Source organism: Streptomyces hygroscopicus (assembly GCF_026168105.1).
GTDB classification, from domain to species: domain Bacteria; phylum Actinomycetota; class Actinomycetes; order Streptomycetales; family Streptomycetaceae; genus Streptomyces; species Streptomyces hygroscopicus_D.
In genome coordinates this window covers 57,672-157,888 of the sequence record NZ_LBMW01000015.1, presented here as the reverse complement: position 1 = coordinate 157,888, position 100,217 = coordinate 57,672, and the positions used below count along the sequence as shown (strand labels likewise).

At 70.6% G+C, this 100,217-nt stretch carries 86 protein-coding genes and 1 pseudogene (1 of these 87 only partly in view); 56 read left to right on the top strand and 31 right to left on the bottom strand.

Annotated features, from left to right (window positions below):
• From AAW14_RS17135 to holA, 4 genes are all read left to right on the top strand, one after another.
• The coding region (locus tag AAW14_RS17135) for a ComEC/Rec2 family competence protein (protein WP_265564713.1) at positions 1-1,223 on the top strand (1,223 nt) is incomplete at its 5' end.
• Positions 1,224-1,227: 4 nt separating this feature from the next.
• Positions 1,228-2,067, top strand: coding sequence for an arylamine N-acetyltransferase family protein (locus AAW14_RS17130; protein ID WP_265564712.1), 840 nt, complete (start codon positions 1,228-1,230; stop codon positions 2,065-2,067).
• A 133-nt stretch (positions 2,068-2,200) separates the two neighbouring features.
• Positions 2,201-2,446, top strand: a complete 246-nt coding sequence (locus AAW14_RS17125; protein WP_265564711.1) for a hypothetical protein — start codon at positions 2,201-2,203, stop codon at positions 2,444-2,446.
• Between the two features lie 585 nt (positions 2,447-3,031).
• Positions 3,032-4,021: a DNA polymerase III subunit delta gene (gene holA / locus AAW14_RS17120; protein ID WP_265564710.1), complete on the top strand. Its 990-nt coding sequence runs from the start codon at positions 3,032-3,034 to the stop codon at positions 4,019-4,021.
• A 258-nt stretch (positions 4,022-4,279) separates the two neighbouring features.
• On the opposite strand, the gene rpsT is transcribed toward holA, so the two are convergent.
• The gene (rpsT, locus tag AAW14_RS17115) at positions 4,280-4,546 is read right to left on the bottom strand and encodes a 30S ribosomal protein S20 (protein WP_055489968.1); all 267 of its coding nucleotides are present in this window, start codon (positions 4,544-4,546) and stop codon (positions 4,280-4,282) included.
• A 233-nt stretch (positions 4,547-4,779) separates the two neighbouring features.
• Between rpsT and lepA the strand changes: the two genes are divergently transcribed.
• Both lepA and AAW14_RS17105 read left to right on the top strand, forming a co-directional pair.
• Complete coding sequence (gene lepA / locus AAW14_RS17110) at positions 4,780-6,648, top strand: translation elongation factor 4 (RefSeq protein ID WP_265564709.1); 1,869 nt, start codon at positions 4,780-4,782, stop codon at positions 6,646-6,648.
• Positions 6,649-6,889: 241 nt separating this feature from the next.
• Positions 6,890-8,764, top strand: a complete 1,875-nt coding sequence (locus tag AAW14_RS17105) for an AMP-dependent synthetase/ligase (protein WP_265564708.1) — start codon at positions 6,890-6,892, stop codon at positions 8,762-8,764.
• A 24-nt stretch (positions 8,765-8,788) separates the two neighbouring features.
• Here the strand turns inward: AAW14_RS17105 and AAW14_RS17100 are convergent, their stop codons facing one another.
• Together AAW14_RS17100 and AAW14_RS17095 are read right to left on the bottom strand one after the other, a co-directional pair.
• Complete coding sequence (locus AAW14_RS17100; protein ID WP_265564707.1) at positions 8,789-9,364, bottom strand: response regulator; 576 nt, start codon at positions 9,362-9,364, stop codon at positions 8,789-8,791.
• Positions 9,365-9,376: 12 nt separating this feature from the next.
• Complete coding sequence (locus AAW14_RS17095; RefSeq protein ID WP_265564706.1) at positions 9,377-13,525, bottom strand: HAMP domain-containing protein; 4,149 nt, start codon at positions 13,523-13,525, stop codon at positions 9,377-9,379.
• Positions 13,526-13,627: 102 nt separating this feature from the next.
• Between AAW14_RS17095 and AAW14_RS17090 the strand changes: the two genes are divergently transcribed.
• Positions 13,628-15,562, top strand: a complete 1,935-nt coding sequence (locus tag AAW14_RS17090) for a SpoIIE family protein phosphatase (RefSeq protein WP_265564705.1) — start codon at positions 13,628-13,630, stop codon at positions 15,560-15,562.
• 79 nt (positions 15,563-15,641) lie between these two features.
• The gene (hemW, locus tag AAW14_RS17085; RefSeq protein WP_265564704.1) at positions 15,642-16,874 is read left to right on the top strand and encodes a radical SAM family heme chaperone HemW; all 1,233 of its coding nucleotides are present in this window, start codon (positions 15,642-15,644) and stop codon (positions 16,872-16,874) included.
• A 123-nt stretch (positions 16,875-16,997) separates the two neighbouring features.
• Here hemW and AAW14_RS17080 read toward each other — a convergent pair whose 3' ends face one another.
• Together AAW14_RS17080 and AAW14_RS17075 are read right to left on the bottom strand one after the other, a co-directional pair.
• The gene (locus AAW14_RS17080) at positions 16,998-17,807 is read right to left on the bottom strand and encodes a DUF3097 domain-containing protein (protein ID WP_265564703.1); all 810 of its coding nucleotides are present in this window, start codon (positions 17,805-17,807) and stop codon (positions 16,998-17,000) included.
• A 46-nt stretch (positions 17,808-17,853) separates the two neighbouring features.
• Positions 17,854-18,588, bottom strand: coding sequence for an MBL fold metallo-hydrolase (locus tag AAW14_RS17075; protein ID WP_265564702.1), 735 nt, complete (start codon positions 18,586-18,588; stop codon positions 17,854-17,856).
• A gap of 196 nt (positions 18,589-18,784) precedes the next feature.
• Between AAW14_RS17075 and hrcA the strand changes: the two genes are divergently transcribed.
• The 10 genes from hrcA (at position 18,785) to AAW14_RS17025 (ending at position 29,778) form a co-directional block, all read left to right on the top strand.
• Positions 18,785-19,801 carry a heat-inducible transcriptional repressor HrcA gene (hrcA, locus tag AAW14_RS17070; protein WP_265564701.1) on the top strand — a complete coding sequence of 339 codons (1,017 nt, stop codon included), beginning with the start codon at positions 18,785-18,787 and terminating at the stop codon, positions 19,799-19,801.
• Positions 19,802-20,938: a molecular chaperone DnaJ gene (dnaJ, locus tag AAW14_RS17065; RefSeq protein WP_265564700.1), complete on the top strand. Its 1,137-nt coding sequence runs from the start codon at positions 19,802-19,804 to the stop codon at positions 20,936-20,938. It abuts the gene before it with no gap.
• Positions 20,939-21,110: 172 nt separating this feature from the next.
• A complete protein-coding gene (locus tag AAW14_RS17060; RefSeq protein WP_265564699.1) occupies positions 21,111-22,187 on the top strand; it encodes a nitronate monooxygenase in 1,077 nt (358 codons plus the stop codon).
• Positions 22,184-22,924 carry a 16S rRNA (uracil(1498)-N(3))-methyltransferase gene (locus AAW14_RS17055; protein ID WP_265564698.1) on the top strand — a complete coding sequence of 247 codons (741 nt, stop codon included), beginning with the start codon at positions 22,184-22,186 and terminating at the stop codon, positions 22,922-22,924. The genes AAW14_RS17060 and AAW14_RS17055 overlap by 4 nt, the downstream gene beginning before the upstream one ends.
• Before the next feature lie 15 nt (positions 22,925-22,939).
• On the top strand, positions 22,940-23,332 hold the full coding sequence (locus AAW14_RS17050; protein WP_265564697.1) for a VOC family protein: 393 nt from the start codon (positions 22,940-22,942) through the stop codon (positions 23,330-23,332).
• Positions 23,333-23,423: 91 nt separating this feature from the next.
• Complete coding sequence (locus AAW14_RS17045; protein ID WP_265564696.1) at positions 23,424-23,990, top strand: hypothetical protein; 567 nt, start codon at positions 23,424-23,426, stop codon at positions 23,988-23,990.
• A 70-nt stretch (positions 23,991-24,060) separates the two neighbouring features.
• Positions 24,061-27,309 carry a S41 family peptidase gene (locus AAW14_RS17040; protein ID WP_265564695.1) on the top strand — a complete coding sequence of 1,083 codons (3,249 nt, stop codon included), beginning with the start codon at positions 24,061-24,063 and terminating at the stop codon, positions 27,307-27,309.
• Positions 27,310-27,446: 137 nt separating this feature from the next.
• Positions 27,447-27,800 carry a histidine triad nucleotide-binding protein gene (locus AAW14_RS17035; protein ID WP_265564694.1) on the top strand — a complete coding sequence of 118 codons (354 nt, stop codon included), beginning with the start codon at positions 27,447-27,449 and terminating at the stop codon, positions 27,798-27,800.
• Between the two features lie 6 nt (positions 27,801-27,806).
• Positions 27,807-28,712 carry a ribonuclease Z gene (locus AAW14_RS17030; RefSeq protein WP_265564693.1) on the top strand — a complete coding sequence of 302 codons (906 nt, stop codon included), beginning with the start codon at positions 27,807-27,809 and terminating at the stop codon, positions 28,710-28,712.
• A 67-nt stretch (positions 28,713-28,779) separates the two neighbouring features.
• Positions 28,780-29,778 carry an adenosine deaminase gene (locus tag AAW14_RS17025; RefSeq protein ID WP_265564692.1) on the top strand — a complete coding sequence of 333 codons (999 nt, stop codon included), beginning with the start codon at positions 28,780-28,782 and terminating at the stop codon, positions 29,776-29,778.
• Positions 29,779-29,830: 52 nt separating this feature from the next.
• On the opposite strand, the gene AAW14_RS17020 is transcribed toward AAW14_RS17025, so the two are convergent.
• Positions 29,831-31,210: an MFS transporter gene (locus AAW14_RS17020; protein WP_265564691.1), complete on the bottom strand. Its 1,380-nt coding sequence runs from the start codon at positions 31,208-31,210 to the stop codon at positions 29,831-29,833.
• A gap of 308 nt (positions 31,211-31,518) precedes the next feature.
• Between AAW14_RS17020 and AAW14_RS17015 the strand changes: the two genes are divergently transcribed.
• The 3 genes from AAW14_RS17015 to AAW14_RS17005 all read left to right on the top strand — a co-directional run bounded on the left by AAW14_RS17015 (position 31,519) and on the right by AAW14_RS17005 (position 36,399).
• A complete protein-coding gene (locus tag AAW14_RS17015) occupies positions 31,519-32,829 on the top strand; it encodes a glucarate dehydratase family protein (protein ID WP_265564690.1) in 1,311 nt (436 codons plus the stop codon).
• A gap of 138 nt (positions 32,830-32,967) precedes the next feature.
• Entirely contained in the window at positions 32,968-34,074 is a 1,107-nt protein-coding gene (locus AAW14_RS17010; protein ID WP_265564689.1) for a carbohydrate kinase family protein, read from the top strand.
• 231 nt (positions 34,075-34,305) lie between these two features.
• Positions 34,306-36,399, top strand: coding sequence for a glycoside hydrolase family 31 protein (locus AAW14_RS17005; RefSeq protein WP_265564688.1), 2,094 nt, complete (start codon positions 34,306-34,308; stop codon positions 36,397-36,399).
• Between the two features lie 68 nt (positions 36,400-36,467).
• Here the strand turns inward: AAW14_RS17005 and era are convergent, their stop codons facing one another.
• Complete coding sequence (gene era, locus AAW14_RS17000; RefSeq protein ID WP_265564687.1) at positions 36,468-37,418, bottom strand: GTPase Era; 951 nt, start codon at positions 37,416-37,418, stop codon at positions 36,468-36,470.
• A 164-nt stretch (positions 37,419-37,582) separates the two neighbouring features.
• Here era and AAW14_RS16995 point away from each other — a divergent pair, with 164 nt between their 5' ends.
• Entirely contained in the window at positions 37,583-38,911 is a 1,329-nt protein-coding gene (locus tag AAW14_RS16995) for an ammonium transporter (RefSeq protein WP_322741079.1), read from the top strand.
• Positions 38,908-39,246, top strand: coding sequence for a P-II family nitrogen regulator (locus AAW14_RS16990; protein ID WP_265564686.1), 339 nt, complete (start codon positions 38,908-38,910; stop codon positions 39,244-39,246). The genes AAW14_RS16995 and AAW14_RS16990 overlap by 4 nt, the downstream gene beginning before the upstream one ends.
• Before the next feature lie 32 nt (positions 39,247-39,278).
• Here the strand turns inward: AAW14_RS16990 and AAW14_RS16985 are convergent, their stop codons facing one another.
• The 10 genes from AAW14_RS16985 to AAW14_RS16940 all read right to left on the bottom strand — a co-directional run bounded on the left by AAW14_RS16985 (position 39,279) and on the right by AAW14_RS16940 (position 48,165).
• A complete protein-coding gene (locus AAW14_RS16985; RefSeq protein ID WP_265564685.1) occupies positions 39,279-39,752 on the bottom strand; it encodes a hypothetical protein in 474 nt (157 codons plus the stop codon).
• Between the two features lie 210 nt (positions 39,753-39,962).
• On the bottom strand, positions 39,963-40,316 hold the full coding sequence (locus tag AAW14_RS16980; RefSeq protein WP_265564684.1) for a cytidine deaminase: 354 nt from the start codon (positions 40,314-40,316) through the stop codon (positions 39,963-39,965).
• A 53-nt stretch (positions 40,317-40,369) separates the two neighbouring features.
• Complete coding sequence (locus AAW14_RS16975) at positions 40,370-40,729, bottom strand: MmcQ/YjbR family DNA-binding protein (protein ID WP_265564683.1); 360 nt, start codon at positions 40,727-40,729, stop codon at positions 40,370-40,372.
• Complete coding sequence (locus AAW14_RS16970; protein WP_265564682.1) at positions 40,726-42,033, bottom strand: hemolysin family protein; 1,308 nt, start codon at positions 42,031-42,033, stop codon at positions 40,726-40,728. The genes AAW14_RS16975 and AAW14_RS16970 overlap by 4 nt, the downstream gene beginning before the upstream one ends.
• On the bottom strand, positions 42,030-42,527 hold the full coding sequence (ybeY, locus tag AAW14_RS16965; RefSeq protein ID WP_265564681.1) for an rRNA maturation RNase YbeY: 498 nt from the start codon (positions 42,525-42,527) through the stop codon (positions 42,030-42,032). Before ybeY ends, AAW14_RS16970 begins: the two co-directional genes overlap by 4 nt.
• 12 nt (positions 42,528-42,539) lie before the next feature.
• Complete coding sequence (locus tag AAW14_RS16960; RefSeq protein ID WP_265564680.1) at positions 42,540-43,610, bottom strand: PhoH family protein; 1,071 nt, start codon at positions 43,608-43,610, stop codon at positions 42,540-42,542.
• A gap of 468 nt (positions 43,611-44,078) precedes the next feature.
• Complete coding sequence (locus tag AAW14_RS16955; RefSeq protein ID WP_265564679.1) at positions 44,079-45,386, bottom strand: MFS transporter; 1,308 nt, start codon at positions 45,384-45,386, stop codon at positions 44,079-44,081.
• Entirely contained in the window at positions 45,383-46,708 is a 1,326-nt protein-coding gene (locus AAW14_RS16950) for a GH1 family beta-glucosidase (RefSeq protein ID WP_416223318.1), read from the bottom strand. Before AAW14_RS16950 ends, AAW14_RS16955 begins: the two co-directional genes overlap by 4 nt.
• Before the next feature lie 90 nt (positions 46,709-46,798).
• On the bottom strand, positions 46,799-47,065 hold the full coding sequence (locus tag AAW14_RS16945) for a protealysin inhibitor emfourin (protein WP_265564677.1): 267 nt from the start codon (positions 47,063-47,065) through the stop codon (positions 46,799-46,801).
• A gap of 32 nt (positions 47,066-47,097) precedes the next feature.
• Positions 47,098-48,165 (bottom strand): M4 family metallopeptidase, encoded by a 1,068-nt coding sequence (locus AAW14_RS16940; protein ID WP_265564676.1) that lies wholly within the window; start codon positions 48,163-48,165, stop codon positions 47,098-47,100.
• Between the two features lie 353 nt (positions 48,166-48,518).
• Between AAW14_RS16940 and leuA the strand changes: the two genes are divergently transcribed.
• The 3 genes from leuA (at position 48,519) to AAW14_RS16925 (ending at position 52,427) form a co-directional block, all read left to right on the top strand.
• Positions 48,519-50,240 (top strand): 2-isopropylmalate synthase, encoded by a 1,722-nt coding sequence (gene leuA, locus AAW14_RS16935; protein WP_265564675.1) that lies wholly within the window; start codon positions 48,519-48,521, stop codon positions 50,238-50,240.
• Positions 50,241-50,423: 183 nt separating this feature from the next.
• On the top strand, positions 50,424-51,128 hold the full coding sequence (locus AAW14_RS16930; protein ID WP_265564674.1) for a TerB family tellurite resistance protein: 705 nt from the start codon (positions 50,424-50,426) through the stop codon (positions 51,126-51,128).
• A 114-nt stretch (positions 51,129-51,242) separates the two neighbouring features.
• On the top strand, positions 51,243-52,427 hold the full coding sequence (locus tag AAW14_RS16925) for a sialidase family protein (RefSeq protein ID WP_265564673.1): 1,185 nt from the start codon (positions 51,243-51,245) through the stop codon (positions 52,425-52,427).
• A 6-nt stretch (positions 52,428-52,433) separates the two neighbouring features.
• Here the strand turns inward: AAW14_RS16925 and AAW14_RS16920 are convergent, their stop codons facing one another.
• The gene (locus AAW14_RS16920; protein WP_265564672.1) at positions 52,434-53,414 is read right to left on the bottom strand and encodes a dihydrodipicolinate synthase family protein; all 981 of its coding nucleotides are present in this window, start codon (positions 53,412-53,414) and stop codon (positions 52,434-52,436) included.
• 432 nt (positions 53,415-53,846) lie between these two features.
• Between AAW14_RS16920 and AAW14_RS16915 the strand changes: the two genes are divergently transcribed.
• Together AAW14_RS16915 and AAW14_RS16910 are read left to right on the top strand one after the other, a co-directional pair.
• Complete coding sequence (locus AAW14_RS16915; RefSeq protein WP_265564671.1) at positions 53,847-54,596, top strand: FadR/GntR family transcriptional regulator; 750 nt, start codon at positions 53,847-53,849, stop codon at positions 54,594-54,596.
• Positions 54,597-54,663: 67 nt separating this feature from the next.
• Complete coding sequence (locus AAW14_RS16910) at positions 54,664-55,119, top strand: protein phosphatase (RefSeq protein WP_265564670.1); 456 nt, start codon at positions 54,664-54,666, stop codon at positions 55,117-55,119.
• A gap of 45 nt (positions 55,120-55,164) precedes the next feature.
• Here the strand turns inward: AAW14_RS16910 and AAW14_RS16905 are convergent, their stop codons facing one another.
• On the bottom strand, positions 55,165-55,698 hold the full coding sequence (locus AAW14_RS16905; protein WP_265564669.1) for a GNAT family N-acetyltransferase: 534 nt from the start codon (positions 55,696-55,698) through the stop codon (positions 55,165-55,167).
• Positions 55,699-55,970: 272 nt separating this feature from the next.
• Between AAW14_RS16905 and AAW14_RS16900 the strand changes: the two genes are divergently transcribed.
• From AAW14_RS16900 to AAW14_RS16830, 14 genes are all read left to right on the top strand, one after another.
• A complete protein-coding gene (locus AAW14_RS16900) occupies positions 55,971-56,756 on the top strand; it encodes an SCO2525 family SAM-dependent methyltransferase (RefSeq protein ID WP_265564668.1) in 786 nt (261 codons plus the stop codon).
• An 85-nt stretch (positions 56,757-56,841) separates the two neighbouring features.
• Complete coding sequence (locus AAW14_RS16895) at positions 56,842-58,680, top strand: SCO2524 family protein (protein WP_265564667.1); 1,839 nt, start codon at positions 56,842-56,844, stop codon at positions 58,678-58,680.
• A 1-nt stretch (position 58,681) separates the two neighbouring features.
• Positions 58,682-59,599, top strand: a complete 918-nt coding sequence (locus AAW14_RS16890) for an SCO2523 family variant P-loop protein (protein WP_265564666.1) — start codon at positions 58,682-58,684, stop codon at positions 59,597-59,599.
• A complete protein-coding gene (locus AAW14_RS16885) occupies positions 59,596-60,579 on the top strand; it encodes an SCO2522 family protein (protein ID WP_265564665.1) in 984 nt (327 codons plus the stop codon). Before AAW14_RS16890 ends, AAW14_RS16885 begins: the two co-directional genes overlap by 4 nt.
• A 1-nt stretch (position 60,580) precedes the next feature.
• Positions 60,581-61,552, top strand: a complete 972-nt coding sequence (locus AAW14_RS16880; RefSeq protein WP_265564664.1) for an SCO2521 family protein — start codon at positions 60,581-60,583, stop codon at positions 61,550-61,552.
• A 40-nt stretch (positions 61,553-61,592) separates the two neighbouring features.
• Entirely contained in the window at positions 61,593-62,609 is a 1,017-nt protein-coding gene (locus tag AAW14_RS16875; protein ID WP_265564663.1) for a DUF6879 family protein, read from the top strand.
• Between the two features lie 690 nt (positions 62,610-63,299).
• Positions 63,300-63,836, top strand: coding sequence for a GTP cyclohydrolase I (folE, locus tag AAW14_RS16870; protein WP_265564662.1), 537 nt, complete (start codon positions 63,300-63,302; stop codon positions 63,834-63,836).
• A gap of 87 nt (positions 63,837-63,923) precedes the next feature.
• On the top strand, positions 63,924-64,556 hold the full coding sequence (locus tag AAW14_RS16865) for an NUDIX hydrolase (RefSeq protein WP_265564661.1): 633 nt from the start codon (positions 63,924-63,926) through the stop codon (positions 64,554-64,556).
• Positions 64,557-64,643: 87 nt separating this feature from the next.
• Entirely contained in the window at positions 64,644-66,146 is a 1,503-nt protein-coding gene (locus tag AAW14_RS16860) for an MFS transporter (protein ID WP_416223319.1), read from the top strand.
• 452 nt (positions 66,147-66,598) lie between these two features.
• Entirely contained in the window at positions 66,599-66,814 is a 216-nt protein-coding gene (locus tag AAW14_RS16850) for a hypothetical protein (protein ID WP_265564658.1), read from the top strand.
• A 127-nt stretch (positions 66,815-66,941) separates the two neighbouring features.
• Complete coding sequence (locus tag AAW14_RS16845) at positions 66,942-67,496, top strand: DUF1266 domain-containing protein (RefSeq protein WP_322741078.1); 555 nt, start codon at positions 66,942-66,944, stop codon at positions 67,494-67,496.
• 22 nt (positions 67,497-67,518) lie between these two features.
• On the top strand, positions 67,519-68,265 hold the full coding sequence (gene recO, locus AAW14_RS16840) for a DNA repair protein RecO (RefSeq protein WP_265564656.1): 747 nt from the start codon (positions 67,519-67,521) through the stop codon (positions 68,263-68,265).
• Positions 68,266-68,297: 32 nt separating this feature from the next.
• Complete coding sequence (locus AAW14_RS16835) at positions 68,298-69,131, top strand: isoprenyl transferase (RefSeq protein ID WP_265564655.1); 834 nt, start codon at positions 68,298-68,300, stop codon at positions 69,129-69,131.
• A gap of 139 nt (positions 69,132-69,270) precedes the next feature.
• Positions 69,271-69,498 carry a hypothetical protein gene (locus AAW14_RS16830; RefSeq protein ID WP_265564654.1) on the top strand — a complete coding sequence of 76 codons (228 nt, stop codon included), beginning with the start codon at positions 69,271-69,273 and terminating at the stop codon, positions 69,496-69,498.
• Between the two features lie 4 nt (positions 69,499-69,502).
• Here the strand turns inward: AAW14_RS16830 and AAW14_RS16825 are convergent, their stop codons facing one another.
• The 4 genes from AAW14_RS16825 to AAW14_RS16810 form a co-directional block, all read right to left on the bottom strand.
• Positions 69,503-69,925, bottom strand: a complete 423-nt coding sequence (locus tag AAW14_RS16825; protein ID WP_265564653.1) for a Fur family transcriptional regulator — start codon at positions 69,923-69,925, stop codon at positions 69,503-69,505.
• Between the two features lie 132 nt (positions 69,926-70,057).
• Positions 70,058-70,960: a metal ABC transporter permease gene (locus tag AAW14_RS16820; protein WP_265564652.1), complete on the bottom strand. Its 903-nt coding sequence runs from the start codon at positions 70,958-70,960 to the stop codon at positions 70,058-70,060.
• Complete coding sequence (locus tag AAW14_RS16815; RefSeq protein ID WP_265564651.1) at positions 70,960-71,727, bottom strand: metal ABC transporter ATP-binding protein; 768 nt, start codon at positions 71,725-71,727, stop codon at positions 70,960-70,962. Before AAW14_RS16815 ends, AAW14_RS16820 begins: the two co-directional genes overlap by 1 nt.
• 17 nt (positions 71,728-71,744) lie before the next feature.
• Positions 71,745-72,698 carry a metal ABC transporter substrate-binding protein gene (locus AAW14_RS16810; protein WP_265564650.1) on the bottom strand — a complete coding sequence of 318 codons (954 nt, stop codon included), beginning with the start codon at positions 72,696-72,698 and terminating at the stop codon, positions 71,745-71,747.
• Between the two features lie 161 nt (positions 72,699-72,859).
• On the opposite strand from AAW14_RS16810, the gene AAW14_RS16805 reads away from it, so the two are divergent.
• The 3 genes from AAW14_RS16805 (at position 72,860) to AAW14_RS16795 (ending at position 76,067) form a co-directional block, all read left to right on the top strand.
• Complete coding sequence (locus tag AAW14_RS16805) at positions 72,860-74,242, top strand: glycine--tRNA ligase (protein ID WP_265564649.1); 1,383 nt, start codon at positions 72,860-72,862, stop codon at positions 74,240-74,242.
• A 188-nt stretch (positions 74,243-74,430) separates the two neighbouring features.
• Complete coding sequence (locus AAW14_RS16800; protein WP_265564648.1) at positions 74,431-75,435, top strand: aldo/keto reductase; 1,005 nt, start codon at positions 74,431-74,433, stop codon at positions 75,433-75,435.
• 26 nt (positions 75,436-75,461) lie between these two features.
• Entirely contained in the window at positions 75,462-76,067 is a 606-nt protein-coding gene (locus AAW14_RS16795) for a TetR family transcriptional regulator (protein WP_265564647.1), read from the top strand.
• Between the two features lie 57 nt (positions 76,068-76,124).
• Here the strand turns inward: AAW14_RS16795 and AAW14_RS16790 are convergent, their stop codons facing one another.
• Together AAW14_RS16790 and AAW14_RS16785 are read right to left on the bottom strand one after the other, a co-directional pair.
• On the bottom strand, positions 76,125-76,358 hold the full coding sequence (locus AAW14_RS16790) for a hypothetical protein (protein WP_265564721.1): 234 nt from the start codon (positions 76,356-76,358) through the stop codon (positions 76,125-76,127).
• A 41-nt stretch (positions 76,359-76,399) separates the two neighbouring features.
• A complete protein-coding gene (locus AAW14_RS16785; protein WP_265564646.1) occupies positions 76,400-76,606 on the bottom strand; it encodes a hypothetical protein in 207 nt (68 codons plus the stop codon).
• Positions 76,607-76,944: 338 nt separating this feature from the next.
• On the opposite strand from AAW14_RS16785, the gene AAW14_RS16780 reads away from it, so the two are divergent.
• The 4 genes from AAW14_RS16780 to AAW14_RS16765 all read left to right on the top strand — a co-directional run bounded on the left by AAW14_RS16780 (position 76,945) and on the right by AAW14_RS16765 (position 79,931).
• The gene (locus tag AAW14_RS16780) at positions 76,945-77,688 is read left to right on the top strand and encodes a chitinase (RefSeq protein ID WP_265564645.1); all 744 of its coding nucleotides are present in this window, start codon (positions 76,945-76,947) and stop codon (positions 77,686-77,688) included.
• A 45-nt stretch (positions 77,689-77,733) separates the two neighbouring features.
• Positions 77,734-78,531 (top strand): thaumatin family protein, encoded by a 798-nt coding sequence (locus tag AAW14_RS16775; protein WP_265564644.1) that lies wholly within the window; start codon positions 77,734-77,736, stop codon positions 78,529-78,531.
• A gap of 17 nt (positions 78,532-78,548) precedes the next feature.
• Positions 78,549-79,388: a glycoside hydrolase family protein gene (locus AAW14_RS16770; protein WP_265564643.1), complete on the top strand. Its 840-nt coding sequence runs from the start codon at positions 78,549-78,551 to the stop codon at positions 79,386-79,388.
• Positions 79,389-79,478: 90 nt separating this feature from the next.
• A complete protein-coding gene (locus tag AAW14_RS16765) occupies positions 79,479-79,931 on the top strand; it encodes a septal ring lytic transglycosylase RlpA family protein (RefSeq protein WP_265564642.1) in 453 nt (150 codons plus the stop codon).
• Between the two features lie 116 nt (positions 79,932-80,047).
• Here the strand turns inward: AAW14_RS16765 and AAW14_RS16760 are convergent, their stop codons facing one another.
• On the bottom strand, positions 80,048-81,475 hold the full coding sequence (locus AAW14_RS16760) for an MFS transporter (RefSeq protein WP_265564641.1): 1,428 nt from the start codon (positions 81,473-81,475) through the stop codon (positions 80,048-80,050).
• A gap of 111 nt (positions 81,476-81,586) precedes the next feature.
• On the opposite strand from AAW14_RS16760, the gene AAW14_RS16755 reads away from it, so the two are divergent.
• Entirely contained in the window at positions 81,587-82,504 is a 918-nt protein-coding gene (locus tag AAW14_RS16755; RefSeq protein WP_265564719.1) for a helix-turn-helix transcriptional regulator, read from the top strand.
• Between the two features lie 118 nt (positions 82,505-82,622).
• Here AAW14_RS16755 and AAW14_RS16750 read toward each other — a convergent pair whose 3' ends face one another.
• On the bottom strand, positions 82,623-84,068 hold the full coding sequence (locus AAW14_RS16750) for an MFS transporter (protein WP_265564640.1): 1,446 nt from the start codon (positions 84,066-84,068) through the stop codon (positions 82,623-82,625).
• Between the two features lie 98 nt (positions 84,069-84,166).
• On the opposite strand from AAW14_RS16750, the gene dusB reads away from it, so the two are divergent.
• Positions 84,167-85,315 carry a tRNA dihydrouridine synthase DusB gene (gene dusB / locus AAW14_RS16745; protein WP_265564639.1) on the top strand — a complete coding sequence of 383 codons (1,149 nt, stop codon included), beginning with the start codon at positions 84,167-84,169 and terminating at the stop codon, positions 85,313-85,315.
• A 12-nt stretch (positions 85,316-85,327) separates the two neighbouring features.
• On the opposite strand, the gene AAW14_RS39485 is transcribed toward dusB, so the two are convergent.
• The 3 genes from AAW14_RS39485 to AAW14_RS16730 all read right to left on the bottom strand — a co-directional run bounded on the left by AAW14_RS39485 (position 85,328) and on the right by AAW14_RS16730 (position 91,786).
• The gene (locus AAW14_RS39485; RefSeq protein ID WP_322741077.1) at positions 85,328-87,937 is read right to left on the bottom strand and encodes a CDP-alcohol phosphatidyltransferase; all 2,610 of its coding nucleotides are present in this window, start codon (positions 87,935-87,937) and stop codon (positions 85,328-85,330) included.
• 196 nt (positions 87,938-88,133) lie between these two features.
• Positions 88,134-90,071: a glycogen debranching N-terminal domain-containing protein gene (locus AAW14_RS16735; RefSeq protein ID WP_265564638.1), complete on the bottom strand. Its 1,938-nt coding sequence runs from the start codon at positions 90,069-90,071 to the stop codon at positions 88,134-88,136.
• The gene (locus AAW14_RS16730; RefSeq protein ID WP_416223317.1) at positions 90,068-91,786 is read right to left on the bottom strand and encodes an MGH1-like glycoside hydrolase domain-containing protein; all 1,719 of its coding nucleotides are present in this window, start codon (positions 91,784-91,786) and stop codon (positions 90,068-90,070) included. Before AAW14_RS16730 ends, AAW14_RS16735 begins: the two co-directional genes overlap by 4 nt.
• Positions 91,787-91,906: 120 nt before the next feature.
• On the opposite strand from AAW14_RS16730, the gene AAW14_RS16725 reads away from it, so the two are divergent.
• From AAW14_RS16725 to AAW14_RS16705, 5 genes and pseudogenes are all read left to right on the top strand, one after another.
• Complete coding sequence (locus tag AAW14_RS16725) at positions 91,907-93,127, top strand: ROK family protein (RefSeq protein WP_265564637.1); 1,221 nt, start codon at positions 91,907-91,909, stop codon at positions 93,125-93,127.
• A gap of 426 nt (positions 93,128-93,553) precedes the next feature.
• Entirely contained in the window at positions 93,554-96,295 is a 2,742-nt protein-coding gene (gene ppdK, locus AAW14_RS16720; protein ID WP_416223316.1) for a pyruvate, phosphate dikinase, read from the top strand.
• A 414-nt stretch (positions 96,296-96,709) separates the two neighbouring features.
• Positions 96,710-96,919, top strand: a pseudogene (locus AAW14_RS16715) (transposase); the annotation flags it as partial.
• A gap of 778 nt (positions 96,920-97,697) precedes the next feature.
• On the top strand, positions 97,698-98,720 hold the full coding sequence (locus AAW14_RS16710; RefSeq protein ID WP_265564635.1) for a hypothetical protein: 1,023 nt from the start codon (positions 97,698-97,700) through the stop codon (positions 98,718-98,720).
• A 243-nt stretch (positions 98,721-98,963) separates the two neighbouring features.
• Complete coding sequence (locus AAW14_RS16705; RefSeq protein ID WP_265564634.1) at positions 98,964-99,890, top strand: oxidoreductase; 927 nt, start codon at positions 98,964-98,966, stop codon at positions 99,888-99,890.
• A 60-nt stretch (positions 99,891-99,950) separates the two neighbouring features.
• Here the strand turns inward: AAW14_RS16705 and nirD are convergent, their stop codons facing one another.
• Positions 99,951-100,217 carry the 3' portion of a nitrite reductase small subunit NirD gene (gene nirD, locus AAW14_RS16700; protein ID WP_265564633.1) on the bottom strand. Its footprint extends 87 nt past the window's final position, so the window shows 267 of its 354 coding nt (coding positions 88-354); its start codon lies beyond the right edge, outside the window; it ends in the stop codon at positions 99,951-99,953.

Below are 100,217 nucleotides of genomic sequence, written 5' to 3'. Positions count from 1 at the left end.
CGCCGCGCCTGGCCGAGGCGCTGGCCGCCGCTGCCGCCGCCCAGGCGCTCTGCGCGCCGGTCGTCGCGGTGCTGTCCGCGCGGGTGAGCCTGGTCGCGGTGCCGTGCAACCTGCTCGCGGAGCTCGCCGTGGCTCCGGCCACCGTGCTCGGATTCGCGGCGCTGGCGGCCGCGCCGGTGGCCATGCCCCTCGCCAAGGGGCTTGCGTGGTACGCCAGTTGGCCCGCCGGGTGGATCGCCGACATCGCGCGCACGGGAGCGTCGCTCCCGGGCGGGGGAGTGGACTGGCCGGGCAACTGGACAGGAGCGCTGCTGCTGGCCGCCGTGACGGCGGTCGTCGTACGGGTCGGCCGGATGATGGTGGGACACCCCTGGCTGACCGGCGCCTGTGCCCTGGTGCTGCTGCTTGTGGTGGTGCGGCCGCCGCCCCTGACCCGGATGATCACCGGGTGGCCCCCGGCCGGTTGGAGGTTCGCGATGTGCAATGTGGGACAGGGGGACGCCACCGTGCTCGCGGCCGGGGAGGGCGCGGCGGTGGTGGTGGACGCGGGCCCCGATCCGACGCCGGTGGACCGATGCCTGACCGCACTCGGTGTCACCCGTGTCCCGCTTCTTGTGCTGACCCACTTCCACGCCGACCACGTGGCGGGGCTGCCAGGAGTACTGCGCGGCCGCTCGGTGGGGGCGATCGAGACGACCGGGTTCGAGGAGCCACCGGACCAGGCTGCGTTCGTACGTGCCCAGGCGGGCGCCCGGCACATCCCGGTCATGCGGGCCAACGCCGGGGAGCGCCGTCGCACGGGGCCGCTCGACTGGCAGGTGCTCTGGCCGCCACCGGACCCCGCTCCCGCCCCGGACGGACCGAATGACGCGAGTGTCGCGCTGCTCGCACGGTCGGCCGGGCTGACCCTGTTGCTGCTCGGCGATCTCGAACCCCCCGCCCAGCAGGCACTGCTGAGGTCGGCGGCCGGTGCGCAGCTGGGGCCCGTGGACGTCCTGAAGGTCGCCCACCACGGGTCGGCGTACCAGGATCCGGAGCTCATACGGAGGGTGGCTCCCCGGCTCGCGCTGATCTCGTGCGGCAAGGGCAACCCGTACGGCCATCCGGCGCCCGGTACGGTCGCGGCGCTGCGGGACGAGGGGGCGCTCGTGCTGCGTACGGACGAGGACGGGACGATCGCGGTCGTCGGAGCGGGCGAGGAGCTGAGCGTGGCGAGAGACTGAGGTCATGAATTCCGCACAGGTTGACGCCTATCTCGACAGGATCGGGGCGGAGCATCCCGCCTGGCCCACCGTCGACGTGCTGCGCGAGCTGCACCTCCGTCATCTCCGGACCGTCCCGTTCGAGAACCTCTCGATCCACCTCGGCGAGGAGATCGTGCTGGAGGAGAAGCGGCTGATCGACAAGATCGTGCGGGAGCGCAGGGGTGGCTTCTGCTACGAACTGAACGGGGCGTTCGGGGCGTTGCTGCGGGCGCTCGGCTTCGATGTCACGCTGCTCGCGGCCCGGGTGTACGGGAAGGACGGGCGGCTCGGGGTGCCGTACGACCATCTGGTGCTGCGGGCGCGGACGGTGGACGGGGGCGACTGGCTGGCCGATGTCGGTTTCGGTGCGCACAGCCACTATCCGCTGGCGATCGGGGAGCGGGGCGAGCAGGCGGATCCGGCCGGGGTGTTCCGGGTGGTCGAAGCCGGGGCGGATCCCGCGGGAGTGCGAGGAGGCGGCGCTTCGGCGGAGTTCGGGGACCTCGATGTGCTGTATGGCGGCACGCCGCAGTACCGGTTGGAGATGCGCCCCCGGGTGCTCGGGGACTTCGTGTCCGGAGCGTGGTGGAACAGCACATCGCCGGTGTCGCACTTCGTGCGCTCGCTGGTGTGCTCACGGGTCACGGAGGACGGCGGACGGATCACGCTCAGTGGCAGCCGTCTCACCGTGACGGCCCCCGACGGGCGGAAGGAGGCCGCGGACCTGGCGAGCGACGCGGAGGTGCTGGAGGTGTACCGGGAGCGGTTCGGGATCGAGCTGGACCGGGTGCCGACAGTGCGCAAGGCGGACCGACACGGCTGAGCCGCCGGGCGCCCGAACGCCCGACCGCCGGAGCTGCCGGTGGCGGGCGACGGGACGGACGCCGCGCGAGGAGCGGGACCCTGCGCGGCGGACCCCGGCGCGGGGCGCGCCGGGACTCACGGAAAATGACCTCGTGAGCGATGTGAGACATGTGCTGGTGCTGCCCGACCGTGATGCCGCGGAGGAGGCGGCGGAGGGGCTCAGGGAGCGGTTTGCGCTCGACGAGGAACCGCGGATCGTCCGGGACGCCCTGGCCGGTGAGGACGACGCGGAGGACGTGCAGTGGCTGGTGGTTCTCCGGGACGAGGCGGAGCACCTCGACCCGGAGGAACTGGACGCGTTCGCGGGGGAGTGGGACGGCTGGCGGGAGGAGCCGTGACACTGGGCGGGGCGATGGCCCGGCATCCGACCGGAGCCGGTCGCGCGGGTGTGAACGTTGGTCTCGCCGTGACCGGTGGTTCCGACCGTGACCGGTGGCCTGGGGGTGACCGGTTCTCGCCGTGACCGGTGGCCTGGGGGTGACTGGTCCTCGCCGTAACCGGCGGCCTGGGGGTGAACGTTGGTCTCGCCGTGACCGTTGGGCTCGCCTTGACCGGTGGTCTCGCCGTGACCGTTGGGCTCGCCTTGACCGGTGGTCTCGCCGTGACCGTTGGTCCCGCCTCGACCGTTGGGCTAGCCGTGCCCGGTGACCCGGCCGTGCCCGATGGCCCGCCCTGCCCGATGACCCCGCCCTGCCGAACGGGCCCGATGGCCCAGCCGGCCAGTGGCCCCGCCGTAACCGCTCGATGGCGGACCGCGTTGTCAGATGCCGGACCTCTTTGTCAGGTGCCGGGGCGCGGCGCGGGTGGTGGACCGCACCGTCAGGTGTCGGAGCGCGGCGTCGGGTGGTGGACCGCACCGTCGGGTGGCCGGACCGCGTTCTCACCGGACCGCGTTGTCAGTGGCACGTGGGATGCTGTCCGTGATGGCCAACAAGACCGCGAATGACGACCCTCTCGCCCCCGTCACGCTTGCCGTGGGCCAGGAGGACCTCCTGCTCGACCGTGCCGTGCAGGAGGTGGTGGCCGCTGCCCGGGCCGCCGACGCCGACACGGACGTACGGGACCTGACCCCGGACCAGTTGCAGCCCGGCACGCTCGCCGAGCTGACGAGTCCGTCGCTGTTCGCCGAGCGCAAGGTCGTGGTCGTACGCAACGCGCAGGATCTGTCCGCCGACACGATCAAGGAACTGAAGGGGTACTTCGTGTCGCCCGCCGAGGAGATCACCCTGGTGCTGGTGCACGCGGGCGGCGCCAAGGGCAAGGGGCTGCTCGACGCCGCGCGCAAGGTGGGAGCGCGGGAGGTGGCGTGCCCCAGGATGACGAAGCCGGCGGACCGGCTGGCGTTCGTGCGCGCGGAGTTCCGTACGCGGGGGCGGTCGGCGACGCCGGAGGCCTGCCAGGCGCTGGTCGACGCGATCGGGAGTGATCTGCGGGAGCTGGCGTCCGCGGCCTCGCAGCTGGTCGCGGACGTCGAGGGCACGATCGACGAGGCGGTGGTCGGGCGTTACTACACCGGGCGGGCCGAGGCGTCGAGCTTCACGGTCGCGGACCGGGCCGTCGAGGGGCGGGCGGCGGAGGCGCTGGAGGCGCTCAGATGGTCGCTGGCGACGGGGGTGGCACCGGTGATGATCACGAGTGCGCTCGCGCAGGGCGTGCGGGCGATCGGCAAGCTGTCGTCGGCTCGCGGCGGGCGTCCCGCGGATCTCGCGCGTGAACTGGGCATGCCGCCGTGGAAGATCGACCGGGTGCGGCAGCAGATGCGGGGCTGGACGCCGGACGGGGTGGCGGTCGCGCTGCGGGCGGTGGCCGAGGCCGACGCGGGCGTGAAGGGCGGCGGGGACGATCCCGGGTACGCGCTCGAGAAGGCCGTGGTGACCGTCGCGCGGGCGGCGCGCTCGAGGGGGCGGGCGTAAGCCGGGACGGCCCTTGCCCGGTGAGCAGGCTCCGCCGCACCGAAAGCCCCGCCGCAACGAAGAGCCGCCGCAACGAAGAGCCGCCACACCGAAAACCCCGCCACCCGCCCTGGGGAAGGGCGAGGTGCCGGGGTTCTCGGTACAAGCTGATGGATCCGCGCCCGCGTGGCGAACGCAGGCCGCGCGCGGATCCGGGGGTGCCGGGTGGGAGCGGATGAGAGAGGGCCCGCTCGGTTCCCTCCGGCGTCAAATCAAGTGTCAGCCCTTGAGGGTCGCGACCTTCGTAGCCAGCGCCGACTTCTTGTTGGCGGCCTGGTTCTTGTGGATGACGCCCTTCGAGACGGCCTTGTCGAGCTGACGCGCAGCGGCGCGCTGGTACTCGGTTGCCTTCTCGACGTCACCCGCGGCAGCGGCCTCGCGAGCCTTGCGGATCGCGGTCTTGAGCGAGGACTTGACGGCCTTGTTGCGAAGGCGCGCCTTCTCGTTCGTCTTGTTCCGCTTGATCTGGGACTTGATGTTCGCCACGAATGAGCCTCTACAGGTTCAGGCACGCGGGGCTGGCCGCCTCACGCGCCGGTGATTTCTTCGAAGACGTGCCTCGCGCTGAGAGGGCAGGAGACACAGCCACCCAGGCTACCAGCCGCCTTCCGGCCCGCCCAAACCCGTCGCAGCCTCCCGCGCGTGGGACCATGGAGGCTACGTATCGATCCGACCCGAGACCGCAGACACTGCGGACGCCTCAAGAATCAGGACCCTGCGTGCCCGCGACCCCTAGCCATGTGCCCGAGCCGAGCCGTACCGACCCGGCGCTGATCCGCAACTTCTGCATCATCGCGCACATCGACCACGGCAAGTCCACGCTCGCCGACCGGATGCTCCAGCTGACCGGCGTCGTCGAGCAGCGGCAGATGCGCGCTCAGTACCTCGACCGCATGGACATCGAGCGCGAGCGCGGCATCACGATCAAGTCCCAGGCGGTGCGTCTGCCGTGGGCTCCCACCCACGACCGGGGCAACACGCACATCCTCAACATGATCGACACCCCGGGGCACGTCGACTTCACGTACGAGGTCTCGCGGTCGCTCGCCGCCTGCGAGGGGACCGTCCTCCTCGTCGACGCCGCCCAGGGCATCGAGGCCCAGACTCTCGCCAACCTCTATCTGGCGATGGAGAACGACCTCACCATCATTCCGGTGCTCAACAAGATCGACCTGCCGGCCGCCCAGCCCGAGAAGTTCTCCGAGGAACTCGCCAACCTCATCGGATGCGAGCCCGACGACGTGCTCAAGGTCTCCGCCAAGACCGGCCTGGGCGTCGAGGCGCTCCTCGACAGGGTCGTCGAGCGGATCCCGGCCCCGGTCGGTGTCGCCGACGCGCCCGCCCGCGCGATGATCTTCGACTCCGTATACGACTCCTACCGGGGCGTGGTCACCTACGTCCGTGTCGTCGACGGGCAGCTCAACAAGCGCGAGCGCATCCGGATGATGTCCACCGGCGCCACCCACGAGCTGCTGGAGATCGGCGTCAACTCGCCCGAGATGATGCCGGCCGACGGGCTCGGGGTCGGTGAGGTGGGCTACCTCATCACCGGTGTGAAGGACGTCCGGCAGTCCAAGGTCGGTGACACCATCACCAGCCAGTCCAAGGGCGCCGAGGAACCGCTGGGCGGGTACAAGGACCCCAAGCCCATGGTCTTCTCCGGGCTGTATCCGCTCGACGGCTCCGACTACCCCGACCTGCGCGAGGCCCTGGACAAGCTCCAGCTCAACGACGCCGCGCTCGTCTACGAGCCGGAGACCTCCGCCGCCCTCGGCTTCGGCTTCCGCGTCGGCTTCCTGGGGCTCCTCCACCTCGATGTGATCCGTGAGCGGCTCGAGCGCGAGTTCGGGCTCGACCTGATCGCCACCGCGCCGAACGTGGTCTACCGCGTGATCATGGAGGACGGCACCGAGCACATCGTCACCAACCCGAGCGAGTTCCCCGAGGGGAAGCTCCAGGAGGTGTACGAGCCGGTCGTAAGGGCCACCATCCTCGCGCCCACCGAGTTCATCGGCGCGATCATGGAGCTGTGCCAGACTCGTCGCGGCACGCTGCTCGGCATGGACTACCTGTCCGAGGACCGGGTGGAGATCCGCTACACGCTGCCCCTCGCCGAGATCGTCTTCGACTTCTTCGACCAGCTGAAGTCCAAGACCCGCGGATATGCGTCGCTGGACTACGAGCCCACCGGCGAGCAGAGCAGCTCCCTGGTCAAGGTGGACATCCTGCTGCACGGCGACAAGGTCGACGCCTTCTCGGCGATCACTCACAAGGATCAGGCGTATGCGTACGGCGTACGGCTCGTCGCCAAGCTGAAGGAGCTCATCCCGCGGCAGAACTTCGAGGTGCCGGTGCAGGCCGCGATCGGCTCCCGGGTGATCGCCCGCGAGACCATCCGCGCCATCCGCAAGGACGTCCTCGCCAAGTGCTACGGCGGTGACATCTCCCGGAAGCGGAAGCTCCTGGAGAAGCAGAAGGAGGGCAAGAAGCGGATGAAGATGGTGGGTTCCGTGGAAGTTCCGCAGGAGGCCTTCATCGCCGTGCTCTCCAGTGATGACAGCGCGGGGCCGGCCAAGAGCAAGAAGTAACCGCGGGTTACCTCGGCAAACCGGGTGGAACGGGGGCCCGTCGCACCAAAGTGCGGCGGGCCCCGGTGCGTGTGCCCCGTAGCTCTCTGTAGGAAGCGACAGGCCGCCGCCCCTTACGCAGTGGCCGGTCGGGCTCTACTCTGATCTCTGCTCGATAGTTACTCGCGAGTTAAACAACAGCTCTCGAGTGAAAACATGCCGCAATGAGCCAGCCGCACCGTCGCGGGCCCCGGAGGACGTCGTGAGCGACACACAGACTTTGATCGAGAACCGTCCGCCGTCCGTGGCGGCCCTCTTTCTGGAGCGCGTGGCGGCCACGCCCGACGCCGAGGCCTACCGGTACCCCGTGGCCGCCGCCTCGGGACAAGGGCCGGACGAGTGGAAGTCGCTGAGCTGGGGGCAGGCCGCCGAGCGGGTCTATGCGATCGCGGCCGGACTGATCGAGCTGGGCGTGCAGCCGGAGCAGCGGGTGGCGCTCGCCTCCTCGACGCGGGTCGAGTGGATCCTCGCCGACCTGGGCATCCTGTGCGCAGGCGCCGCCACGACCACCATCTACCCGCAGACGAACTCCGAAGAGTCGGCGTTCATCCTGTCCGACTCCAGCAGCAAGGTGCTCATCGCCGAGAACGCCGAGCAGCTCGCCAAGGCGCGGGAGAAGCGCAGCGAGCTGCCCGAGCTGACCCATGTGGTGGTGATCGACCCCATGGGCGTGGAGACCGGCGACTGGGTGCTCACCCTCGCCGAGCTGGAGAGCCGCGGCGCCGCGTACCTGGAGAAGAACCCCGAGCTGATCAAGGAGCGGGTCGGCGCGATCACCAAGGACCAGCTCGCCACCCTCATCTACACCTCCGGCACCACCGGCCGCCCCAAGGGCGTGCGCCTGCCGCACGACAACTGGGCGTACATGGCGAAGGCGATCTCGGCCACCGGGCTGATCGGCGGCGACGACGTGCAGTACCTGTGGCTGCCGCTCGCGCACGTCTTCGGCAAGGTGCTCACCTCCGGACAGATCGAGGTGGGACACGTCACCGCCGTCGACGGTCGCGTCGACAAGATCATCGAGAATCTGCCGGTCGTGCAGCCGACGTACATGGCGGCCGTGCCGCGCATCTTCGAGAAGGTCTACAACGGGGTCGCGGCCAAGGCGCGGGCCGGCGGCGGGGCCAAGTACAAGATCTTCCAGTGGGCGGCCGGGGTCGCGCGCGAGTACGCCAAGGTCTCGCAGGACAACTTCCGCCGCACCGGCGCCCACGCCGTGCCCTTCGGTCTCGCCGCCAAGCACAGGGTGGCGGACGCGCTGGTCTTCGCGAAGATCCGCGAGGCGTTCGGCGGCAGGCTGCGCGCCTGCGTCTCCGGCTCCGCCGCCCTCGCGCCCGAGATCGGGTACTTCTTCGCGGGCGCCGGCATCCACGTCCTGGAGGGTTACGGCCTCACGGAATCCTCGGCGGCCTCCTTCGTGAACCCGGGCGAGGCGTACCGGACGGGCACGGTGGGCAAGCCCCTGCCCGGTACCGAGGTGCGCATCGCGGACGACGGCGAGATCCTGCTGCGCGGCCCCGGCATCATGGAGGGCTACCACGGACTGCCGGAGAAGACCTCCGAGGTGCTGGAGCCGGACGGCTGGTTCCACACCGGGGACATCGGCGAACTGTCGCCCGACGGCTATCTGCGGATCACCGACCGCAAGAAGGACCTCATCAAGACCTCCGGCGGCAAGTACATCGCGCCGGCCGAGGTCGAGGGCCAGTTCAAGGCCGTGTGCCCGTACGTCTCCAACATCCTCGTGCACGGTGCCGACCGGAACTTCTGCACGGCGCTCATCGCACTCGACGAGGTCGCGATCGTGGAGTGGGCGAAGGAGAACGGGCTGGACCGCACGTCGTACGCGGAGATCGTGGCGGCGCCCGCCACGGTGGAGATGGTCGACGGCTACGTCAAGCAGCTGAACGAGGGGCTTCAGCGCTGGCAGACCATCAAGAAGTTCCGGCTGCTGCCGCGCGACCTCGACGTGGAGCACGGTGAGATCACACCGAGTCTGAAGTTGAAGCGACCGGTGGTGGAGCGGGAGTACAAGCATCTGATCGATGAGATGTACGCCGGTACGCGCGAGGCGTAGGAGCGGCCGCGACCGTACGGCGCCCTACTTCACCTGGCCCTCGGCCACCAGTTGCCGTAGCTCCCGGACCTGGCTTCGCAGTTCCGCCAGGTCCGGGGGTTCGTCTGCGGCCAAGTGTTTCTCCAGGGCGGCCAGACGGATGCCGAGTTCCGCCGCGTGCCTGCTCCGCTGGGCCAGCATCCGCTCCAGCTGCACGGTCTTGCGGTGCAGATCGAGGAAGACCGACACCTTCGCGCGCAGCACCCACGGGTCGAAGGGTTTCGTCAGGTAGTCGGCGGCCCCGGTGGCGTATCCGCGGAAGGCGTACCCCGCGTCGGCGTCCGAGCCGGTCAGGAAGATGATGGGGACGTCCTTGGTCTGGTCGAGCCGTTTGATGTTCGCGGCGGTCTCGAAACCGTCCATTCCCGGCATCCGGATGTCCAGCAGAACGACGGCGAAGCGTTGCCTGAGCAGCGCCTTCATCGCCTCCTCGCCCGAACGCGCACGCACCAGCGGCTCGTTGAGGGACCCCAGGACGGCCTCCAACGCGGTCAGATTGTCCCCCATGTCGTCGACGAGGAGGATCCCGGCGCGGTCGTCGGTCATTGCCGCAGCAAGCATGGTGATGGTGCCTCACTCGGTGGTCGGCTCGGCGGCGGGCTCCGCCGGTGCCGTTGTCGCCTCGGGACCGGTGCCGGTCGCGTCCTGGTCCGTGCCGGCCGCTCTGCTGTCCGGGTCCAGGAGGGCACAGACGACGGTCAGCAGCCGGTCGACGTCCACCGGCTTCGGTACGTAGTCGTTGGCGCCCCGGGCGATGGACTTCTCACGGTCCCCCGGCATCGCCTTCGCGGTCAGCGCGACGATGGGCAGGCCCGCCCAGCGGGGCGTGCGGCGGATCGCGGAGATCGTCTCGTAGCCGTCCATCTCCGGCATCATGATGTCCATCAGGACGAGTTCGACGTCCGGATTGCGCTCCAGCGACTCGATGCCCTCGCGGCCGTTCTCCGCGTACAGGACGGGCATCCCCACCCGGCCCAGGACATGGGTGAGCGCGAAGACGTTGCGGATGTCGTCGTCGACGATCAGTACCCGCCGGCCGGGCAGCACCCGGCCGGCCCGCCCCGCCTTCCACGCCTCCAGCTTGGTCGGCGTGGGCCATGCATCGTCGGCGTCGTGCCCGGTCAAGGGCTCGGTGGACATCTGGTGGGGCACCGGCGCCGGACGGTCCCGCGGCGTCGGTCCGGTCGCCGCGTGCCCGGGGCTGACCACGGGCACGTACAGCGTGAACGTGGACCCCATGCCGGGCGCGCTCTCCGCGACGATCTTCCCGCCCAGTAGCCCTGCGATCTCCCGGCTGATGGACAGGCCGAGGCCGGTGCCGCCGTACTTGCGGCTGGTGGTGCCGTCGGCCTGCTGGAACGCCTCGAAGATCACTGGGAGTTTCTCGGGCGCGATGCCGATGCCCGTGTCGGACACGGCGAACGCGACCACGTCGTCGCTGTCCCGGACGTAGGGGTGTTCGGGGTCCTTCAACCGGCTCACCCGCAGCTCCACGCGCCCCCTCGCCGTGAACTTGATCGCGTTGGAGAGCAGGTTGCGCAGGATCTGCTGCAGTCGCTGCTCGTCCGAGTACATCTCGCGCGGTACGTCCTCGCCGACCTTCACCTCGAAGGCGAGCCCGCGGTCGAGGGTGAGCGGGCGGAAGGTGGCGTGGACGTAGTCGAGCAGCTTTATCAGCGGCAGCCTCTTGGGGCGTACATCCATCCGGCCGGCCTCGATCTTCGACAGGTCCAGGATGTCGTTGATCAGCTGTAACAGGTCGGAGCCCGAGCGGTGGATCGTCGTCGCGAACTGCACCTCCTGTTCGGAGAGGTGGCCGTCCGGGTTGTCGGAGAGCAGGCGGGCCAGGATCAGCAGGGAGTTCAGCGGGGTGCGCAGCTCGTGCGACATGTTCGCCAGGAACTCCGACTTGTACTGCGAGCTGGTCGCGAGAAGCGCTGCCTTCTCCTCCAGCTCGGCGTTCGAGCGCTGCAACTCCGCCTGCTGCTTCTGGAGTTCGTCCGAGCGCTCCTGGAGCTGCATCGCCAGCCGCTGGGACTCGCCGAGCAGCGACTCCGTACGGGAGTTGGCGATGATCGTGTTGATCGCGACGCCGATGGTGTTCACGAACTGGTCGAAGAACGCCAGGTGGACGTCGGAGAAGCGGGAGAACGACGCCAGCTCGATGACGCCGAGCAGTTTGTCCTCGAAGAGGATCGGGATGATGACGACGCTGGCCGGCGCCGCCTCGCCCAGCCCGCTGCTGATCTTGATGTAGTCCGGCGGGGCCTCCTCGATGAGGATCCGCTTCTTCTCGAGGGCCGCCTGGCGGACCAGCCCGGGGACCGGGAGGCCGCCGGTCTCGACGGTCGCCTCCTGCGCCGAGCCGTACCCGGCGATGAACGCGAGCCCCTTCGCGGGCGCGGTGGTGCGCACCCGGGCGCCGTCCTCGTCCGGGTCGGCCAGGTAGAACGCTCCGTACTGCGCGTTCACCAGCGGCGTCAGCTCGCGCAGGATCAGATCGGCGACCTCCATCAGATCCCGGTGGCCCTGCATCAACGCGGCGAGCCGGGCCAGGTTGGACTCCAGCCAGTCCTTCGCGCGGGTCGTCTCCCGGAGGTTGGCCACCATCAGGTTGATGTTGTCCTTCAGTTCGGCGACCTCCCCGCGTGTCGCCACCGTGATCGAGCGGGACATGTCGCCCTGGGCCACGGCGGAGGCCACCTCGGCGATAGCACGGACCTGGGTGGTGAGGTTCGAGGCCAGCTCGTTCACGTTCGTCGTCAGGCGCTTCCAGGTGCCGTAGACGCCCTCGACCCGCGCCTGGCCGCCCAGTTGGCCCTCGCTGCCCACCTCCCGGGCCACCCGTGTGACCTCGGAGGAGAAGGAGGAGAGGGTGTCGACCATCGTGTTGATGGTGATCTTGAGCTCCAGGATCTCGCCGCGGGCGTCCACGTCGATCTTCCTCGACAGGTCGCCCTGGGCCACCGCCGTCGCGACCTGGGCGATGTTGCGGACCTGTGAGGTCAGGTTGTCCGCCATGGAGTTGACGTTGTCCGTCAGGTCCCGCCAGACGCCGGAGGCGCCAAGCACCTGGGCCCGGCCGCCGAGCCGGCCGTCGGTGCCGACCTCGCGGGCCACGCGGGTGACCTCGTCGGCGAAGGCCCTCAGCTGCTCCACCATCGTGTTGACGGTGTCCTTGAGCTCGAGGATCTCGCCGCGGGCGTCGACGCTGATCGTCTTGGACAGGTCCCCGTTCGCGACGGCGGTCGTCACCTGGGCGATGTTGCGGACCTGCGAGGTCAGGTTGAGCGCCATGAAGTTGACGTTGTCGGTGAGGTCCTTCCAGACGCCCGACACGCCTCGCACCTGCGCCTGGCCGCCGAGGTTCCCGTCGGTGCCGACCTCGCGGGCGACGCGGGTGACCTCGTCGGCGAAGGCGGAGAGCTGGTCGACCATCGTGTTGATGGTCGACTTCAGCTCCAGGATCTCGCCCTTCGCCTCAACCGTGATCTTCTTGCCGAGGTCGCCCTGGGCCACGGCCGTGGAGACCTGGGCGATGTTGCGGACCTGGGACGTCAGGTTGTCCGCCATGAAGTTGACGTTGTCGGTGAGGTCCTTCCAGACCCCGCTGACGCCCCGCACCTGGGCACGTCCGCCCAGGTTTCCCTCGGTGCCGACCTCGCGGGCGACGCGGGTGACCTCGTCGGCGAAGGCGGAGAGCTGGTCGACCATCGTGTTGATCGTGGACTTCAGTTCCAGGATCTCGCCCTTCGCCTCAACCGTGATCTTCTGGCTGAGGTCGCCGTTGGCCACGGCGGTGGTGACCTGGGCGATGTTGCGGACCTGGGACGTCAGGTTCGAGGCCATGAAGTTGACGTTGTCGGTGAGGTCCTTCCAGACCCCGCTGACGCCCCGCACCTGGGCACGTCCGCCCAGGTTTCCCTCGGTGCCGACCTCGCGGGCGACACGGGTGACCTCGTCGGCGAAGGCGGAGAGCTGGTCCACCATCGTGTTCACGGTGAGCTTCAGCTCGAGCAGCTCCCCGGTCGCCTCGACCGTGACCGTACGGGTCAGGTCCCCGCGCGCCACCGCCGTCGTCACCAGGGCGATGTCCCGCACCTGTGCCGTCAGCCGCGCGGCCATCGTGTTGACCGCCTCGGTCACGTCCCGCCAACTGCCCGACAGGCCCTGCACCTTGGCCCGGCCGCCGAGCCGCCCCTCCGTGCCGACCTCGCGCGCGACCCGCGTCACCTCGCCGGTGAACCGGGACAGCTGGTCGACCATCGTGTTCACCGCGCGGCCGAGGCGCCGCAGGTCGCCGCGTAACTGACGGCTGCCGTCATGCAGATCGACCCGCTGGGTCAGATCGCCGCCGGCCACCGCGTCCAGCACACGCGTCGCGTTGGCCGCCGGAGCCACGAGGGCGTCCAGCACCTGGTTGACGTCGTTGACCCGGGAGCTCCAGGCGCCCTGGCCGGGGCTCGCCGAGACCCGCTCGTCCAGGCGGCCGTGCCGAACCAACTCCCGCTTGACGCGCTGGAGTTCCATGTTGAAGTGCGCACTGCGGCTCATGATCTGGTTGAACACGGCGCTCAGTTCGGCCACCACGCCATGGCCTGTCTCCGGCACCCTCGTGAAGTCGCCGTCCCGGGCGGCGGTCATCGCGGCGAGCAGGGGACGCAGATCCGATGCTCGAATCTGTCCGTCTTCGGCCATTTCTGTAGCGCTGTTCTCACTCATGGTGGCCCACTTCGGTAACTCGGTGCTTATGGGCGGGGCCAGTCTGTCACTCTGTCCGCATCGTCAGAGGCGTATTCGTCCGATCTGCTCGGGGAGCTGTCCATGGGGGCCATTCCCACGCAACGGGAGACCATCTCCCGTGCCCCTGGTACGCCCGCGCACGACGGTGCGGGCCCGCGCACGGTGCGTACGACGCTGCCCGGCGGCCCGCTCGCGCCCGGTGCCGCCCGCCGGTTCGTGCGCGCCGCCCTCACCGAGTGGGCCCGGTCCGCCGGGCCCGACACCTTCACCGAGCGGCTGGCCGACGACGCCCTGGTCGTTGTCAGCGAACTCGTCACCAACGCCGTGGTGCACGCGGGCACGGACGTCGAGGTGGTCTGCCGCCTCGAGGGCGCAGAGGACGAGCCGACCGGCCTCGTCGTCGAGGTCTCCGACCACCACCCCTCGCGCGCCGTCCGGGGCGACGGCGCCGAACGCCCCTACGGCATACCCGAGTACGGGCGTGGCCTGCGGCTCGTCGCCACGCTCTCCACCGCCTGGGGGATCACCTACCGCACCGGTGCCAAGACCGTCTGGGCGCTGCTGCCCCTCGACGGCGCACTCGCCGCCGGGGAGGGCGCCGAGGCGTACGACGACGACAGCGCCTTGGAACGCGGGCTGAGCGCCGCCGAGATACTCGGGCCCGAACTCTCCGTCTTCGCCGACGCCGGACGCCCCGTGTATGACCGCGACTGGCGGGGCCGCGGCGCCCTCTCCTTCCTCGCCGAGGCCTCCGACCTGCTCGCCGGTCAGCTCGACGAGGACCTGGTCGCCGCGCTCACCGGACAGCTCCTGGTGCCGCGGCTCGCCGACTGGTGCGCGGTGTGGCTGGAGGACGAGGCGACCGGCTGGCACGGGCCCGAGACGGCGGTCGCCGCCGGGCCGAGGCTCGCCCGCGTCTGGCACGGCAGCGAGAACCGCATCGAGGAACTGCGCCGGGCCCTGGAGAAGGACCCGCCCCGGCTGCCCGATTCCGTGCGCTCCCGGGCGGTGCCCGTGCCCTGGCCCGGTGAAGCGCTGGGCCCGCGCGGAGCGACCGGGGCGGCACTTGCGTACCGGCTGATCGCCGGAGGTCGGCCGCTCGGGACGCTCGTCATCGGACGGGCGGGGTTACTGCGCTTCCCCGACGAGGTCACCGGGCTCGTCGAGGACCTCAGCCGCCGGGTGGCGCTCGCCATCGGGGCGGCGCGGCAGTACGCGCGCCAGGCCACCATCAGCCGGGTGCTGCAGCGCGGGCTGCTGCCCGGGGCGGTCGCCGAGATCCCCGGGGTGCGCAGCGCGCTCGTGTACGAGCCGTGCGACAAGGGCGGACCGAGCGGCGACTTCTACGACATCTTCCCGGCCGGCGACGGACGGTGGTGCTTCGCGCTGGGCGACGTGCAGGGCAAGGGCCCAGAGGCGGCGGTGGTGATCGGTCTCGCCCGGCCCTGGCTGCGGCTGCTGGCCCGCGAGGGCTACGCGGTCCCCGACGTCCTGGACCGCCTCAACCAGCTCCTACTCGACGACGCGACCGAGGCCTCGGACGCCGCGGCGCGGGCGCTGGTCGCGGCGGGCACACCGGTGCCGGTCGCTGACGACGGGCCCCACGCCCGCTTCCTCTCCCTCCTCTACGGCGAGCTGGTCCCCTTCGAGTCAGGGGTGCGCTGCACGCTCGCCGCGGCCGGGCATCCGCTGCCCCTGCTGCTGGGCCCGGACGGCGACGTGCGGGCCATGGCGCAGCCGCAGACCCTCCTCGGGGTCGTCGAGGACGTGATGTACACGTCCCAGACCTTCGATCTGCACCCGGCAGACACGCTTCTGTGCGTCACGGACGGGGTGACCGAGCGGCGCAGCGGGTCGCGCCAGTTCGACGACGGGGACGGGCTCGCGGCCGCGCTCGCCGGCTGCGCCGGGCTGAGCGCACAGCTGATCGCGGAAAGGATCAGCATGCTGGTGCACGAGTTCGGGGGGAAGCCGCCGGACGACGATCTGGCCCTGCTGGTGCTGCAGGCGGAGTGACGCCCCGTACGCGAACGGGCACGCCCGCCGTTCCGGCACACCAAAACGGGCACTCCCGCCGTGCTGGACAATGGAGGACATGCCTTCCGCACTCCCCGACGGCGAGCCCGTCCCCGACGACGGGACGCTGCCCGCGCACGCCCTGGCCGGGGCCGCCGAGCGCCCCCTCGGGTTCTACCTGCATGTGCCGTACTGCGCGACGCGCTGCGGCTACTGCGACTTCAACACGTACACGGCGACGGAGCTGCGCGGCACGGGCGGGGTGCTGGCGTCCCGCGACAACTACGCGGAGACGCTGGTCGAGGAGATCCGGCTGGCCCGCAAGGTGCTGGGCGACGATCCGCGCCGGGTGCGAACGGTCTTCGTCGGGGGCGGCACACCGACGCTGCTGGCCGCCGACGACCTCGTACGGATGCTGCGCGCGGTCCGCGACGAGTTCGGTCTCTCGGACGACGCCGAAGTGACCACGGAGGCGAACCCGGAGTCGGTCGACCCGGTGTATCTCGCGGCCCTCCGCGCGGGCGGCTTCAACCGGATCTCCTTCGGCATGCAGAGCGCACGCCCCCACGTTCTGAAGATCCTCGACCGCACCCACACCCCGGGCCGCCCCGAGGCGTGCGTGGCCGAGGCGCGCGCCGCGGGCTTCGAGCACGTCAACCTGGACCTGATCTACGGCACACCGGGGGAGTCGGACGACGACTGGCGGGCGTCGCTGGACGCGGCGCTGGGCGCTGGCCCCGACCACATCTCCGCGTACGCGCTGATCGTGGAGGAGGGCACGCAGCTGGCCCGGCGCATCCGCCGCGGCGAGATGCCGATGACGGACGACGACGCGCACGCGGACCGCTACCTGATCGCGGACGAGGTGCTCGGGGCGGCGGGCTACGACTGGTACGAGGTCTCGAACTGGGCCACGTCGGCCGCCGGCCGCTGCCTCCACAACGAGCTGTACTGGCGCGGTGCCGACTGGTGGGGCGCGGGCCCCGGGGCACACAGCCATGTGGGCGGGGTGCGCTGGTGGAATGTCAAGCACCCGGGGGCGTACGCGGCGGCGCTGACGGCGGGGCGGTCACCGGGAGCGGGCCGGGAGGTCCTGACGGAGGAGGACCGCCGGGTCGAGCGCATCCTGCTGGAGCTGCGGCTGCGGGAGGGCGTGCCGCTGTCGCTGCTGCGGGAGGCGGGGCTCGCGGCTTCGCGCCGGGCGCGGGAGGAGGGCCTGCTGGAGGGCGGGCCGTACGAGGAGGGGCGCGCGGTGCTGACGTTGCGGGGGCGGCTGCTGGCGGATGCGGTGGTGCGGGACCTGGTGGACTGATCACCGCGGCGAGTGAATCGGTGCGGAGCGCCGATTCGGTCCCCAACCTGGTTCGTACGCTGCTGCCGTAATCATGTTTCGGCGTCGAACTGGACACCAGCGAATTCGGAACCCTCCCCGGCGTCAGGCCCCACCGCTGGCCGTGACGAAGTCGATCAACTCCTCCACCCTGCCCAGCAACTCCGGCTCCAGGTCCTTGTAGGAGCGCACCCGGGACAGGATCCGCTGCCACGCCTCACCCGTGTTCTCCGGCCAGCCCAGCGCCCGGCACACCCCTTTCTTCCAGTCCTGACCGTGCGGAACGCGCGGCCACTGAGCGATGCCGACCGACGACGGCTTCACCGCCTCCCAGATGTCGATGTACGGGTGGCCCACCACCAGGGCGTGCTCACTCGTCACGGACTCCGCGATGCGCCACTCCTTGGTGCCGGGGACCAGGTGGTCCACCAGGACGCCCAGGCGCGCGTCGGGACCTGGGGAGAAGGCCGAGACGATCGACGGCAGGTCGTCGACGCCCTCCAGGTACTCCACCACCACGCCCTCGATGCGCAGGTCGTCGCCCCACACCTGCTCGATCAGTTCCGCGTCGTGGCGGCCCTCCACGTAAATCCGGCCCGCCCGGGCCACCCGGGCGCGGGCGCCGGGGACGGCCACCGAGCCGGAGGCCGTGCGGGCCGGACGAGTCGACGCCTTCGACGGGCGGACCAGCGTCACCGCCCGACCCTCCAGCAGGAAGCCCCGCGGCTCCAGGGGAAACACACGGTGCATGCCGAGGCGGTCCTCCAGCGTCACCGTGCCCGCCTCGCACCGGATCACCGCGCCGCAGAAGCCGGTGCCCGGCTCCTCGACCACCAGACCGGGCTCCGCCGGTACCTCCGGCACGGGCTTCGGCTTCTTCCACGGCGGGGTCAGGTCCGGCGAGTACTGGCGCATTCGGATGACGATAGGAGAAGCCCGGCGCGGACGGGCGTACCAGGGCCTACGACACGCCGAAACGGGACGCCAGTTCGGCCCGCTGGGACCGGACGAACTCCGCGTCCACCACTGCGCCGTGCCCCGGTACGTACAGCGCGTCCTCTCCGCCCAGCGCGAGCAGCCGGTCCAGGGCCGCCGGCCACTGCGAGGGGACCGCGTCCGGTCCCGCCTGGGGCTCGCCGGACTCCTCCACCAGGTCTCCGCAGAACACCGTCTCCCGCTCCCCGGGGACGAGAACCACCAGGTCATGGGCCGTGTGGCCCGGGCCCACGTTCGCCAGCAGCACCGTCACCCCGCCCAGGTCCAGCGTCCACTCGCCCGAGACCTGGTGGCGCGGGCGGACCAGCACGTCCGCGGCCTCGGACGCCGCGGCCGGGTCCAGGCCGTTGCGTACCGCGTCCGTGAACAGTTCGTCGCGCTCGTAGGCGAACACCGCGTCCACCCCCACCGCCGCGAACACCTCCACACCCGAGAACGCCGCGGCGCCGAGGACATGGTCGAAGTGGGGGTGCGTGAGCGCGAGATGCGTCACACGCCGTTCCGCGCCCAGGGGCGCCAGCAACTGCCGGGCCCGGGCGCGCAGCCGTGCTCCCTCGGCCAGGCTCGAGCCCGCGTCGACCATGAGGGCCCCACGCTCGCCCACGACCAGTCCGGCCGTGCAGTCCCAGACCGGGAGCCGGATCCGCCCGGCCCTCGGACCGAGCGCCTCCCACCCGGCCTCGTCCCACCGCACCGTCATGAGGCGACGCTACCCGCAGGCGCCCGACCGGGCAGGACACCCCGGGACAGGTCGGTACACGTCGGTACGGCGGCGGGCGCCTCCCTTGCCGGGGGCGTACCCGACCGCCGTACACTGGGGCGGGGATGCTGGCACTCGCATGCGCAGAGTGCCAGGGGAAGCGCCAACGGGACGTCGATCGCTGGAGGTGTGCGCGATGCTCAGTGAACGCAGGCTCGAAGTGCTGCGCGCCATCGTCCAGGACTACGTCGGCACCGAGGAGCCGGTGGGCTCCAAGGCGCTCACCGAGCGGCACAACCTCGGTGTCTCCCCGGCCACCGTCCGCAACGACATGGCCGCGCTGGAGGAGGAGGGCTACATCGCCCAGCCGCACACCAGCGCCGGACGCATCCCCACGGACAAGGGCTACCGCCTCTTCGTCGACAAGCTCGCGGGCGTCAAGCCGATGACCGCACCCGAGCGCCGCGCGATCCAGAACTTCCTGGAGGGCGCCGTCGACCTCGACGACGTGGTGGCGCGTACGGTACGGCTGCTCGCGCAGCTCACCCGTCAGGTCGCCGTCGTGCAGTACCCGTCGCTGACACGCTCGACCGTGCGGCACGTGGAGCTGCTGTCGATGGCGCCCGCGCGCCTGATGCTCGTGCTGATCACGGACACCGGCCGGGTCGAACAGCGGATGATCGACTGCCCGGCGCCGTTCGGAGAAACGTCTCTCGCGGATCTGCGTGCCCGGCTCAACAGCCGAGTCGCCGGCCGCCGCTTCGCGGACGTTCCGCAGCTCGTGCAGGACCTGCCCGAAGCCTTCGAGGCGGAGGACCGGGGTGCGGTTTCCACCGTGCTCTCCACCCTTCTGGAGACGCTCGTGGAGGAGACCGAGGAGCGGCTGATGATCGGCGGAACCGCCAATCTCACCCGTTTCGCGCATGATTTCCCTCTCAGCATCCGCCCCGTCCTGGAGGCGCTTGAGGAGCAGGTCGTGCTCCTCAAGCTGCTGGGTGAGGCGAAGGATCCGGCCATGCGGGTGCGTATCGGCCATGAGAACGCCTATGAGGGACTCAACTCCACTTCCATCGTCTCCGTCGGCTACGGTTCGGGCGGCGAGGCAGTGGCCAAACTCGGCGTGGTCGGACCGACCCGCATGGATTACCCGGGAACGATGGGAGCGGTACGAGCGGTGGCACGGTACGTCGGACAGATCCTGGCGGAGTCGTAAGTGGCCACGGACTACTACGCCGTCCTCGGCGTGCGCCGCGACGCGTCGCAGGAAGAGATCAAGAAGGCGTTCCGCAGGCTCGCCCGCGAGCTGCACCCGGACGTCAATCCCGATCCCAAGACGCAGGAGCGGTTCAAGGAGATCAACGCGGCGTACGAGGTGCTCTCGGACCCGCAGAAGAAGCAGGTCTACGACCTCGGCGGCGACCCGCTGTCCCAGGCGGGCGGTGCCGGCGCGGGCGGCTTCGGCGCGGGCGGCTTCGGGAACTTCTCCGACATCATGGACGCGTTCTTCGGTACGGCGTCGCAGCGCGGTCCGCGCTCGCGCACCCGCCGGGGGCAGGACGCCATGATCCGGCTGGAGGTCGAGCTCGACGAGGCGGCCTTCGGCACGACGAAGGACATCCAGGTCGACACGGCCATCGTCTGCAACACCTGCAACGGCGAGGGCGCGGCGCCCGGGACCTCCGCGCAGACCTGTGACATGTGCCGCGGCCGTGGTGAGGTCTCGCAGGTCACGCGGTCCTTCCTGGGTCAGGTCATGACCTCCCGGCCGTGTCCGCAGTGCCAGGGCTTCGGCACGATCGTCCCCAACCCGTGCCCGGAGTGCGCGGGCGACGGACGCGTGCGCTCCCGCAGGACGCTCACGGTCAAGATTCCCGCCGGTGTCGACAACGGCACCCGGATCCAGCTCGCCGGCGAGGGCGAGGTCGGCCCCGGCGGCGGTCCCGCCGGCGACCTGTACGTCGAGATCCACGAGCTGCCGCATTCGACCTTCCAGCGTCGCGGCGACGATCTGCACTGCACGGTCACCATCCCGATGACGGCGGCGGCCCTCGGCACGAAGGTCCCGCTGGAGACGCTGGACGGCCTGGAGGAGGTCGACATCCGTCCCGGTACGCAGTCCGGGCAGTCGATCCCGCTGCACAACCGCGGTGTCACACATCTGCGTGGTGGCGGCCGCGGCGACCTCGTCGTCCACGTCGAGGTGCAGACCCCGACGAAGCTGGAACCGGAGCAGGAGCGGCTGCTGCGCGAGCTGGCGAAGCTGCGGGGCGAAGAGCGGCCGCAGGGGCAGTTCCAGCCGGGGCAGCAGGGATTGTTCTCGCGGCTGAAGGATGCGTTCAACGGGCGGTGACGTTTTGTTGGGCACCCGGCGTTGGCGAGGCGTCCGGCGTCGCACGAAGTTGGCTGAAAGTCGACGGTCGCCGGTGCCCGCCCACCGCCTCTGACCCGCCGCCCATTCCCCCGGCCTATGCCGGCGGAAGGCCGGATTCGGACTTGTTCGGAGGACGTGACAACATGCGGTCATGTCCTCCGCGCTGACCGATCTTCTCCGTCATCCGATCGTGCAGGCCCCCATGGCGGGTGGCGTCTCCGTGCCCCAGCTCGCCGCCGCCGTGTCCGAGGCCGGCGGTCTGGGATTCCTCGCCGCCGGCTACAAGACCGCCGACGGTATGTACCAGGAGATCAAGCAGCTCCGCGGGCTCACGGCTGCCCCCTTCGGCGTGAACCTGTTCCTGCCGCAGCCCGAGTATGCCGACCCCGCCGCCGTCGAGGTCTACGCCAGCCAGCTCGCAGGTGAGGCCGCCTGGTACGAGACCGAGCTCGGCGACCCCGAGAGCGGCCGGGACGACGGCTACGACGCCAAGCTGGCCGTCCTCCTCGACAACCCGGTGCCGGTGGTCTCCTTCCACTTCGGGGTCCCCGCCCCGGACGTACTGGACTCCCTGCGTCGCGCGGGCACCTTCACCCTGGCCGCCGCGACCACCGCCGAGGAGGCCCTCGCCGTACAGGACGCGGGGGCCGACGCAGTGATCGTGCAGGGCGTCGAGGCCGGCGGCCACCAGGGCACCCACCGCGACATCGCCGAGAACGACGGCGCCGGCATAGGCCTGCTCTCCCTGGTCGCCCAGGTCCGCGAGGCCGTACGGATCCCCGTCGTGGCGGCCGGAGGCCTGATGCGCGGCAGCCAGATCGCCGCGGCGCTCGCGGCGGGCGCGAGCGCCGCACAGCTCGGCACCGCGTTCCTCGCGACGCCCGAGTCCGGCGCGAACCGAGTGCACAAGCAGGCCCTGACCGACCCCCGGTTCGTCCGGACCGAGCTGACCCGCGCGTTCTCCGGGCGCCCGGCGCGCGGTCTGGTCAACCGGTTCATGCGGGAGCACGGTCCCTACGCGCCCGCCGCCTACCCCGAGATCCACCACCTCACCTCGCCGCTGCGCAAGGCGGCCGCCAAGGCCGGTGACGCGCAGGGCATGGCGCTGTGGGCCGGGCAGGGCCACCGTCTGGCCCGTGAACTGCCCGCCGGGCAACTGGTGGAGGTGCTGGCGGCGGAACTCCGGGCGGCCACGACAGGGTTGTCGACGGGAGGTGCCGGGCGATGACGGCTCCCGTGTTCTTCGTCGACCAACTCAAGGGAATCGGGGCGGAGTTCGTGCTCGACGGCCCCGAGGGGCGGCACGCCGTCTCGGTGAAGCGGCTGCGGCCCGGCGAGGACGTGGTCCTCACGGACGGGCGCGGACGGTGGACCGAGGGAGTGGTGAAGGCCGCCGAGGGCAAGGACCGCCTGGTGGTGACGGACCTGGAGTCCCTCCAGGAGGAGCCCGAGGGATCCCCGCGCATCACCGTCGTCCAGGCCCTGCCCAAGGGGGACCGGGGCGAGCTGGCGGTGGAGACCATGACCGAGGTGGGCGTCGACGCGATCGTGCCGTGGGCGGCCTCCCGGTGCATCACCCAGTGGAAGGGCGACCGCGGGCTGAAGGCGCTCGGCAAGTGGCGGGCCACCGCCCGCGAGGCGGGAAAGCAGTCCCGCCGGGTGCGCTTCCCGGAGGTCGCGGACGCGGCCTCCACCAAGCAGGTTGCCGCACTTCTCGCCAAAGCCGATTTCGCCGCGGTCCTCCACGAGAGCGGCGACGAGCCCCTGGCGAGGGCCGAACTCCCCGCCGAGGGTGAGATCGTGCTGGTCGTCGGGCCCGAAGGGGGCGTCGCGCCCGAGGAGTTGGCGGCGTTCCAGGTCGCGGGTGCGAGGGCGTTCCGGCTGGGGCGTACGGTCCTGCGTACATCGACCGCCGGTACCGCGGCGACGGCGCTGCTGCTCGGCCGCACGGGCCGCTGGTCCTGACCCAAGGGGGACACCATGGAACTCGCCCAAGTGCGGCTGCTGGTCTCGGACTTCGCCGCGTGCTACAGGTTCTACGCCGAGGTCCTCGGCCTCAAGCCCCAGTCGGGGGCGGTGGACGGCCCGTACGAGAAGTTCAGCCCCTCCACCGGCTCGGCGGGCATCGCGCTGCAGGACCGGGAGATGATGGCCCAGGTCCTGGGCGAACTGGGCGACGAGGCGACCGGCCACCGTTCGCTGGTCGTGCTGCGCGTGGACGACCTGGACGCGTACTGCGACGGAATCACCTCCCGGGGCGCGACCCTGCTGCACGGCCCGGCCCCCATGACCGACCGTATGCGCGTCGCCCATCTCAAGGACCCCGAGGGCAACCTGGTGGAACTCCAGGAGTGGCTGCTGCTGCGCGGCTGAGGCCGCCGTGTTCCGTGCGACCTGACCGGCGTGTGAGCCATGGCCGTATGCGCTCTACCGCCGTGGCCGGGTCAGTGGCACGCTGCCCTCCATGGGGGCATTGAGGCGGATTTGGCGGCGGCCGAAGGGGCCGCGGCTCGCGGCGGTGACCGGGCTCGTGACGGTCGCCGTGGGTGGAGCGGTGGCGTGCCAGCCCGGTGACCTGAGTTCCGTGTCGGCGGCGTACACCACCGACCAGACCGCGACCAGGGAGCTGGAACGGCAGCATGTGAACGTGCGCTGGCTCAGCTGCACCGGCAGTTACGGCAACGGCGGCACGACCGCCGCGTCCGTACGGACGCCCGCGCCGACCGAGACCACCGTCGTCACCGTCGACTGCCGGGGACAGACGAGCGACGGCAAGGACATCACCGTGAAGGGCAGGGTCACCCGGGCCGTCGACGGCAAGTGCGTCCGCGGAGACCTCAGGGCCACCGTGGGCGGCAAGGAACTCTTCCACGTCAGCGGCCTGGGCAACTGCGACGCCGGTACACCGGCCGGTACACCGCCCGCCACCTACCGGCCGATCACTCCCTGGCAGCCCGGGCCCACCGTCACCGTGACCAAGACCATCTGGTGCCAGGGCGACCCCACCTGCTGGCCGGTCCAGGGCAAGTGACAGGCGCACGGTGCCGGGGCAAGTGGGGAAACCCCTGCCGGAGAGGGCACTCGCTGCTTAGGGTGATCCGGTGACTCGGTCCGCATCGCCCGCGTATCTCCGCTTCCCGCATGTGCACGACGAGTTGGTCGCCTTCACCGCCGAGGACGACGTCTGGGTCGCCCCGCTCGACGGCGGCCGCGCCTGGCGGGTCAGCGCCGACGGCGTCCCGGTGAACCACCCCCGTATCTCCCCGGACGGCACGACCGTCGCCTGGACCTCCACCCGCGACGGCGCACCCGAGGTGCACATCGCCCCGATCGACGGCGGACCTGCCAAGCGCCTGACGTACTGGGGAAGTTCGAGGACCCAGGTGCGCGGCTGGACCCCGGGGGGCCACGTGCTCGCCCTGAGCGCGGCCGGCCAGGCCTCGCTGCGCCGCACCTGGGCGCACGCCGTGCCGCTCGACGGCGGACCGGCCACCAGGCTGCCCCACGGGCCGGTCGGCGAGGTCGCGTACGGTCCGCGCACGGTGCTGCTGTCCGCGTCGATGGGCCGGGAGGCCGCCTGGTGGAAGCGGTACCGGGGCGGCACCGCGGGGAAGCTGTGGATCGACCGGGAGGGCGAGGGGGAGTTCGTACGGCTCCACGAGGACCTCGACGGCAACATCGAGTACCCGGTGTGGGTGACGACGGGGGGCACTTCCGGCCGGGCAGAGCCCGGACCTCGGGCGAGGATCGCCTTCCTCGCCGACCACGAGGGCGTCGGCGCGTTGTACTCGTCGCTCGCCGACGGGTCGGACCTGCGCCGGCACACACCCCTCGGGGGAGGCTTCTACGCCCGGCACGCGGCCACCGACGGCACCCGGGTCGTGTACTGCTCCGCCGGTGAACTGTGGCTCCTCGACGACCTCGACGGCGCCGAGCCCCGGCGGCTCGGCATCCGGCTCGGCGGGCAGCGCGTCGGCCTCCAGCCGCACCCGGTGAGCGCGGCCCGCTGGTTCGGGGCCGCCTCGCCCGACCACACCGGGCGGGGCAGCGCGGTCTCCGTGCGCGGCGCCGTGCACTGGGTCACCCACCGCTCGGGTCCGGCCCGCGCGCTCGCCGCCGAGCAGGGCATCCGCGCGCGGCAGCCGCACACCTTCCGTGTGGACGGCGAGGAGTGGGTGGTGTGGGTGACGGACGCGGAGGGCGACGACGCACTGGAGTTCGCGCCCGCCACTGGCCTCGCGCCCGGCGCCAGCCCCCGCAGGCTGGCGGCCGGGCGGATCGGCCGGGTGCTCGGGCTCGCGCTGGCGCCCGACGGCAGCAGGGTCGCGGTCGCCGCGCACGACGGGCGGGTGCTGCTCGTCGAGCGTGACAGCGGCGAGGTGCGCGAGGTCGACCGCAGCGCGGACGGCGAGGTCGGCGGGCTGGTCTTCTCGCCGGACTCGGCATGGCTGGCCTGGTCCCACCCCGGCCCCCGCCCGCTGCGCCAGCTCAAGCTCGCCAACACGGCCGATCTGTCGGTGATCGAGGCGACACCGCTCCGCTTCCGGGACTACGCGCCCGCGTTCACGCTGGACGGGAAGCACCTGGCCTTCCTCTCGGCGCGCTCCTTCGACCCCGTCTACGACGAGCACGTCTTCGACCTGGCTTTCGTGGGCGGCTCACGGCCGCATCTGATCACGCTGGCCGCGACCACTCCGTCGCCCTTCGGCCCGCAGCGGCACGGCCGTCCCCTCGAGACGCCCGACAAGGACGAGACGCCCGACAGCGAGGGCACGCCCACGACCCGGATCGACCTGGAGGGCCTCGCCGACCGGATCGTGCCCTTCCCGGTCGAGGCCGCGCGCTACTCCGGGCTGCGTGCTGCCAAGGACGGGGTGCTGTGGCTGCGGCATCCGGTGCGCGGTGTGCTCGGCACGTCGCGCGCCACGCCCGACGACCCCGAGCCGAGGACCGAGCTGGAGCGGTACGACCTCGTCCAGCAGCGTGTCGAGCACCTCGCCGCGGACGCCGACCACTTCGCGGTCAGCGGCGACGGCAAGCGGGTGCTGCTGTGGACCGACGGCAAGCTCAAGGTCGTACCGAGCGACCGGCGCGCCCCGGGCGACGACGACAGCGGCGCGAACATCACCGTCGACCTGTCGCGCATACGGCAGACCGTCGACCCCGCGGCCGAATGGCGGCAGATGTACGACGAGACCGGACGCCTCATGCGGGACAACTTCTGGCGGCCGGACCTGGGCGGGGTCGACTGGGAGGCCGTCCTTGACCGGTACCGGCCCGTTCTCGGGCGTGTCGCCACCCACGACGACCTCACGGACCTCCTGTGGGAGGTGCAGGGCGAGCTGGGCACCTCGCACGCGTACGTTGCGCCGCCCGGGCGCGGACCGGGCGCCGACCGGGGGCAGGGGCTGCTCGGGGCCGACATCTCCCGGGACGCGGACGGGAACTGGCGCATCGACCGGGTGCTCCCCTCGGAGACCTCCGACCCCGACGCGCACGCGCCGCTGGCCGCGCCCGGCGTCGCCGTACGGGCCGGGGACGCGATCGTCGCGGTCGGCGGCCGGCCGGTGGACCCGGTGACCGGGCCCGGGCCGCTGCTGGTCGGGACGGCGGGCAAACCGGTGGAGCTGACGGTCCTGCCCGCGGGCGGCGGCGACCCGCGGCACGCCGTCGTGATCCCGATCGCGGACGAGGGGCCGCTGCGGTACCACGCGTGGGTGGCCGGTCGGCGGGCCCATGTGCACGAGCGGTCCGGCGGGCGGCTCGGGTACCTGCACGTGCCGGACATGGTGGGCTCGGGGTGGGCACAGCTCCACCGCGACCTGAGGGTCGAACTCGCCCGGGAAGGACTGGTCGTGGACGTCCGTGAGAACCGGGGCGGGCACACCTCCCAGCTGGTCGTGGAGAAGCTGACGCGGCGCATCGTGGGATGGGAGGCGCCGCGCGGGCAGCGGCCCTACAGCTACCCCGAGGATGCGCCGCGCGGGCCCGTCGTCGCCGTCGCCGACGAATTCTCCGGGTCGGACGGGGACATCGTCACCGCGGCGGTCAAGGCGCTCGGGATCGGGCCGGTGGTGGGGACGCGGACCTGGGGCGGGGTCGTCGGCATCGACAGCACATACCGCCTGGTCGACGGGACGCTGGTGACGCAGCCGAAGTACGCGATCTGGCTGGAGGGGCCGGGGTGGGGCGTCGAGAACCACGGCGTCGATCCCGATGTGGCGGTCGTACAGGCGCCGCAGGATCACGCGGCCGGGCGTGACGTGCAGCTGGACGAGGCGATCCGGCTGGCCCTGGCGGCGCTGGAGGAACACCCGGCGAAGCGGCCCCCGGAGCTGCCGTCCCGGTGACGCGACCTCACCGCCCGCCTTCGAGGCCTGCGATGGGGGAAGGGCACGGCTTCCCCTCCCGAAGGGGGTGGGTGCCCGCCGGGTCCGGGCCGATAGCATGCCGTCGTCGTGATCAGTCGGTGTGAGGAGACACGCACATGGCGGGAGAACCGCAGGACGACTGCCTGTTCTGCAAGATCATCGCGGGACACATCCCGGCGACGATCATCCGGGAGACCGATACCACCGTCGCCTTCCAGGACATCAACCCCCAGGCCCCGACCCATGTGCTGGTCATTCCCCGGGTCCATCACAGGGACGTCGCCGCCCTTGCCGCCGCCGAACCGGCCATCGCCGCCGACGTGCTCCGCGAGGCCGGAGAGGTCGCCGCGGAGCACAAGCTGGAGAGCTACCGCGTGGTGTTCAACACCGGCAGCGGCGCCGGCCAGACCGTGTTCCACGCGCACGCCCACGTCCTTGGCGGCCGCGGCCTGCAGTGGCCCCCCGGGTAAGACACCGTGTCCGTACGTGAACTGGTGGTCCTGGGCACCGCGAGCCAGGTCCCGACCCGGCACCGCAACCACAACGGCTATCTGCTGCGGTGGGACGGCCGGGGCATCCTCTTCGACCCCGGCGAGGGCACCCAGCGGCAGATGCTGCGCGCCGGAGTCGCCGCCAACGACGTGTACCGGATCTGCGTCACCCACTTCCACGGGGACCACTCCCTCGGACTTGCCGGTGTCATCCAGCGCATCAACCTCGACCAGGTGCCCCACAAGATCACCGCGCACTACCCGAAGTCGGGACAGCGGTTCTTCGAGCGACTGCGGTATGCGACGGCGTACCGCGAGACCGTCCGGCTGGCCGAGGCACCGGTCGAGGCCGACGGGACCCTCGCCGTCACCCCCGGATACACCCTTCAGGCTCGTCGGCTCTCCCACCCCGTCGAGTCCTTCGGCTACCGGCTCGTCGAGCCCGACGGGCGCCGCATGCTGCCCGAGCGCCTCGCGGCGCACGGCATCGCGGGGCCCGACATCGGCCGGATCCAGCGTGAGGGCTCCCTCGGCGGGGTCCTGCTCGACGAGGTCAGCGAAGTGCGGCGCGGACAACGGTTCGCCTTCGTCATGGACACCCGGCTGTGCGACGGGGTGCACGACCTCGCGGACGGCTGCGACATGCTCGTCATCGAGTCGACCTTCCTGGACGAGGACGCCCGGCTGGCCGCCGATCACGGGCACCTGACCGCGGGTCAGGCGGGGCGTGTCGCGGCGGACGCCGGTGTGCGGCATCTCGTCCTCACCCACTTCAGCCAGCGCTACTCGGACCCCGAGGAGTTCGAGCGGCAGGCACGGGCCGCCGGCTTCGAGGGCGAACTGACCGTGGCGCGTGACCTGATGCGGGTGCCCCTGCCGAAACGGCGGTGACGGCGGGGCAGTGGCGCGACGGAAGTGGCGCGACGCAAGTGGCGGTATGCCCTCGTACGATATGTCGATGCCCCTCCCGCTCCCCAAAGCCGAACTGCACCTCCACATCGAGGGCACCCTCGAACCCGAGCTGGCCTTCGCGCTCGCCGAGCGCAACGGCGTCGAACTGCCCTACGCCGACACCGAGCAGCTGCGCACGGCCTACGCCTTCGAGGACCTCCAGTCCTTCCTGAACCTGTACTACGAGCTCATGGCCGTGCTGCGGACCGAGCTGGACTTCGAGGACCTCGCGAACGCCTACCTCGAGCGGGCCGCCGCGCAGGGCGTGCGGCACGCCGAGATCTTCTTCGATCCGCAGGCCCACATCGCCCGGGGCGTACCGATGGGGACGGTCGTCGAGGGTCTGTGGCGCGCGCTCGGCCGCAGCGAGGAGAACCACGGCGTCTCCACCCAGCTGATCCTGTGCTTCCTGCGTGACGAGCCGGCCGACTCGGCCCTCGAGACGCTGCGGGCGGCGGAGCCCTACCTCGACCGGATCGTGGGCGTCGGCCTCGACTCGGCCGAGGTCGGACACCCGCCGGCCAAGTTCCGCGAGGTGTACGAGGCCGCCGCCGCCCTCGGGCTGCGCCGGGTCGCGCACGCCGGTGAGGAGGGGCCGCCGCAGTACATCACCGAGGCCCTCGATGTGCTCGGCGTCGAGCGCGTCGACCATGGACTGCGCTGCATGGAGGACCCGGCGCTCGTCGAGCGGCTGGTGCGCGAGCGGGTGCCGCTGACGCTCTGCCCGCTGTCCAACGTCCGGCTGCGCGCCGTGGACACCCTGGCGGACCACCCGCTGCCCGCGATGCTCGACGCCGGGCTGCTGTGCACCGTCAACTCCGACGACCCCGCGTACTTCGGCGGATATGTCGCGGACAACTTCCACGCCGTGCACGAAACCCTCGGCCTGAGCAGGGAACAGATGCGCGAGCTGGCCCGCAACTCCTTCGTCTCCTCCTTCCTGGAGCACGACGAGGAACGGCGGGCGCGCTACCTCGCCGAGGTGGAGGCGTACGAGTTCGCGTAGCGGCCAGGTGGTGTCCGGCCGTTCGCGCAGGGCGCGGAGTGCCGGACACCGCTCAGCGGTTCCCGGATCCCGGTGCGGCGGTCGCCTGCCGGGGCCCTGCCGTGCTGTACGCCTGCCGAACCGGACTCGCCGGTGTGCCGAGCGGGATCTCCACCACCGGCTGCTCCGGCGCACCGACCGTCGGCACCGAGCCCGCGGGCGTGCCGGTCGCCGCGGCGACCACGGCGGCCGGGGTGCCCCCGCGGCGGCGCACCACGCCCGGCAGGAGCGGCCGGCCGCCGGTGTGCAGGGCGACCGCGGTCAGCGGGAGTGTGATGGCGAACAGACCGGTGGCGAGGATGGCGCCCATCGCCGGGAAACCTGCCCGGGCGGAGAGCACGCTGCCGATGAGCGGGCCCGCCGCCGTGCCCAGCGAGGACGCCGAGCCCACGAGGACCGCCCAGCGGCCGCGCTGGTCGAGGGAGGCGGCAAGGCCGATCAGATATGACAGCACGATCGGGTAGAGGATGTTCCAGGCGATCTCGCCCGTCGCGAAGGTGCCGAGGCCGGTGGCGCGGGCGCTGAGCGCGATACAGGCGGCGATCAGCGCGGTGCCCGCGCCGATGGGGACCGCGCTGCCGAGGCGCGGACCGAGCATGCCCGCGCCGATCACGCCGAGCAGTCCGGCGCCGAGCGCGATCGCGAAGACCACGCCGACGGTGACCTCCGTGAGGTGCGCCTGGGCGAGGCCGATGCGTCCGCTGACGCCCCACAGGGAGTTCTGGGCGAGGGACCAGCAGAGGATCCCGGCGGCCAGGACGAGACCGGAGCGGGGGTGGGGCAGGCGGCCCGTCCCGCGGGGAGCCGTGGCCGTCGGCGCGGGGCTCGTCAGACGGCCGGCCGCGGGCCACACCAGCAGCGCGGTGAGCGCGATCGCGGCGAGCGGGAGACCGTGGCCCGGGCCGAGGTGGGGGACCGTCAGATAGACCGCGCCCGCGAGCGCGGAGACGCTCAGCAGGCCCAGCGTGGAGGCCCGGTGGGGGTCGCTCGCCCACGCTCTCGACTCCGTTCGAGCACGGGGCGCCCCCATGGCGGCGATGCCGGTCGCGGCGACCGTGGTGACCGTACCGGATCCGAACCCGCCGACGACCGCTCCCGCGACGACCACGGGGAGGCTGTCGCAGAGGGCGGCCGTGCCGTGGCCGACGGCCGCGAGCAGGAGGCCGGCCCGGGCGAGGCGGCGCGGCCCGATGCGGTGGACGTGGGCGGCGAGCAGGAAGCCCGCGCCGGCCGAACTCAGCAGCAGGGCACTGCCGATGGAGCCGGCCTCGGTGGCGCTGAGCGCCAGGCCGGAGCTGAGCCTGTCGACGGTGGTGGGCAGGAGGTACGCGGCGAGGTACCCGGCGGTGAAGAGGGCGACCAGGGACCAGGGCGGGTTGGTGCGGGAGGACACGGGCGTTCCCAGGGCATGCGGAAGGGCGGCTCGGAAAAAGGGGGTTGGGGCGCCGTCCGTCGACCGACAGGAACGCGCGGGCAATTTGTATCAAGCGCGCGGTTCGAGAAGAAGCGCGGGGTGTGTGATGTGGATCACATGTGAGTTTGGAGTGGATGGAGTCGGGTAGCCGCGTGGGCCAAAGTGCGGCCAACGTGCGTGCCTTCCATCGGCCGGAATGCGTGCCCGTGCCCGTCATTGACGCCTCACTGTTCGTCTATCTAATCTCTGTCCTCATATATGGATGGCGTCTCAATGGGGAGTTCACTATGGCGCAGGGGACCCGGTCCCGTGACCTGTCCATCGCCGAGGTGCGGCTGACGCCGATCCTGGTCGCCGACCCGCCGCTGCTCAACACTCAGGGCGTCCACCAGCCGTACACGCCCCGGCTGATCGTGGAGGTGGTGACCGCCGACGGGACCACCGGGGTCGGCGAGACGTACGGCGACACCAGGTACCTGGAGCTGGCCCGGCCCTTCGCCGACCGGCTGAACGGACGCCAGGTCACGGATCTGAACGGGCTGTTCACCGTCGCCGACGAGGTCGCCGTCCACCGGTCCCGGGTCGAGGACCAGATCGGCGTCGGCGGCCTGCGCGGTGTGCAGACCGCCGACAAGCTGCGCCTGTCAGTCGTCTCCGCCTTCGAGGTCGCCTGCCTCGACGCCCTCGGCAAGGTGCTCGGCCTGCCCGTGCACACGTTGCTCGGCGGCAAGGTGCGCGACGAGGTCGAGTACAGCGCGTACCTCTTCTACCGGTGGGCCGACCACCCCGAGGGCGTGGTGTGCGAGAAGGACGGCTGGGGCGCCGCCCTCGATCCGGACGGGGTCGTCGCGCAGGCCCGCGCGTTCAAGGAGCGGTACGGCTTCACGTCCTTCAAGCTCAAGGGCGGGGTCTTCCCACCGGACCGGGAGGCCGCCGCGATCCGCGCCCTCGCCGAGGCCTTCCCCGGGCATCCGCTGCGCCTGGACCCCAACGGTGCCTGGTCGGTGGAGACCTCGCTGAAGGTGGCCCGGGAGCTGGGCGATGTCCTCGAGTACCTGGAGGACCCCGCGCTCGGCACACCCGCCATGGCCGAGGTCGCGGCGGGGACCGACGTGCCACTCGCCACCAACATGTGCGTGACCACCTTCGCCGAGATCGAGGAGGCGTTCCGGCGCGGCGCCGTCCAGGTGGTCCTCTCCGACCACCACTACTGGGGCGGTCTGCGCAACACGCGTGAACTTGCCGCCGTCTGCCGCGCCTTCGGGGTCGGGATGTCCATGCACTCCAACACGCACCTCGGCATCTCCCTCGCCGCGATGACCCATGTCGCCTCCACCGTGCCCGGCCTCCACCACGCGTGCGACACCCACTACCCCTGGCAGTCCGAGGACGTCATCACCGAGCGCCTCGCGTTCCGCGGCGGCAGGATCGCCGTTCCGGAGGGCCCGGGTCTCGGCGTCACCCTGGACCGCGACCGGCTGGCCGCCCTGCATCGGCGCTGGCTCGACGACGACGGCACCCTGCGCGACCGCGACGACGACGCGGCGATGCGCGTCGCGGACCCCGAGTGGGTGACACCGACCGTGCCCCGCTGGTAGCCGTCGACCCGTGGCGGCCGGCCGGAGGCGGCGGGCGCCCCCACGACGGATGCGAACGGTGACTCCGGTGCGACCCGCGCCGCTCGAAGGGGCGATTGGTGCACACTGGCTGGATCCGCACCATGCCAGGGAGCCACCGTGACCATCGGAGAGGGACCGTACTGCCATCCCCATGTCGACCCCCTTGCCGCTCTGCGTGTGCCCGGGGACCCGCCGTGGGACGTCTACCTCACCGGGACGGTCTTCCTCGACATCATCTTCACCGGGCTCGACTCCGCCCCCGTGCGCGGCACCGAGTCCTGGGCCCGCGGGATGGGGTCGAGCCCCGGCGGCGTCGCCAACATGGCCACCGCGCTGGCCCGCCTCGGCCTGAAGACCTCCCTGGCGGCGGCGTTCGGTGACGACCACTACGGCGAGTACTGCTGGGACGAACTGGCGCGGGGCGAGGGCATCGACCTCTCGGCCTCGCGAAGAGTCCCCGGCTGGCACTCTCCGGTCACCGTCTCCATGGCCTACGAGGGGGAGCGCACCATGGTCTCCCACGGCCATGAGCCGCCCCCGGAGCAGCCCGCCCCCGCCTGCCCGCCCCGGGCCCGGGCCGCCGTCGCCTCGCTGACGCCCGGCCCGCGCGCCCCCTGGATCGCGGAGGCCGCGGGGCGGGACACCCGAATCTTCGCCGACGTGGGCTGGGACGAGACAGGCGTCTGGGACCTGGCGGGCCTCGCCGACCTCGAACACTGCGAGGCGTTCCTGCCGAACGCGCAGGAGGCCATGCGGTACACGGGCACCGACTGCCCGCGTGCCGCCGCGCACGCGCTGACCGAGTACGTGCCCCTGGCCGTCGTCACCCTCGGCTCCGAGGGGGCGTACGCGGTGGACCGGCGTACGGGGGAGACCGCCAGCGTGCCCGCGATCGCCGTCGAGGCCCTGGACCCCACGGGTGCGGGCGACGTCTTCGTGGCGGGCTTCGTCACCGGCACGCTGGCCGAGTGGCCGCTCGCCGACCGCCTCGCCTTCGCGGGTCTGACGGCCGCGCTGTCCGTGCAGGAGTTCGGAGGGTCGCTCTCGGCGCCCGGGTGGGCCGAGGTCGCGGCGTGGTGGCGCAGGGTCCAGTCCTACGAGGACCAGGAGCCCGCGGCGCTCAGCCGGTACGCGTTCCTCGAGAACCTGGTTCCGGAGACGAGCGTCGAACCGTGGCCGCGGCGCCGCGCCGTGCCGACCATCGGGTTCCGCAGGCCGGCGTGAGCCGCGCCGGGCTCCCTCCGCCACCGCCCGCGCACTTCGCGGGCCCTCAATTCCCGTATGTCAAGCGCTGGCTGACACCTGGCTGCAAACGCACGCCGTGGAGCCCCGAACCGGAACCCGGCATTGACAGATGACGTTTGCTGCTTGATTATCGGCGAAATCAAGCATAATTGTGCACAGGTGTCACCGCACTTCCCGACCCATGACTCCCAACCCAGAAGGACATGCGTCGTGCGCGGACGATCCCGCAGCCTCAGAGCGCTGCTCGGCTCCTTCTCCCTGATCCTGGCCCTTCCCGTCGCTCTCACCGCACCCGCGCAGGCCGCCGCAGCGGCCCGCGCCGTCGACATCACTCCATCAGCCGACGGACTGGACCTGACCGTCCGGCCCTCGGGCAACGCCCCCGGCTACTTACTGCACGTGACGACCTCCCAGCTCTCCCTCGCAACCGCCCGAACCGGCGGTGCCCGCGTCCTGGCCACCGCGGGCGCGGGCACCGGCGCCCTGCGCTTCCGCGTCGGCGGGACCTGGCAGCACGCCGCCAAGGTCACGCACTGGAGCTGGAAGGACGGTGTCCTCGGCCTCACCGCCGACACGACCGCTCCCGGCGTCACCGTCGAGGCCCGCGTCACCCCGTCCGCGGACCGCTACCGACTCGACTGGAACGTCAGGGGAGCCGCACCCGACCGCCTCGGGCTCGCCTACGACCTGAAGTCCGCCGGACACTGGTACGGGCATGGCGAGGCCGACACCCCGCGGGGCGGGCCCGGCACCGACCAGCCCTGGCCGCTCGACAGCGGCGAGGTCGTGCACCCGGCCTTCGGCCCGGCCTCCTACAGCATGATCGACCCGTTCTGGTACACGTCGAGCGCGACCGGGCTGCACGTGGACACCGGGCACGTCATGGACGTGGCGATCAACCAGGGCAAGGACGGCCTCGGCCGTTTCGACGTCGAGTCCGCCGACCCCTACCGGGCGACCGTCTTCGTGGAGTCCACCCCGCTCGAGGTCTACCGCGACTACGTCGGCATCGTGGGCAGGCCGGCGAAGAGCGACGCCACGTACGCGCAGTACGCCAAGCCCGTATGGAACTCCTGGGCGCAGTTCTACACCCACGTCGACCAGGCCAAGCTCCTCGACTACGCGCGGAAGCTGCACGACAACGGCCTCGGCGGGCACGCCCTCCAGCTCGATGACAAGTGGGAGTCCCACTACGGGAACATGACCTTCGACCCGAAGGCCTATCCCGACCCCAAGGCCATGACCCGCACGATCCACACCCTCGGCTTCGGCTTCGGCCTCTGGGTCACCCTGTGGATCAACCTCGACTCCGACCAGTACCAGTACGCGGCCGGTCACGGCTACCTGCTCCGGGACGCGGCCGACTCCTCCAAGCCGTGCACCGTCACCTGGTGGAACGGGACCGCCGGGATCGTCGACCTCGCCAACCCCGATGCCAGGGCCTGGTACACCGGTCGGCTCGGAAAGCTGATGAGCGACTACGGTGTCGACGGACTGAAGTTCGACACCCGCTTCTTCGACGACAAGTGCGCCCCGCACGACGGCTACAAGCCCACCGACTACCAGCGGCTCGGCGCCGAACTGGCCGACGGGTTCGACCTGCAGGGCGTCGGTATCCGCGTGCACTGGGACGCGGCGGCCCACCGCGCCGGCTTCGTCACCCGGCAGGTGGACAAGGGCACCGGCTGGGCGTCACTGCGAGCCTCCGTGACCCAGAACCTGGCGATCTCCACGATCGGCTACCCCTTCGTCACCACCGACATGATCGGCGGCTCCGGCGGCGAGCCCGCCCCCGGCAAGCAGGTGCTGGTGCGCTGGGCGCAGTCCGCCGCCCTCCAGCCGCTCATGTACTCCTCCACGTCACCCGTGGACACCATCGACGTGACGACCGGCCGGAAGGTCGTCTACGACAAGGAGACCGCCGACCTCTACCGCGCCGCGATCGAACGGCACGAACGCCTCGCCCCCTACATCTGGGACCAGGTGCAGCAGACGCTGAGGACCGGCGACCCGATCATGCGGCCGCTCTTCTTCGACTTCCCTCAGGACAAGGCGGGCTACACCGTCACCGACGAGTGGATGCTCGGCCCCGCGGTCCTCGCCGCCCCGCAGCTCGACGACCGCGCGACCCGGACCGTCCATCTGCCGCCGGGCGACTGGTACGACGTCAACCACGGCACCGTCGTCCGCGGGCCCAGGACCCTCACGGGCTACGGCGCGCCCCTCGGCGTCACTCCCGCCTTCGTGAACCTGCGGGCCAAGGGTGCCGACAAGGCCCTGCACGCCCTGCGGCCCTCCGCCTGAAGGCGCGGGCACGGGGGCGCGGGTGCCCCCGTGCCGGGCGGCGGTAGCGCTCCGGTGCCGACGGCCTCTCAGAAGCCCAGCCGACGCAGCTGCTTCGGGTCGCGCTGCCAGTCCTTGGCGACCTTCACATGGAGGTCGAGGAACACCGGGGTGCCGAGCAGAGCCTCGATGTGCCTGCGGGACTTGATGCCGACCTCCTTCAGGCGCTTGCCCTTCGGGCCGATGATGATGCCCTTCTGGCTGGGCCGCTCGATGTAGACGTTCGCGTGGATGTCGAGGAGCGGCTTGTCCGCCGGGCGGTCCTCACGCGGCAGCATCTCCTCCACGACCACCGCGATCGAGTGCGGCAGCTCGTCCCGCACGCCCTCCAGCGCCGCCTCGCGAATCAGCTCCGCGACCATGACCTGCTCGGGCTCGTCCGTCAGGTCGCCCTCGGGGTAGAGCGCCGGCCCCTCGGGCAACAGCGGGATCAGCAGATCCGCCAGCAGGTCCACCTGCCGGTCGCCGACCGCCGACACGGGAACGATCTCCGCCCACTCGATCCCCAGTTCCTTGCCCAGCTGGTCGACCGCGATCAGCTGCTCGGCCAGGGTCTTGGGGTCCACGAGGTCCGTCTTGGTGACGATCGCGACCTTCGGGGTCTTCCTGATCCCCGCCAGCTCCTTGGCGATGAACCGGTCACCGGGACCGATCTTCTGGTCGGCGGGCAGACAGAAGCCGATCACGTCGACCTCGGCCCAGGTCGTGCGGACGACGTCGTTCAGCCGCTCGCCCAGCAGCGTGCGCGGTTTGTGCAGGCCAGGGGTGTCCACCAGGATCAGCTGCGCGTCCGGCCGGTGCACGATGCCCCGTACCGTGTGCCGGGTCGTCTGCGGCCGGTTGGAGGTGATCGCCACCTTCTGCCCGACCAGAGCGTTCGTGAGGGTGGACTTGCCCGCGTTGGGGCGGCCGACGAAACACGCGAAGCCCGCCCGGTGGACGGCCTCGGTCGGCTCGGATGACTGGGTACGAACGCTCATGGCGCCCATTGTCCCTGATCCGCGGAGCCCAACCGAACGGCCGGATCCGGTGAGGTTCCGGAAACCTCAACGCAACACGAAACGTCACGGAAACACAGCTGTACGCGACAGGAAACGCGCGGCGGTGACGCTCTGACGAGCCCCGCACCCCGAGGAGACCGTCCGTGGACACCGCGTTCCTGGCCGCAGGCAAGGCCCCCGCCCTCGACACCGGCGACACCGCCTGGCTGCTCGCCGCCACCGCCCTCGTCCTGCTGATGACCCCGGGCCTTGCCCTCTTCTACGGCGGCATGGTCCGCACGAAGAGCGTCCTCAACATGCTGATGATGAGCTTCGTGTCGATCGCCCTGGTCACGGTGGTGTGGCTGGCCGTCGGCTACTCGCTCGCCTTCGGCGACGACAGTGCGGGCGGGCTGATCGGCGGTCTCCAGCACGCCGGCATGGCGGGCCTCGGCCCTGCCGACCTGCACGGCACCGTGCCCACCGTCCTCTTCGCCACCTTCCAGCTGACCTTCGCGATCATCACGGCGGCCCTCGTCAGCGGCGCGGTCGCGGATCGTGCCAAGTTCGGGGCGTGGCTCGTCTTCGTACCGGTGTGGGCGCTGCTCGTGTACGTTCCGGTGACCCACTGGGTGTGGGGACCGGGCGGCTGGATCCTCGCCCACCTGGGCGCCCTGGACTTCGCGGGCGGCCTGCCGGTCGAGATCACCTCCGGCGCCTCCGGCCTCGCCCTGTGCCTGGTCCTCGGCCCGCGTCTCGGTTTCAAGAAGGACGCCATGCGCCCGCACAACCTGCCGATGGTGATGCTGGGCGCCGGTCTGCTCTGGTTCGGCTGGTTCGGCTTCAACGCCGGCTCGGCCCTCGGTGCCAACGGCCTGGCCGCCGCCGCCTTCCTCAACACCCTCGCTGCGGGCTGCACCGGACTGCTCGGCTGGCTCCTCGTGGAGCAGAAGCGCGACGGCCACCCCACCACGCTCGGCGCGGCGTCCGGCGCGGTCGCGGGTCTGGTCGCCATCACCCCGTCCTGCGGCACGGTGTCGCTGCTCGGCGCACTGGTCGTGGGCCTTGCCGCCGGTGTCGTCTGCTCGTACGCCGTGAGCTGGAAGTTCAAGCTGAACTACGACGACTCGCTCGACGTCGTCGGCGTCCACCTCGTGGGCGGCATCATCGGCACGCTGCTGATCGGCTTCTTCGCGGTCAGGGGGATGACCGGCGGGAGCGAGGGCCTGCTGTACGGCGGCGGGCTCGCCCAGCTCGGCAAGCAACTGGTGGCCGTGGCTGCCGTCGCCGCGTATGCGTTCGCGGTCACGTACGGCATCGGCAGGCTGATCGACAGGGCGATGGGCTTCCGGGCGAGCGAGGAGCAGGAGCACACCGGCCTGGACCTTACGGTGCACGCCGAGACCGCTTACGATCACGGGGTCCTGGGCCACGGCGCCCCGGTCGCTCACTCCCTCCCCGCCGCCACGCAGAAGGTCACGTCCCAGGCATGAAGCTCATCACCGCGATCGTCAAGCCGTTCCGCCTCGACGCGGTCAAGACGGCGCTGCAGGAACTCGGCGTGCACGGCCTGACCGTGACCGAGGCGAGCGGCTACGGCCGCCAGCGCGGCCACACCGAGGTGTACCGGGGCGCCGAGTACCGGGTCGACCTCGTGCCCAAGGTCCGGATCGAGGTCGTCGTCGAGGACGCGGACGCCGACGCGGTGATCGACGCGGTGGTCGGGGCCGCGCAGACGGGGAAGATCGGCGACGGCAAGGTGTGGGCGGTGCCGGTGGAGACGGTCGTACGGGTACGGACGGGCGAGCGCGGCCCGGACGCGCTCTGAGCAGCGGGGCCGCGCCCGCCCCGGTCACCCGCTCAGTCGAAGACGAACGGACCCGGTGACTGCGGCCCGGTCGCCGTGCAGGTCACGGTGATGCCGAACACGGTCAGCTGCAGCGAGCCGCCGTACGCCTCCAGGCTGTCGCCGGAGGCCACGGTGCCGTCGAGCGGGCCGACCGTGACGGAGTCGCCGGCGGCCAGGGCCGGGTTCCTGGTGCCCGAGAAGACGGTGGTGCCGCCGCCCGCCTTCACCAGGGTGAGCGTGGACGTGATGGAGTCCTGCGCCAGGGCGATCGGAGCGGTCATCGCGGAGGAGTTGACGGTGAGGGTGGCGGCGGTGCCGTCCTGGGTGGCCGTGAGCGTGGCCGCACCGCTGCCGAAGCTGCCGCAGTCCGCGCTGATGGTCGCCGTAAGGGGAGTGACGGCGGCCGCGGTCTGGGCGAGGGCCAGGCCGCCGGCGGCAACCGCCGCGAGTAACGCCGTGCCCGTGCCAAGTCGCTTGCGTCTCATCGGAAATCCCTTCCCTGATACGGGAATTGCCATGTGGGGACGACCGAACGGACCGGCCGCGTGGCGCGGCGCGCCACGCGGCAAAGCATCTGACGGCCCGTCGGAACCAGCGACTCCAGTGACGCGCCGGTTCCGTGGGATTGCAAGAGACGCGGAGCGGATTCTTCAGGGCCGGGAAAAGTGGCCGAAGCCGTACGGTGGCCCGGTGGTTCAGCCCGCCGTCACCGTTGCGCGCACCGTGCCGTCCGGTCCCGCCACCAGCACCGGCGTCTGCGGGCCGCCGAGGTCCCGCACCGCCGCCCGGTCCTCCGCGGACGCACCCTCGGCCTCGGTGACGACCGCCGCCGCCTCCAGCGACTTCGCGCCCGACGCCACCGCCATCGCCACCGCGGTCCGCAGTGCGCTGAGCTCCAGGGAATCGAGGGACACGGTCCCGGCCACATACGTACGGCCCGTCTCGTCCCGCACGGCGGCCCCCTCGGGCACACCGTTGCGGGCCCGCGCGGAGCGGGCCAGGGTGACGATCTTGCGGTCCTCGGGGTCGAGCGCGTTGCTGTCGGTCATGCCCCGAGCATACGAAGAACGGCCATGGTCAACCCGCAACGGGGTCCATCAGCTCAGGGGCGGTCCAGGCGGAGGCGGTCGGCTCTCGGCAGACCGGCGACGACCAGGTCGTACGAGTCCTCGACGAGTTCCCGGACCAGGCGGTCCGGGAGTCCGCCGTCCACCGTGACCGTGTTCCAGTGGCGCTTGTTCATGTGCCAGCCGGGCACGACCATGCCCTCGTGCTCGCTCCGGAGCCGAACCGCGTCCTCCGGATCACACTTGAGGTTGACCTTCAGGGGCCGCGAGCCCAGGTTCGTCAGGGCGAACATTCTGCCCTGCACCTTGAAGACCGAGGTCTCGGGGTTGAACGGGAAGTCCTCCACCGCCGCGTTGAAGGACAGACAGAACGCCCGCAGCTCCTGAGGGGTCACTGCGGCCTCGTCTCCTCCTGCGAGGGCCCGACGGGGCCCACCGGCTCCACCAGCACGGTCACGATCTTGTTCCGGCGGCCGGCCGAGGCCTCCGCCGTCAGCCGCAGTTCGCGCCCGTCGGGCAGTTCGACGACCGAGGAGGCCCCGGCGATGGGCACACGGCCCAGCGCCTTCGCGAGCAGTCCGCCGACCGTCTCCACGTCCTCGTCGTCGTACGCCTCGAGCCCGTACAGTTCGCCGAGGTCGCCGATGTCGAGGCGGGCGGTGACCCGGTAGCGGTCCCCGCCCAGTTCCTCGACCGGCGGCAGCTCGCGGTCGTACTCGTCGGTGATCTCGCCGACGATCTCCTCGAGGATGTCCTCGATGGTGACGATCCCGGCCGTGCCGCCGTACTCGTCGATGACGACGGCGACGTGATTGCGTTCCTTCTGCATCTCGCGCAGCAGGTCGCCGGCGTTCTTGGTGTCGGGCACGAAGGCTGCGGGCCGCATCGCGGTGGACACCAGCTCGTTCTCGGCGTCCCGGCTGATGTGAGTCTTGCGGGCCAGGTCCTTCAGATACACGATCCCGACGATGTCGTCCTCGCTCTCCCCGGTGACCGGGATGCGCGAGAAGCCGGACCTGAGCGCCAGGGTCAGCGCCTGGCGGATGGTCTTGTAGCGCTCGATGCTCACCAGGTCCGTCCTCGGCACCATCACCTCCCGGACCAGGGTGTCGCCCAGCTCGAAGACCGAGTGCACCATACGGCGCTCCTCGGCCTCGATCAGAGACTCCTTCTCCGCGAGGTCGACGAGGGCCCGCAGCTCCGCCTCGGAGGCGAAGGGGCCGTGGCGGAAGCCCTTGCCGGGGGTGAGGGCGTTGCCGATGAGGATCAGCAGGGACGGGATCGGGCCCATCACGCGCGCGAGGGGCACGAGGACGTAAGCCGCCGCCGTGGCCGTGGTCAGCGGGTGCTGGCGCCCGATGGTGCGCGGAGAGACACCGACCGCGACGTAGGACACCAGGACCATGACCGCGATCGCGACCACGAGAGCCTTGCCGGTGCCGTGGATCTCCTTCAGGCAGGCGTAGGTGACGAGCGCGGCGGCGGCCATCTCGCAGGCGACCCGGACCAGCAGGGCCACGTTGAGGTAGCGCGTCGGGTCCGCGGCGACCTGGGCGAGCATGGCGCTGCCGCGCCGGCCGCCGCGTACGGCCTCCTCGGCGCGGAAGCTGGAGACGCGCGCCAGGCCCGCCTCCGCGCAGGCGGCGAGCCAGGCGACCACGACCAGGGCGATCGCACCGACGACGAGCTGGGGGCTCATGACACGGTCGGGGCCGGGGACGGGCCGGTCAGGCCCTTCTCCGCACGCCAGCCGTCCACGATGGCGGCCTGCAGGCCGAACATCTCGGCCTTCTCGTCGGGCTCCTCATGGTCGTAGCCGAGCAGGTGCAGCACTCCATGGACGGTCAGGAGCTGCAGCTCCTCGTCCATGGAGTGCTGCGTGGGTGCCTCGGTGCCCTGGCGGGCGGCGACCTCCGGGCACAGCACGATGTCGCCGAGCAGCCCCTGCGGCGGCTCGTCGTCGTCCTTGGACGGAGGCCGCAGCTCGTCCATCGGGAACGACATGACGTCCGTCGGCCCCGGCAGGTCCATCCACTGGACGTGCAGCTGCTCCATGGCGTCGGTGTCCACGACGATCACCGAGAGCTCGGAGAGCGGGTGGATACGCATCCGTGCGAGTGCGTAGCGGGCGATGTCGAGGATCGCCTGCTCGTCGACCTCGGTGCCGGACTCGTTGTTGACGTCGATCGACATGGGCGTGCTGGTCTACTTCCCCTTGTGCGCGTGGCCGGCTTTGCCGCGGCCCTTGTGCGTGCCGTTCTCGGTGCCGTTCTCGCTGTCGTACTTCTCGTAGGCGTCGACGATACGGCCGACGAGCCTGTGCCGTACGACATCGTGGGACGACAGCCGGGAGAAGTGGACGTCCTCGACGCCTTCCAGGATCTCCTGGACCTGCCGAAGACCGCTCTTCGTGCCGTTCGGGAGGTCGACCTGGGTCACGTCACCCGTGATCACGATCTTCGAGTCGAAGCCGAGGCGGGTCAGGAACATCTTCATCTGTTCGGGGCTCGTGTTCTGGGCCTCGTCCAGGATGATGAAGGCGTCGTTGAGCGTACGGCCGCGCATGTAGGCCAGCGGGGCGACCTCTATCGTCCCGGCGGCCATGAGCCGTGGGATCGAGTCGGGGTCGAGCATGTCGTGCAGCGCGTCGTAGAGCGGGCGCAGATACGGGTCGATCTTCTCGTACAGAGTGCCGGGCAGGAAGCCGAGGCGCTCGCCCGCCTCGACGGCCGGACGGGTCAGGATGATGCGGTTGACCTGCTTGGACTGCAGCGCCTGCACGGCCTTGGCCATCGCGAGATAGGTCTTGCCGGTACCCGCGGGCCCGATGCCGAACACGATGGTGTGCTTGTCGATCGCGTCCACGTACCGCTTCTGGTTGAGCGTCTTGGGGCGGATCGTGCGGCCACGAGAGGACAGGATGTTCTGCGTGAGCACCTGGGCCGGGGTCTCCTCGGGACCCTCCCCCCTCTCGCTCGCCCGGAGCATGGCGATCGAGCGTTCCACTGCGTCCTCCGTCATCGGCTGTCCGGTGCGGAGCACCAGCATCATCTCGTCGAACAGGCGCTGGATCAGGGCGACTTCCCGGGCGTCGCCGACCGCGCTGATCTCATTGCCCCGGACATGGATGTCGGCGGCCGGGAATGCCTTCTCGATCACGCGCAGAAGAGAGTCTCCTGACCCGAGCACGGTCACCATGGGGTGCTGGGCCGGGACGGTGAACTGCGCTCGTGCCTGTCCCTCCGCGGGGCTGTGCGCTGTGGGTGTCTGAGTCATGGGCCGGCTCTGTAGGCCTGCTGTTCCTCCTCCGTACGGCCGCGCAGCTGAGGGCGGCCTCGCGGTTTCAAGGGTACGACGAGGGGCTGACAGAGCCGTAGGGCTTTTCCCCGTGCACTTGTACGACCCCGCGATTCACGACGCCACGCGCCCGGGCCCGTACTGGTCGGCCGCCGGACGGCCGACGGCGAACAGGCAGGCGCGGGGGCCTTCTCCGGGACCGGCAGCCGACCAGGCGGGGCGCAGGCCCCTGGCCCGCCCCCCGGCCACTCACCACCGTGCACCGCCCGGACCGCGACCGGCCGCCGCCGCTGTCTGCGCCGGGGCGGTGCCGCTGTGGTGGACCGGCGGGGCTGCTGTGGTGGACCGTCGGCGGCCCGCCCGCCGCCGATTGCGGTGCCCTGCACCGGGCCGGTCGGGGGCGGGGCTGTGGTGGGGTTTTCGGTGGGGGCCGGCGTGGTCGGTCCCTCAGTCCACGCCCCGGATCCGCCCCACCAGTACCGCCCCGGCCAGCCCGATCGCCGCCGCCACCAGGTACAGCACCCGGTAGCCGCCCAGGTACGTCACGATCGGCGCGGCCAGGGCCGGGGCCGCGACCTGGGGGAGGGCGTTGGCGACGTTGATGACCCCCAGGTCCTTCCCGCGGTCCAGGGCCTTCGGCAGGACGTCCGTCATCAGCGCGAAGTCGACCGAGGTGAAGACGCCGAAGCCCACGCCCAGCACCGCCGCCGCCAGGACCGTTCCCGGCCAGGTCTCCCAGCCCGACAGGACGGCCGTCGCCGCCGCCATCAGTACCCCCGACCAGATCACGAACGGCTTGCGGCGGCCCACGCGGTCCGACCAGACGCCGCCGACGACGACCGTGGCGAGGAGCGTCACGCCGTTCACCGCGGTGAGGATCAGCACGCCCTGCTCGGGGTCGTGGACGAGGGTCCCCGCTGCTCGAGCGGAGCCGGGAGATCGGGGGAGGACGCGGTCCCGCAGGTAGTACAGGAGGTAGAGCAGCACCAGCGCGTTGCTGAGGTTGATCAGGAAGCGGGTCAGCCACGCCCAGCCCAGATCGGGATGGCGGCGCGGACTCAGCCAGAACCCGGCGAGGAAGGCCTGCCAGGACCGGACGGGACGGGACGGCACCGGCAGGCGCAGGTCCTCGTAGGCCAGGACGTACGGCAGCACGCCCACCACCGTGAAGACCGCGCACGCCGTATAGCCCGCCCCGACGCCCCCGGCCACCGTGGCCAGGCCCGTCCCGCCGACCACCCCCAGGATCTGCGCCGCCCCCAGCCAGCCGCCCACCGAGCCCCGCTGCCCCCGCGGCACCCGGTCCGGCACCGCCGCCGTCACCGCCGCGAAGGCCGCGTTCAGCGTCAGCTGCACCAGACACCAGCCGAGCACCATGGTCAACGGGCCGCTCGCCCCGGCCAGCACCAGCAGGGACACCGCGCCGCCCGCCGTCCCGGCCACGATCCACGGCGTACGACGGCCCGTGCGCGCCGTCGTACCGTCCGACAGCGCGCCGAAGAACGGGTTCGCGACCAGCGACACGGCCGCGCCCGCGCCCGTGACCCAGGCCAGCATGGTCTCCTTGGACATCCCCGAGCCGGGCGCGAAGTCCTTCGCCTGCGAGGCGAGCAGGATCTGCAGCGGGCCGTACCAGCCCACCCAGATCGCCCCGTTGGCCAGCGAGAGGGCCGCGGTCCAGCCCCGGCCGACGCGTTCGACGGGCTCGGCGAGGGCGTCCGAGGTCCGCGACGGCCGAGGATCGGCCGCTGTCATCTCTGCGCCCGCAGCACGTCCCGCAGCCAGCCGTAGGACGCCTTCGGGGTCCGCTGCAGGGTGTCGTAGTCGACGTGCACCAGCCCGAAGCGGCGCGTGTACCCCTCCGCCCACTCGAAGTTGTCGAGGAGCGACCACACGAAGTAGCCGCGCACGTCCACGCCCGCCTCCAGCGCCCGGTGCAGCGCCCGGATGTGGCCGTCCAGGTAGGCGATCCGGTCCTGGTCGTCGAGCCCCTCGTAGGAGCAGCCGTTCTCGGTGATCACGATCGGCGGAAGGCGGTCCCCGTAGCGCTCCCGGAAGCCGGTGAGCAGCTCGGTCAGGGCCTCCGGCACCACCGGCCAGCCGAAGTCCGTCACCGGGCGGCCCTCGATCTCCCGGACGGAGAAGGGAAGTTCGGCGGGCATCGTGATGCCGCCGAACTCGGTCTCACCGCCCTCGGGCGCGCCCACGTTCGTCGGCGCGTAGTAGTTGATGCCGTACCAGTCGACCGGTTCCGCGATCACCTTGAGGTCGGACTCGACGTCCTCGGCGCCGCCCGGCATCAACTCGCCGACGCCCTCGGGGTAGCGGCCGAGGATCAGCGGCTCTGCGAACAGCCGGTTCAGCAGGATGTCGTAGAAGTCCGCCGCCTCGACGTCCTCCGGCTTCTGCGACGCCGGCCACGTGGGCCCGTGCGAGTTGGCGATCCCGATGTCGCCGGCCCCGGCCGCGCGCAGGGCCCGTACGGCCAGACCGTGGGCCAGCAGCTGGTGGTGGGCCACCGGCAGCGCGTCGAACATCAGCCGCCTGCCCGGAGCGTGGACGCCGAGGGCATGGCCCAGCAGGGTGTGCTCGGCGGGCTCGTTGAGGGTGATCCACTTGGCGACGCGGTCGCCGAGGCGCCCGGCGACGACCGACACGTACTCGGCGAAACGGAACGCCGTGTCCCGCTTCCGCCAGTCCAACGTGACCGGCAGGTCCCAGTGGAAGAGGGTCGCGACCGGTCGTACGCCGGTCGCGCACAGCTCGTCGACCAGGCGGTCGTAGAAGTCGAGGCCGCCGGGGGAGCCGACCCGGGGCCAGGAGACCGAGAAGCGGTACGCATCCACGCCGAGGCCGGCCAGGAGCGCCACGTCCTCGCGGTAACGGTGGTAGTGGTCGCAGGCCACCGCCGCCGTCGAGCCGTCCTTCACCCGGCCCGGCCCGGCGGTGAACGCGTCCCACACGGAGGGCTCGCGCTCGTCGGCCGCGCCCTCGATCTGATGGGCCGAGGTCGACACGCCCCACAGAAAGCCGGCCGGGAACTGAGGTATCGGGTTCGTCGCCATGCGCCGGATCATCCTTACCGGCGGTAACGGAAGTCAACGGGCAGGCATGAACTGCCCGTTGCGGCGCAGGGCGACGGATCGCGCAGGGCCCGGGAAGGCCGCTCAGGCCCCCTCCTTCAGCACTCTCGAGACCAGGTCGCGCTGTTCCGGGGTGAGCCAGGGGTCCGCGCAGTATCCGGTCCTGCCGTCCACGGTGATCTCGTAGCTGAAACCGTCCGGCACACCATCCGGCGGCGCGCCCCGGCCGGCGGCGAGTGCCTGCTCGGCCAGGGCGTGCCACTCCTGGGCGTCGGCCCGCCCCGAGGTCTCCACCTCGGCCCGGCGCTCGATGCCCGCGAACCCGCCCGTGCGCCTCACTCGAATACGCATGGGACCTGTCTAGTACGGGACGGGGGCCCCCGCTACGAGGCCTGCACGCCGACCTGCTCCCAGGCCTTGAGGATGGCGTCCTGCTCCTCGTGCCCGTCGTAGCGGGCCGCGGCCGCCGCCACCGTCAGTTTCGCGAAGTCCGCGAAGGTCGCCTGCGACTCCAGCCGCCCGCCGGTGAGCACGTCGTACCAGATCTGCCCGGCCCGCTCCCATGCGTGCCCGCCCAGTGCGGTGGCGACCAGGTAGAAGGCGTGGTTGGGGATGCCGGAGTTGATGTGCACGCCGCCGTTGTCCCGGCTCGTGTTGACATAGCCGTCCATGGTCCCCGGCTGGGGGTCCTTGCCGAGCGCCGCGTCGTCGTACGCGCTGCCCGGCTCCTTCATCGAGCGCAGTGCACTGCCGGTGACGCGCGGGGCGAGCAGCCCCGCGCCGATCAGCCAGTCGGCCTCGGCGGCGGTCTGGCCGAGCGTGTACTGCTTGATCAGTGAGCCGAAGACATCCGAGATCGACTCGTTGAGGGCGCCGGACTGGCCGAAGTAGGCCAGGTTCGCCGTGTACTGGGTGACCCCGTGGGTGAGTTCGTGGCCGATGACGTCGACCGGGATGGTGAAGTCGAGGAAGATCTCGTCGTCCCCGTCGCCGAACACCATCTGCTCGCCGTTCCAGAAGGCGTTGTCGTAGTGCTCGCCGAAGTGCACGCTCGCGTCCAGTGGCAGTCCCTTGCCGTCGATGGAGTCGCGGCCGTACGCCTTCCGGTACAGCTCGAAGGTGGCGCCCAGGCCCGCGTACGCCCGGTTGACCGTGGCGTCCCTGCCGGGGGAGTCGCCCTCGCCCCGGACCTTCCTGCCGGGCAGGTTCTGCCGGTGCCCGGCGTCGTAGACGGTGCGCTGCGGCTGGTCGGTGGCGTCCTTCGGCGGGGTCGCCGCGGGCGCGCCGACGACCGTGGTCAGCCTGCGGCGGGTGCGCTCCAGGGCGTCGCGTTCCAGGGTGCGGCGCGCGGGCGTGGCGAGCGCGGTGTCCTCGTGCTGGGCGAGCTTGTCGAGGACATGCGGTGGCACGATGGTGCAGAAGACGGGCTCGTGGCCCCCGTTGTCGGTCATGCTCGGCACCATTGCACTGCGTCACGACTCTGTCACTAGACGCAACCATGATTGGTGAAAAGCCGGGACATGGAGGCGTCCGCTCCGCGAAGGAGTGATATGGGAGGTCCGGGCGTTCCGGGCCGACTGTGATCTGGGGAACTTTTTGCCCGAAATGTCCCACGGGTCCCGCATACTGATACGGGCCTTCGCACCCGGCGCGGCTCGGCTAGCATGCGGAGCATCATGCGTTTCGGGCTGCTCCTCCTTAGCTGCCGCGGCGAGGGCCTGTAGTCGAGGCCGACCCCCTCCCCGCGGAGCTCGGCGTTGCGTCGTCGGCCGTCCTTCCGGACATCCTGAGGAGCCCACGCATCATGGCGAACCGCCAGCAGCCCACGTCCATGCCGGTCCACAAGTACCGCCCGTACGAGCAGGTCGACATCCCCGACCGCACGTGGCCGAACCAGCGGATCACCCAGGCCCCGCGCTGGCTCTCCACGGACCTGCGCGACGGCAACCAGGCTTTGATCGACCCGATGTCGCCGGCGCGCAAGCGCGCGATGTTCGACCTGCTCGTGAAGATGGGCTACAAGGAGATCGAGGTCGGCTTCCCGGCCTCCGGCCAGACCGACTTCGACTTCGTGCGCTCGATCATCGAGGAAGAGGGCGCGATCCCCGACGACGTGACGATCTCCGTGCTGACCCAGGCCCGCGAGGACCTGATCGAGCGGACCGTCGAGTCCCTGAAGGGGGCACGGCGGGCGAACGTCCACCTGTACAACGCCACGGCCCCGGTCTTCCGCCGGGTTGTCTTCCGCGGCTCCAGGGACGACATCAAGCAGATCGCCGTGGACGGCACCCGGCTGGTGATGGAGTACGCGGAGAAACTGCTGGGCCCCGAGACGGAGTTCGGCTACCAGTACAGCCCCGAGATCTTCACCGACACCGAGCTGGACTTCGCGCTGGAGGTCTGCGAGGGGGTCATGGACGTCTGGCAGCCCGGTCCGGACCGCGAGATCATCCTCAACCTGCCCGCCACCGTGGAGCGTTCGACCCCGTCCACGCACGCGGACCGCTTCGAGTGGATGCACCGCAACCTGTCCCGGCGCGAGTACGTCTGCCTGTCGGCACACCCGCACAACGACCGGGGCACCGCCGTCGCCGCCGCCGAGCTGGCCGTGATGGCCGGCGCCGACCGCGTCGAGGGTTGCCTGTTCGGCCAGGGCGAGCGCACGGGCAACGTGGACCTGGTCACCCTGGGCATGAACCTCTTCTCCCAGGGCGTCGACCCGCAGATCGACTTCTCCCGCATCGACGAGATCCGCCGTACCTGGGAGTACTGCAACCAGATGGAGGTCCACCCCCGCCATCCCTATATCGGCGACCTCGTCTACACCTCCTTCTCGGGCTCCCACCAGGACGCCATCAAGAAGGGCTTCGATGCCATGGAGGCGGAGGCGGCGGCCCAGGGCAGGACGGTCGACGACATCGAGTGGGCGGTGCCGTACCTGCCCATCGACCCCAAGGACGTCGGCCGCTCCTACGAGGCGGTCATCCGTGTCAACTCGCAGTCCGGCAAGGGCGGTATCGCCTACGTCCTGAAGAACGACCACAAGCTGGACCTGCCGCGCCGGATGCAGATCGAGTTCTCGAAGATCATCCAGGCCAAGACCGACGCCGAGGGAGGCGAGGTCACGCCGACGGAGATCTGGAGCGTCTTCCAGGACGAGTACCTGCCGAACCCGGACAACCCGTGGGGCCGCATCCAGGTCAGGACCGGTCAGACGACCACCGACAAGGACGGCGTCGACACCCTGACCGTCGAGGCGACGGTCGACGGCGAGGACACGGTCCTGACCGGTACCGGCAACGGCCCGATCTCGGCCTTCTTCGACGCCCTGCAGTCCATCGGCATCGACGTACGCCTGCTTGACTACCAGGAGCACACGATGAGCGAGGGCGCCTCCGCGCAGGCCGCCTCGTACATCGAATGCGCGATCGACGGGAAGGTCCTGTGGGGGATCGGTATCGACGCGAATACGACACGTGCCTCGCTGAAGGCGGTCGTCTCCGCGGTCAACCGCGCCGCCCGCTGACCGTCTGACCGGCACGTTCACGGCCCCGTCCGCCCTTCGAGGCGGGCGGGGCCATGTCGTGGACCGGCCATTCCGGCCGAAGATCACGGAAAGGTCTCGTCCGGGGTACTGACTCCACATCAACAAAGTGGCTAACATCACGCAAGCAGCGGCGATGTTGCCGCGGCGATACGGAGGTGCGACGTGCTGCCAGGACGGGGACACAACGGCCATGGAGTCCGCAAGAGCCGCGTTTCGCAGGTCCTGGGCATCCGTATCGCGTGGACCGCCGTCGGCGACGGCGAGTTCTTCTGCCCCGGCTGCGGGGGCGACCGCAACTACCAGCGCCTCACCGGACGCCGCCGCTTCTCCCTCGTCGGCATCCCGGTCGTGCCGCGCGGCGAGACCGGCCCGGTCGTGGAATGCGCGGCCTGCGGCCATCACTACGGCACCGACGTCCTCGACCACCCCACCACGACCCGCTTCTCGGCGATGCTGCGCGACGCGGTCCACACGGTGGCCCTCGCGATTCTGGCCGCGGGCGGCACCTGTTCCCGTACGTCCCTGGAGACAGCCGCCGCCGCCGTCCGCTCCGCCGGTTTCGACGAATGCACGGGGGACGGGCTCGGCGCCCTGGTCGCGGCCCTGGCCGCCGACACCGGCCGGGTCTGCGGCGAACCCGGCGGCGCGAGCCTGGCCATAGAACTCCACGAGGCCCTGGACCCCCTGGCCCCCCACCTCGCCCCCACCGGCCGTGAGTCGATCCTCCTCCAGGGTGCCCGCATCGCGCTGGCGGACGGCCCCTACACCCCTGCGGAACGCGACGTCCTGGCCACGGTGGGCGCGGCCCTGACGATCTGCTCCACCGATGTGACACGCCTGCTGGCGGCGGCGCGCACGCCGTCGTAGTCACCCGGTCCGACGAGGTACGGGGGCGGCGGGGTCAAGGGCGGCGACACCGGGGAAACATGGGACCGACAACGGTCACCGTCCCCCGGGGGGACGAACCCCCGAGGGACAGGGATGACACTTCTCGGCCGAGCCCTTCTCACCGTCGCGGCGCTCCTCACCCCGCTCATGGCCGCCCCGCCCGCCGACGCCACCCCGGGCTGTGACTCCTCCGTGCCCTACACCGCCGGCCGGGGCGGATACGCCGCCTACCGGATCCCGGCGACGGTCATCACCGGGGCGGGGACCGTGCTCGCCTTCGCGGAGGGGCGGCGGGGCGCGGGGGACAGCGGGGACATCGACGTCGTGCTCAGACGCTCCGCCGACGGCGGCTGCACCTGGGGTCCGCCCATGGTCGTGACGGCCGGCAGGGGGGACACCCGGGGCAATCCGGCGCCGGTGGTGGACCCGTGGACCGGACGGATCGTGCTGGTCACGACGTACAACAGCGGGGCGGTGACCGAGGCGCAGATCATGCGCGGCGAGGTGACGCCAGCGCAGAGCCGTCGCATCTTCGTACAGACGAGCAGCGACGACGGACGCCACTTCACGGCTCCTCGCGAGATCACGGCGCAGGTGAAGCGCCCGACCTGGCGGTGGTACGCGACGGGGCCGGGCCACGCGGTCGCCCTCACCCGAGGTCCGCACACCGGCCGACTCGTCGTGCCCGCAGACCACTCCGCCGCTCCGCCGAAGGGCTCGTCCGACAACGGGCAGGAGGCCAGGTACTACGGCGCGCACGCCCTGTACTCGGACGACGGCGGCAGGACATGGCACCTGGGCTTCGCCGACGACTCCCACGACGACCACCACAACTCCAACGAGACCAGCGCCACCCAGCTCGATGACGGCAGGCTGTACTTCAGCTCCCGCGACCAGAGCGGAACGGTCAAGGGCCACCGCCTCGACGCCCGCTCCGGTGACGGCGGCGCGACCCTGGACCGCCCGTTCGCGGTCCAGCACACCCTCGACGACGTCCCGGTCGTCCAGGGCAGCGTCCTGCAACTCCAGGGCACCCAGGCGCCGTTGCTGTTCTCCGGCCCCTCCGTCCCCACCGCACGCCAGGCCATGGCGATCTGGCGCAGCACGGACGACGGGGCGACCTTCACCAAGGCGCTGACACTGTCCCGGCAGCGAGCGGGCTACAGCGACCTGGTGCAACTGCGTGGCGGAAGGTTCGGGATCCTGTACGAGACGGGGGCCGCCGGGCCGTACGACAGGATCGAGTTCCGGCGGATCCCCGTCTCCCGCGTGGGGTGAGAGCGCCTAGCGCAGCCCCGCCGCCGCCAGATACTTCCCCACCCGTTCCGTCTCCCCCTCCGAGAGCGGCACCTGCGGCTCCGCCGTCGCCGGGCAGTCGATCACGCCCCGCAGGTGCAGGGCCGCCTTGAACGCGCCCAGGCCCGACGAACTCGTGCCCATCCGGGCCGGATCGCCGACACCGACCATGCCGTACAGCGCGCACAGCCGGTCCTGTTCCGCCCGTGCCGCCTCCCAGTCGCCCGCGCGGCACAGGCGGTCCAGGCGCACGTAGCCCTCGGGATCCACGTTGGCCAGCCCCGGTACCGCCCCGTCCGCGCCCAGCGCCAGGGCCGCGTCGACGATCAGCTCCGAACCGGTCAGCACACTGAAGCCCGTGATCTCGGGGCTCGAGCGGACGCCCGTCACGATCGCGCGGAAGCCCGCCAGATCGCCGCTGGAGTCCTTCAGACCGGCCAGGGTCCCCTCCGCGGCCAGTTCCAGGACCAGTTCCGGGTCCAGTCCGGTGTGGACGGCGACGGGGATGTCGTACGCGAGGACCGGCACGGGGGAGCGATCGGCGATCACGCGGTAGTGGCGGGCGATCTCCGCGGGGTGCGTCCTCGTGTAGAAGGGCGCCGTGACGACCACCGCGTCCGCGCCGGCCCCGGTCACGTACGCCAAGTGGTCCAGCACCCGTGGGGTCGTCATGTCGATCGCCCCGGCCAGGACCGGCACCTGCCCGGCCGCATGGGCCACCACCGTCTCTACCACCAGCTTGCTCTGACGGTCCGTCAAATAAGCGGCTTCCGACGACGATCCCAGCACGAACAGGGCGTCCACCCCGGCCGCCAGCAGATGGTCCACGAGCCTGGTGAGCGAGGCGACGTCCACCTCGCGTTCCGGCGTCAGGGGGGTGCAGACGGGCGGGACGACACCGGTCAACGGAACGGGGAGCGGGGCGATGGGCGGCCTCGCAGGGGCGGCGGGTGAGGGGCGGGGGGTCATCAGGGCTCCCGGGCGTGCTTCTGTCGGGGCGGAACATCGGTCGTAACGGCTGCCGGGGAGGGGCGCGCCGCCCGGCGTGCGAGGTCGTGTGCCGGCTCGCCCTCCTCCACAGGATGGTGACAGCACAAGCGGTGCCCCGGGGCCGACGCGCCCGAGCGCCCCGGCATGGGGCCGGTATGCAGGGGGTCACGGACGATTCCGCCAGCAAAGGTGATCTGAGGTGAGGGGCGCGGACGGCCTCGAGGGTGGTGGGAGATACGACGTCCTGCGTCGGGCGGCAGCGTGACCACGGGAGGGGTGCCGAGGCGGTCAAGGGCTCGCACACGAACGGCGCAAGCCGTCAAAGGTGCAACCAATGGCGGTGAGAAATCAGGGTAGTTGGCATTTTTCTTCGTTCCGGGGAAGGGACTTCCGGCAACCTGCGCGCGTACGATGCGGCGCATGTCTGAGGAGTCCGGGAACCGTAACAGGGTCGAGCGGCGCGTGAGCAGCCGGATCCAGCGTGAGGTCATGCAACTCATATTCGATCGCAAACTCCGGCCCGGTGCGGCGCTGCCCACCGAGTCGGAACTGATGGAGGACCTCGGAGTGAGCCGCAATTCCGTCCGCGAGGCTCTCAAGGCCCTTCAGGCCCTGGACATCGTGGAGGTCAGACATGGATACGGGACATATGTCGGGCGGGCGTCGCTGTTGCCGTTCGTCGACGGTCTCACCTTCCGCACGCTCAACCGGCCCGAAGACGAGATGGACGCCCTGAGCGAGATCCTCCAGGTTCGGGAGGTACTTGAGGAGGGGCTGGTCCGGAGGGTCGCCACGACGCTCTCCGAGCCGGAACTGGACCGGCTGGACGCGGTGGTGGCACGGATGGAGGCGGCGGGACACGAGGGACGTTCCTTCCCCGAACTGGACCGTGAGTTCCATGAGTTGCTGTACGGATCCCTCCAGAACGCGCTGGTGCCGCAACTGCTGAACGCCTTCTGGACGATCTTCCGGCGGGTCGCCCGGGCCCGGGACTGGTCGGACGACGCGCCCCCGTCCCTGACGGCCCGCCGCCACCGCGACATCGTGACGGCCTTGCGGGCCCGGGACGTCGAGGGCGCGGAACGGGCGATGACGGACCACTTCCGGGGGATCGAGGCCCGGACGGCCCGGGAGTACGGGGAGCAGCCTGCCGACTTCTGAGCGGGCGTCCGTTCCGCCGCCCGCGAAACGGCCCGCCCGCCCCCGAGTGGCGGTCGACACTGGCCTCATGACCGATCCTGAGCCGAACGGCCGAGGCGGACGCTGGGAGGCGGGCGGAGCCGGCGTGCTGCGGCTGCCGTCCGGGCGGCTGGTGCGCGGGCGAGGGCTTCGGCGTCCCCTGCCCGGCGGGACGGTTCCCGACTACGCCCTGTACCTGCTGGGCAAACGGCCCCCGGAAGTTCCCTGGCGGCACGAGTGGCTGCACTGGCCGGACTTCCGACTCCCAGGCAGCCGTTCCGAGGCCCGGCGGCTGTTCGCCGAGGCGTGGACCCGGGCCGCGTCCGAATGCGTCGAGATCGCCTGCGGCGGCGGTCGCGGCCGTACCGGCACCGCACTGGCCTGCCTGGCCGTGCTCGACGGCGTACCGGCGCGGGACGCCGTGGAGTTCGTACGCACCCATGACGACCGCCATGCCGTGGAGACCCCCTGGCAGCGGCGTTACGTTCGGCACTTCACCCCGTGAACGGCGGACGGCCGCACGAGCCCCACGGCCCCCGCGCCGTGAGCCTCACAGGCCGAGCGTCATGATGAGCCGGTCCTCGCCGGCGCCGAAGTAGTCCTTGCGCACGCCCTCGTCGGACAGGAAGCCGAGCGACCGGTACAGCATGATCGCCGCCGCGTTGGCCGGCTCCACCGTGAGACGGGCCTCGCGCACGCCCGCGCCGCGCAGCCTTCGCAGCACCTCCAGCATCAGCCGTTTGCCCAGTCCCCGCCCCCGCTGGTCGCGGGTGACGCCGAGGCTGACGATCCAACTCCGGTACCTGTCCGGTGTGGTGACGTACAGAACGTATCCGTGCAACCCCACCCCGTCGTCGAGGACTAGCATGCAGTCACCGTGCAGGTCGAACAGCTGACGGAGCACGAAGTAGGGGTACGGGTCGTCCGGGAACGCCTCCCTGTCGACGCGGAGGAGCTCCGGCAGATCCTCCTCCGTGACCCCTCTCATCGTCAGGGGCCGGTCGACGAACGCCCGGTCGTGGAACAAGGCCGGGCCGGTGCGGCCGCCGAGTGAAGGGAAGACTTCCTCTGGAAACGCTGTCATGCCGCCCCCTGTGAGAAGTAAGTCAATCCGCGTTGCCCCCCGTGCGGGTGATACGGGCGGGACGCGTGCTCTCTGCCGTTCAGGTGTATTCGACAGAGTTCCGACCATCTTGAGTGGGATGATCCGGCCGTTCAAGGCCGCATCAGGTCCAATAACTCATTCGCCCCGGTGCGCCCCCGGTGCGCCCCACGCGTCATAATTCTTCGGATGTATTTACGTAAGACCTCTACGACGGGTCCCCGGCGTCCGCTATGGTGCGGTACCGTGAGCCAATGACCTTCAGATCGCCGGCGGATGCACAACTGAATGCGGACGTCACCTGGGCCGCATTCGACCCGATCGCCTACGTTGATCATAATTACCGCGACTTGCAGGCGGAGGACGCGGAGATCCTTCATATCGTACGCGATCATTTCGGCGATCATTTCCGTGAGCACACCACCGGACCGGTTTCGGGCATCGATGTGGGTGCCGGCGCGAACCTCTACCCCGCGCTCTCCATGCTGCCCTGGTGCGACGAGATCACCCTCTTCGAACGCTCGCCCTCGAACGTGGACTACCTCAAGGGCCAGGTCGAGTCCTACGACGACAACTGGGACCAGTTCTGGCGCGTCCTGTGCAAGCGCGAGGCGTACGGTGCTCTGGACGTGGACCCGCGGGCCAAGTTCCGCGAGACGGTCCGGGTCCAGCAGGGCAACATTTTCGACCTGCTGCACGAGGGCCAGTGGTCCATGGGGACCATGTTCTTCGTCGCGGAGTCGATGACCACCTGCCACGAGGAGTTCGCACGCGGTGTCGAGTGTTTCCTGCGCGCCCTCGCCCCCGGCGCGCCCTTCGCGGCCGCGTTCATGGAACATTCGTTGGGTTATCATGCGGGTAAGCATTTCTTCCCTGCGTGCGACGTGGGAGAATCCGAGGTGTACAAGAGCCTGGAGCCTTTTGCGGGCGAGTTCGAGACCGTGCGCCTCAAGGCCTCGGCCGCAGTACGTGACGGGTATTCGGGAATGATCGTCGCCTATGGCCACCGGGATTCGGACTCCAATATTCCGGCCGGTTGAGGAACCACGCCTTCGCTACGAAAGTCACAACAGAAGACGGCTCTTCCTCGATTGATGGCAGCGCGGCTGTGTGAGGGGCATGGGGATGCAGATCAAGCCACGCCAGCATCTGCTGGACATCTGGCAGGCGGTCGCCCGCCACTCGTTCGACGGTGGTGAGTGGGCATGGGGCAAATGGGGCGGGGAAAGCAGTGTCGCCGACGCGGAGCGACTGCTGTGTCTCCTGTACCCGGCCACGGAGATCCCGGCGTTCCGCCTGGACGATCCGGACACCACGCAGGACGACGTCCAGAAGGTGATGAGGAAGGCCGGCGGACGGCTGGAGCTCCCCGTCAACCTCGTCATGGCCGCCGCCCAGTTCATGGGCACGCACACCGACGACAAGAGACCGACGTTCGCCGGCGGGTACTACTTCGTCTCCTCGGCCGAGGACCAGGACCTCACCAAGGAACAGCGTGAGCTGGGGGTGGTCGACTCGTATTCGATGTCGATCACCCTCTGTCTGGCCACGCTCGGCTTCCTCAAGGTGTACGAGTCCAAGACCCGCCGCAGCGACGTCCTGGAGACGATCCAGGAACTGCGCGTCGCCACCAGCAACCGGCTCACCGCCGCCATGGTGAGCCTGCTGCGCTCCTTCACCGTCAACGTCTTCGACACCGACTCCTCCCAGGGCCGTACGCTCTGTGAACTCCTCGGCCAGGGACGGCTGTCGCAGCGGCACGTGCTGCAGAAGTTCCAGCGGCGCTTCAGGCCGTTGCGCGCCGCCATCGTGGAGAGCTTCGTCCTCGGTGTCGACGTCCAGGAGGGCCTCAAGGACGAGAACCAGCTCTTCGAGTGCGGCTGGGGCTGGAGCATCGTGAAGGACGCGCCCGAGGTGGAGACCGACGAACCGATCGGTCCGCAGCCCGAGGGCGTCGCCAACTCCGTGCCTTACCTGTACTTCACCGTGGTCGCCCTCGACGGTATCCAGGACCTGTTCTCCGACCGCACCCTCACCCTGGGCCTGCTCAACCCCGAACAGCAGAAGCTCGCCGAGGCGTTACGACTGCGCTGGGAGATCACCCAGCAGTTCTGGTCGGGCATCGCGCGTTTCGACACCGACCGCTGGCCTCTGGAGGACATCCCCTGGCGCACAACGGGCCAGAAGCTGGAATCCGAGTACTTCTCGCTCTCCGTCGCCGCCATCCTCGTCCACGACCTGATGCGGCGCCGGGCCACCGACGACGACCTGACCCGCACCGTCAGCGTCATGGAACGCCTCGCCGAGCGCGGCCGCATCACCAGCCGGATGACCCGCGACGACCCGATGGTCCAACTGCACAACCCCGGCGTCACCCTGCCGCTGCAGGGCAGCGAACGCATCGGCCCGCCCATGCAGTGGATCATGACCGACTTCTCGGCGCAGCTGCTCAAGCGGACCATCCAGCTGTGCACGCTCTCGCGCAACCTCGGCTCCCACGACCGGCTGCTGAGACTCGCCGAGGACATCTTCGGCCACGTGTGGCGGCGTCGCATCCGTGACGGCGAGGGCGTCGGCCTTTGGGACAACGTCCACGCCGCCTACCCCGACTCGCCGACCTACGACGGACCGGTCTCCTGGAGCATCACCGAGCGCGTCACCGAGGTGATGGTCCAGGTCCACCAGATGTACCGGCAGCCGCCGATCCGCAGCTCCGAACTGATCGACCTCGCCCGGGCGTTGCTCAGCGAGTCCACCCATCTCCTCGGCAACGAACAGATGGAGCCCGCACCGGCCACCGACGGCAACCGCGGCATGGAACTCAGAAGCATCGAGGTCAAGTTGCGCCGCGCCCGCAGGCTGGTGGACGAACAGCCCGGCACCTCCTGCGCGTTGACGCTCGATGTGCTCGGACACCTCGACGCCCTCGCCCGGGCCCGCGAAGCCGCGGCCCAGGGGGTGTGACGTGCTCGTGTTCGCGGCCTCCGACAAGGGAGGCACGGGCCGCTCCGTCACCAGCGCCAACCTCGCCTACCACCGGGCGCTGGCCGGGGACGACGTCTGCTACCTGGACTTCGACTTCGGCTCGCCCACCGCGGCGGCCGTCTTCGACGTCCCCGACGCACGCCAGGCCGCCGAGGACCGGGGCCTGCACTCCTATCTGGTGGGCGACGTCGGCGAGCCGGTCCGCATCGACGTCTGGTCGGACACCGAGCACCGGGTGCTGCGCAACCGGCCGCCCGGCTCCGGCCGTCTGGTGCTGATGCCCGGCGACCTCAGCGGCGGAGAGTTCGCCACCACCGAGGACAACCTGCGCCGCTGCGTCGACCTTCTGCTCCGGCTCAACAGCGAGTTCGACCTGATCGTCGTCGATCTCAGCGCCGGCCGCAGCTACGCCGTCGACATGGTCCTGGAGGCCACCTCCCAGCGGGAGATGCGCGGCGTCGAGTTCCGCTGGCTCGTCTTCCACCGCTGGACCCGCCAGCACGTGGCGGCCGCGGCGAGCCTCGTCTTCGGCAAGCGCGGCATCGTCGCCGGGGGCGTGGCCCGCGGCCACGAGGAGGAGGCGCTGCGCAGCGTCATCCGCTTCGTACGGGCCGCCGTACCCGATCCCGAATCGGCGCTGTGGTCACAGGTGTCGGCCACCCAGTCGGCGTGGATGCGCGAGTGCGACCGCGACCTCAAGCAGCTCGCCTCCTCCCATGGCATCGGCTACAGCCTGGTCCTCGGCTCGGTGCCCCTGGAGCCCGTTCTGCAGTGGCGCGAGCAACTCATCACCGACGAGGACGTGCTGGACAGCCAGATCGCCAACAGGGAGACCTGGGAGGCGCTGAGCGAGCTGGCCGGACGGCTCACCGACGACAAGTACTGGGAGCAGGCGTGACGGAAGCCGTGTTCCGCGAGACCACCGCCCAGCCCCGCACCCAAGCCGTACCACTGGCCCACCTCTCGCTCGAGCTGGGCCATCTGTACATGGAGGACTTCGAGGCCGGTCCCGGGCGGCTGCGCGAGCACTTCGCCGAGGTACGGATCTGGGTGGACGCCGCCCGAGCCGCCGCCGCCCGCCGCCTCGGCGGGAAGCGGCCCAGGATCAGCACCTGCTTCCTCGTCGACGACTACTTCACCCGTTTCTCCACCCCGGCCGAGCTCGTCCCCCTGGTCCTCGAGGAGGCCGAGCGGGCCGGTCTCGTCATCGACTACCTCGCGCGCGAGTCGGGCTGTGCCGTCGCCGACAAGATCGAGGTGGCCGAAGCCGTGATGCACCGCCTCGTCGAGTCACCGCCGCCGGGCAGCTACGGCTCCCGGCCGCCCGTGAGCCAGACCGGCTGGCTCGCCAACGGGCAGCGCACCCCCGCCACGCGCGGCGCCATGGCCGAGGTCACCACCTGGCAGCCGCCCCAGGAGACCGCGGCCCGCAACCACTCGGTGTTCATGGACGTCGAGCTGTGGTCGGAGAAGGACGGACAGCGCCTGTGGTCCTGCCCGTTCCTCGCCGCCGTCTGGCAACTGGCCCGCCTCGGCCTGCTGCGCCACCTGGGCGAGCCGGTGCTGACCCCGCGCCCCTGGAACGGCGGCGACTTCCCCTACGACTGGGACCGGCTGCCGCCGCTGCTGCAGCTCAACGCCTCCGCGGCGCCCTTCAGCGCGTACCGCACCTGCACCCTGATGGCCAACCGCTTCCTGGCCGTCGAGGACGCCGTCCGGCTCATCCTCGACCAGACGGACGTCGACTCCGGCGCGCTCGGGCAGATCGCCGAACGGTCCGCCCGTGAAGGCGCCGCCGTGCCCGCGGCGGTCGCGCAGCGGGCCACGTACGTCTTCTACGAGGAGCCCGCCAACGCGTTATCGGCCGAGGAGGGCTGAGATGGGGACCCCTGGGTGGTCGGCGCGTCCGGTTCTCGCGTGCGGTGAGGTGCGCACGTGTCTGCTGCCCTCCTTCCAGGCGCTGGACGGCCGGGCCGCCGCCCAGTTGCTCAGGCTGCGCGCCGATGAACCGGTCCGCGTCTCCGAACGGCCCAACCTCTACGCGCTGTCCCCGGACGTCCTCACCGGTGTGGACTGCCGGCTGCCCACCTCCAACGGCGCCAAGGTGCGCGCCGTCGGTACGGTGGCGGCCCGTGCCGCGCTCACCGAGGGCCGCGTCCTGCAGGCCACCGCTTGTTTCAGCGCCCCCGCCACCGGCCCCGACACGCGACGCCCGTGGGGTCACTACCTGGTCCGGCCCGGTCTGGTCGAGCCCTTCGGAAAACTTCCAGAACAGGCCGCCGCGGAAGGCGTCCTGCGGGGCGGCGAACGCGGTGAACTGGACCTCGGGATGATCGCCGAGAGCCTGCTCGCCCAGTTGCTGCGCCACCCGCTGCTCGACCACAAACCGCCCTTCAAGTCCCGGCGCACCCATCTGCGCTGGGCCGCACGGCGCGCTCCGCGGGGCGAGGGGCCGTCGCTGGAGCGCTTCACCCTGGCCGAGGACGGGCTGCGGACCGTGGAGCTGCGGCTGCCGGAGGAGACCCCGGCCGCCGCTGCCGCGGGTCTGTGCGAGGACCTCGCCCTGCACGACTGGCTGCTCACGACCGTCGTGCACATGCTCGACAACAGCCGGCTCGGCGCGGTGGACGGCCCCTCGGCCGTCCTGGCACTGCGCCCGGCCGTCGATCACCTGCTGCATCTGTGGATGCCGCGCGCGCATGTGGACCGCACGCTGGGTCACCTGTGGGACGTGCTGGAACGGGAGCCGGGGTTCACTCGCCAATGGCAGACCCTGGTCCAGCGCATCCGCGATCAACTGGCCGTCCAGGCCATTCCGTTGCTGCACGAGGCGCTGAGCAGCACGCGCTGAAGGGCGGCACGAACCGATACACCCGACGGGGGAGGCCGACATGAACGGAGCAACGACAGGAGAGGTACGGGCGGCACCGCAGCCCGCAGAGCAGCGCGTGTCGAAACTGTTCCGCAAGACACTCGTCACCGCGGTGGTGGCGGCGGGGACGTTCGTCCTCACCAACGTCCTGACGCCGGACGCGAGCCAGCTGTGGCAGTGGACCGTGTCCGTCGTCATCGGCAGCGCGACGCTGATCGTGCAGTATCTCGTGGACTTCGGCGAACGGCTCGAGGCCGTCGAGGAGTACCAGAAGAGGCGCCTGCGCGACATGAAGGACCGTCTGACCGCGCACCACATGGAGATGCGCGAGGCGGTCGACGAGAGCTTCGCCAAGATCAATGCCGCGACCGAGCTGTTCAGCCAGGTGGACCGTTCGGTGCTCCGCTCCGACGGGGTGACCCGGCTGGCCCGCAAGTACACCCAGGTCGGTGAGCAGGGCTCGGAGATCGTGAAGACCTTCGCCCAGGAGGAGATCGCCCGTCTGGCCTCACTGATGGAGAGCCTCAGCAACGGCAGCGCGGACTGCCCGGGCGAGAACCACGAGTGGCTGATCGACCTCACCACCTGTACCAAGAAGACGCTCTACGCCACCAGCACCGATGTGGACCGGGACTTCTGGGCCAGCGAGCCGGCCAAACGCTATCTCGCCGCGCAGGGAGAGGCGATCAAGAAGCGGGGGGTGGAGGTACGGCGGCTGTTCCTGGTGGACGAGCTGGAGGACGTCACCGAGAGCCTGCGGAAACTCTGCGAGAGGCAGCGGACGTTCGGCATCGACGCGCGGATCGCCGTCCAGTCGCTGCTGGAGCCGAGCGCCCAGGTGACACCGCTCAACGACTTCATCATCTTCGACGGCGAACTGTGCTACGAGACCGAGCCGGACGTACGGGTCGTGCCCGCGAAGACCACGCTGAAGATGACACCGGAGCACGTCGGCGAACGGGTCAACCGGTTCAACGTGCTCTGGGAGGCCACCGAGACGGACCACCAGCCCGAACCGACCGCGGCGTCCGGCTGACCCGCACACGGCGGCACGTCATCCGTCGCGGCGGTCCACGGCGACCACCGCGACGACGGCCGTCACCGGCGCCCGAGCCCGGCGGGCCCGGGCGCCGAAATGACGCACGCGCCGCACCCGCCTGCCGGCCGGAACCGAATACGCGGGAGCGCGTCCAGCTCCTGATCACGGTCTGCGCGGCGGGTCCGGTGTCCGAAGCCACGTACTCCGGAAATAGCCTGTCGTGGCCGAAGGTATTGCGTCGTCGTTTTCTCCCGGCTTCTTGGTTCTCCCAGTTTTCTGGTGACGTCGCAACGGCCGGAAATGGGACGGACCCGAAAGGGTGACGGTTCACCCGGACATCTTTGGTGAGTTGCGTGGCGAAGTGGCCGTGGGCAGCATTGCACCGTCAGCACGAAGCTGCTGTTCACAGCACGTGCGCACTCCCTTGGGGCTTTTGAGGAGCCCCCGGGGGAGACCCGTGAGCAGCACGGGCAACCGTGGGACTACGTACGGGGGACCGGCAGTCCCGGCCAGGTGGCGGCTCGAGCAAGAGGACGGAGATATCGAGGACCGGGACGACTTTCGCGACCGTTTTCCGGCGGAACGTCGTGTTCGACATCCTCAGGCCGCCGCTATTGCGGAACCGGCCGCGGGCCGACTTGAAACAGCAGCGGTATAGGCGTAATTCCGTCCAACAGGAGGTGTTTGATGAGCACCATCGCCGAGTGGCTCGAAGACAACGTCACGACCGACAAACGCGCGCTCGACTGGTACCGGGAGCCGGAGTGCGAACCCCGCATCGTCCGGGCCTACCGCGAGCTGCTGAGCGGCTATGAGATCGACACTTCGACGATCCTGAAGACCACGGTCGAGGTCGAGGGCGAGCACGCCGGTGTGGTCCGCGTGCACGACATCAACTACTACTCGATCTGCGCGCACCACTTCCTGCCCTTCTACGGGAAGGTGGCGATCTCGTACGTGCCCGGTGACCGGATCCTCGGCCTCGGCAAGTTCCCCCGTCTGGTGCAGGCGTTCAGCCGCAGGTTCCAGATCCAGGAGCACCTGGTGAAGGACATCGCCGAGGAGATCATGACCTCGGGCGGCGCACGTGCGGCGCGGGTGGTCTCCACCGGCCGGCACATGTGCATGTGCAGCCGGGGCCCCTCCGACCAGACGGCGATCACCGACACCTCCTACGTGACCGGTGACAAGGAGCTGTTCTCCCGATTCGGCCTGGACGACTGACGGTCCACCAGGTCCCACGAACCCACGGCTTCGCACGGCAGACATCCGGACCGTCTGCCGAGCGAAGCCGTTCACCGGGAGTGAGGCATGAAACTCGACTTCGTTCCGTCGCACGCGCTGTGTGACGGGGCCGTGCACCAGTACTGTCTGCGGTGCCACGGCGAGTCGGTCACGTGGCGCACCACGGGCGGGCGACGGCAGTGCGTGTGCCTCACCTGCGGTCATGTCGCCGACCGTGCTCTGGTGCTCGACCCCGAGGTCCGGTGGTGGACGGACGCCGAGGGCGGGTACTGGCACGAGACGGCGGGAGTGTTCGTCCGGGACGTCCGTGGCCGCCTCCTGTTCTTCGACCGTACGGCGTACCCCTTCGGCCTGACGATTCCCGCCGGGCACGTCGAGTGCCGGGAAGATCCGGACGGGACGGCGGTCCGCGAGCTCCTGGAGGAGACCGGCATCGCCGGCGAGCGGCTCGAGTACGTGGACCGGATTCCGGTGGCCGGTGACGGCTGTCGCCGTGGTGCCGACGCCCATCTGTGGCACGTCTACCGGACGGCCGGCGCGGTGGACGAGGACCTCGCGGTGGAGCTCGGTCCTGAAGGCACCTCGGCGTTGTGGCTCACGCCAGACGAAGCGCTGGAACATCCGGTCACCTACGCGGTACGCCGCCTGCTCGACGAATGCCGGGCCGCGGTGACGCTCGAGATCCTCGGGGACCGTTGAGGAGGAAGGTCATTCGTGCGAGCTGACCTTCCGGTGCGGGCCGGGCGGCGGGAGTGGACCGGGCTGGCGGTCCTCGCGCTGCCGACCATGCTGATCGGTCTCGACATGACCGTGCTGCATCTGGCCGCGCCCCGTCTCAGCGAGCGACTGCACCCGAGCGGTACCGAACTGCTGTGGATCGTCGACATCTACGGTTTCATGGTCGCCGGATTTCTCGCCACGATGGGAACCCTCGGCGACCGGGTGGGGCGCCGCAGACTCCTGTTGACCGGGGCCGTCGCCTTCGCCGCGGCCTCGTTGCTCGCCGCCTGTTCGACCGGGGTGGGGATGCTCATCGCTGCGCGCGCGTTGCTGGGCGTCGCCGGGGCGACGTTGATGCCGTCGACCCTCTCGCTGATCAGCAACATGTTCCGTGACCCGGGCCAGCGGCGGCTGGCGGTCGCGGTGTGGATGACCAACTTCAGCATCGGCGGCATGGTCGGTCCGCTGATCGGCGGGGTGTTCCTGGAGCACTTCTGGTACGGCTCGGTGTTTCTGCTCGGGGTGCCGGTGGGCGTCGTCCTGCTGATCGCCGGTCCGCTGCTGCTGCCCGAGTACCGCGACCCGGAGGCCGGCCGACTGGACCCGATCAGCGTGGCGCTGTCCATCGCGACGGTCCTGCCGGTGGTCTACGGCTTCAAGGAGATCGCCCAGCACGGCCCCGGTACGCTGCCGCTGCTGAGCCTTGCCGCTGGGCTCTGCCTCGGTGCCGTCTTCGTACGCAGGCAGTTGAGGCTCACCGATCCCATGCTCGACCTCCGGCTCTTCGCCCGCCCGGCGTTCGGGGTGTCACTGGGCGGGCTGACTCTGGGGCTCTTCGCGGTGACGGGGACGCAGTTCCTGCTTCTGCAGTACTTCCAGCTGGTGCTGGGGCTGTCTCCGTTGGCGACCGGGCTGTGGACGCTGCCCGCGGTGGCGGCGGGCGTGGTGGGCGCGCTCCTGGCTCCCCTCGCGGCCGGCCGGACGAACCCGGTGGGGATCATGGCGGGCGGCTTCCTGCTGGCCGTACCCGGACTGGTCCTGCTCGCCGACACCGATACGAAGTCCGGACCGGCTCTCGCCGTCATCGGTTTCGCCGTCATGTCCTTCGGAGTCCAGGCGGCGCTCGCCCTCACCAACGACGTGATCATCAGCAGTGCCCCGCCGGAACGCGCAGGCAACGCCTCGGGCATCGGGGAGACCGGCGCCAATCTGGGCGAGGCGCTGGGCGTGGCCGTCGCCGGATCCATCGCTGCCGCCATGTACCGCGCGAAGCTCGACGGCGGTTCCCTCCCGAAGGGCATCGGATCCGATCCGGCCGGGGCCGCGGGCGCGACCCTCGGCGGTGCCACCGAGGTCGCGGGCCGACTGCCGGGACGGCTCGGCGGTGAACTCCTCGCGCTCGCCCGGACGGCGTTCACGGACGGCATGCATGTGGCGGCACTGCTCAACATCGGGGTCCTGGTGGCGCTCACCGTGGCCCATCTGACCCTCCTGCGCCGCGACACGGCACAACGGAGCTCCGCGGAACTCGACCCGGATCTCCAGGAGGCGGTCCCGGACAGCCGTTAGAAAGCACTCCCGGACGGCCGTTAGAAAGCACTGGGATTCGCGGGGCGGGACGGCGCCGGGACAAAGCGTCCCCGAATGCGTTGGCCATGGCTCAACGCCCCTCTCATGTCTCGCACTTGTAGAGCACGGACACCAGCAGAGTGTAGATGCAGAGCGTCACCATGGTGACGCAAAGCGTAAAAGTCGGAAGGGAGGGGGAGCACGGTGGCTGCAGTACACGTATCACTCGGGGGACGAGACTCGGCGCGCCGCGTCGAAGAGGCGGAGGAAGCAGTGAAGGAATTACGGGCTGCGCTCATGAACGCCGGGATCGCACCGCCGTCGCTCCGACCCGACACGGCGAGCCTCTGGCGTAAGGCCCCTTGTACCGCCGTGGAACGGGACGGCTGCCGCGTCGGCCTCGCCGCCCGGCTCGTGGTGGCACTGCGCCCACTGCGGGCCACGGAGGTGGGATGAAGCCGCCGATCGGCTCGTACGCCGTGGACATCCGCACCGGAAGAGTGGGCGTGGTGATGGGGCACGAGGGCCCCTATGTGCAGCTGAGACCGTACGGCGGGGGCAAGGAGTGGGACGTGGAGCCGGAGGCCGTGCGCATGGCCACCCAGGCGGAGCGGCTGCGGGCGGCGACCGCGTATGCCAACGCGCGCAGCCGCGGAGAGGTCCCTTGAAGCAGCGGATCCGCGCACCTGACAGGGGTGCCCGGGGCATGACGTAGGGTGCGGGCGCATGGGCTTGTGGAGCTTGACGCATTGGACCAGGCCGAGGGCCGAGCGCCGGTATCCCGTCCCGCTCACGATGCACCAGCTGTGGATGGTGTCGCTGAGCGCGCCGGTCAGCCGGGACCGGAGCGCCTCACGGACCACCCTGTACCCGTTCACGCGGATCGACGACGAGGGAGCCCGGCGGTGGCTGGCCGACCAGTGGGAGATCGTCTCACGTGACAAGCTGGTCGGCCGGCTCGACGGGCTGGCGCGGACCGGCTACCGGGTGCGGGCCCACCAGGTTCTCGGCGTCTCGCCGCTGGCCTGGGACGCCGCCCTGTACGTCGACATCGTCCGCCGAGGCTTCGGCTGCGGGATGATCACCGAGGCCGAGGCCTGGACCGCGCTGAAGAACATAGTGCCGACGGTCGCGGGCATGTACGCCTCCTGGCGGGAGTACGCCGATCACTACCTTCTGGGGCGCAAGGTCTGGCGGGACGGACTGCGGGGAATCCCGGACGCGGACCTCCCTGCCCCGCAGGCCGTGGCCGACGCCCATCTGCGCTCCCTGCTCGACCCGGCGAACCGGGCCAGTCCCTGGAACCTGGCACCCTGGGACTCCATTCACCACCCCGACCACGCGCGCTGACCCCGTACGCGAGAATGAGCCCATGAGTCTGTTCCGCGACGACGGCATCGTGCTGCGCACCCAGAAGCTGGGTGAGGCGGACCGGATCATCACGCTGCTCACGCGCGGTCACGGACGGGTACGCGCCGTGGCCCGCGGTGTGCGGCGGACCAAGTCGAAGTTCGGGGCCCGGCTGGAGCCCTTCTCCCATGTGGACGTGCAGTTCTTCGCGCGCGGGAGCGAGCTGGTGGGGCGTGGGCTGCCCTTGTGCACGCAGAGCGAGACCATAGCGCCGTACGGCGGCGGCATCGTGACCGATTACGCGCGCTACACCGCCGGGACGGCCATGCTGGAGACCGCCGAGCGGTTCACCGACCATGAGGGCGAGCCGGCGGTCCAGCAGTATCTGCTGCTCGTCGGCGGGCTGCGCACCCTGGCCCGGGGCGAGCACGCGCCGCACCTCGTGCTGGACGCGTTCCTGCTGCGTTCCCTTGCCGTCAACGGCTACGCGCCCAGCTTCAGCGCCTGTGCGAAGTGCGGCATGCCCGGTCCGAACCGGTTCTTCTCGGTGGCGTCCGGCGGAGCCGTCTGCGCCGACTGCCGGGTGCCCGGCAGCGTCGTACCCTCGCCGGGGGCCCTCGAACTGCTCGGCGCGCTGTTGACGGGAGACTGGGAGACCGCGGACGCATGCGAGCCCAGGTACGTCCGGGAGGGCAGCGGGCTGGTGTCGGCGTATCTGCACTGGCACCTGGAGCGCGGACTGCGCTCGCTCCGATACGTGGAACAGTAGAGCGACAGCAGCTCGAGGGAGATGAGAAGCACATGGTCGTACGCGGGATCCTGGGGCGCCAGCGCCGCGAGTACAGGACGCCGGAGCCGCACCCGTCCGGGGCCCGCCCGCCCAAGCTCCCCGGCGAGCTGATTCCCGGCCACGTCGCGATCGTCATGGACGGGAACGGCCGGTGGGCCAAGGAGCGCGGGCTGCCGCGCACCGAGGGGCACAAGGTCGGCGCCGAGCGTGTGCTGGACGTACTGCAGGGCGCGATCGAGATGGGCGTCCACACCATCTCCCTCTACGCCTTCTCCACCGAGAACTGGAAGCGCTCGCCGGACGAGGTGCGCTTCCTGATGAACTTCAACCGTGACTTCATCCGCAAGACCCGCGACCAGCTCGACGAACTGGGGATCCGGGTGCGCTGGGTGGGCCGTATGCCCAAGCTGTGGAAGTCGGTGGCCAAGGAACTCCAGATCGCCCAGGAGCAGACAAAGGGCAACGATTTGCTGACGCTGTACTTCTGCATGAACTACGGCGGCCGCGCCGAGATCGCGGACGCGGCGCAGGCCCTGGCGGAGGACGTGAAGGCGGGTCGGCTCGACCCGTCGAAGGTCACGGAGAAGACCCTCGCGAAGTACCTCTACTACCCGGACATGCCGGACGTGGACATGTTCCTGCGGCCGAGCGGCGAGCAGCGCACCTCCAACTACCTGATCTGGCAGAGCGCTTACGCCGAGATGGTCTTCCAGGACGTACTGTGGCCCGACTTCGACCGCCGTGACCTGTGGCGTGCCTGCGTGGAGTTCGCCTCTCGCGACCGCCGCTTCGGCGGCGCCATCCCGAACGAGGAACTCCTGGCCATGGAGGGCAGGCAGGAATAACCGGCGCGTCCGCCACGCCTTGCCGTTACGATCACGGCTCGTCACCGAAGATCAGCCGGGGAGGGGCCGTGACGGAACAGCGGGGTACGGAGTCAGGGGCGCCGGCTGTTCCGGTGCGCGCAGCGGCAGGGCAACTTCCGTGCCTGGTGGCGGACTCGGGTTCGACCGTGACCACGGACACAACAGCTCGGTCGACATCAAATGGACCGTGCAGCCGCGCCACCGGGAGACCCCGGAGCCGTTCGTCCTGCTGAGCGGGGACAAGAAAGCGACCGGCCTGACGGTTCTGCCCAAGCGCGGCGCCGACCACCCCGGTGATGTGGACAGGCTCCGGGCGGTGCTCGACCGGAACCCGACGCGCGTCTGACGGCTCACGCCCCGGCAGCGGCCTGCGCGCACTCCGCGCACGTGCCGAAGATCTCCACCGTGTGGGCGACGTTGACGTAGCCGTGCTCCGCGGCGATCGCCTCGGCCCACTTCTCCACCGCCGGGCCCTCGACCTCCACCGCCTTGCCGCAGACGCGGCAGACCAGGTGGTGGTGGTGCTCGCCCGTCGAGCAACGGCGGTACACCGACTCGCCGTCGGAGGTGCGCAGGACGTCGACCTCGCCCGCGTCGGCGAGGGACTGCAGCGTGCGGTAGACCGTCGTCAGGCCCACCGAGTCGCCCTTGTGCTTGAGCATGTCGTGGAGCTCCTGCGCGCTGCGGAACTCGTCGACCTCGTCGAGCGCCGCTGCCACGGCGGCACGCTGGCGGGTGGATCGTCCCCGTACGGGCGGGCCGGCGGTTGTCACCGTTGCCTCCTTCGATGGCTCGTTCGCCTACGGGGCGCTTTGAGCCGGTGTCGAGGGCGCGCCCCTCCGACTCTCTCGCGGCTCACGTCTGCGCCTTGCGGGGCCATTGTGCCAGCCCGGGCCGGTACCCGGTCAGACTCCGACCTCGTCGGTCGCGTCCCGCGTGGCCGGAATTGTGCACTCCACCGGCTCCCCGGTGCCCAGCGCCTCGTCCCGTGCCCGCGCCCGCCGCCGGGCCAGCGGAGTTGCCAGCGCGGTCAGGGCGATGAACGCGGCGATCGTCAGCAGCACGATCGTCGCGCCGGGCGGGACGTCCTGGTAGTACGAGGTGATCGTGCCGCCGGTGGTCACGATCACGCCGATGGCGACCGCGATCGCGAAGGTCGCCGCGAAGCTGCGGCCGAGCTGCTGCGCCGCCGCCACCGGGACCACCATCAGGGCGGAGACCAGAAGCAGACCGACCACTCGCATCGCGACCGTCACCGTCACCGCCGCGGTGACCGCCGTCAGCAGGTTCAGCGCGCGGACCGGCAGGCCGGTCACCCGCGCGAACTCCTCGTCCTGGCTGACCGCGAAGAGCTGGCGGCGCAGACCGAGGGTGACCAGGACGACGAAGGCCGCCAGCAGGCAGATCGCCACGACGTCCGACGGAGAGACCGTCGACAGCGACCCGAACAGGTACGAGGTCAGGTTCGCGTTGGAGCCGCCCGGCGCGAGATTGATGAACATCACGCCGCCGGCCATACCGCCGTAGAAGAGCATCGCGAGCGCGATGTCGCCGCGCGTCCTGCCGTACCAGCGGATCAGCTCCATCAGGACCGAGCCGAGCACGGAGACGGCCGTCGCCATCCACACCGGTGAGGTCGACAGCAGGAAGCCCAGTCCGACGCCCGTCATCGCCACATGGCCGATGCCGTCGCCCATCAGGGCCTGGCGGCGCTGTACGAGGTAGATGCCGACGGCCGGCGCGGTGATGCCGACCAGGACGGCGGCGAGCAGGGCCCGCTGCATGAAGGCGAAGTTCAGGAAGTCCATCAGCTCAGCAGTCCCGTACGGCTCGGTTCGGTGCCCGCCGTCGCGTGCGGGTGTACGTGGTCGTGGCCGGGCAGGGCATGTTGTCCCACGGCCTTCGGGGGTGGTCCGTCGTGCAGGACGCAGCCGTCGCGCAGGACGACCGCCCGGTCGATCAGCGGCTCCAGGGGGCCCAGTTCGTGCAGCACGAGCAGCACGGTCGCACCGGACGCCACCTGCTCCCGCAGGGTCCGCGCGAGCACCTCCTGGCTCGCCAGGTCGACGCCCGCCATCGGCTCGTCCATGATCAGCAGTTCGGGCTCGGAGGCGAGGGCGCGGGCGATCAGCACACGCTGGTGCTGGCCGCCGGAGAGCGCGCCCACGGAGTCCTTCGCCCGGTCCGCCATGCCGACGAGGTCCAGCGCCCGCCGTACGGCCTGGTGGTCCGCGGTGCGCAGGATGCCGAAGCGGGCCCGGGAGAGCCGGCCGGAGGAGACCACCTCGGTCACCGTGGCGGGCACGCCGCCCGCGGCCGTCGTGCGCTGCGGCACGTATCCGATGCGCCGCCAGTCGCGGAAGCGGCGCAGCGCGGTGCCGAACAGCTCGATCTCACCGGTGCCGACCGGTACCTGGCCGATGACGCTGCGCACGGCGGTCGACTTGCCCGAGCCGTTCGCGCCCAGCAGCGCGACGACCTCGCCACGGTGCACGGTGAGGTCGATGCCGCGCAGGACGGGGCGCGAGCCCAGGTCGGCGCGGACACCGCGCATGCGTATGACGGGCTCGCCCATGGCGTCCTCCGTAGCGATCACTTGGTTTCCAGGGCCGTCTGCAGCGCCTTCAGGTTGGAATCCATCACCTGGAAGTAGTCGCTGCCGCGGGACTTGGCGGTGATGCCCTCGATCGGGTCGAGGACGTCGGTCTTCAGGTTCGCGTCCTGGGCGACGGTCTTCGCGGTCTTGTCGCTGACGAGCGTCTCGTAGAACACCGTCGTGACGCCGTCGGCCTTGGCCATCCTCTCGAGGTCCCGCACCCGCGCCGCACTGGGCTCGGACTCCGGGTCCAGGCCGTTGATCGCCTCCTCGGTGAGGCCGTAGCGCTCGGCGAGGTAGCCGAAGGCGGCGTGCGTGGTGACGAAGACCTTGCCCTTGGTGTTCTTGAGGCCTTGCGCGTACCGGGTGTTGAGCGCGTCGAGCTTCTTGACCAGCGCGTCGGTGTTCGCCCGGTAGGCGTCCGCGTGCTTGGGGTCGCCCTTCTCGAAGGCCTGGCCGACGCCCTTGGCGACCTCGGCGTACCTCACCGGGTCCAGCCAGATGTGGGGGTCCTTGCCGGACTCACCCTTCTGCGTGTCGTGGGCGGCCGCGTGCCCGCCGACCTCGTTGCCGTGGGCCTCCAGGGAGGTCAGGGAGGAGGCGTCGATCTTCGTCCTGATCTCGGACTGGGCCACCGCGTCGTCGACGGAGGGCTGGAGGTTCCTGAGGTAGAGCACCGCGTCGGACTCCTGGAGCTGTGCGGTCTGCTTGGCACTGATCTCCAGGTCGTGCGGTTCCTGGCCGGGCTGGGTGAGACTGGTGACGTGGACGTACTTCCCGCCGATCTGCTCGGCGAGGAAGGCCATCGGATAGAAGGACGCGACCACCTCGTACTTTCCGGTGTGGCCGGAAGCGGCGCCGGAGGAGGAGCAGGCGGAGAGGGCCCCGATGCCAAGGGCGCCGGCCGCTGCCACCGCGGTCCCGGATATGAGGCGTCGTCGTGCGTTCATGACAGTCATTTTCAACAAACATGGAAACCGTTGTCAACAAGCCCGGGTGAGAGGCTCTGGGCGGCACCGATTTGATTGAGGGGGAGCCCCCGCCGGTACCCTGAAGCATTCGCTCTGAAGCATCTCGCTTCGTCGCCCGTCGTCGTAATGAAGAGAGCACCGTGGCCGCCGACAAGATCGACACCATCGTCAGCCTGAGCAAGCGCCGTGGCTTCGTATTCCCGTGCAGCGAGATCTACGGCGGCCAGCGCGCCGCCTGGGACTACGGACCGCTGGGTGTCGAGCTCAAGGAGAACATCAAGCGCCAGTGGTGGCGCTACATGGTGACGTCGCGCGAGGACGTCGTGGGTATCGACTCGTCGGTGATCCTGGCGACCGAGGTCTGGGTGGCCTCCGGTCACGTCGCCACCTTCACCGACCCGCTCACCGAGTGCACCTCCTGTCACAAGCGTTTCCGCGCCGACCACCTGGAAGAGGCGTACGAGGCCAAGCACGGCCGTCTCCCGGAGAACGGCCTTGCGGACATCAACTGCCCCAACTGCGGCAACAAGGGCCAGTTCACCGAGCCCAAGCAGTTCTCGGGTCTGCTCTCCACCCACCTCGGCCCGACACAGGACAGCGGCTCGATCGCGTATCTGCGCCCCGAGACCGCGCAGGGCATCTTCACCAACTTCGCCCAGGTCCAGCAGACCTCGCGCCGCAAGCCGCCGTTCGGCATCGCGCAGATGGGCAAGTCGTTCCGCAACGAGATCACGCCGGGCAACTTCATCTTCCGCACCCGTGAGTTCGAGCAGATGGAGATGGAGTTCTTCGTCAAGCCGGGCGAGGACGAGAAGTGGCACGAGTACTGGATGCAGGAGCGCTGGAACTGGTACACGGGCCTCGGCCTGCGTGAAGAGAACATGCGCTGGTACGACCACCCCAAGGAGAAGCTCTCCCACTACTCCAAGCGCACGGCCGACATCGAGTACCGCTTCCAGTTCGGCGGCTCGGAGTGGGGCGAGCTGGAGGGTGTCGCCAACCGCACGGACTACGACCTGTCCGCGCACTCCAAGGCCTCCGGCCAGGACCTCTCCTACTTCGACCAGGAGGCGGGCGAACGCTGGACGCCGTACGTCATCGAGCCGGCGGCGGGCGTGGGCCGCACCATGCTGGCCTTCCTCCTGGACGCCTATGTCGAGGACGAGGCGCCGAACGCCAAGGGCAAGATGGAGAAGCGGACGGTGCTGCGCCTGGACCACCGTCTGGCTCCCGTGAAGGTCGCGGTCCTGCCGCTGTCCCGCAACCCGGAGCTGTCCCCGAAGGCCAAGGGTCTCGCCCAGGCGCTGCGCCGGAACTGGAACATCGAGTTCGACGATGCGGGTGCCATCGGCCGCCGCTACCGCCGCCAGGACGAGATCGGTACGCCGTACTGCGTGACGGTCGACTTCGACACGCTGGACGACAACGCGGTGACGGTGCGTGAGCGTGACTCGATGAAGCAGGAGCGGGTGTCCCTCGACCAGATCGAGGGTTACCTCGCGGGCCGCCTCGTCGGCTGCTAGTCGCACCGAGCGCCTGGGAACGCCGGGCGCGCTGGAGCAATCCGGCGCGCCCGGCGTTCGTCGTTCCCGGGCGGCGTGGGGCGGATGACGGTCGACGGATGACAACTGACAGCTGACAGATATTGAATTCTGTCAGCTGTCATGTCAGGGTGGAGTACGCCACCGATACGGACATTAGAGGAGCCCTCATGCGAACCCGCACCCTCGGCACCACCGGCCCCCGCGTCTCCGCCCTCGGCCTCGGCTGCATGGGCATGTCCGCCCTGTACGGCGAGGCGGACCGGGCCGAATCGATCGCCACCATCCACGCCGCCCTCGAGGCGGGCGTGACCCTGCTCGACACCGGCGACTTCTACGCCATGGGCCACAACGAGATGCTGATCGGCGAGGCCCTGCGCGCCGCCCCCGCCGCCCGTCGCGAACAGGCGCTCGTCAGCGTCAAGTTCGGCGCCCTGCGCGACCCGGAGGGCAACTGGAGCGGCTACGACGGGCGGCCCGCTGCGGTGAAGAACTTCGCCGCCTACTCGCTCCAGCGTCTCGGCGTCGACCACATCGACGTCTACCGGATCGCGCGGGTCGACCCCGGCGTCCCGATCGAGGAGACCGTCGGCGCGATCGCCGAGCTGGTCGAGAAGGGGTATGTGAGGCACATCGGCCTGAGCGAGGTCGGTGCCGACACCATCCGCCGGGCCGCCGCCACCGCCCCGATCACCGACCTGCAGATCGAATACTCGCTGATCTCGCGCGGCATCGAGGACCGCATCCTGCCCACCACCCGTGAGCTGGGGATCGGCATCACGGCGTACGGAGTGCTGTCCCGCGGCCTGATCTCCGGCCACTTCACCCGCGACCGGCAGCTCGCCGCGAACGACTTCCGTGCCCACTCGCCCCGCTTCCAGGGCGAGAACCTCGACCACAACCTCGGGCTGGTGGAGGCGCTGCGGAAGATCGCCGAGCAGAAGGGTGTCAGCGTCGCGCAGCTCGCGATCGCCTGGGTGCTCTCGCGCGGCGAGGACATCGTGCCGCTGATCGGCGCCCGCAGCCGGGAACGGCTCACGGAGGCGCTCGGCGCGCTGGACGTGACGGTCGACGAGGCGGACCTGGCGGCGATCGAGGCGGCCGTACCGGCGGACGCGGCGGCCGGTGACCGCTACCCGCAGGCGCAGATGACCCACCTCGACAGCGAGCGCTGACCGGGAGGCCGGGTACGGTCTAGGTCATGTCACCGACCACCGAGACGCTGACCGCCGAGCGCATCCTCGAGGCGACCGAGGAGGTGCTGCGCCGCCACGGCCCGGCCAAGGCCACCGTGGTCGACGTGGCCCGCGCGCTCGGCGTCAGCCATGGCAGCGTGTACCGCCACTTCCGTACGAAGGCGGCGCTGCGGGAGGCGGTCACCCAGCGATGGCTGGACCGCACGGCCGCGGCGCTGGCCGGGTTCGTCACCGAGGAGCGGGACCCCGAGGCGCGGCTGCGGGACTGGCTGCGCGGGCTGTTCGACGCCAAGCGGCACAAGGCGTGCGACGACCCCGAACTGTTCGCCACGTTCAGCGTGCTGACCGGTGAGAACAGCGGGGTGGTGGACCAGCACATCGCGGAGCTCACCGCCCAGCTCGCCGAGATCGTCCGGGACGGTGTCGCACGCGGCGCGTTCACGGCGGGCTCCGACCCGGCGGTCACGGCCCGCGCGATCTTCCAGGCGACGGGGCGCTTCCACGACCCGGCGTACGCGGGGGAGTGGCGGCGGCCGGGGGTGGAGGAGGAGTTCGCGGCCGTGGTGGATCTGCTGATGCGCGGGCTGCGGGCGGCCGACGGCGGCGCCTAGGCGCGTTCTAACGGTCCGCCCGCAAGTCGGAGCCCACCAGTACCGAGGCTGAATCCCTTACGCATAGCAGCCGTTGACGGTCGCCGCGAGCTCGTCCATGGCGTCCTTGATGGCGTTCGGGTCGGCCGTGGCGCCGTTCTCGACGAAGGAGAAGATCCACGCCTCGGGATCCCGGTCGCCGGTCAGGACGGACGAACGCCGCTCCCAGGCACTGCGGCAACCGCCACAAGGTGCGGACGCTGCGCGCCCGCCGATCCGAGGAAGGGTGACCTCGATGCCCGCGGGGCTCACGGGGGACGTCGGCTGCGGTGAGGCGCGTGGCCCCTCCCGCCTCAGCCGTCCGTCGGATCCACCGTCGCCTGATGCGCCTCGGCCAGGTGCTCCTCGGCCTTCAGCCAGGGCAGGAACTGCGCTCCTTTGCGCCAGCCGCAGGTGTCACATGTGATCGTGCGCTGCACTCCCGTGCGTTCCACCCGCACCACATGCTCCCGCCCGTGCCCGTCCCAGCGGCTGACCCTGCTCGTGTCGATCTGCGGCATGACGCCTCCCGGGTCCACGTCCGGCAACAACCCGCACGCGCAGCAAGAAGCGTGCAGCAGTACCAACATCAACAGGTGAACATCCATGGCGAGTTCGCCAAACCGTAGCCCTTTCGCAGGTTGTCCGAATGCGCACGACGGCTGGTGCAGACAATTGACATGTGCGCTCACGTCGGTGTGATGTTTGACCGTCGGCCGTTGTGAGCGCTCTCAGCAAGTTCGCCGGGTGCTTCAGGGCCCACCTGCCCCTCTCACTGATTGTCGTGCACTCAACAAGTCTGACGACGTCGCCACCAGCCGACATCTGATGCTGCGTCAATGCCACGGAAGGGTTTGCCATGTCCTTACGGCATGTCCTCGCGACTGCTGCTGCCGCCGCTGCCGCTCTCTCGGCGGTCGTCCTGCCCGCCTCGGCCGCCGCCACCGCGCCCTCAGTCGCGGCGCCGACGCGGGCCGCCGCGACCGACTTCGTCGTGACCCGGGCCCAGTTCCAGCAGATGTTCCCGAACAGGAACCCGTTCTATACCTATGACGCGCTGGTCAACGCCCTGAACGCCTACCCTGCCTTCGCCCACACCGGCGGGACCGGGAGCCGCAAGCAGGAGGCGGCGGCATTCCTGGCCAACGTCAGCCACGAGACCGGTGGTCTGCGCTTCATCAAGGAGCAGAACACCGCGAACTATCCGACGTACTGCGACGCGACCCAGCCCTACGGGTGCCCGGCCGGGCGGGCGGCGTACTACGGGCGCGGCCCGCTCCAGCTGAGCTGGAACTTCAACTACAAGGCCGCGGGAGACGCGTTGCGCGTGGATCTTCTGCACCAGCCGGACCTGGTGGCGACCAACGGCCAGATCTCCTGGAAGACCGCGCTGTGGTACTGGAACACCCAGTCCGGCCCCGGCTCCATGACCTCGCATCAGGCGATGGTCGGCGGCGCGGGATTCGGCGCCACGATCCGCAGCATCAACGGCGCGGTGGAGTGCGACGGCCGCAACCCCGCCGAGATGCAGGACCGGGTCAACCTCTACCTCAAGTTCGCGCAGCTCCTGGGCACCGTTCCCGGCAACAACCTGACCTGCTGAACGAGCGCTTCCCAACTGCCCGATGACGCGATCGACGGAGGAGTTGTGCGCAGAATCCTGACCATTCCGGCGGCCACGGTCGCCGCCGCCCTGGCGGCCCTGGCGCCCTGCACGGGTGCCCGGCCCCACACGATCACGGTGGCGAGCGTGGCGGCGCCCCACCACGTCGCAGCCCCCGCCGACCACACGGTCACGTTCGTCAATCACACGGGCCGGAAGGTGTGGGTCGGCAGTACCGTCAACACGGATGGCTCGAAGAACCTGAGCAAGCTGCCGACCCTGGAACCCGGGCAGTCGGCGACGGTGACGGTCCCCGAGAATGCGGCGCCCGGCCACTGGCGAGGGAAGTTCTTCGCGCGCATGGGATGCACCGGGAACCCCGGCAGTACCTTCCACTGCCCGATCGGCGACTGCGGCAAGTTCACCGATCACTGCGACCCCACGGCGACCGAACAGCCCGTCGGTCTCGCCGAGTTCAACTTCGACACCCATGACGGCCTGGCACCCTGGTACGACGTCAGCTACGTGAACGCGTTCTCGGTGCCGATCACGATCACTCCCCACGACGTGACAGGCTCCGGCAGCGGGTGCGCCACGACGGGCTGCTCGCAGAACCTGCTGCCGAAGTGCCCCGCAGCCGACCTTACTCGCTGGCCGGACGGCACGCCGATGCTGTGCACCAGTCCCAACCGGGACGCGAAGACCCCCTACAGCGACATGATCGCTGCGAACTGCCCCAAGGCGTACGGCTGGTCCCGGCAGGACCAGGAGCCGGGCAACCAGGTGATGCAGCAGTGCAGCCGGTGCAACGGCTTCACGGTCGAGTTCCACCGCGGCGCGTGAGGAGCTGGGGAGACGCCATGCAGAGGAGAGGCTTTCTGGCCGGGCTGCTCGCGCTGCCGACCGCGCTCGCCCTGGCAAGCGAGGCGCGCGCGTCGACCGGTGCAAGGGACACGACGGCCGCGGCGGTGAAGAAGAAGGGCGTCAGCGCCTGGAACTTCACAGGGGTCGGCCAGGCACTGGCCGACTCCAAGGTCGGCTGGTTCTACACCTGGTCTTCGGGAAGACAGCAGGTCAACGCCCCGGCCGGCGTCGAGTTCGTCCCCATGATCTGGGGACCGGGCTCCGTGACCGACGCCGAGCTGAACCGGGCCAGGCAGCAGGGCACCACACTGCTCGGGTTCAACGAACCCGACATGGTGGGGCAGGCGAACATGAGCGTGCAGCAGGCCCTCGACCTTTGGCCCCGGCTCCAGTCGACCGGCCTGCGGCTGGGCGCGCCCGCGGTGGCCACCGGGGCGAACGTCGCCGACGGCTGGCTCGACCGGTTCCTGCAGGGCGCCGCCGCCCGCCACTACAAGGTCGACTTCATCCCGCTGCACTGGTACGGCGCGGACTTCAACGCCGGCAACGCCACCAACCAGCTGCGGTCCTACCTCCAGGCCACCTACGACCGCCACCGCAAGCCGGTCTGGCTCACCGAGTATGCGCTGATCGACTTCTCGTCCGGCACGCCCCGGTATCCGACGCAGTCTCAACAGGCCGCGTTCGTGAGGCAGTCGACCGCGATGCTCCAGGAGCTGTCGTTCGTCGAACGCTACGCGTGGTTCACGCTCTCCACCAGCCGCGGCGACGGCACCGGCCTCTACAACGGTGCAACCGCCACCCAGGTGGGCGCCGCCTACCGCGCGGCCGGCTGAGCGACGGCCCGGCGCGCGCACCGTTCATTCCCGTCGTCCGTCCGACGGCGCACGTCATCCGTCCGACGGCATCCGAGAGAGGCAGAAGCAATGAGTCGTGCCATACCGCTCGCCCGGCCGGCAGCCGGAGTCGCAGCGCTCTGCGCGGCGCTGGTCCTGGCGCCGACGAGTTCGGCCGCGTCCGGTGGCGCGCAGCCCGGGGGCGGCGCGGCCCCGGTGGCCCCGACCTGTTGGGCGACGCACTACGGCCCCATGCCCCCCGGCGCCCTGACCGCCAGTGGCGAGGTCTTCGACAACAACAAGAACACCGCGGCGACTTCACTGACCCGCAACCCGCAGCTGCCCTTCGGCGCCCGGGTGAGGGTCACCAACGTCGCGAACGGCAGGTCCCTGGTCGTACGCATCAACGACCGGGGCACCTTCCAGCAGACCCCTCAGGAACCCAAGTGCCTGGATCTGACCGACGGAGCCTTCGGCAGGCTCGGCGGCAGCCTCGACCCCGACGCCGGCCACATAGTCGTCACCCAGCAGGTACTGAGCTGATGCCGAACGACCGTGGTCGATGGCGGGCTCACGTTCGCGATGGCCCTGCGGCCACGGACGGCCGTGGCCGCACCGGGCGGACCCCACGGGCGCGCACCGGGACCCCGCCCTCCTGGTCACCGGATCGTGCGCGGCAGCCGAAGGCTCAGCCCGAGCGTGAGCGCGACACCGGCCAACTGGACCAGGAGCGTGGTCACCAGCGCGTCGCGCATCCCCATGCCGGGCACCAGGGCCAGGAAGAGGGAGCCGAGTGTCGCCACACCCAGCGCCAGCGCCGACTGCTGGGTGGTGACCATGACCCCGCTGCCGAGGCCCGCCCGGGCCGGCGGCACCTCGGACAGGATCAGCCGCAGCACGATCGGGAGCTGAAGTGCCTGGCCCGCGCCGGCCACCGCCGCACCCGGCAGCAGCTCCAGCACGCCCAGGTGGGGCCAGGAGCGCCAGGCGGCAAGGGCCAGCAGCGTCACCCCGACCGCCTGGATCAGCCCGCCGGCGGTCACCACACGGGTACCGAAGCGGTCGACCAGCCGGGGCCCGCACAGTGAGACGGCGAAGAACGCCAACGCCATCGGCGTGAGCGCGAGACCCGCCGGGACCGGACCGAGCCCGGCGCCCCGCTGCAAGGCCACCGCGATCACGAACATGAACCCGCTGAAGCCGATCGAGAACGGCACGATCATGACCAGCCCGCGCCGCAGCGACACCAGCGAGAAGAGGCTGGGCGGTACCAGCGGCGTACGGCCGTGCCGGTCCGCCCTGCGCTCCACCGCGTAGAAGGCCCACGCCGTGAAGGGGAACGCCGCCAGGGACAGCCAGGTCCACAGCGGCCAGCCCGCCGCACGGCCCTCGGTGAGCGGCGCGAGCAGGGTCAGCAGCGCCACGGCAAGCAGGACCGTGCCGGGGCCGTCCACCGGCTCCGGGTGCTGCGAGCGGGTCTCCGGCACCGCGCGCGCGGCCAGGACCAGCCCGACGACCACGACCGGGACGTTGACGAGGAACACCGAGCGCCAGCCGGTGCCCGCGATGTCCGCGGCCACGAGCACGCCGCCGAGGATCTGACCGGCCACCATGGAGAGCCCGGCGGTCGCACCGTACAGGCCCATCGCCTTGGCGCGGCGCTGACCGCTGGTCGCCGCCTGGATGGTGGCGAGCACCTGGGGCAGCATCGCCGCGGACGCCGCGCCCTGGGCGACACGCGCCGCGACCAGCGTCCAGGCATTCGGCGCGAGCCCGCACGCCAGCGAGGTCAGCCCGAAGGCCGCCATACCCCCGAGGAAGAACTCGCGCCGGCCGAAGAGGTCGCCCAGCCGGCCGCCGAGCACGAGCAGGACGGCGTACGAGACCCCGTACCCGGCGACGACGAGTTCGAGGACGGCCTCGCCCGCGTGCAGGTCCTTGCCGATCGTCGGGAGGGCGACGTTGACGATGAAGAAGTCGATGAGAGGCAGCGCCGCGCCCAGCAGCACAGTGAACAGTCCGAGTCCGCCCAGCCGGGTTTCGGCCACCGGAGAGCGGACAGCAGGGGAAGTGAGTGTTTTGGTCACGTCTTCGAGCGTCCGCCGACTCCCAGAGTGGTACCAGAGTGTCTTTATCCTGGTACAAGCACTACCTGGAAACAGGTTCGCGAGCGCGGCAGGCTGGGGGACATGGCGACCATGGTGCAGGAGAGGGCCCCGATCCGGGAGAGCCGGGAGCCGGACGGGCCGGGGACGCGCGCATCCGAGATCCGGCGGCACGAACTGGCGGCGTTCCTGCGGCACCGCCGCGAGCACATCACCCCCGAACAGGTCGGACTGCCCCGCGGCCGGCGCCGCCGCACCCCGGGACTGCGCCGCGAGGAGGTCGCGCAGCTCTCCGCCGTGGGGGTCACCTGGTACACCTGGCTGGAGCAGGCCCGGAACATCCAGGTCTCCGTCCAGGTCCTCGACGCCCTTGCCCGCACCCTGCTGCTCGACGCCAGCGAGCGGGCCCACCTGTTCAACCTTGCGGGGGCCGTCGACCCCGCGCCGGGCACCAACTGCGCGGCGGTCACCGACGCCCAGCGCATCCTGCTGGAGCAGCTGGAGCCGCTGCCGGCCTGCATCTCCAACAGCCGGTACGACATCCTCGCCTACAACCGCACCTACGGGCTGCTGCTGTGCGACCTCGACGCCGTCGCTCCGGCGGACCGCAACTGCATGGTGCTGTGCTACACCAACCCGGACTGGCAGTCGGCGATCGTCCGGCTCGAGGAGACCATGCGGCTGATGGCCGCCAAGTTCCGCGCGAACATGGCCGAGCATCTCGGCGAGCCCGCCTGGAAGATGCTGCTGAAGCGGCTGATGACCGAGTCCGCCGAGTTCCGCGAGGCCTGGGAGCGGCATGAGGTGGTCGGCGCGCGCAGCAAGCGCAAGCAGTTCCGCAACAGCCATGTGGGGCTGCTGACCCTGGACCACACGGATCTGTGGCTGGGACCGCACAACGGGCCGCGGATGGTGACCTACGCCCCGGCCGACGAGGAGTCCCGCCGGGGACTGGAGAAGCTGCGGGCCATCGCGCTGGAGAAGGAGAGCGTGGCGGCCTGGCCGGGGTGACGCGGCGCGCCGGCGGCCGAGGGCCGGTTGAGGCCGGTCGCACCCGCGCGGCGGCCACACAGGGTGTCATCCCCGCGCCCCTGCCCGGCGCGTCCTTTGCCCCGGCGCCCGCAGCGTCCTACGCGCCGACGCCCGCAGCGTCCCGTACCTCGGCCTCCTGCAGTCGCTCCGCCGTGCGTTCCGCCGTCCCGCGGGCCCAGCGGCCCGTCGTCAGGGCACCCAGGAGCAGGACCGCGAGGCCACAGGCGGTGAGGATCCACCAGCCGGGGCGCGCGGCGGGGACGAAGATCTGCCGGTACGGGCCCGAGCGGATGCCCGCGGCCAGGACCGCGCCGATCACCGCGACGCCCAGCGTGCCGCCGATCTGACGGCTTGTGGAGGCCACCGCGGCGGCCACACCGGCCTGGGCCCGGGGCATACCGGAGACGGCGGTGTTGGTGATGGGGGCGTTCACGAAGCCGAAGCCCAGGCCGAACAGGACGTAGCCGATCACCAGCGTGACGTCCGACCTCTCCGCGTCGAACGCCGCGAACAGCAGTCCGCTCGCCGTGATCGCGATCCCCGCCGTGAGCAGGGAGAGGCGCGGGCCGCGGCTGCCGACCACACGACCGGAGAGCGGGGCGCACACGAAGCACATGGCCGCCATAGGCAGCATCCACAGGCCCGCGTGCAGCGCGTCCAGGCCGCGCACGTTCTGCAGGTACAGCGTCGAGAGGAACAGGAAGCCGCTGAGAGCCGCGAACGCACTGATCGCGACCACCGTGGCCCCGCTGAACGGCACCGAACGGAAGAACCGCAGATCGATGAGGGGTTCGGTGCGCCGGGGCTCGTACCGGAGCAGGGCGAGCAGCGCGGCCAGCGCGACCGCGCCGAAGGCCAGGGTGTGCGTGGCGCTCGAGTTCGGGGCCTCGATGATCGCGTACGTCAGGGAGCCCAGCAGGGCGATCACCAGGAGCTGGCCCACCGGGTCCGGGCGGCGTGCCCTGGGGGCGCGGGACTCCGGGACGTACAGGAGGGTGAGCAGCAGCGCGGCGACGCCCACCGGCAGGTTGAGCCAGAAGATCGAGCGCCAGCCGACGGATTCGACCAGCAGTCCGCCGACGATCGGGCCCGCGGCCATCGATATCCCGACGACACCGCCCCAGGCGCCGATCGCGCGGGCGCGCTCGCGCGGGTCGGTGAAGGTGTTGGTGATGATCGACATCGCCACCGGGTTCAGCATCGAGCCGCCCACGGCCTGCACCATGCGGAAGACGACGAGCAGGGTGAGGTTCGGGGCGAGGGAGCACAGGGCCGAGCCGATGGTGAAGAGCACCAGGCCCGTCTGGAAGACCTTGCGGCGGCCGACGCGGTCCGCGGTCGAGCCGGCGAGCATCAGCAGCGAGGCCAGGACGAGCGTGTAGGCGTCGATCGTCCACTGCAGGCCCGCGACGCTCGCGTGCAGTTCCCTCTGCAGCGAGGGCAGCGCGACGTTCAGGACCGTGTTGTCCAGGCTCACGATCAGCAGGCTCATGCAGCAGATGGCGAGCACCAGGAGACGTCGTCGATGGCTGAGCTCGGGCATGCGATCCATCGTACGGCATTTCGATAGTGCGGTTAACTAATGACCGTTACATGGTCACGCGTGCCCGAGTACCCGCCGGCGTGCGTGACAATGGGGGAATGTCCACGCCCACGATGAAAGCGACGTTGCAGATCGGTCCGCACGACGTCCGGCCGCCTGTCGTGCTCGCGCCCATGGCCGGGATCACGAACGCGCCGTTCCGCACCCTGTGCCGGGAGTTCAGCGGCGGCAAGGGGCTCTTCGTGAGCGAGATGATCACCACCCGGGCGCTGGTCGAACGCAACGACAAGACCATGCAGCTGATCAGGTTCGACGCGAGCGAGCAGCCGCGTTCGATCCAGCTGTACGGCGTGGACCCGGCGACCGTCGGCAAGGCCGTCCGCATGATCGCGGAGGAGGACCTGGCCGACCACATCGACCTGAACTTCGGCTGCCCGGTACCGAAGGTGACCCGCAAGGGCGGCGGGTCCGCCCTCCCGTACAAGCGCAACCTGCTGCGGGCGATCCTGCGCGAGGCCGTGAGCGGCGCCGGCGACCTTCCGGTCACCATGAAGATGCGCAAGGGCATCGACGAAGACCACCTCACCTATCTCGACGCGGGGCGGATCGCCGTGGAGGAGGGCGTGACCTCCATCGCGCTGCACGGCCGTACGACCGCCCAGCACTACGGCGGCACGGCGGACTGGGACGCCGTCGCGCGGCTGAAGGAGCACGTGCCGGAGATCCCGGTGCTCGGCAACGGCGACATCTGGTCGGCCGAGGACGCGCTGCGGATGGTGCGCGAGACGGGCTGTGACGGCGTCGTGGTCGGCCGCGGCTGCCTGGGTCGGCCATGGCTGTTCGGAGACCTGGTGGCGGCCTTCGAGGGGCGCCCCGGCGACCTCCACACGCCGGCCCTGCGGGAGGTCGCGGATGTCATGGTCCGGCACGCCACCCTGCTCGGCGAGTGGATCGGCGACGAGTCGCGGGGCGTCATCGACTTCCGCAAGCACGTGGCCTGGTATCTGAAGGGTTTCTCGGTCGGCTCGCAGATGCGCAAGCGGCTCGCGATCACCTCCTCGCTCGAGGAGTTGCGGGCCGGGCTGGACGAGCTCGACCTCGACCAGCCCTGGCCGTCCGGCGCCGACGGGCCCCGTGGCCGTACGTCCGGCAACAACCGGGTGGTGCTGCCGGACGGCTGGCTGAAGGACCCGTACGACTGCGCGGGGATCGGCGAGGACGCGGAGCTGGACACCTCCGGCGGCTGATCCCCGCCTGCGTCAGCCGTTCGACGGGTGCGGGGTCGAGCCGTACGTCGTCAGGAAGCGGTCGCGGAACGAACTCATCTTCCACACCGGTGCGTTGTGCGTGGGCCGCAGGCCGTCCGACCAGCCCCAGGCGGCGATCTTCTCGAGCACCTTCGGGTCCTTCGCGACGATCGCGCACGGCACGTCATGGCTGGCGCGGTTGCCGCTGACGTGGGCGTTCGCCTGATGGTCGCCGAGGAAGACGAGCACGGTGTTGTCGTTGCCGTAGCGCTCCAGGAACTGGGTCAGGGCGGTCACCGAGTACTGGACCGACTTGCCGTACTCCTCCTTGGAGTGGGTGTCGCTGGTGTAGGTGTAGTCGGGCGTGTGGCCCGCCTTCTCGATGCCGTTGAAGATCGAGCCGTTGCCCAGCTGGTCCCAGCCGACCATCTTGGGGATGGGAGCCCAGGGCGTGTGGCTTGAGGTCAGGATGATTTCCGACATCAGCGGCTTGTCGCGCTTCTTGCTGTGCACCATGCGCTGGTAGGCCTCCAGCGTGTACTGGTCGGGCATGGTCGACCAGCTGAACTTCGGTCCCTGGTAGCCCAGATGGGCGGCGTCGTAGACCTTGTCGAGACCGTAGTACTTCTGCTCCGGCCAGCCCTTCGTCACGCCGGGCATGATGCCGACCGTGTCCCAGTCGCCGGTCTTCTTGAACGCCTTGGTGAGGCTGAGGTGGTCGCTCGTGGTCACGTAGCGGTAGCGGTTCTGATTGTCGATCCACAGGCCCGACAGGAACGTGGAGTGGCCGAGCCAGCTGCTGCCGCCGTACGTCGCCGAGGTCAGCCAGCCGCTCTTGGCGTGGAAGCCTGCCTTGGCGAGGGCCGCGGTGCTCATGTCGAGGGTCTTGTCGACACCAGGGGCGATGACCGGGTCCTCGATGGCGCTGCGTCCGTAGCTCTCGATGAACGTGAAGATCATGTCCTTGCCGCGCAGTGCGGGCAGGAGCTGGGAGCCCGGGGTGTTGCCGAAGGCGTCGACCCTGGCGGTCTTGGAGAACGCCTGCTCGTCGCGAAGGCTCTCGCGCATCCACTTCATGCGGTACTGGACCATCGTCAGGGTGCGATCGGAGGCCAGCGGCACACCGTTGGCCTGAAGGCTGAGGGACGTGCAGGTCATCCACACCATGCTGAGGACGAGGACGGCACGGGTGGTGGCGGCCCGGTTCCGCGCCATGACGTTGCTCAGCCGCACGACGGCGAGCACCGAGATCGCGAGGACGACGAGGACGAGGGCGATGGCCGCCACCAGGACACCCAGAGCGCCCGTCCCGCCCAGCGTGTCCTTGAGGTAGGAGTAGGCGTCGCTGAAGAGGGGCCAGTCGAAGACGACGTTGAAGCCGCGGCCCAGGTACTGGTTGAAGCCGATGTCGAGCACGTTGAGCAGGGTCAGCACGCCGAGCGCGAGTCCCCCGAGCCCGGCCACGACCAGCCGGGGTCGCCGCGGCATCGCGGTCAGCACCACGGCACCGATCAGCGCCTCCACCGGGAGCCGGGTGAACTGGGAGAGCTGGAGGAACTGCGGCTCGTTGGGCATGACGAGCGCGGCGACGACGAGCACCCCGGCGGACACGGTGACGGCGGCACCGAGAACCTGGGCGGCCAGGGGGTGGTCGGCGCGCCACTTCCGCCAACGACGGCGGCGGACGGGGGCGGCCGTTTCGCCCTCGGCCGCGCGGCTGTCGGGGTCGGCCGTGGGGGCGGTGGATTCGGCTGCCGGGCTGTCCGGTGCGGCTGCGGGGCAGTCGCGGTCGGCCGTGGGGGTGGTGGATTCGGCGGCGGGAGCGGTGGATTCGGCTTCGTCCTCCGTGGCGGCGGCCGTTCCGGCCTCGCCCTCTGCACGAGGCGCCTTCGCCCCGGCAGGGGCGGTGGGGGAGGCGTCGGCCTCGTCGGTGGGGGGAGTACCGGTCCCGGCTTCGACGGTGTCGGCCGCCCTGCCTTCGGCGGCGCCTTCACCGTCGGCCGCCCCGCCGCTGCGGGCATCGGCGGGATCGGTTCCGTCCGGCGCGGCGCCTCCGGCCGGGCCCGTGCCCGCTTCGGCTCCCGACCGCCCGGGGCCGTCGGACGCCTGACGGGCGCTCTCCCCCCGGCCATGGGCTGCCGCGGCGTCGTCCCCGGGGGCGGGGGGTGCCGCCGTGTCGTGCTTCGGCTCGGGCTCGGTCGTTTCGTCGGACCCAGGAGCGGCGGCCTCGGCGCCGGGCCCGCGCTTCGCGTCCGCGTGCCGTGCCCTCTTCACTGCGGGCCGGGCGGACCCGTCCGCGGCCGACGACCCCGGGCCCCCGGATATCGAATCGGTGCCGTCCCCCGACTCATGTGCCGCCGCGGCGTCGTCCTTCGACCCGAGCCCCGACTCCTTGTCCGACGAGGCCGTTTCGGGCTTCGCCTTCCCCGCGGGCCCGTCCGCAGCGGGCTCTTCCGTGGTCCGTCCTGTGATCGCCTCCGGGGGCGGGCCGTTCTGGTCCGCCCCCGGAGCCTCTCCCTCTCCCTGGGACTCGTCGGCAGCGGCCGGCGTCCCCTCCGGCGTCGGCCGCTCCACCTCCGTTGGCAGGACCCCGTCCGCGGCCGCTCCCGCCATGTCCGTCATCTGTCGTGAGCGTGTGTTGAGAGGCAACCCGAGGGTCCTTCCATGCGAAGCCCGTGGTGGAGGGGCGGGCCGCGCTGGGGAGGCTGGGCCCGCCGTCATCCCGTACGGGCCGTCGCACGCATACGTTCAACCTCAGCGCCTCAGCGCCCGGCAAACACCCGGCAAACCCGAGGTCAACGAGGTCCGGGCGGTCGCGCTACGCCCCGCCCACCGCGGTGAGCAGCGCGAGCGGTGTCGCCGCCGAACGGGACTCCCGGGTGCACGCGTGCGGGTACGGCACCGGCTCCGGATGCGTGTCGCGGCCGTACCCCGCGAGCACCTCCGGCAGCCGGTGGCCCGTCGCCGTCGCCGCGTCGACCAGGGCGTGCGCGAGCGTACGGGCCTCGTCGTGCAGCCCGTAGCGTGCCAGCCCCAGCGTGATCAGCGCGTTGTCGTGCGGCCACACCGACCCGCGGTGGTACGACATCGGGTGGTACGCCGCCTGGTCCGCCGCCAGCGTGCGGACACCCCAGCCGGAGAAGAAGTCCGGCTCGAGAAGCCGCCGGCCGACCAGCTTCCCGTACTCCTTGTCGAGCAGGCCCGACCACAGCAGATGGCCCGCGTCGGAGGCGAGTGCGTCCACCTGGCGGCCCTCGCCGTCCAGCGCCAGCGCCGGAAACGTGTGCTCGTCCATCCAGAAGTCCCGCTGGAAGCGGTCGCGCAGATCCCCGGCCGCCTGTTCCAGGAGCGCCGCGTACACCTCGTCGCCCCACACCGTGCGCGACAGATGCGCGGTGCGCCGCAGCGCGTCGTACGCGTACCCCTGCGCGCCCGCCGCCATCACCGGACCGGTGGGACGGCTGCCGTCCGCGCAGCAGATGGCGCCGGGGGAGTCCTTCCAGTTCTGGTTGGCGAGGCCGCCCTGGTCGGCGCGGTAGACGAGATAGCCGCGGGAGGTGAGCCCGCCGTGGTCCAGCATCCAGCCGATGGCCGCACGGGCGTTGGGCTCCAGACGGCGAGCCGTCGCCACGTCACCGGTCTGCTCGACATACGCCCCGAGCAGCACCAGGAAGAGCGGGGTCGCATCGACCGAACCGTAGTACCGCCCGTACGGCACCTGCCCGAAGTGCGCAAGTTCCCCGTGCCGTACCTCGTGCACGATCTTCCCCGGCTGGGCCACCGAACGCGTATCCACCTCGGTCGCCTGAGCCGCGGCGAGCGCGGGCAGCGTGGCCGCGGCCAGCCGGGGGAGGTAGGGCAGTGCGAAGAGCGAGGTGAGGAGAGCGTCGCGGCCCAGCAGCGTGAGGAACCAGGGGGCGCCGGCCGCGGGGACGCGCAGCTCCTCGCCGTCCGGGCCCGTCGCCGGGATCTGGAGCGTGGCGAGGTCGGACAGGCCCCGTGCGCAGGCCGTGGCCAGCTCGGGCCAGCCGGTGGGGAAGGCAATGCCCTCCATGAACTCGCCTTCCGCAGCGAGGAGTTGGTCGTTGGCGTCGGCGGGCGAGGCCGGCACCGTCGCGTCCTGGTCCGCCCCGTGCGGCCGTGCCGCGACCCGCAGCGCCAGCACCGCCGAGCCGTGCGGCTCCAGGTCCAGCGTCCACACGAGACGGCGTGCGCCCGTGCCCGTCTCCTCCACGCCGTCCGGCCTGGGGTCGGCAGTGACGGTCGTCAGGGACCGCCACTCGCCGCGCCGGTAGCTGAACTCCACACCGTCCTCGAGCACTTCGCGGGAGCGCACGACGCCCGTCTTGGCGTACGTACGGTGGTCGGAGCGCAGCTCGAACTGGTCCGTGAAGTCGGCGTCCGCGGTGACCGCGACGCGCACCGTGGTCGGCACCGGGCGGTTGCTGGTGACTCGCAGCGACTCCACGAACGCCCCGTCGGCGACGGCCTGTTCACGGAAGAGCGTGTGCGCGGGCGGCTCCTGACGGCCGCCGCGCGGTACGAGGACGCAGCGGGCCCGGTCCCCGTCGGCGACCGGCGTGAGCGTCTCGGGCACGGCACCGTCGACGGTGAGCTGCCACCGGCTCAGATGCCGGGCGTCGCGTACGAACAGCCCGGCCGGGGAGCCGCCGCCCCGTACCCCGCTGATGTCCCCGCTGTCGCTCACGGCGGCGAACGTCCCGCCGCGTACGAGCAGATGATGCCGGTCCGTCATCCCCGGTCCCCTCCCTTGTCACTCCTGTCGAACGTGCCGGTGCCCATGGGGGACACGCCGTGTCCGGGGCGCATATGGAGCAGGTCCAGCGCGAGGGCGGCGGTCCAGCCGAAGTCGTGTGCTCCGCACGCCTCACCGGTGTACGGGTCGACGTACTCCGCGAAGTCCGAGGCGTCCGCGCTCTCCAGCAGCGCCTCGCGCAACGCGTCGGCCTCCGCCTCCTCCCCGTGCACCCGCAGGCCGCGCTCCACCAGCCAGCCGGTGTTGAACCAGGCGGGCCCGCGCCAGTACCGGTGCGGGTCGAAGGCCTCGCCCAGCAGGTCGTAGCTCGGCACGAGCCGGGTGACGCCGCCGAGCCCGAAGTGGGGCCCGCGCAGCGTCCGTACGAGCGCGGTCGCGATGTCACGCGGGAGCGTGGGCAGGAGCAGGGGAACGAGCCCCGAGACGGTCCGCTCGGGGATGAGGCCGCGGCCCCGCGCGTCTTCGCGCTGCGCGTTGTCGCGCCGGGCTTCGCCGGGGCGGGCGTCCTTGCGCCGGGCGTCTCCGTGGTGGGCGCCTTCGCGGTGGGCGTCTCCGTGGTGGGCGTCTTCGCACCGGGCGTCTCCGCCCTGCACATCCCCGCCCTGCACATCCCCGCCCTGCACATCCCCGCCCCGCACATCCCCGCGCCGCGCGTCGCCCCTTACGTCTCCGCCCCGTACGTCACGGCAGAAGAACATGCCCTCCGCCGGGTCCCAGAGGCGGTCGACGAGGGCCGCCGTCAGACGCTCGGCCCGGGCGTACCGGGCCGTGCCCCGTGCGCCCAGTTCGTGCGCGATACGGGCCAGCGCGTGCTCCGACGCGATCAGCAGCGCGTTGAACGCGGGGTCCTCCACCGCGAACTCGCCCGACCCGTCGGCATATCCGCCGTCGCGGTAGTCCGTCGCCAGCCGCACGTACCGCCCGTAGTCCAGGTCCGTCGGCCGGTCCTCGGGCGCGCCGTGGTCGAGGTCCGCGCGGCGGAAGGAGCGGGCCGGGGCCGGGGTGACCCGTGACAGCGGGGCGTCCCAGGCGGGGCTGTTGTCCATGCCCTGCTCCCAGGGGTGCACCACCGAGACGAGCCCGCCGCCGCCCAGGTCGCGGCGGTGCAGCAGATAGCGGTGCCAGGCCGCGAGATGCGGGTGGACGCGGGCGAGGAAGCCGCGCGCGCGGGACAGCCCCGGGTCGGCGAGGTGCACCAGCCAGGCCGCCAGCGCGTGCACCGGTGGCTGCACGATGCCCGAGGTCTGTACGGTGCGCGGGGCGCCCGTGGCGCGCCCCACGGTCGAGGAGCGCCAGAAGTCGGGGCTCGGGAAGTACGCGTCGAGCGGCACGGAGGGGTTGAAGACGATGTGCGGGATCCGCCCGTCCGCCCACTGGGCCGCCAACAGCGTCTCCAGCTCCGTCTGCGCCCTCAGCGGCGACACATGGCGCAGCCCGATCGCGATGAACGCCGAGTCCCAGGACCACTGGTGGGGGTACAGCCGGCGCGACGGCACCGTGGACCTGCCCGTCCAGTTTCCCTCCAGCACCTGTGCCGCCCTGACGTGCAGCGACCCGGCGGGCCCGGCGGGATCGTATACATGGGTCCCGGAACGGACGATCTCACCGCGACCGGACCCCGGCGGTGAACCCGAGGTGCGCACGGGACGCGTGAGTTCCGTACGACGGGCGGTGAGTTGGGTAGTGCGGTCCACTCAGGTCTCCCCGAAAGACGTCCTGCCGAACGGTTCGGCAGTGGCTACCGTAGGGTTACGTCTATTTAACACGCAAAACTCAATATGTAATGCAGGGTTGGTGAACGCAAGGGGGTGCGCATGAGTGGAAGAACCGGGAAGCCCGGCGCTCAGGCCGGCGCCGGAGATCTGCTCGAACTGGTGCGCAGCGGCCGCGCCACGACCCGTGGTGCCCTGCAGCAGGCCACGGGCCTGTCGCGGGCCACGGTCGGCCAGCGGCTGGACCGTCTCTTCCGGGCCGGCTGGCTGCGCGAGGGCGCCGGCGGACCGGTCGACTCGCCGCTGGGCGGACGCCCTTCCATCACACTGGAGTTCGACGACGCCCACGCGGTGGTGCTCGCCGCCGACCTCGACACCCGGCACGCCCGCGCCGCCGTCCTCTCCCTGACCGGTGAGATCCTTGCCGAACACGCGGGGACCCTGGTCATCGAGGACGGCCCGGACGCCGTGCTCGGCGAACTGGGCCGCTGGTTCGCCGAGTTGCTCGAGAAGGCGGGCCATCGGGCGCACGAGGTCTGCGGGATCGGGCTCGCGGTTCCGGGGCCCGTGGACAGTGACACCGGCCGGGTCGTCCAGCCGCCGATCATGCCGGGCTGGGACGGCTACGACATACGGCGCCGGCTGGGCCGCGCCTTCGCCGAGCACGCCCAGGGCGGCGCCGGAGTGCCGGTGCTCGTCGACAACGACGCGAACCTGATGGCGTACGGCGAACAGCGCTCCGGGTACCCGGACTGCTCGGCGTTCGTGCTGGTCAAGGTCTCCACCGGGATCGGCGCGGGGGTGGTCGTCGACGGCCGCATCTACCGCGGGATCGACGGCGGCGCCGGGGACATCGGGCACATCCGCGTCCCGGAGGGCGCCGACGCGCTGTGCCGGTGCGGGTCGTACGGCTGTCTGGCCGCCGTCGCGAGCGGGGGCGCCGTGGCGCGCCGGCTCGCGGAGGGGGGTGTGCCGGCCGCCTCCGGCTCGGACGTAAGGGACCTGCTGACCGCCGGGCACCCGGAGGCCGCCGCGCTCGCCCGGGAGGCCGGGCGGCGGGTCGGGGACGTCCTCGCGACCGTGGTGACCCTGCTGAACCCCGGGGTGCTGATGATCGCCGGAGATCTGGCCGGAACCCCGTTCCTCACCGGCGTACGGGAGCTGCTGTATCAGCGGGCGCTTCCCCGCTCCACCGCCCATCTCGATGTGGTGACCTCCCGGCTCGGGGAGCGCGCGGCCCTCCTGGGAGCGGGTGCGCTGGTCGTCGAGCATCTGTACGCGCCGGAGCGGGCGGAGGAACGGCTGCGGGCGCTCGGCGTGTGAGGGTGTCGGGCCCCGTGCGAAAACCGGCGCTTCCGTCCGGATGTGCGTCCGCATGGTGAAATCCGGCTGCCTTGGATCGCGTGATTCTCGCCACCTCTGATAGGGGTTCCGCTCAGATGAGCGAATCAAGGGCGACTGCACTTCTCCAAAGGGTGGCACTGAGTGCCACCTCTTGATCGTTCATCGATCGAAATCAGACGTAGGCAAACGCGCTCACATGAGCGTCCTGAGCGTGAGGATGGGTTGCGATGCGTTCAAGAAGTGAAAACATCCGGGCGTTACGAGTTGCCAAGCCTTGACTTTCGATCCAGTGGCGGACGAGTGGTTACGGGCGCATGACGCGCAAGTGGACGTACCCAGGCGCCTTCGATCTGGGTATGTTCCTCGCCGTCAGGGCAGCCACCGCGTCCTCGAGGAGTCGAGACCGTGTCGGAAAACAAAGATCGCCACGTAACTGGGAACGGCGTCGAGGGCGTGAAGTTCGTTTACGACTTCACCGAGGGCAACAAGGACCTCAAGGACCTCCTCGGCGGCAAGGGCGCCAACCTCGCCGAGATGACCAACCTCGGTCTGCCGGTCCCTCCGGGATTCACCATCACCACCGAGGCCTGCAAGGTCTACCTCGACAGCGGCGAGGAGCCCGCGGCACTGCGTGACGAGGTGAGCGCCCACCTTGCCGCGCTCGAGGAGCGGATGGGCAAGAAGCTCGGGCAGGCCGACAACCCGCTGCTGGTGTCGGTGCGTTCGGGGGCGAAGTTCTCGATGCCGGGCATGATGGACACCGTCCTGAACATCGGGCTCTCCGACAAGTCCGTGCAGGGGCTGGCGAAGCAGGCCGGTGGCGACCGCTTCGCGTGGGACTCCTACCGCCGCCTCATCCAGATGTTCGGCAAGACGGTCCTCGGTGTCGACGGCGAGCTCTTCGAGAACGCGCTCGAGGCGGCCAAGGAGGCCAAGGGCGTCTCGGTCGACACGGAGCTGGAGGCCGCGGACCTCAAGAAGCTGGTCACCAAGTTCAAGAAGATCGTCAAGACCGAGGCCGGGCGCGACTTCCCGCAGGACCCGCGCGAGCAGATGGACCTCGCCATCAAGGCGGTCTTCGACTCGTGGAACGGCGACCGCGCGAAGCTCTACCGCCGTCAGGAGCGCATCCCGCACGACCTGGGCACGGCGGTCAACGTCTGCTCGATGGTCTTCGGCAACCTGGGCCCCGACTCCGGCACGGGCGTCGCGTTCACCCGCGACCCGGCCTCCGGCCACCAGGGCGTGTACGGCGACTACCTGCAGAACGCGCAGGGCGAGGACGTGGTCGCGGGTATCCGCAACACCGTCCCGCTGGCCGAGCTGGAGCGGATCGACAAGAAGTCGTACGACCAGCTGATGCAGATCATGGAGACGCTGGAGAACCACTACAAGGATCTCTGCGACATCGAGTTCACCATCGAGCGTGGTGTGCTGTGGATGCTGCAGACCCGCGTCGGCAAGCGCACGGCGGGCGCGGCCTTCCGCATCGCGACCCAGCTGGTGGACCAGGGCTTGATCGACGAGGCCGAGGCGCTGCAGCGGGTGACCGGCGCGCAGCTGGCGCAGCTGATGTTCCCGCGCTTCGACGAGCAGGCAAAGGTCGAGCAGGTCGGCCGCGGCATCGCCGCTTCGCCGGGTGCCGCCGTCGGCAAGGCCGTCTTCGACTCGTACACCGCCGTGAAGTGGTCCCGCTCGGGCGAGAAGGTCATCCTGGTACGCCGCGAGACCAACCCCGACGACCTCGACGGCATGATCGCGGCCGAGGGCATCCTGACCTCGCGCGGCGGCAAGACCTCCCACGCGGCCGTCGTCGCGCGCGGCATGGGCAAGACGTGCGTGTGCGGCGCGGAGGAGCTGGAGGTCGACACCAAGCGCCGGCGGATGACCGTTCCCGGCGGGCACATCGTCGAGGAGGGCGACCTCATCTCCATCGACGGCTCCAGCGGCAAGGTCTACCTGGGCGAGGTCCCGGTGGTGCCGTCCCCGGTGGTCGAGTACTTCGAAGGCCGGATGCACGCGGGCGCGGACGACGCCGACGAACTCGTGGAGGCCGTGCACCGGATCATGGCGTTCGCGGACCGCAAGCGTCGGCTGCGGGTGCGGGCGAACGCGGACAACGCCGAGGACGCGCTGCGCGCACGGCGCTTCGGCGCCCAGGGCATCGGTCTGTGCCGTACGGAGCACATGTTCCTCGGCGACCGTCGTGAGCTGGTGGAGCGCCTGATCCTCGCGGACACCGAGGGGGAGCGGGAGGACTCGCTCAAGGAACTGCTTCCGCTGCAGAAGCAGGATTTCGTCGAGCTCTTCGAGGCGATGGACGGGCTCCCGGTCACGGTCCGTCTCCTCGACCCGCCGCTGCACGAGTTCCTGCCCGACATCACCGAGCTGTCGGTGCGGGTGGCGCTGGCGGAGTCCCGTCAGGAGCCGCACGAGAACGAGCTGCGTCTGCTCCAGGCCGTGCACCGCCTGCACGAGCAGAACCCGATGCTGGGCCTGCGCGGCGTGCGCCTCGGCCTGGTCATCCCGGGCCTGTTCACGATGCAGGTACGAGCCATCGCGGAGGCGGCCGCCGAGCGCAAGGCCGCGAAGGGCGATCCGCGCGCCGAGATCATGATTCCGCTCGTCGGCACGGTCCAGGAACTGGAGATCGTCCGCGAGGAGGCGGACCGCGTCATCGCGGAGGTCCAGGAGGCCAGCGGGACGGAACTGAAGCTGGCGATCGGCACGATGATCGAGCTGCCGCGCGCCGCCCTGACCGCCGGTCAGATCGCGGAGGCCGCCGAGTTCTTCTCGTTCGGCACCAACGACCTGACCCAGACGGTTTGGGGCTTCAGCCGGGACGACGTGGAGGCGAGCTTCTTCACGGCGTACCTGGAGAAGGGCATCTTCGGCGTGAGCCCCTTCGAGACCATCGACAAGGACGGTGTGGGCTCCCTGGTCAAGGCCGCCGCAGAGGCCGGCCGCGCCACCCGCCCCGACCTCAAGCTCGGCGTCTGCGGCGAACACGGCGGCGACCCGGAGTCGGTGCACTTCTTCCACGAGGTGGGCCTGGACTACGTGTCCTGCTCCCCGTTCCGGATCCCGGTCGCCCGTCTGGAGGCGGGACGCGCTGCCTCGCAGTCGGAGGGCAGCGACCACCGCTAGTCGGTGTCCGGCCGTTCCCGCCGGGCGCGCGGCGCCCGGCACGGCGCCCGGGCCTCCGGGGCCGTCGTTGCTCACCTGACCCTCACCGACGCGACGACGGTCCCGGCACACCAGGAGGGGCGGCACCCTGTGCGGGGGTGCCGCCCCTTCGTGCATCATCTGCGGAGACTGACAAGCTACGTCGCTGACCAGGCAAAACGGTGTTTGCTTGCGCTGGTTGGCGTTGAACCTGCGTGACGCCGTTGTGCCCTCCAGGCGCGGCCAGCGTATGTCGGCGTCAAGTCGTGACAGAACATCTGCTTCTGGCCCCTGTACACGGGCACCACGATCGCGATCAACTCGTGGCGGGCCCGGATGCGGCTCGACGCCTGGGTCCAAGACCGTGTCCTACGTGGCCTGTTGGTAGTTGAGTGGATCACGGGGAGTGGGCGGTGGGGTCGGATCGTTCCGGAAGGTCTGTGGGAGTTGGCGAGGCCGTTGCTACCGCCTGCGCGGGTGCGACCGCAGGGCGGCGGGGTCGCAAACATCGATGATGAGGCGCTGTTCGCCGCGATCATCTACGTGCTGGTCGGCGGCTGTGCCTGGCGGGCACTGCCGCCGTGCTTCGGCGCGTCGAAGTCGACCGACATGGTCCAAGGCAAGGCGAGCTGTTCGGGCTGGAGGACGGAGACCCTGCCGAGACTGTGACGGTCAAACAACAGTTGATCGGTCCCGACAAGGGCGTGCCGTACCTCGGAGAAGCGAAGACCAGGCAGAGCTATCGGTATGTTTCGCAAGGGCGTTCGGTCATAGACGAGATCGCACGACACCGCGAGGAGTTCCCGCCGCAGGTCGTGTGCATCGAGGATCGGACGAACCCCAGGAAGCCCGTATGGCGCCATCCTGGAACCCCGCAGGATGCATTGGACTTCGGTTGCGGTCGACGCGTAGTTACCCTGGAGAATCGCGCTCAGCGCTTCCGAGTGCACCGTCACCGAATGGTGTCGGTATGGAACTGGCTGCCGCCGTGAGTGCGCGTGCGGTGTGTCACTGGCGGCTATTCAGGCGAGATCTCTCGGTTGAATTGTGATCGTAACTGGGCGTGTTGCCTTCCCGCCGATTGATCCGACATGAATCATTTCTGTCGGTATTCCGGTATCACTTACGGGAACGACACTCGCGATCCGCCCAAGGAGCCCCGGTGCGTCTGAGCATCTCTCGTATCGCTCCCATTCTCATGGGACTCACCTCCGCCGCTTTTGGCGTAGGTACGCCGCCCGCTACTGCACAACCTGCCCCACCGGGTCCGGACCCACTCGGCGTGTCGCAGTCGGCTACGGCCCCCACCAACCCAGTGGTCGGCACTCCCTCAGCCGAGGCAAGCGGAACCACTCCTGCCACCAGCCGGCCGCGGGTGATGAACGTGACCAGCTGCAGCGAGAGCGACCTGCAAGCCGCGATCGGCGCCGTAGCCACAGTGGGCGGCACGGTCAACCTCAGGCCCCGTTGCACCTACACCCTCACCGACGCCGCACCGCCCAACGACGACAACGGACTGCCGGTCATCACCAATAACGTTACGATCAACGGACGCGGCGACACCATCACCCGAGCCGCAACCGCGGCCAATTTCCGTTTCTTCGAAATCGACGGCCCCAATGGAAACCTCACTCTCAACGCCCTGACCCTCAGCAACGGTCACGCGTCCAGTGGCCTTGGCAACGGCCGGGGCGGTGCCATCTGGCTCCGGGGCGGCGGTTCCGCACTGACGCTGAACAACACCAGCCTCACCACCAACACCGCCGACATCTTTGGCGGGGCCATCGACAACGACAATGGCGCGGTGAACGTCAACAGGAGCACGCTCTACAACAACAGGGCGAGTTCCGGCGGGGCCCTGTTTGTCAGCCCATTCGGAGGTTCCGGCACGGCGACCATCGACAGAAGCAGCATCACCGGCAACCACGCAACCGGCCAACTGGCTGGCGGGATCGCCGCCGCCGTCGGCACGAAGGTGACGCTGACCAGCACCCGAGTCACCCACAACGACGTCACCGTTAGAGGTGCGCTGGGCGGCGGCATCGCGCAAGCCGGAACCATGACGCTGAAGAGAAGCAAGGTCATTGGCAACAGCGCCACCGGTACCAATGCGCAGGGCGGCGGCATCTATAACCTCAGCGGCACGGTGAAGCTCACCAGCGACAGCCCGGTCACCGGCAACACTGCCAACGGCACGAACTCCCGCGGTGGAGGCGTCTTCAATACGGCCGGCGGCACGGTGGCTCTCACCCGCAGCCCGGTAACCAAGAACCAGGCGCTGGGAACGGGCGCAAACGGTGGCGGCATCCTCAACGCCAGCGGCACGGTGACGCGGATCGACAGTCCCGTCGCCGGTAACCAGCCCAACAACTGTGGTAGCCCCAGCACGGTACCCGGCTGCTCCTAGTAGCTCCAGCAGCGTTTCGCTATCTAGCCTGGTCAGAGGCATCGTCGGACCCCGCTCGCACGTACGGGTTGGTCATGTCATCCCCCCACGGAGTCATGTGAGGGGGTGACCGTAGGACCCGGGCCACCCCTTGTGAAGGAATGGTGTCCAGTCTGTGATGAGGTGTCGCTCCGTGTGAGAGGCGCGGCGCCAGGACATCCCCCGTACGCTGAGACCTCACCCGCATGCGGAGGGAGTTCTTCCATGTCCGGCTGGAACGTCCGTGACCTTCCGGGGCTGAGCGGCCGTACCGCCGTTGTCACCGGGGCCAACAGCGGGCTCGGGTACGTCGTCGCGCGGGAGCTGGCGCGCGCGGGGGCCCGCGTGGTGCTCGCGTGCCGCAGCGAGGAGCGGGGGAAGGCCGCGGTCGAGCGGGTGGTCGGTGAAGTGCCGGGCGGTGACGCCCAGTTCGCACGACTCGACCTCGGGGATCTGGCCTCCGTCCGGGAGTTCGCTGCCTCGTTCCCGTACGAGCGGGTCGATCTGCTCGTCAACAACGCCGGGGTGATGGCACTGCCCTACGCGACGACGGCGGACGGGTTCGAGACCCAGTTCGGCGTCAACCACCTGGGGCACTTCGCGCTCACGGGGCTGCTGCTGCCCGCGTTGCTCGCCGCCCCCGGGGCGCGGGTCGTGACCGTCTCCAGCATGATGCACGCCCTCGCCAACATCGACATCCGCGACCTCAACAGCGAGCGCCGTTACCGGCCTTGGGTCGCCTACGCCCGCTCCAAGACCGCCAACCTGCTCTTCACGCACGAACTGGCGCGCCGACTGGCGGCTGCCGGGTCCGACGTGGTCGCCGCCGCCGCCCACCCGGGGTACGCGGACACCAACCTGCAGACCGCGGGGCCGCGGGCGGCGGGACGCAGGGGCGCCGAGCGGCTGATGGAGATCGGCAACCGGGTCTTCGCCCAGTCGGCCGAGGCGGGCGCGCTGCCCGGGCTGTACGCGGCGACCGCGCCGGACGTCCGCCCCGACTCCTTCACCGGCCCCTCCTTCGCCATGTGGCGCGGAGCGCCGGCACCGTCCTGGCGGGCGCGGTGGACCCTCGACGACGCGGCGGCGGAACAGCTCTGGGCCGCTTCCGAGCGCCTCACGGGGGTGACGTACGACGCCCTGAAGGCGTGATGGCGCCGACGGGGTCGTCCGCCGTCACTCCCGGGCGGTCCGCCCCTCGTACGCCGCTCCTCAGGCGGTCCGCACCTCGTACGCCTCCACTCGCACCGTCTCGTCGTCCAGGCACTGCCCCGACAGCAGGTCGAACCGCTGCTTCAGCAGGGGCGAGGCGACGAACGGGCGGCTTCGGTGCGTGCCCGTCAGGCCGCGCGAGAGGACCGCCGCGCCGGTGAAGGGATCACGGTTGTCGATGGCGTACATACAGCCCGCGCGGTCACGGAAGAGCGCCACCTGGCGGCCGTCCGGAAGCAGGGCCGCCACTCCGCGGCCCGGGACCAG

Excerpts from the sequence above, each read along its gene's own strand:
- era (WP_265564687.1), bottom strand. The coding sequence starts at position 37,418 with ATGAGCGTTCGTACCCAGTCATCCGAGCCGACCGAGGCCGTCCACCGG.
- AAW14_RS17025 (WP_265564692.1), top strand. The coding sequence starts at position 28,780 with ATGCCCCTCCCGCTCCCCAAAGCCGAACTGCACCTCCACATCGAGGGC.
- AAW14_RS16980 (WP_265564684.1), bottom strand. The coding sequence starts at position 40,316 with ATGACCGACAGCAACGCGCTCGACCCCGAGGACCGCAAGATCGTCACC.
- AAW14_RS16810 (WP_265564650.1), bottom strand. The coding sequence starts at position 72,698 with ATGAACGCACGACGACGCCTCATATCCGGGACCGCGGTGGCAGCGGCC.
- AAW14_RS16945 (WP_265564677.1), bottom strand. The coding sequence starts at position 47,065 with ATGCGTATTCGAGTGAGGCGCACGGGCGGGTTCGCGGGCATCGAGCGC.
- AAW14_RS17095 (WP_265564706.1), bottom strand. The coding sequence starts at position 13,525 with ATGAGTGAGAACAGCGCTACAGAAATGGCCGAAGACGGACAGATTCGA.
- leuA (WP_265564675.1), top strand. The coding sequence starts at position 48,519 with ATGGCGAACCGCCAGCAGCCCACGTCCATGCCGGTCCACAAGTACCGC.
- AAW14_RS17075 (WP_265564702.1), bottom strand. The coding sequence starts at position 18,588 with ATGACGGTGCGGTGGGACGAGGCCGGGTGGGAGGCGCTCGGTCCGAGG.
- AAW14_RS16895 (WP_265564667.1), top strand. The coding sequence starts at position 56,842 with ATGCAGATCAAGCCACGCCAGCATCTGCTGGACATCTGGCAGGCGGTC.
- AAW14_RS17035 (WP_265564694.1), top strand. The coding sequence starts at position 27,447 with ATGGCGGGAGAACCGCAGGACGACTGCCTGTTCTGCAAGATCATCGCG.
- AAW14_RS16735 (WP_265564638.1), bottom strand. The coding sequence starts at position 90,071 with ATGACGGACCGGCATCATCTGCTCGTACGCGGCGGGACGTTCGCCGCC.
- AAW14_RS16960 (WP_265564680.1), bottom strand. The coding sequence starts at position 43,610 with ATGACTCAGACACCCACAGCGCACAGCCCCGCGGAGGGACAGGCACGA.
- AAW14_RS17090 (WP_265564705.1), top strand. The coding sequence starts at position 13,628 with ATGGGGGCCATTCCCACGCAACGGGAGACCATCTCCCGTGCCCCTGGT.
- AAW14_RS16820 (WP_265564652.1), bottom strand. The coding sequence starts at position 70,960 with ATGGACTTCCTGAACTTCGCCTTCATGCAGCGGGCCCTGCTCGCCGCC.
- dusB (WP_265564639.1), top strand. The coding sequence starts at position 84,167 with ATGTCCACGCCCACGATGAAAGCGACGTTGCAGATCGGTCCGCACGAC.
- AAW14_RS16905 (WP_265564669.1), bottom strand. The coding sequence starts at position 55,698 with ATGACAGCGTTTCCAGAGGAAGTCTTCCCTTCACTCGGCGGCCGCACC.
- AAW14_RS16815 (WP_265564651.1), bottom strand. The coding sequence starts at position 71,727 with ATGGGCGAGCCCGTCATACGCATGCGCGGTGTCCGCGCCGACCTGGGC.
- AAW14_RS16785 (WP_265564646.1), bottom strand. The coding sequence starts at position 76,606 with ATGCCGCAGATCGACACGAGCAGGGTCAGCCGCTGGGACGGGCACGGG.
- AAW14_RS39485 (WP_322741077.1), bottom strand. The coding sequence starts at position 87,937 with ATGACGGACATGGCGGGAGCGGCCGCGGACGGGGTCCTGCCAACGGAG.
- AAW14_RS16915 (WP_265564671.1), top strand. The coding sequence starts at position 53,847 with ATGCGGCGCATGTCTGAGGAGTCCGGGAACCGTAACAGGGTCGAGCGG.
- AAW14_RS16920 (WP_265564672.1), bottom strand. The coding sequence starts at position 53,414 with ATGACCCCCCGCCCCTCACCCGCCGCCCCTGCGAGGCCGCCCATCGCC.
- AAW14_RS16765 (WP_265564642.1), top strand. The coding sequence starts at position 79,479 with ATGAGTCGTGCCATACCGCTCGCCCGGCCGGCAGCCGGAGTCGCAGCG.
- AAW14_RS17045 (WP_265564696.1), top strand. The coding sequence starts at position 23,424 with ATGGGGGCATTGAGGCGGATTTGGCGGCGGCCGAAGGGGCCGCGGCTC.
- AAW14_RS17080 (WP_265564703.1), bottom strand. The coding sequence starts at position 17,807 with ATGCGCCAGTACTCGCCGGACCTGACCCCGCCGTGGAAGAAGCCGAAG.
- AAW14_RS16985 (WP_265564685.1), bottom strand. The coding sequence starts at position 39,752 with ATGAGACGCAAGCGACTTGGCACGGGCACGGCGTTACTCGCGGCGGTT.
- AAW14_RS16875 (WP_265564663.1), top strand. The coding sequence starts at position 61,593 with ATGAACGGAGCAACGACAGGAGAGGTACGGGCGGCACCGCAGCCCGCA.
- AAW14_RS16845 (WP_322741078.1), top strand. The coding sequence starts at position 66,942 with ATGCACCAGCTGTGGATGGTGTCGCTGAGCGCGCCGGTCAGCCGGGAC.
- AAW14_RS16850 (WP_265564658.1), top strand. The coding sequence starts at position 66,599 with ATGAAGCCGCCGATCGGCTCGTACGCCGTGGACATCCGCACCGGAAGA.
- AAW14_RS16970 (WP_265564682.1), bottom strand. The coding sequence starts at position 42,033 with ATGAGCCCCCAGCTCGTCGTCGGTGCGATCGCCCTGGTCGTGGTCGCC.
- AAW14_RS17060 (WP_265564699.1), top strand. The coding sequence starts at position 21,111 with ATGTCCTCCGCGCTGACCGATCTTCTCCGTCATCCGATCGTGCAGGCC.
- hrcA (WP_265564701.1), top strand. The coding sequence starts at position 18,785 with ATGCTCAGTGAACGCAGGCTCGAAGTGCTGCGCGCCATCGTCCAGGAC.
- AAW14_RS16800 (WP_265564648.1), top strand. The coding sequence starts at position 74,431 with ATGCGAACCCGCACCCTCGGCACCACCGGCCCCCGCGTCTCCGCCCTC.
- AAW14_RS16880 (WP_265564664.1), top strand. The coding sequence starts at position 60,581 with ATGGGGACCCCTGGGTGGTCGGCGCGTCCGGTTCTCGCGTGCGGTGAG.
- AAW14_RS17015 (WP_265564690.1), top strand. The coding sequence starts at position 31,519 with ATGGCGCAGGGGACCCGGTCCCGTGACCTGTCCATCGCCGAGGTGCGG.
- AAW14_RS16950 (WP_416223318.1), bottom strand. The coding sequence starts at position 46,708 with ATGATCCGGCGCATGGCGACGAACCCGATACCTCAGTTCCCGGCCGGC.
- AAW14_RS17050 (WP_265564697.1), top strand. The coding sequence starts at position 22,940 with ATGGAACTCGCCCAAGTGCGGCTGCTGGTCTCGGACTTCGCCGCGTGC.
- AAW14_RS16955 (WP_265564679.1), bottom strand. The coding sequence starts at position 45,386 with ATGACAGCGGCCGATCCTCGGCCGTCGCGGACCTCGGACGCCCTCGCC.
- AAW14_RS17130 (WP_265564712.1), top strand. The coding sequence starts at position 1,228 with ATGAATTCCGCACAGGTTGACGCCTATCTCGACAGGATCGGGGCGGAG.
- AAW14_RS16770 (WP_265564643.1), top strand. The coding sequence starts at position 78,549 with ATGCAGAGGAGAGGCTTTCTGGCCGGGCTGCTCGCGCTGCCGACCGCG.
- AAW14_RS16755 (WP_265564719.1), top strand. The coding sequence starts at position 81,587 with ATGGTGCAGGAGAGGGCCCCGATCCGGGAGAGCCGGGAGCCGGACGGG.
- AAW14_RS16795 (WP_265564647.1), top strand. The coding sequence starts at position 75,462 with ATGTCACCGACCACCGAGACGCTGACCGCCGAGCGCATCCTCGAGGCG.
- AAW14_RS16865 (WP_265564661.1), top strand. The coding sequence starts at position 63,924 with ATGAAACTCGACTTCGTTCCGTCGCACGCGCTGTGTGACGGGGCCGTG.
- AAW14_RS17055 (WP_265564698.1), top strand. The coding sequence starts at position 22,184 with ATGACGGCTCCCGTGTTCTTCGTCGACCAACTCAAGGGAATCGGGGCG.
- AAW14_RS16990 (WP_265564686.1), top strand. The coding sequence starts at position 38,908 with ATGAAGCTCATCACCGCGATCGTCAAGCCGTTCCGCCTCGACGCGGTC.
- folE (WP_265564662.1), top strand. The coding sequence starts at position 63,300 with ATGAGCACCATCGCCGAGTGGCTCGAAGACAACGTCACGACCGACAAA.
- AAW14_RS16940 (WP_265564676.1), bottom strand. The coding sequence starts at position 48,165 with ATGACCGACAACGGGGGCCACGAGCCCGTCTTCTGCACCATCGTGCCA.
- AAW14_RS16725 (WP_265564637.1), top strand. The coding sequence starts at position 91,907 with ATGAGTGGAAGAACCGGGAAGCCCGGCGCTCAGGCCGGCGCCGGAGAT.
- AAW14_RS17100 (WP_265564707.1), bottom strand. The coding sequence starts at position 9,364 with ATGCTTGCTGCGGCAATGACCGACGACCGCGCCGGGATCCTCCTCGTC.
- AAW14_RS16900 (WP_265564668.1), top strand. The coding sequence starts at position 55,971 with ATGACCTTCAGATCGCCGGCGGATGCACAACTGAATGCGGACGTCACC.
- AAW14_RS16860 (WP_416223319.1), top strand. The coding sequence starts at position 64,644 with ATGCTGATCGGTCTCGACATGACCGTGCTGCATCTGGCCGCGCCCCGT.
- ybeY (WP_265564681.1), bottom strand. The coding sequence starts at position 42,527 with ATGTCGATCGACGTCAACAACGAGTCCGGCACCGAGGTCGACGAGCAG.
- AAW14_RS16705 (WP_265564634.1), top strand. The coding sequence starts at position 98,964 with ATGTCCGGCTGGAACGTCCGTGACCTTCCGGGGCTGAGCGGCCGTACC.
- hemW (WP_265564704.1), top strand. The coding sequence starts at position 15,642 with ATGCCTTCCGCACTCCCCGACGGCGAGCCCGTCCCCGACGACGGGACG.
- recO (WP_265564656.1), top strand. The coding sequence starts at position 67,519 with ATGAGTCTGTTCCGCGACGACGGCATCGTGCTGCGCACCCAGAAGCTG.
- holA (WP_265564710.1), top strand. The coding sequence starts at position 3,032 with ATGGCCAACAAGACCGCGAATGACGACCCTCTCGCCCCCGTCACGCTT.
- AAW14_RS16750 (WP_265564640.1), bottom strand. The coding sequence starts at position 84,068 with ATGCCCGAGCTCAGCCATCGACGACGTCTCCTGGTGCTCGCCATCTGC.
- AAW14_RS16780 (WP_265564645.1), top strand. The coding sequence starts at position 76,945 with ATGTCCTTACGGCATGTCCTCGCGACTGCTGCTGCCGCCGCTGCCGCT.
- AAW14_RS16835 (WP_265564655.1), top strand. The coding sequence starts at position 68,298 with ATGGTCGTACGCGGGATCCTGGGGCGCCAGCGCCGCGAGTACAGGACG.
- AAW14_RS16925 (WP_265564673.1), top strand. The coding sequence starts at position 51,243 with ATGACACTTCTCGGCCGAGCCCTTCTCACCGTCGCGGCGCTCCTCACC.
- AAW14_RS16910 (WP_265564670.1), top strand. The coding sequence starts at position 54,664 with ATGACCGATCCTGAGCCGAACGGCCGAGGCGGACGCTGGGAGGCGGGC.